General features: G+C 71.8%; 105 protein-coding genes and 1 tRNA gene (2 of these 106 cut by a window edge). 63 read left to right on the top strand and 43 right to left on the bottom strand.

The window, feature by feature from the left end; translation table 11 throughout:
* Positions 1–97, bottom strand: partial view of a GNAT family N-acetyltransferase gene (locus tag Q5694_RS17445; protein WP_333933995.1) — the start only. 563 nt of this gene lie to the left of the window's left edge; 97 of the gene's 660 nt are visible here — the first part of the coding sequence; its start codon is at positions 95–97; the stop codon falls past the left edge of the window.
* Positions 98–272: 175 nt separating this feature from the next.
* Here Q5694_RS17445 and lon point away from each other — a divergent pair, with 175 nt between their 5' ends.
* Both lon and Q5694_RS17435 read left to right on the top strand, forming a co-directional pair.
* Complete coding sequence (lon, locus tag Q5694_RS17440; protein WP_333933993.1) at positions 273–2,687, top strand: endopeptidase La; 2,415 nt, start codon at positions 273–275, stop codon at positions 2,685–2,687.
* A gap of 174 nt (positions 2,688–2,861) precedes the next feature.
* Positions 2,862–3,353: a MarR family winged helix-turn-helix transcriptional regulator gene (locus Q5694_RS17435; protein ID WP_333933991.1), complete on the top strand. Its 492-nt coding sequence runs from the start codon at positions 2,862–2,864 to the stop codon at positions 3,351–3,353.
* Between the two features lie 30 nt (positions 3,354–3,383).
* Here the strand turns inward: Q5694_RS17435 and Q5694_RS17430 are convergent, their stop codons facing one another.
* Positions 3,384–4,169: a protein phosphatase 2C domain-containing protein gene (locus Q5694_RS17430; protein ID WP_333933990.1), complete on the bottom strand. Its 786-nt coding sequence runs from the start codon at positions 4,167–4,169 to the stop codon at positions 3,384–3,386.
* 356 nt (positions 4,170–4,525) lie between these two features.
* Between Q5694_RS17430 and Q5694_RS17425 the strand changes: the two genes are divergently transcribed.
* From Q5694_RS17425 to Q5694_RS17405, 5 genes are read left to right on the top strand one after another with little or no spacing between them, the layout of a single operon-like run.
* Positions 4,526–7,366, top strand: coding sequence for a nitrate- and nitrite sensing domain-containing protein (locus Q5694_RS17425; RefSeq protein ID WP_443040895.1), 2,841 nt, complete (start codon positions 4,526–4,528; stop codon positions 7,364–7,366).
* Positions 7,363–7,887: a roadblock/LC7 domain-containing protein gene (locus tag Q5694_RS17420; RefSeq protein WP_333933986.1), complete on the top strand. Its 525-nt coding sequence runs from the start codon at positions 7,363–7,365 to the stop codon at positions 7,885–7,887. Before Q5694_RS17425 ends, Q5694_RS17420 begins: the two co-directional genes overlap by 4 nt.
* Complete coding sequence (locus Q5694_RS17415) at positions 7,884–8,306, top strand: DUF742 domain-containing protein (RefSeq protein ID WP_333933985.1); 423 nt, start codon at positions 7,884–7,886, stop codon at positions 8,304–8,306. Before Q5694_RS17420 ends, Q5694_RS17415 begins: the two co-directional genes overlap by 4 nt.
* Complete coding sequence (locus Q5694_RS17410) at positions 8,287–8,934, top strand: GTP-binding protein (protein WP_333933984.1); 648 nt, start codon at positions 8,287–8,289, stop codon at positions 8,932–8,934. Before Q5694_RS17415 ends, Q5694_RS17410 begins: the two co-directional genes overlap by 20 nt.
* Before the next feature lie 13 nt (positions 8,935–8,947).
* Positions 8,948–10,210 carry a styrene monooxygenase/indole monooxygenase family protein gene (locus Q5694_RS17405; protein ID WP_333933983.1) on the top strand — a complete coding sequence of 421 codons (1,263 nt, stop codon included), beginning with the start codon at positions 8,948–8,950 and terminating at the stop codon, positions 10,208–10,210.
* Here the strand turns inward: Q5694_RS17405 and Q5694_RS17400 are convergent.
* From Q5694_RS17400 to Q5694_RS17360, 9 genes are all read right to left on the bottom strand, one after another.
* On the bottom strand, positions 10,174–11,511 hold the full coding sequence (locus Q5694_RS17400; RefSeq protein WP_333933981.1) for a C40 family peptidase: 1,338 nt from the start codon (positions 11,509–11,511) through the stop codon (positions 10,174–10,176). The genes Q5694_RS17405 and Q5694_RS17400 overlap by 37 nt on opposite strands.
* A gap of 108 nt (positions 11,512–11,619) precedes the next feature.
* A complete protein-coding gene (locus Q5694_RS17395) occupies positions 11,620–11,928 on the bottom strand; it encodes a hypothetical protein (RefSeq protein ID WP_333933980.1) in 309 nt (102 codons plus the stop codon).
* A gap of 4 nt (positions 11,929–11,932) precedes the next feature.
* Positions 11,933–12,592 (bottom strand): TetR/AcrR family transcriptional regulator, encoded by a 660-nt coding sequence (locus Q5694_RS17390; RefSeq protein ID WP_333933979.1) that lies wholly within the window; start codon positions 12,590–12,592, stop codon positions 11,933–11,935.
* Between the two features lie 102 nt (positions 12,593–12,694).
* Complete coding sequence (locus Q5694_RS17385) at positions 12,695–13,633, bottom strand: AurF N-oxygenase family protein (protein ID WP_333933978.1); 939 nt, start codon at positions 13,631–13,633, stop codon at positions 12,695–12,697.
* 113 nt (positions 13,634–13,746) lie between these two features.
* Complete coding sequence (locus Q5694_RS17380; protein ID WP_333933977.1) at positions 13,747–15,210, bottom strand: penicillin-binding transpeptidase domain-containing protein; 1,464 nt, start codon at positions 15,208–15,210, stop codon at positions 13,747–13,749.
* Positions 15,207–16,571 carry an FtsW/RodA/SpoVE family cell cycle protein gene (locus tag Q5694_RS17375; protein ID WP_333933976.1) on the bottom strand — a complete coding sequence of 455 codons (1,365 nt, stop codon included), beginning with the start codon at positions 16,569–16,571 and terminating at the stop codon, positions 15,207–15,209. The genes Q5694_RS17380 and Q5694_RS17375 overlap by 4 nt, the downstream gene beginning before the upstream one ends.
* Positions 16,572–16,843: 272 nt before the next feature.
* Complete coding sequence (locus tag Q5694_RS17370) at positions 16,844–18,148, bottom strand: ATP-binding protein (RefSeq protein ID WP_333933975.1); 1,305 nt, start codon at positions 18,146–18,148, stop codon at positions 16,844–16,846.
* Positions 18,145–18,864 (bottom strand): hypothetical protein, encoded by a 720-nt coding sequence (locus tag Q5694_RS17365; protein WP_333934089.1) that lies wholly within the window; start codon positions 18,862–18,864, stop codon positions 18,145–18,147. The genes Q5694_RS17370 and Q5694_RS17365 overlap by 4 nt, the downstream gene beginning before the upstream one ends.
* Before the next feature lie 426 nt (positions 18,865–19,290).
* A complete protein-coding gene (locus tag Q5694_RS17360; RefSeq protein WP_333933974.1) occupies positions 19,291–19,809 on the bottom strand; it encodes a protein-tyrosine phosphatase family protein in 519 nt (172 codons plus the stop codon).
* A 161-nt stretch (positions 19,810–19,970) separates the two neighbouring features.
* Here Q5694_RS17360 and Q5694_RS17355 point away from each other — a divergent pair, with 161 nt between their 5' ends.
* Entirely contained in the window at positions 19,971–20,774 is an 804-nt protein-coding gene (locus Q5694_RS17355) for a nuclease-related domain-containing protein (protein ID WP_333933973.1), read from the top strand.
* Between the two features lie 58 nt (positions 20,775–20,832).
* Here the strand turns inward: Q5694_RS17355 and ligD are convergent, their stop codons facing one another.
* On the bottom strand, positions 20,833–21,717 hold the full coding sequence (gene ligD / locus Q5694_RS17350; RefSeq protein ID WP_333933972.1) for a non-homologous end-joining DNA ligase: 885 nt from the start codon (positions 21,715–21,717) through the stop codon (positions 20,833–20,835).
* A gap of 63 nt (positions 21,718–21,780) precedes the next feature.
* Between ligD and ku the strand changes: the two genes are divergently transcribed.
* Together ku and Q5694_RS17340 are read left to right on the top strand one after the other, a co-directional pair.
* Positions 21,781–22,803, top strand: a complete 1,023-nt coding sequence (gene ku / locus Q5694_RS17345; RefSeq protein WP_443040894.1) for a non-homologous end joining protein Ku — start codon at positions 21,781–21,783, stop codon at positions 22,801–22,803.
* A 99-nt stretch (positions 22,804–22,902) separates the two neighbouring features.
* Positions 22,903–23,793, top strand: a complete 891-nt coding sequence (locus tag Q5694_RS17340; protein WP_333933971.1) for an MBL fold metallo-hydrolase — start codon at positions 22,903–22,905, stop codon at positions 23,791–23,793.
* Positions 23,794–23,965: 172 nt separating this feature from the next.
* Here Q5694_RS17340 and Q5694_RS17335 read toward each other — a convergent pair whose 3' ends face one another.
* A complete protein-coding gene (locus Q5694_RS17335; RefSeq protein ID WP_333933970.1) occupies positions 23,966–24,442 on the bottom strand; it encodes an Asp23/Gls24 family envelope stress response protein in 477 nt (158 codons plus the stop codon).
* A gap of 192 nt (positions 24,443–24,634) precedes the next feature.
* Between Q5694_RS17335 and Q5694_RS17330 the strand changes: the two genes are divergently transcribed.
* On the top strand, positions 24,635–25,030 hold the full coding sequence (locus tag Q5694_RS17330) for a hypothetical protein (RefSeq protein WP_333933968.1): 396 nt from the start codon (positions 24,635–24,637) through the stop codon (positions 25,028–25,030).
* 236 nt (positions 25,031–25,266) lie between these two features.
* On the opposite strand, the gene Q5694_RS17325 is transcribed toward Q5694_RS17330, so the two are convergent.
* Positions 25,267–25,338: transfer RNA gene (locus Q5694_RS17325), tRNA-Arg, on the bottom strand.
* A 121-nt stretch (positions 25,339–25,459) separates the two neighbouring features.
* Here Q5694_RS17325 and Q5694_RS17320 point away from each other — a divergent pair.
* The 26 genes from Q5694_RS17320 (at position 25,460) to Q5694_RS17195 (ending at position 53,700) form a co-directional block, all read left to right on the top strand.
* The gene (locus Q5694_RS17320) at positions 25,460–26,038 is read left to right on the top strand and encodes a response regulator (protein WP_333933967.1); all 579 of its coding nucleotides are present in this window, start codon (positions 25,460–25,462) and stop codon (positions 26,036–26,038) included.
* Between the two features lie 247 nt (positions 26,039–26,285).
* Entirely contained in the window at positions 26,286–27,353 is a 1,068-nt protein-coding gene (gene nrtL, locus Q5694_RS17315; RefSeq protein ID WP_333933966.1) for an ArgS-related anticodon-binding protein NrtL, read from the top strand.
* A 25-nt stretch (positions 27,354–27,378) separates the two neighbouring features.
* Positions 27,379–28,770, top strand: coding sequence for a diaminopimelate decarboxylase (gene lysA / locus Q5694_RS17310; RefSeq protein ID WP_333933965.1), 1,392 nt, complete (start codon positions 27,379–27,381; stop codon positions 28,768–28,770).
* Positions 28,771–28,924: 154 nt separating this feature from the next.
* On the top strand, positions 28,925–30,217 hold the full coding sequence (locus Q5694_RS17305) for a homoserine dehydrogenase (protein WP_333933964.1): 1,293 nt from the start codon (positions 28,925–28,927) through the stop codon (positions 30,215–30,217).
* A gap of 6 nt (positions 30,218–30,223) precedes the next feature.
* Positions 30,224–31,282, top strand: a complete 1,059-nt coding sequence (gene thrC / locus Q5694_RS17300) for a threonine synthase (RefSeq protein ID WP_333933963.1) — start codon at positions 30,224–30,226, stop codon at positions 31,280–31,282.
* A 343-nt stretch (positions 31,283–31,625) separates the two neighbouring features.
* On the top strand, positions 31,626–32,555 hold the full coding sequence (gene thrB, locus Q5694_RS17295) for a homoserine kinase (protein WP_333933962.1): 930 nt from the start codon (positions 31,626–31,628) through the stop codon (positions 32,553–32,555).
* A 402-nt stretch (positions 32,556–32,957) separates the two neighbouring features.
* Positions 32,958–35,021 (top strand): transcription termination factor Rho, encoded by a 2,064-nt coding sequence (rho, locus tag Q5694_RS17290; protein ID WP_333933961.1) that lies wholly within the window; start codon positions 32,958–32,960, stop codon positions 35,019–35,021.
* Between the two features lie 128 nt (positions 35,022–35,149).
* Positions 35,150–36,931: a trypsin-like serine protease gene (locus tag Q5694_RS17285; RefSeq protein WP_333934087.1), complete on the top strand. Its 1,782-nt coding sequence runs from the start codon at positions 35,150–35,152 to the stop codon at positions 36,929–36,931.
* A 205-nt stretch (positions 36,932–37,136) separates the two neighbouring features.
* Positions 37,137–38,273: an LCP family protein gene (locus Q5694_RS17280; protein WP_333933960.1), complete on the top strand. Its 1,137-nt coding sequence runs from the start codon at positions 37,137–37,139 to the stop codon at positions 38,271–38,273.
* Between the two features lie 159 nt (positions 38,274–38,432).
* On the top strand, positions 38,433–38,654 hold the full coding sequence (gene rpmE / locus Q5694_RS17275; protein WP_333933958.1) for a 50S ribosomal protein L31: 222 nt from the start codon (positions 38,433–38,435) through the stop codon (positions 38,652–38,654).
* Positions 38,655–38,759: 105 nt separating this feature from the next.
* The gene (gene prfA / locus Q5694_RS17270; protein WP_333933957.1) at positions 38,760–39,836 is read left to right on the top strand and encodes a peptide chain release factor 1; all 1,077 of its coding nucleotides are present in this window, start codon (positions 38,760–38,762) and stop codon (positions 39,834–39,836) included.
* Positions 39,837–39,885: 49 nt separating this feature from the next.
* Complete coding sequence (gene prmC, locus Q5694_RS17265) at positions 39,886–40,731, top strand: peptide chain release factor N(5)-glutamine methyltransferase (RefSeq protein ID WP_031117480.1); 846 nt, start codon at positions 39,886–39,888, stop codon at positions 40,729–40,731.
* A 61-nt stretch (positions 40,732–40,792) separates the two neighbouring features.
* A complete protein-coding gene (locus Q5694_RS17260) occupies positions 40,793–41,440 on the top strand; it encodes an L-threonylcarbamoyladenylate synthase (RefSeq protein WP_333933956.1) in 648 nt (215 codons plus the stop codon).
* Positions 41,437–42,117, top strand: a complete 681-nt coding sequence (locus Q5694_RS17255; protein ID WP_333933955.1) for an arsenate reductase/protein-tyrosine-phosphatase family protein — start codon at positions 41,437–41,439, stop codon at positions 42,115–42,117. The genes Q5694_RS17260 and Q5694_RS17255 overlap by 4 nt, the downstream gene beginning before the upstream one ends.
* 194 nt (positions 42,118–42,311) lie before the next feature.
* Entirely contained in the window at positions 42,312–43,550 is a 1,239-nt protein-coding gene (glyA, locus tag Q5694_RS17250) for a serine hydroxymethyltransferase (RefSeq protein WP_333933953.1), read from the top strand.
* A gap of 129 nt (positions 43,551–43,679) precedes the next feature.
* Entirely contained in the window at positions 43,680–45,026 is a 1,347-nt protein-coding gene (locus Q5694_RS17245) for an MraY family glycosyltransferase (RefSeq protein WP_333933951.1), read from the top strand.
* A gap of 296 nt (positions 45,027–45,322) precedes the next feature.
* Positions 45,323–45,760, top strand: a complete 438-nt coding sequence (locus Q5694_RS17240; protein ID WP_333933949.1) for a hypothetical protein — start codon at positions 45,323–45,325, stop codon at positions 45,758–45,760.
* Between the two features lie 273 nt (positions 45,761–46,033).
* Entirely contained in the window at positions 46,034–46,804 is a 771-nt protein-coding gene (gene atpB, locus Q5694_RS17235; protein ID WP_333934086.1) for a F0F1 ATP synthase subunit A, read from the top strand.
* 75 nt (positions 46,805–46,879) lie between these two features.
* Complete coding sequence (atpE, locus tag Q5694_RS17230; protein WP_030049631.1) at positions 46,880–47,110, top strand: ATP synthase F0 subunit C; 231 nt, start codon at positions 46,880–46,882, stop codon at positions 47,108–47,110.
* A 42-nt stretch (positions 47,111–47,152) separates the two neighbouring features.
* Complete coding sequence (locus Q5694_RS17225) at positions 47,153–47,701, top strand: F0F1 ATP synthase subunit B (RefSeq protein WP_309097134.1); 549 nt, start codon at positions 47,153–47,155, stop codon at positions 47,699–47,701.
* On the top strand, positions 47,698–48,513 hold the full coding sequence (locus tag Q5694_RS17220) for a F0F1 ATP synthase subunit delta (protein WP_333933948.1): 816 nt from the start codon (positions 47,698–47,700) through the stop codon (positions 48,511–48,513). The genes Q5694_RS17225 and Q5694_RS17220 overlap by 4 nt, the downstream gene beginning before the upstream one ends.
* Before the next feature lie 124 nt (positions 48,514–48,637).
* Positions 48,638–50,227, top strand: a complete 1,590-nt coding sequence (gene atpA / locus Q5694_RS17215) for a F0F1 ATP synthase subunit alpha (protein WP_333933947.1) — start codon at positions 48,638–48,640, stop codon at positions 50,225–50,227.
* 20 nt (positions 50,228–50,247) lie between these two features.
* Positions 50,248–51,162, top strand: coding sequence for a F0F1 ATP synthase subunit gamma (locus tag Q5694_RS17210; protein WP_333933946.1), 915 nt, complete (start codon positions 50,248–50,250; stop codon positions 51,160–51,162).
* Positions 51,163–51,165: 3 nt separating this feature from the next.
* Complete coding sequence (gene atpD, locus Q5694_RS17205) at positions 51,166–52,614, top strand: F0F1 ATP synthase subunit beta (RefSeq protein WP_333933945.1); 1,449 nt, start codon at positions 51,166–51,168, stop codon at positions 52,612–52,614.
* Between the two features lie 132 nt (positions 52,615–52,746).
* Entirely contained in the window at positions 52,747–53,124 is a 378-nt protein-coding gene (locus Q5694_RS17200; RefSeq protein ID WP_102908178.1) for a F0F1 ATP synthase subunit epsilon, read from the top strand.
* 129 nt (positions 53,125–53,253) lie between these two features.
* Complete coding sequence (locus Q5694_RS17195) at positions 53,254–53,700, top strand: DUF2550 domain-containing protein (RefSeq protein WP_333933944.1); 447 nt, start codon at positions 53,254–53,256, stop codon at positions 53,698–53,700.
* Between the two features lie 103 nt (positions 53,701–53,803).
* Here Q5694_RS17195 and Q5694_RS17190 read toward each other — a convergent pair whose 3' ends face one another.
* The 3 genes from Q5694_RS17190 to Q5694_RS17180 all read right to left on the bottom strand — a co-directional run bounded on the left by Q5694_RS17190 (position 53,804) and on the right by Q5694_RS17180 (position 57,592).
* Positions 53,804–55,627 (bottom strand): glycoside hydrolase family 18 chitinase, encoded by a 1,824-nt coding sequence (locus Q5694_RS17190; RefSeq protein ID WP_333933943.1) that lies wholly within the window; start codon positions 55,625–55,627, stop codon positions 53,804–53,806.
* A 133-nt stretch (positions 55,628–55,760) separates the two neighbouring features.
* Entirely contained in the window at positions 55,761–56,402 is a 642-nt protein-coding gene (locus Q5694_RS17185) for a response regulator transcription factor (RefSeq protein WP_333933942.1), read from the bottom strand.
* Positions 56,399–57,592 carry a sensor histidine kinase gene (locus Q5694_RS17180; protein WP_333933940.1) on the bottom strand — a complete coding sequence of 398 codons (1,194 nt, stop codon included), beginning with the start codon at positions 57,590–57,592 and terminating at the stop codon, positions 56,399–56,401. Before Q5694_RS17180 ends, Q5694_RS17185 begins: the two co-directional genes overlap by 4 nt.
* A gap of 152 nt (positions 57,593–57,744) precedes the next feature.
* Between Q5694_RS17180 and Q5694_RS17175 the strand changes: the two genes are divergently transcribed.
* A complete protein-coding gene (locus tag Q5694_RS17175) occupies positions 57,745–58,323 on the top strand; it encodes a hypothetical protein (RefSeq protein WP_333933939.1) in 579 nt (192 codons plus the stop codon).
* A complete protein-coding gene (locus tag Q5694_RS17170) occupies positions 58,320–58,508 on the top strand; it encodes a DUF5708 family protein (RefSeq protein WP_333933938.1) in 189 nt (62 codons plus the stop codon). The genes Q5694_RS17175 and Q5694_RS17170 overlap by 4 nt, the downstream gene beginning before the upstream one ends.
* A gap of 50 nt (positions 58,509–58,558) precedes the next feature.
* On the opposite strand, the gene Q5694_RS17165 is transcribed toward Q5694_RS17170, so the two are convergent.
* Positions 58,559–59,131, bottom strand: a complete 573-nt coding sequence (locus Q5694_RS17165) for a cob(I)yrinic acid a,c-diamide adenosyltransferase (protein ID WP_333933937.1) — start codon at positions 59,129–59,131, stop codon at positions 58,559–58,561.
* Between the two features lie 679 nt (positions 59,132–59,810).
* Between Q5694_RS17165 and Q5694_RS17160 the strand changes: the two genes are divergently transcribed.
* From Q5694_RS17160 to Q5694_RS17150, 3 genes are all read left to right on the top strand, one after another.
* On the top strand, positions 59,811–60,659 hold the full coding sequence (locus tag Q5694_RS17160; RefSeq protein WP_333933936.1) for a 3-hydroxyacyl-CoA dehydrogenase family protein: 849 nt from the start codon (positions 59,811–59,813) through the stop codon (positions 60,657–60,659).
* A gap of 150 nt (positions 60,660–60,809) precedes the next feature.
* Positions 60,810–61,133 (top strand): STAS domain-containing protein, encoded by a 324-nt coding sequence (locus Q5694_RS17155; protein WP_030246483.1) that lies wholly within the window; start codon positions 60,810–60,812, stop codon positions 61,131–61,133.
* 265 nt (positions 61,134–61,398) lie between these two features.
* Positions 61,399–63,900 (top strand): ATP-binding protein, encoded by a 2,502-nt coding sequence (locus tag Q5694_RS17150; RefSeq protein WP_333933934.1) that lies wholly within the window; start codon positions 61,399–61,401, stop codon positions 63,898–63,900.
* A gap of 85 nt (positions 63,901–63,985) precedes the next feature.
* Here the strand turns inward: Q5694_RS17150 and nucS are convergent, their stop codons facing one another.
* Complete coding sequence (gene nucS / locus Q5694_RS17145; protein WP_333933933.1) at positions 63,986–64,657, bottom strand: endonuclease NucS; 672 nt, start codon at positions 64,655–64,657, stop codon at positions 63,986–63,988.
* A gap of 251 nt (positions 64,658–64,908) precedes the next feature.
* Here nucS and Q5694_RS17140 point away from each other — a divergent pair, with 251 nt between their 5' ends.
* Entirely contained in the window at positions 64,909–65,301 is a 393-nt protein-coding gene (locus tag Q5694_RS17140; RefSeq protein ID WP_333933932.1) for an SCO5389 family protein, read from the top strand.
* A gap of 81 nt (positions 65,302–65,382) precedes the next feature.
* Here the strand turns inward: Q5694_RS17140 and Q5694_RS17135 are convergent, their stop codons facing one another.
* Positions 65,383–66,411 carry an LLM class flavin-dependent oxidoreductase gene (locus Q5694_RS17135; RefSeq protein WP_333933931.1) on the bottom strand — a complete coding sequence of 343 codons (1,029 nt, stop codon included), beginning with the start codon at positions 66,409–66,411 and terminating at the stop codon, positions 65,383–65,385.
* A 301-nt stretch (positions 66,412–66,712) separates the two neighbouring features.
* Between Q5694_RS17135 and Q5694_RS17130 the strand changes: the two genes are divergently transcribed.
* Positions 66,713–67,042, top strand: coding sequence for an ATP/GTP-binding protein (locus Q5694_RS17130; protein ID WP_333933930.1), 330 nt, complete (start codon positions 66,713–66,715; stop codon positions 67,040–67,042).
* A gap of 7 nt (positions 67,043–67,049) precedes the next feature.
* On the opposite strand, the gene Q5694_RS17125 is transcribed toward Q5694_RS17130, so the two are convergent.
* From Q5694_RS17125 to mce, 7 genes are all read right to left on the bottom strand, one after another.
* Entirely contained in the window at positions 67,050–67,937 is an 888-nt protein-coding gene (locus Q5694_RS17125; protein WP_333933929.1) for an ABC transporter permease subunit, read from the bottom strand.
* The gene (locus Q5694_RS17120; RefSeq protein ID WP_333933927.1) at positions 67,934–69,340 is read right to left on the bottom strand and encodes an ABC transporter ATP-binding protein; all 1,407 of its coding nucleotides are present in this window, start codon (positions 69,338–69,340) and stop codon (positions 67,934–67,936) included. The genes Q5694_RS17125 and Q5694_RS17120 overlap by 4 nt, the downstream gene beginning before the upstream one ends.
* Before the next feature lie 121 nt (positions 69,341–69,461).
* Entirely contained in the window at positions 69,462–70,232 is a 771-nt protein-coding gene (locus Q5694_RS17115) for an ABC transporter permease (protein WP_333933926.1), read from the bottom strand.
* A 2-nt stretch (positions 70,233–70,234) separates the two neighbouring features.
* Entirely contained in the window at positions 70,235–71,200 is a 966-nt protein-coding gene (locus tag Q5694_RS17110) for an ATP-binding cassette domain-containing protein (RefSeq protein WP_333933925.1), read from the bottom strand.
* Positions 71,201–71,286: 86 nt separating this feature from the next.
* A complete protein-coding gene (locus Q5694_RS17105) occupies positions 71,287–72,222 on the bottom strand; it encodes a cellulose-binding protein (RefSeq protein WP_333933924.1) in 936 nt (311 codons plus the stop codon).
* 196 nt (positions 72,223–72,418) lie between these two features.
* A complete protein-coding gene (gene scy, locus Q5694_RS17100) occupies positions 72,419–76,366 on the bottom strand; it encodes a polarized growth protein Scy (RefSeq protein WP_333933923.1) in 3,948 nt (1,315 codons plus the stop codon).
* 232 nt (positions 76,367–76,598) lie between these two features.
* Positions 76,599–77,039 (bottom strand): methylmalonyl-CoA epimerase, encoded by a 441-nt coding sequence (mce, locus tag Q5694_RS17095; RefSeq protein WP_333933921.1) that lies wholly within the window; start codon positions 77,037–77,039, stop codon positions 76,599–76,601.
* Positions 77,040–77,187: 148 nt separating this feature from the next.
* Between mce and Q5694_RS17090 the strand changes: the two genes are divergently transcribed.
* Positions 77,188–78,387, top strand: coding sequence for an acetyl-CoA C-acetyltransferase (locus tag Q5694_RS17090; protein WP_333933920.1), 1,200 nt, complete (start codon positions 77,188–77,190; stop codon positions 78,385–78,387).
* 36 nt (positions 78,388–78,423) lie between these two features.
* Positions 78,424–79,380: a methylmalonyl Co-A mutase-associated GTPase MeaB gene (meaB, locus tag Q5694_RS17085; RefSeq protein WP_333933919.1), complete on the top strand. Its 957-nt coding sequence runs from the start codon at positions 78,424–78,426 to the stop codon at positions 79,378–79,380.
* A gap of 374 nt (positions 79,381–79,754) precedes the next feature.
* Here the strand turns inward: meaB and Q5694_RS17080 are convergent, their stop codons facing one another.
* Positions 79,755–80,426: a PepSY domain-containing protein gene (locus tag Q5694_RS17080; RefSeq protein ID WP_333933918.1), complete on the bottom strand. Its 672-nt coding sequence runs from the start codon at positions 80,424–80,426 to the stop codon at positions 79,755–79,757.
* A gap of 117 nt (positions 80,427–80,543) precedes the next feature.
* Here Q5694_RS17080 and Q5694_RS17075 point away from each other — a divergent pair, with 117 nt between their 5' ends.
* Together Q5694_RS17075 and Q5694_RS17070 are read left to right on the top strand one after the other, a co-directional pair.
* Positions 80,544–81,212 (top strand): response regulator transcription factor, encoded by a 669-nt coding sequence (locus Q5694_RS17075; RefSeq protein WP_333933917.1) that lies wholly within the window; start codon positions 80,544–80,546, stop codon positions 81,210–81,212.
* Positions 81,209–82,618 (top strand): sensor histidine kinase, encoded by a 1,410-nt coding sequence (locus tag Q5694_RS17070; protein ID WP_333933916.1) that lies wholly within the window; start codon positions 81,209–81,211, stop codon positions 82,616–82,618. Before Q5694_RS17075 ends, Q5694_RS17070 begins: the two co-directional genes overlap by 4 nt.
* Before the next feature lie 4 nt (positions 82,619–82,622).
* Here the strand turns inward: Q5694_RS17070 and Q5694_RS17065 are convergent, their stop codons facing one another.
* The 4 genes from Q5694_RS17065 to Q5694_RS17050 form a co-directional block, all read right to left on the bottom strand.
* Positions 82,623–83,099 carry a MarR family winged helix-turn-helix transcriptional regulator gene (locus tag Q5694_RS17065; protein ID WP_333933914.1) on the bottom strand — a complete coding sequence of 159 codons (477 nt, stop codon included), beginning with the start codon at positions 83,097–83,099 and terminating at the stop codon, positions 82,623–82,625.
* A 116-nt stretch (positions 83,100–83,215) separates the two neighbouring features.
* Complete coding sequence (locus Q5694_RS17060) at positions 83,216–84,016, bottom strand: AIM24 family protein (protein WP_333933913.1); 801 nt, start codon at positions 84,014–84,016, stop codon at positions 83,216–83,218.
* On the bottom strand, positions 84,013–84,663 hold the full coding sequence (locus tag Q5694_RS17055) for an AIM24 family protein (RefSeq protein ID WP_333933912.1): 651 nt from the start codon (positions 84,661–84,663) through the stop codon (positions 84,013–84,015). The genes Q5694_RS17060 and Q5694_RS17055 overlap by 4 nt, the downstream gene beginning before the upstream one ends.
* Before the next feature lies 1 nt (position 84,664).
* A complete protein-coding gene (locus Q5694_RS17050; RefSeq protein WP_333934085.1) occupies positions 84,665–85,297 on the bottom strand; it encodes an AIM24 family protein in 633 nt (210 codons plus the stop codon).
* A gap of 172 nt (positions 85,298–85,469) precedes the next feature.
* Between Q5694_RS17050 and Q5694_RS17045 the strand changes: the two genes are divergently transcribed.
* From Q5694_RS17045 to Q5694_RS17025, 5 genes are all read left to right on the top strand, one after another.
* Positions 85,470–85,814: a DUF3817 domain-containing protein gene (locus Q5694_RS17045; RefSeq protein ID WP_333933911.1), complete on the top strand. Its 345-nt coding sequence runs from the start codon at positions 85,470–85,472 to the stop codon at positions 85,812–85,814.
* Positions 85,811–86,104 carry an MTH1187 family thiamine-binding protein gene (locus Q5694_RS17040; RefSeq protein ID WP_333933910.1) on the top strand — a complete coding sequence of 98 codons (294 nt, stop codon included), beginning with the start codon at positions 85,811–85,813 and terminating at the stop codon, positions 86,102–86,104. The genes Q5694_RS17045 and Q5694_RS17040 overlap by 4 nt, the downstream gene beginning before the upstream one ends.
* Positions 86,105–86,202: 98 nt before the next feature.
* Positions 86,203–86,712, top strand: coding sequence for a MarR family winged helix-turn-helix transcriptional regulator (locus tag Q5694_RS17035; RefSeq protein WP_333933909.1), 510 nt, complete (start codon positions 86,203–86,205; stop codon positions 86,710–86,712).
* A 43-nt stretch (positions 86,713–86,755) separates the two neighbouring features.
* Positions 86,756–87,094 carry a DUF3817 domain-containing protein gene (locus Q5694_RS17030; RefSeq protein WP_333933908.1) on the top strand — a complete coding sequence of 113 codons (339 nt, stop codon included), beginning with the start codon at positions 86,756–86,758 and terminating at the stop codon, positions 87,092–87,094.
* 116 nt (positions 87,095–87,210) lie between these two features.
* Positions 87,211–88,911 (top strand): acyl-CoA mutase large subunit family protein, encoded by a 1,701-nt coding sequence (locus tag Q5694_RS17025; RefSeq protein WP_333933907.1) that lies wholly within the window; start codon positions 87,211–87,213, stop codon positions 88,909–88,911.
* Positions 88,912–88,915: 4 nt separating this feature from the next.
* On the opposite strand, the gene Q5694_RS17020 is transcribed toward Q5694_RS17025, so the two are convergent.
* Entirely contained in the window at positions 88,916–89,527 is a 612-nt protein-coding gene (locus tag Q5694_RS17020; protein WP_333933905.1) for a TetR/AcrR family transcriptional regulator, read from the bottom strand.
* Between the two features lie 237 nt (positions 89,528–89,764).
* Between Q5694_RS17020 and Q5694_RS17015 the strand changes: the two genes are divergently transcribed.
* From Q5694_RS17015 to Q5694_RS17000, 4 genes are all read left to right on the top strand, one after another.
* Complete coding sequence (locus Q5694_RS17015; protein ID WP_333933904.1) at positions 89,765–90,739, top strand: tetratricopeptide repeat protein; 975 nt, start codon at positions 89,765–89,767, stop codon at positions 90,737–90,739.
* 621 nt (positions 90,740–91,360) lie between these two features.
* Complete coding sequence (locus Q5694_RS17010) at positions 91,361–92,023, top strand: DUF6230 family protein (protein WP_333933903.1); 663 nt, start codon at positions 91,361–91,363, stop codon at positions 92,021–92,023.
* 126 nt (positions 92,024–92,149) lie between these two features.
* Complete coding sequence (locus Q5694_RS17005) at positions 92,150–92,707, top strand: DUF6114 domain-containing protein (protein ID WP_333933902.1); 558 nt, start codon at positions 92,150–92,152, stop codon at positions 92,705–92,707.
* Complete coding sequence (locus Q5694_RS17000; RefSeq protein WP_333933901.1) at positions 92,697–94,082, top strand: hypothetical protein; 1,386 nt, start codon at positions 92,697–92,699, stop codon at positions 94,080–94,082. The genes Q5694_RS17005 and Q5694_RS17000 overlap by 11 nt, the downstream gene beginning before the upstream one ends.
* A gap of 83 nt (positions 94,083–94,165) precedes the next feature.
* Here the strand turns inward: Q5694_RS17000 and pyk are convergent, their stop codons facing one another.
* From pyk to pta, 3 genes are all read right to left on the bottom strand, one after another.
* Positions 94,166–95,593 carry a pyruvate kinase gene (gene pyk / locus Q5694_RS16995; RefSeq protein WP_333933900.1) on the bottom strand — a complete coding sequence of 476 codons (1,428 nt, stop codon included), beginning with the start codon at positions 95,591–95,593 and terminating at the stop codon, positions 94,166–94,168.
* A gap of 73 nt (positions 95,594–95,666) precedes the next feature.
* Positions 95,667–96,881: an acetate kinase gene (locus Q5694_RS16990; protein WP_333933899.1), complete on the bottom strand. Its 1,215-nt coding sequence runs from the start codon at positions 96,879–96,881 to the stop codon at positions 95,667–95,669.
* The gene (gene pta, locus Q5694_RS16985; protein ID WP_333933898.1) at positions 96,878–98,974 is read right to left on the bottom strand and encodes a phosphate acetyltransferase; all 2,097 of its coding nucleotides are present in this window, start codon (positions 98,972–98,974) and stop codon (positions 96,878–96,880) included. Before pta ends, Q5694_RS16990 begins: the two co-directional genes overlap by 4 nt.
* Positions 98,975–99,210: 236 nt before the next feature.
* Between pta and Q5694_RS16980 the strand changes: the two genes are divergently transcribed.
* Positions 99,211–100,236 carry an ATP-dependent 6-phosphofructokinase gene (locus Q5694_RS16980; RefSeq protein WP_333933897.1) on the top strand — a complete coding sequence of 342 codons (1,026 nt, stop codon included), beginning with the start codon at positions 99,211–99,213 and terminating at the stop codon, positions 100,234–100,236.
* Positions 100,237–100,325: 89 nt separating this feature from the next.
* Here Q5694_RS16980 and Q5694_RS16975 read toward each other — a convergent pair whose 3' ends face one another.
* The 6 genes from Q5694_RS16975 to Q5694_RS16950 form a co-directional block, all read right to left on the bottom strand.
* The gene (locus Q5694_RS16975; RefSeq protein ID WP_333933896.1) at positions 100,326–101,060 is read right to left on the bottom strand and encodes a helix-turn-helix domain-containing protein; all 735 of its coding nucleotides are present in this window, start codon (positions 101,058–101,060) and stop codon (positions 100,326–100,328) included.
* Between the two features lie 437 nt (positions 101,061–101,497).
* On the bottom strand, positions 101,498–102,337 hold the full coding sequence (locus Q5694_RS16970; RefSeq protein ID WP_333933895.1) for a carbohydrate ABC transporter permease: 840 nt from the start codon (positions 102,335–102,337) through the stop codon (positions 101,498–101,500).
* Positions 102,338–102,342: 5 nt separating this feature from the next.
* Positions 102,343–103,263, bottom strand: coding sequence for a carbohydrate ABC transporter permease (locus Q5694_RS16965; RefSeq protein ID WP_333933893.1), 921 nt, complete (start codon positions 103,261–103,263; stop codon positions 102,343–102,345).
* A 13-nt stretch (positions 103,264–103,276) separates the two neighbouring features.
* On the bottom strand, positions 103,277–104,644 hold the full coding sequence (locus Q5694_RS16960) for an extracellular solute-binding protein (RefSeq protein WP_333933891.1): 1,368 nt from the start codon (positions 104,642–104,644) through the stop codon (positions 103,277–103,279).
* A 120-nt stretch (positions 104,645–104,764) separates the two neighbouring features.
* Positions 104,765–105,454 carry a response regulator gene (locus Q5694_RS16955; RefSeq protein ID WP_333933890.1) on the bottom strand — a complete coding sequence of 230 codons (690 nt, stop codon included), beginning with the start codon at positions 105,452–105,454 and terminating at the stop codon, positions 104,765–104,767.
* Positions 105,451–107,118, bottom strand: coding sequence for a sensor histidine kinase (locus Q5694_RS16950; protein WP_333933889.1), 1,668 nt, complete (start codon positions 107,116–107,118; stop codon positions 105,451–105,453). The genes Q5694_RS16955 and Q5694_RS16950 overlap by 4 nt, the downstream gene beginning before the upstream one ends.
* 185 nt (positions 107,119–107,303) lie before the next feature.
* Between Q5694_RS16950 and Q5694_RS16945 the strand changes: the two genes are divergently transcribed.
* Positions 107,304–108,725 (top strand): cation:dicarboxylate symporter family transporter, encoded by a 1,422-nt coding sequence (locus Q5694_RS16945; protein ID WP_333933888.1) that lies wholly within the window; start codon positions 107,304–107,306, stop codon positions 108,723–108,725.
* A 79-nt stretch (positions 108,726–108,804) separates the two neighbouring features.
* Here Q5694_RS16945 and Q5694_RS16940 read toward each other — a convergent pair whose 3' ends face one another.
* The gene (locus tag Q5694_RS16940) at positions 108,805–109,434 is read right to left on the bottom strand and encodes a TetR/AcrR family transcriptional regulator (RefSeq protein ID WP_333933887.1); all 630 of its coding nucleotides are present in this window, start codon (positions 109,432–109,434) and stop codon (positions 108,805–108,807) included.
* Positions 109,435–109,578: 144 nt separating this feature from the next.
* Here Q5694_RS16940 and Q5694_RS16935 point away from each other — a divergent pair, with 144 nt between their 5' ends.
* From Q5694_RS16935 to Q5694_RS16920, 4 genes are all read left to right on the top strand, one after another.
* On the top strand, positions 109,579–111,249 hold the full coding sequence (locus Q5694_RS16935) for a DHA2 family efflux MFS transporter permease subunit (protein WP_333933886.1): 1,671 nt from the start codon (positions 109,579–109,581) through the stop codon (positions 111,247–111,249).
* Between the two features lie 221 nt (positions 111,250–111,470).
* The gene (locus Q5694_RS16930; RefSeq protein WP_333933885.1) at positions 111,471–111,884 is read left to right on the top strand and encodes a MerR family transcriptional regulator; all 414 of its coding nucleotides are present in this window, start codon (positions 111,471–111,473) and stop codon (positions 111,882–111,884) included.
* 17 nt (positions 111,885–111,901) lie between these two features.
* Complete coding sequence (locus Q5694_RS16925) at positions 111,902–112,216, top strand: thioredoxin family protein (RefSeq protein WP_333934084.1); 315 nt, start codon at positions 111,902–111,904, stop codon at positions 112,214–112,216.
* Between the two features lie 182 nt (positions 112,217–112,398).
* Positions 112,399–113,620 carry the 5' portion of a HelD family protein gene (locus tag Q5694_RS16920; protein ID WP_333933884.1) on the top strand. 1,010 nt of this gene lie beyond the right edge of the window, so 1,222 of the gene's 2,232 nt are visible here — the first part of the coding sequence; the start codon lies at positions 112,399–112,401; the stop codon falls past the right edge of the window.

Genomic DNA, 113,620 nt, shown 5'->3' with positions numbered 1-113,620 from the left:
CGACGTCGATCGTCCAGCCCCACGGCTCGGCCACGGGCGGTGCCGCCCCGCGCGACACGACCCATCCGTCCACCCACGCCCGCACGGTCCTGTCCACGCCATCCCCCTGTAACGACCGTTTACGCCATCCGCCTATTACTGACCGCACCCTACGGGCTCGCCGATCCGACGCGTGAGAGGTGATCGCTGACAGCGAACACCCCCCGGGGAACATTCGGCCGTCGCCGAGCATTGAGTCGACATAGCTCAACTTGACTGCCGAAGGGGAGATCATGGCTTCGACGTCCACACCGCTCACCCTGCCCGTGCTGCCGCTCGACGGAGAGGTCGTGCTGCCCGGGATGGTGGTCCCGCTGGACCTGAGCGACTCCGAGGTGCGTGCGGCGGTGGAGGCCGCGCAGGCCGCTGCCCGCACAACACCCGGAAAGCCCCGGGTACTCCTGGTGCCACGCATCGACGGCACGTACGCGAACACCGGTGTCCTCGGCACCGTGGAGCAGGTGGGCCGGCTGGCCGACGGCGACCCGGGCGCGCTGATCCGCGGCCGGGGACGGGTGAGGATCGGTGCGGGGACCACGGGACCCGGCGCGGCCCTCTGGGTCGAGGGCACCAGCGTCGACGAGACCGTTCCGGAGCCGCTGCCCGGGCAGGTCGCCGAACTGGTCAAGGAGTACAAGGCCCTCGCCACCGCCTGGCTGCGCAAGCGCGGCGCCTGGCAGGTCGTCGACCGGGTCCAGGCCATCGACGACGTCTCGGCGCTGGCCGACAACTCCGGCTACTCGCCGTTCCTGACCACCGACCAGAAGGTCGAACTGCTGGAGACCACCGACCCGGTGGCCCGGCTCAAGCTCGCCACCCAGCAGCTGCGCGACCACCTCGCCGAGCAGGACGTGGCCGAGACCATCGCCAAGGACGTCCAGGAGGGCGTCGACAAGCAGCAGCGCGAGTTCCTGCTGCGGCGCCAGCTCGAGGCCGTCCGCAAGGAACTGCGCGAGCTGAACGGCGAGCAGGAGGGCGAGGAGTCCGACGACTACCGCGCCCGGGTCGAGGCCGCCGACCTGCCCGAGAAGGTCCGCGAGGCCGCCCTGAAGGAGGTCGACAAGCTCGAGCGCTCCTCCGACCAGTCGCCCGAGGGCTCGTGGATCCGCACCTGGCTCGACACGGTCCTGGAGATGCCGTGGAACGAGCGCACCGAGGACGCCTACGACATCCAGGGCGCCAAGGCCGTGCTGGACGCCGAGCACGCCGGGCTGGAGGACGTCAAGGAGCGCATCACCGAGTACCTGGCGGTGCGCAAGCGGCGCAACGACCGGGGGCTGGGCGTCATCGGCGGGCGGCGCGGCGGGGCCGTGCTCGCGCTCGTCGGCCCGCCCGGCGTCGGCAAGACCAGCCTCGGCGAGTCCGTCGCCCACGCGATGGGCCGCAAGTTCGTCCGCGTCGCCCTCGGCGGTGTGCGCGACGAGGCCGAGATCCGCGGGCACCGGCGCACCTACGTCGGTGCCCTGCCGGGCCGCGTCGTCCGGGCCATCAAGGAGGCCGGGTCGATGAACCCGGTCGTGCTCCTCGACGAGATCGACAAGGTCGGCTCGGACTTCCGGGGCGACCCGGCCGCCGCCCTGCTCGAAGTGCTCGACCCGGCGCAGAACCACACCTTCCGGGACCACTACCTGGAGGTCGAACTGGACCTGTCGGACGTGGTCTTCCTCGCCACCGCCAACGTCCTGGAGGCGATCCCCGAGGCCCTGGCCGACCGCATGGAGATCGTCCGCCTCGACGGCTACACCGAGGACGAGAAGGTCGTCATCGCCCGCGACCACCTGCTCCCGCGCCAGCTGGAGCGGGCCGGACTGGGCGCCGACGAGGTGACCATCGACGAGAGCGCCCTGCGCAAGCTCGCCGGCGAGTACACCCGCGAGGCCGGCGTGCGCACCCTGGAGCGGTCCGTGGCGCGGCTGCTGCGCAAGATCGCCGCCCAGCACGAACTGGGCGAGCGGGAGCTGCCGTTCACCGTCCGCGACGAGGACCTGCGCGACCTGATCGGCCGGCCGCACCACGTGCCCGAGTCCGCCCAGGACCCGGCCGAGCGGCGGACGTCCGTGCCGGGCGTGGCGACCGGGCTCGCGGTGACGGGCGCGGGCGGCGACGTCCTGTACGTCGAGGCGTCCCTGGCCGACCCGGAGACCGGCGCGGCCGGACTGACCCTGACCGGCCAGCTGGGCGACGTGATGAAGGAGTCCGCGCAGATCGCGCTGAGCTTCCTGCGCTCCCACGGCGCCGAGCTCGAACTGCCGGTGGCCGACCTGAAGGACCGGGGCGTGCACATCCACTTCCCGGCCGGCGCGGTCCCCAAGGACGGCCCCAGCGCGGGCATCACGATGACCACGGCCCTGGCGTCCCTGCTGTCCGGCCGGCTGGTCCGCACGGACGTGGCGATGACCGGCGAGGTCTCGCTGACCGGGCGGGTGCTGCCGATCGGCGGTGTGAAGCAGAAGCTGCTCGCCGCGCACCGGGCGGGTGTCACCACGGTGATCATCCCCAAGCGCAACGAGCCCGACCTGGACGACGTCCCGGCGGAGGTGCTGGACAAGCTCGACGTCCACGCCGTCACCGACGTCCGCCAGGTCCTGGAACTGGCGCTCACGCCCGCGACCAACGGCGCGGCGCCCGAGGTTCCGGTGGCCGCGTGACGGAGGTCATCGGATGAGGGAAGGCCCGGGTCCCGTGAGGGAGGCCCGGGCCTTCACCGCGTGCGGACCCTGTGGACACGGCCGCCCTGAGCTGCGGAATACTTGCCGAGCTGCGGCGATGCCCGCGGCCGGCGGAGAATTCAGGTACCGGGCGAGAACCGAGGCAGGGCTGACGTGCACGACGACGGCAACGACGACGACCGCCGGGACGCCGGCACGGGCGGACGCGGCGTGGACCAGCCCGCGTTCCTCGCGCTGGAGCGCGAGCTGACCGTGCTGCTGCGGCGCGCACGGGCCAACCAGGGCGAGATGGCCCGCGAGGTCCACCCCGACCTGGAGTCGTCCGCGTACGGGCTGCTCGTGCGCCTGGACGAGTGCGGCAAGCAGCGGGCCACCGAGCTCGCCGGCTACATCGGCGTCGGCAAGGCCACCATGTCCCGGCAACTGCGCGCCCTGGAGGAACTCGGCCTCGTCGCCCGCGAGCCCGACCCCGCCGACGGACGGGCCTGGCTGGTCGCCCTGACCGGGGAGGGGCACGACCGGGTCCGCCGCGTCCGCCAGGCCCGCCGTGCCCGCTACGCCGGCCGCCTCGCCGACTGGGACACCCACGAGGTCACCGAACTGGCCCGGCTGCTGCACCAGCTCAACCGCAGCATGGAGAAGTAGCGCGGCCGGACCGCCGCCCGGCACCGGGCCCTACAGCTCGGCGTACACGACCGTCGCGTCATCGTGCCTCTTGCTCCCGCCCGGGAACGCGCGGGCCGCGTCGGAGCGCTCCAGCGCCCGCACGCGGTCCACCAGCGCCTGCGCCCCCTCCTTGCGCACCAGCCGGAAGCAGTCCGCCCAGTCGCCCTCCTGGAACCGTTCCACCCAGCGGCCGGCGCCGTCCGTCAGGGCGGCCAGGGCGCGCACCTCACCGCGGGGCAGGGTCCCGGTCACCGCCCGCGCGGCGACGGACGGATCGGCCGCCGCGGTGAAGAAACCGCCCTCCTTGTTGCGCAGCGTCGCGTCCACCACGGCGTCCGTCGCCAGGGCCGAGCGGGGGAGCAGGGCCAGCCGGTCGTCCAGCACAGGCGTCACCGCCCCCTCCGGGGACTCCACCAGGAGGGCCGAGTCCGACAGCACCAGGTACTCCACCGTGGCCGGGTTCCAGCGGGCCAGGACCACCGTGGCCTGCGGCGTACGGGGGTGAGAAAGGTCACAGGTTGCCGCGTGCGCTGCCGCGGTACGCGCGATGGCGTGGGACAACGCGTCGGCCAGGGGAACATCCAGGAGTGAAACGGTCAGTTCGGTCAGTGCGCCGCCGAGGCGCGCGGTGAACCAGGGGACGGAATGCAGACAGCCCGTCCCGCCCTTCGGGGGTGTGACCCCGTCCAGCACGACGACCGAACCGCCCTGTCCCGAGGCCGGTAGTCCGACGGCGGCGAAGTCCTCGTTCGGGCGGTCCGCGTCCGAGGGTTCCGAGGCGAGTTCCGTACGCATCAAGCCAGTCTGCACGAGCCCTTCACAGGGTCCGCCGGTGGTCGGCGACGGACGCCGGACCGGCACACCCGACCAGGTCAGGCGCCCTGTTTGGGAGGTATTGCTGTGTATCGGGAACGCGTGGCGGCGAATACTGCCACCGCCCGTCGCCGCCGTCCAACCGGCGTGCCGCGTACGGCGGCTGCACAGGCCGCTGGAACTTGCCCCTCAACTCCCCTCCGATGTTCACTCCTTCGGGTGGCGGGTCAGGTGATGCGCGTGCGTTGCACACCGGCGCTGGGAGGGTCGGGAAGTGTACCGGGAGTACGCGCCAGTTGACGGAGCGTCACCCGGACCCAAGGGTTCACGAGTCAGGAATGCGAGCACCGGTGCAGAAGACGCGGCCTCGTCGCACAGGCAAGCAGGCGGCCCCCCAGCAGAGCGCTGAGCCGACGACCCCCACCGGCAAGGGCCGCTCCACCCATGTGCGCAACCGGCTGATCGTGGCCGTGGCCGTGGTCGCCGCGGCCGTCGCCGGTGCGGGCACCCCGGCCGTCCTGGCGGCCTCCGGGCAACTCCACGACTCGCAGCGGCTGGTGACGCTCGCCGGGCAGACGCGGGACGCCCTCGTCCTCGCCCACTCGCTCGCCGACGAGCGCGACGACGTCACCGCCTACATCGCGGCCGGCCGCCCCGAGTCCAAGGCCCCCTCCGAGCAGCGCAGCGCCCGCGTGGACCGGCAGGTCGAGGAGCTGCGCGCCGACACCGACACGCCCGCCGCCCTGCGGGACGGGCTCGACGGCATAGCGGCCGTGCGCCGGGCCGCGCTCACCGGCAAGAGCAGCGCCCTGCAGGCGCACCAGGCGTACTCCGCCGCCATCACCGACCTCCACCGGCTCGCCGAGGACCTGGCCGAGCGCACGCCGCCGCGCGCCGGCGCCGGCGGGCACGCCCTGGCCGAACTCGACTCCGCCGTGCAGCAGGCCGCAGCCGCCCGCGGGCTGCTGCTCGCCGCGCTGAGCGTGCCGCGCGGCACGGGGACGGTCATCGACCCGGTCACCGGGCTGCCGGCCCAGACCTCCCCGTCCTCGGACGCCGACACCCGCCAGCGCGACCTGCTGAGCGCCGCGGCCCAGCAGGCCCGGCTGCGCTCCGACGCGTCCCTGGCCGACTTCCGCGCCACCGCGCCCAAGGCCGCCCGCGCCTCCTTCGACAGCACGGTCACCGGCGCCGAGGTCAACTCCGCCGACAAGTACCTGGCGGCCCTGACCGACCAGCCGTCCCTGTCCGCCCGCGACCTGTCCACCAGCACCAAGAAGCTGGATGCGGCCCTGTCCGCCCGGGTCGACCTGATGCGCGGCGTGGAGTCGGCCCTCTACGACCGGCGTACCAAGGACCTCGAGGCCCTGCGCGACGACGACGTCACCGCGCTGGAGATCCGCGTCGCCGTCCTCGGCGCCCTCATGCTGCTCGCCGTCGGTGTCGCCACCGGCATGGCCCGCAGCCTCACCCGGCCGCTCGCCGTCCTGCGCCTGGGCTCCAAGCGCCTGGCCGAGGCCGAGGACCCGGCCGCGGAGGAGCCGGTCAAGTTCACCGGCCGCAACGACGAGTTCGCCCAGGTCGTCCGCTCCGTCAACGCCCTGCACGCGCACGCCGCCGCCCTCACCGAGCGCATCACCACGCTGGAGGCCGACCGCAAGCACCTCGTCGGCCAGCGCCAGAAGATGGCCGACGCCCGCGAGCAACTGCGTGGCGAACTCGCCGAGTCCGCCGCCCAGCTGGAGCGGCTGCGCACCGCCATCGGCGGCACGTTCGTCAACCTCGCGCTGCGCACCCTGGGCCTGGTCGAGCGGCAACTGGCCGTCATCGAGAACCTGGAGGAGCGCGAGCAGGACCCGGACCGCCTGTCCACGCTGTTCAAGCTCGACCACTTCGCGACGGTCATGCGCCGGCACAGCGAGAACCTCCTGGTCCTCGCCGGCACCGAGCACGTCCAGCACACGGCCGGGCCGGTGCCGCTCGTGGACGTCGTCCGCGCCGCGGTCAGCGAGATCGAGCGCTACGAGCGGGTCCGCATCGCCGCCCTGCCGCCGCACGCCCACGTCGCCGGGTTCGCCGCGGACGACCTCTCCCACCTGCTGGCCGAACTCCTGGAGAACGCCACCTCGTTCTCCCCGCCCGACCTGCCCGTGGAGATCTCCGGCTGGCTGCTGGAGAACGGCGAGGTCATGCTCTCCGTGCAGGACGAGGGCATCGGCATGACCGAGGACCGCATGGAGCGCCTCAACGCCCGGCTGTCCGACTTCGACCCGGAGGCGCCCTACGACCAGGAGGGAGAGGACGGCCTCGGCCTCGGCCTGTACGTCGTGGCCCGCCTCGCCCACCGCCACGGCGTGCGCGTGCAGTTGCGCGAGCAGAAGCAGGGCGGTGTCGCGGCGGTCGTCGTCCTGCCCCGCACCCTGCTGGCCGCGGCCGCACCGGGGGCCGTCCCGGCCTCCGGGCCGGTCACCGGCGCCGCCCACTCCTTCTCCCTGCCGGGCGCCGACGCCGAGGCCAACTCCAACGTCCTGCACGGCCGCACCGAGAGCGGTGACCCGCTGGTCGCCCTCGCGGAGAAGGCCGTGCGCCGCAAGGAGGCCGACGAGCGCGGCTCGGCGGCCGAACACCCCGGGCCGGCCGGGACCACCGGACCGGACGGCACGGCGGAACCCGCCGACGGGGAGCGGGCGCGGATCCCGGCGGAGACCCCGTCCGAGACCACGATGGAGCTGCTGGCCCCGATACCGCAGGGCGAGCCGGAGGACGTGCAGCACACGACCGCTGCCGCCGACGGCGGGGACGCCCCGCAGGGGCCGGCCGCGCACGACCACGAAGGCCGCACGGGGGGTGCGGCCGGGGACCAGACCGCCGGAGGCGAAGCCGCGGCGGAGGCCGGCGCCGAACACGAGCGCGTCACCGACAAGGGCCTCCCCAAGCGCACGCCGAAGATCACCGCACCGGCCACCGCGCCACGCCAGCGCAGCGGCTCCGTCGACGCCGAGGCCCTGCGCCGACGCCTCGGCGGCTTCCGCCAGGGCGCCCAGGCCGGCTACCGGGACGTCAGTGCGGAGATCGCCGAGCAGACGGCCTCGCACAAGCGGCCGCCGGCCACCGGCACATCTGGACCAGCTGAATCCGAAGAAGCCACGGGGGGCACAGTCGAGGAGGCAAGCAGTTGACCGCTCCCAGTACCTTCGGACTGATCGGACTGAGCAGCGAGGCCCGAAACCTGCACTGGCTGCTGACCAACCTCGTCGAGGAGGTCCCCGGCATCCTGTCGGTCGCGGTCGTCTCGTCCGACGGACTGCTCCTGCTGTCCTCCGACGCGGACCGCAACAAGGAGGCCCGGGAAGCCCGGCAGGCCCGCGGGACCCGGCAGACCGGCCCGCGCGGATCCGCCGCCGACCTGGCGACCATCGTCTCCGGCATCGGCAGCCTGACCGTCGGGGCCGCCAAGCTGATGGACTTCGGCGGGGTCAAGCACACCATGATCGCCATGGACGAGGGCAGCCTGTTCGTGATGTCGATCAGCGACGGTTCGCTGCTCGGCGTGCACGGCTCCGCGGACTGCGACATGAGCGTGGTGGCCTACCACATGGCGCTGTTCGTGGGCCGGGCCGGTCACGTCCTGACGCCCGAACTGCGCAGCGAGCTGCGCGCCTCCCTCGAGGAGCCGCGGACGGCGGAGGACGCCCGATGAGCAGTACGCCCAAACAGCAGCTCCCCGTGCGCGGCGGTGACCGCAAACCCGCCCGGGTGCGCCCCTACTCGCTCACCGGGGGCCGCACCCGCTTCGGCCACGTCCTGCTCGTGGAGACCTTCGTGGCGAGCACGGCCGCCCTCGAAGCGGCGGAGGAGCGCAAGGAACTGACGAACGGCCACCTCTCCAGCCGCGTGATGCCGGAGCTGCGGGCCATCGTCGAACTGTGCCGCCGGATGCGTACGGTGGCCGAGATCGCCGCGCTGCTGAAGATGCCGCTCGGCGTGGTCCGCGTGCTCCTCAGCGACCTCGCGGACCAGGGAAAGATCCGTGTGTACGGCACGGGGACCGGCCACGGCACGGGCCGCCCCGACCGCGCTCTGCTGGAAAGGGTGCTGAGTGGACTCCGTCGTCTCTGACGCCGCTCACGGCGTCTCCGGTTCCTCTCCGTTCGCGCAGCCCGACGAGGGCATGCACGCCTGGGAGACGGACCGCACCCGGGCCCCCATCGCCACGAAGATCGTGGTGGCGGGCGGCTTCGGCGTGGGCAAGACTACGCTGGTCACCTCCGCCTCGGAGATCACGCCCCTGCAGACCGAGGCGCTGATGACCGAGGCGAGCGAGGCCACCGACGACCTCACCGCCACGCCGGGCAAGACCTCCACCACCGTCGCCATGGACTTCGGGCGCATCACGCTCGACGACGACCTGGTGCTGTACCTGTTCGGCACGCCGGGCCAGCAGCGGTTCTGGTTCATGTGGGACGACATCGTGCGGGGGGCGATCGGCGCGGTCGTCCTGGCCGACACACGGCGGCTGAAGGACTGCTTCCCCGTTCTGGACTACTTCGAGAGTTCCGGACTGCCGTACGTGGTGGCGGTCAACCACTTCGACGGCAGCGAGCTGTTCGAGCCGGAGGACGTGCGGGAGGCCCTGACCATCCCGCGGCACATACCTGTCATGATCATGGATGCGCGTCGCCGGATCTCCGTGATCGAGACCCTCCTGGCCCTGGTGGGCCACGCGCTCGACGAAACCCCCGAGTAGGAGACAGCCCCGCATGCGGAAGATACTCGTCGTCGGAGCCGGTCAGTCCGGCCTCCAGATCGCCCTCGGCCTGCAGTCCCAGGGGTACGAGGTCACCCTGATGTCGAACCGGACCGCGGACGAGATCCGCACCGGCCGGGTCATGTCCACGCAGTGCATGTTCCACACCGCCCTGCAGCACGAGCGTGACCTCCAGCTGAACTTCTGGGAGTCCCAGGCCCCGAAGATCGAAGGACTCGGCGTCTCGGTCGCGGCCCCCGGCTCCTGGGCCGAGGGCCCCGCCGCCCGGGCCATCGACTGGCTGGGCCGGCTCGACGGGTTCGCGCAGTCCGTGGACCAGCGCGTGAAGATGGCCGGCTGGATGGAGACCTTCGCCCAGCGCGGCGGGCAGCTCGTCATCCACGGCGCGGCCGTCGGCGACCTCGACTACTTCTCCCGCACCTACGACCTGGTGCTGGTCGCGGCCGGCAAGGGCGAACTGGTGCAGATGTTCGCCCGCGACCCGGAGCGCTCCCCCTACAGCGAGCCGCAGCGCGCGCTCGCCGTGGCCTACGTCCACGGCCTCGGCCCGCGTCCCGAGCACCCCGGCACCGAAGCGGTCCGCTGCAACCTGGTGCCGGGCGTCGGCGAGCTGTTCGTGATGCCCACCCTGACCACCTCCGGCCGCGCCGACATCCTCTTCTGGGAGGGTGTGCCCGGCGGCCCGCTCGACGTCTTCGCCGGCGTCAAGGATCCCGCCGAGCACCTCTCCCTGACCCTGGAACTCATGGAGCGGTACGTCCCCTGGGAGTACGCGCGGGCCACCAAGGTCGAACTGACCGACGCCGGCGGCACCCTGGCCGGACGCTACGCCCCCACCGTCCGCAACCCGATCGGGCGCCTGCCGAGCGGCGGTCTGGTGCTGGGCGTCGCCGACGTGGTCGTGGCCAACGACCCGATCACCGGGCAGGGCTCCAACTCGGCCTCCAAGTGCGCCGCCGCCTATCTCGCCTCGATCGTCGAGCACGGCGACAAGCCGTTCGACGAGGCGTGGATGCGGGCCACCTTCGACCGCTACTGGAACACCGCGCAGCACGTCACCAAGTGGACCAACGCGATGCTCGCGCCGCCGCCGGAGCACATCCTGAACCTCATCGGCGCCGCCGGTGAGATCCAGCCGGTCGCCGACCGCTTCGCCAACGGCTTCAACGACCCGTCCGACTTCGAGAACTTCTTCTACGACCCGGACAAGACCCAGGCCTACCTGGTCGAGGTGTCCGGCGCGGGCGCCGCGTAGGCCCCGTAGCCCTTGTCCGACCCGCGCGCGGCGCCTTCGGGGAGCTTCGGCGGCCGGTAACGCCGCAGGGGCTTCCCGTCCGGGTCCGGGCGTACCGCGCCCCGGACCGGGTTGGCCGCGATCGGCGACACCTTCACCCGCGTGCCCGGGCGGGGAGCCTGCACGACCATGCCGCCGCCCAGGTACACCGCCACGTGCGTGGCCTCGGGGAAGTACACGACCAGGTCACCGGGGCGCAGCCGGTTCAGCGGGACCCGCTTCAGCCGCTTCCACTGCTCCTGGCTGGTCCGGGGCACGGCCTTCCCGGCGGCGGCCCACGCCCGCGAGGTCAGCCCCGAGCAGTCGTACGCCTTCGGTCCCTCCGCGCCCCACTCGTACGGCTTGCCCAGCTGCCGCACGGCGTAGCGGACGGCCCGGGCGCCCGCCGCGGAAGGCCGGCGCACGCCGTCCCGGGCACCGGTCCTCCCGCCGTCGCGGTTCTTGCCGTCGCCGCCGCCGTCGTCCTCGCCGCCCTCGTCCGACTCGTCACCCTCGTCCGACTCGTCGTTCTCATCCGGCTCATCCCCGTCGTCCTCGGTCTTCCCGGCAGTCGTCGCGTCGCCGGCGTGCTCGTCCTCGTCCCCGGTGGTCCCACCGAGGGCTCCGGAGGCCAGGAACTCCCGCTGCGCCTTCGTGATGCCGTCCGCCTCCAGCTCGGCCAGGGCCGTGAGCTGCTCCCGGCTGAGCGAGGTGAGCATCTCCTCCACCTCCTTCAGGCGTTCGCGGACCTCGTCGCGGGCCTTCCTGCGCCGCTCGGCGAGGGCGAGCTGCCGGTCGAGCGCCTTGCGGGAGGTGCGGGCCAGCTCGCGGGCCGTGCGCTCGGCGCCGGTCAGCCGGCCGACGGCGTGGGCGCGCTCCCGCGCGAGCCGGCCGATCACCTGCCCCTGCTCGATCGCGTGCTGCGGGTCGCGGGCCAGCAGCAGGCGCACATAGGGGGAGATGTCGGTGCTGCTCTGGTACTGCTGGCGGGCCAGCCGGCCGGCCGCGCCCCGGCTGTCGTACAGGGAGAGCCGGGCGCGGACCAGGGCGCGCTCCAGCCGGCCGGTCTCGGCGCGCTGCTCCTTCAGCCTCTCCTCGGTGGCGTTGTACGCCTCGGTGGCCTTCTCCGTCTTCCGGTACAGCTCCTGAAGGTCCGTCAGCAGCTCGGCCACGGAGGCGTCCTCGACCGGTTCCGGCTTCGGGGCCGCGGTGGCGGGAGCGGGCGCGAGGACCGTGGCGGCGGTCGCTGCGGCACAGACCAGACGCACGAACCGTGCTGACATGCCATCACCTCCGGTGCGGGGGCGGCCCTTCGGCCACCGGACACTCGTGAGGATCAGGCGTGCGCACGGGGAGCGCGCGGCGGGTGTGGGCGGTTCGGCCCAACGGGGTCACCCGTCGGCGTCGTCCCGCTTGCCGGGCGGCGTGGCGTCCGGCCCCTGCGGCTTGGACCACGGCCAGTTCGGCCGGCGCGACGGCACGCCCTCCGGGGCGTACTCGTACTTCCAGCGGTTGGTCAGGCCGGCCCTGCCCGGCCCGCGGGGGACGCGACGGTAGACCAGGACCGTGGGCGGGCCGCCGGCGGGATCCGGGACGGGGATGCGGTAGGTCTTGGGCGGGTGGCCGGTGATGCCGAGGAGGACGGGCAGGACCCTGCCGTCCATCGGGCCGCCCTCGAAGGGGGTCTCTTCGCTCTTCACGGGATCAGTCTCGGACATCCTCGGCGAGGGCCCGGACCAGCGCGTCGGTCTGCGGATCGCGCCGGGCGGTGACCGTCAGCACCGCCACGAACTGCTCGACCAGCCAGTCGCGCAGCTCCCCGGCCGGGGGCTGCTTGCCCTCGTCGAGCCACATGAGCGACGAGGCCTCCACCGCCGTGATCCACATGCGGACGGTCATGCGCAGGCTCGGGCCGGGACGTGTGACACCCAGGTGGCTGAGGATGTGCTCGGCGGCGGCGCGGCGGACGCCGTCGACGATGGACGTGGTGCGCGAGGTCTCCACGACGCTGCCGCCCTGGAGGAGGGCGCTGAAGCCGGTGTCGTGCTCGTCGACGAAGGTGAGGTAGCGGTCGAGGGCCCGGGACAGACGGGCGAGCAGGGGGCCCTCGCGGGGTTCGTCGAAGCAGTGCTGCAGCTCGTCGGCGGCGGAGCGCAGGGCGGCCTCGTACAGCTGCTGCTTGCCGCCGGGGAAGTAGCGGTACACCAGCGGTCGCGACACCCCGGCCGCCTCCGCCACGTCGTCCAGGGAGACCTCCTCCGGGGCGCGGTGCGCGAAGAGACCCAGCGCGGAGGAGAGCAGCTGGCTGCGCCGCTCCTCGACGCTGAGTCGCCGGTAGGCGGGACTGGAGGCGGCTGGTGTCATGTCCAGCAGCGTAATCGGGGCACCGGGCACCGCACAGCGGGCGGATCCCGACGGCGGTCCGGGCGGCCGCGCGGGAGCCTCGCTCCTCTCCCGGCCGGGGCGCTACGCCAGCAGGCCCGAGGACTTCCACAGGCGGCGGCCGACGCCGCGCAGCACGCCGATGTCGTCCAGGAAGTCCGTCAGGCGCCTGGAGCCGGTCTGCATGACCTCGCGGCGGTGTCCGCTCGCCCGGACCTGCGCGAGGGCCTCGCGCTTGTCGAGCCCCACGTTCGTGTAGACCTCGGGGTTCACGAACGCCACCGAGAACACCCGGGCGAACTCGCCGGAGGTGATGCGGGTGAACTCCTGCGACCACCTGGGGGCCGTCACCATCTGGCGGCGCAGCTCCTCGCGGGCGTAGCGGACGTGGCGGGCCTCCTCCACGACGTGGATGCGCGTGACGCCCCGGATCAGGGGCTGGACCCGCTCGTCGGGGAACGTCAGGCGCTGCATCCAGTCGAGGACCTCCTCACCCAGCAGGGTCGCGGTGAAGGAACCCGGCGTGGTGGAGACGGTCTTGAACAGCCGGCCGAGCTGCTGGTGGACGCGGCTGACCGGGTACCAGGGCGTGCCGCCGCGGGTGATCAGCCGGGCGAACATCTTGGAGTGGCGGCACTCGTCCTCGATCTCGGTGAGTGCGTAGCGGACGTGCGCGCTCGTCGCCGCCTTGTCGTAGATGTGCCGCACCAGCAGCTGCATGAGGATGATCTCGAACCAGATGCCGAGGGAGGCGAGCGCCGCCGCCTCGTGCCGGGAGAGCAGGATGCGCTGCTCCTCGCCCATCCGCTTCCACAGCGGCGTGTCGTAGAGCGACACCAGCTCCGGCGGCCAGAACCACTTGCCCTCCTCGAAGGGCGCGTCCCAGTCCAGCTCCCGGTCCGGGTCGAAGGAGTGCTTGGCGGAGGAGTCGAGCAGCCGCTGGGCCACCTGCTCCCGGTCCTTCAGCAAACCCAGGGCGTCGCGCAGGCCGTCGAGCGCGTCGGCTTCCGTCGGGGTCGTCATGGCTGCCCACCTCGTTGTGCACACGTCACCGTCCCCCTTATGAGAATGCCTGTCAGCAAGCTCGTCAATCCCCCGTGCGCGAGTTGTCGGCCCGTGCCGGCCGGGCGCTTCGCTCAACGGGGGGACGTGAGCACCGCCTCCATCACCGCCCGGGCGATCGGGGCCGCGTCGCCGCCTCCGCTGATCTCCCGGCGCTCCGCCTCCGCGTCCTCCACGACCACCGCCACCGCCACCCGCGGCTCCACATCCCTCTCGCCCTGCGCCCAGGAGACGAACCAGGCGTACGGCGTGCCGGAGTTGCGGCGGCCGTGCTGGGCCGTCCCCGTCTTGCCGCCCACCTCGGCGCCGCGGATCGCCGCCCGGCGGCCGGTGCCCTTCTCCACCACCTCCCGCATCAGCGCCCGCAACCGCACCGAGGTCGAGGGGTGCATCGCCTGCCGGGCCGCGCGCGGGCCCGCGGCCGAGAGCGTGCCGCCGCCCGGCCGGGTCGTGCGCTCCACCAGGTACGGCTCGCGCACCTGCCCCCCGTTGGCCACCGCCGCCGCCACCATCGCCATCTGCAACGGCGTCGCGCGGGTGTTGTACTGGCCGATCGACGACAACCCGAGCTGCGCCCGGTCCAGCGAGGTGTCGAACGTGGAGCGGGCCACCGCGAACGGGACGCGCAGCGCCGGGTCGTTGAAGCCGAAGTCGTGGGCGGTGGCCGTCATGTCCGCCACCCCGACCTCCACGCCGAGTCTGGCGAACACCGTGTTGCAGGACAGGGTGAACGCCTTGCGCAGGGAAGCGTCCCGGCAGCCCTTGGCGGCGTTCGTCAGCCGCGTCCGCGTCCCCGGCAGGGTGTACGGGTCGGGGGAGTCGGTCGGCGCGTCCAGGTCCGTCACCACGCCCGCGTCCAGCGCGGCGGCCGCGGTGACGACCTTGAAGGTGGAACCCGGCGGATACGTCTGCCGCACCGCCCGGTTGAGCATCGGCCGGTCCTCGTCCGCGTTCAGCCGCTTCCAGGCCCGGGTCGCACCGGCGCCGTTCCCGGACAGCGGCTGGGGGTCGTAGGACGGGGTCGACACCAGGGCCAGGATCCGGCCGGTGGTGGGCTCCACCGCCGCGACGGCCCCCTTCAGCCCGGTGAGTCCCTTGAACGCGGCCCGTTGCGCGCCCGGGTGGAGCGTCGTGACGACGTCCCCGCCGGTGCGGCGCGCCCGCGTGAACTCGTCCCACAGCGGGAACGGCGCGAGCATCGGGTCCGCGCCGGACAGGACGGCGTCCTGGGCGTCCTCCAGCAGGGTCGTCCCGTACAGCTGGGAGGCGAAGCCGGTGACCGGGGCGTACAACGGCCCGTCGGTGTAGGTCCGTTCGAAGCGGAGGTGCTCGCGGGTGTCCCGGGAGCCGGTGACGGGCCGGCCGCCGACCAGGATGTCGCCGCGGGGCTGTTCGTAACGGGCGATGTCGGCGCGGCGGTTGGCCGGGCTGCGCTCGTACTCGGGGGCCCGGACGAGCTGGACGCGGGCGGCGTTCAGCAGCAGGGCCGCCAGCAGCAGCGCGCAGAACAGGCGGGCGTGCCGGATGTGCCGGGTCACCGGGTGTCCCGCCCGTCCTGCTGGCGCCGGGCGGAGTCGCTGACCCGGACCAGCAGCGCCACGATCGTCCAGTTGGTCACCACCGAGGAGCCGCCCTGCGCCAGGAAGGGCATCGCCATGCCGGTCAGCGGGATCAGCCCGGTCACCCCGCCCGCGATCACGAACACCTGCAGCGCCACCAGCGAGGCGAGACCGACCGCGAGCAGCCGCCCGAAGGGCTCGCGCAGGGCGAGGCCCGCCCGGTAGCCGCGCTCCACCAGCAGGCCGTACAGGAGGAGGATCGCGGACAGACCAGCCAGGCCCAGTTCCTCACCCGCCGTGGCCAGGATGAAGTCCGACTTCACGGCGAACCCGATGAGGACGGAGTGGCCGAGGCCCAGGCCCGTGCCGAGCAGACCGCCCTCCGCGAAGGCGAACAGGGACTGGGCGAGCTGGTTCGCCCCCTCGCCCGCCTCGATGGAGGCGAAGGGGTGCAGCCAGGTCTCGATCCTGCTGTGCACGTGCGGCTCCAGCCGGCCCACGGCGACCGCGCCCAGCGCCGCCAGCACCAGCCCCAGCACGATCCAGCCGGTGCGGCCGGTGGCGACGTAGAGGAGGACCACGAACAGGCCGAAGAACAGCAGGGAGGTCCCCAGGTCGCGTTCCAGGATCAGCACGCCGACGCTCACCAGCCAGACGGCGACGATCGGCCCGAGGACCCGGCCGGTGGGGAACTGCAGTATCCCCAGGCGGCGGCCCGTGTAGGCGAGGGCGTTGCGGTTCGCCGCCAGGTAGGCCGCGAAGAACACCGCCAGCAGCACCTTCGCGAACTCGCCCGGCTGGATGGAGAACCCGGCGACCCGGATCCAGATGCGGGCCCCGTTCACCGCCGGGAACAGGATCGGCAGGGTGAGCAGCACCAGCGCGGCGGCGACGCAGACGTACGTGTAGCGCTGGAGCACCCGGTGGTCGCGCAGGATCAGCACGACCAGGATGAACAGCGTCACGCCCAGCGTCGACCACACCAGCTGGGCGGGCGCCGCACGGTCGCCCGGGGTCTCCAGGTCGAGCCGGTAGATCAGCACCAGGCCGAGCCCGTTGAGCAGCACGCCGATCGGCAGCAGCAGGGGATCGGCGTACGGGGCCCGCAGGCGCACCGCCAGATGGGCGACCAGGGCCAGCACGCCGAGCCCGGCCCCGTAGCCGGCCGCGCCGGGCGGCAGGGCGCCGTGCCGGGCCAGGCCCACGGCGCAGTAGCCCTGGACCGACAGCAGGACGGCCAGGACGATGAGGGAGAGTTCGACGCCCCGGCGCCGGGGAGGGCGGCGGACGGCGGGTGCGGGGGGTTCCGCCGTCGCCACGGTGATTCCGGCCTTGCTCATGTCCGGAACCTACCCAAACAGTGCGACTTGTGAGCCTTTGGGTGACGGAGTGTCAGCACCGGCGTGGCGCGGGACCGGTGCCGTCGGGGGGGCGGGCCGCACCCCGGGCTCACGCGCCGCCGATGAGCGGATACCGGGCGGACAGCCGCCCCTGGACCGGCCGCCGGTCGTGCGGGGACATGGGGATGCCTCCACAGGGGGGCGAGGTGGCGAGGCCGACCCGCCGGCCCCCGGCCGGCCGCCGGCCCCGGGAGAGGCGTCGCCCGCGGCCGTTACTCCGTCGGCAGCCGCAGCGTCGCCACGGCACCGCCGTCCGGCAGGTTCGCGAACTCCAGCCGGGCGCCCAGCACCTCGGCCTGCCCGGCCGCGATGGTCAGCCCCAGCCCGTGCCCCCGCGTACCGCCCTCCGTGCGGAAGCGCTGCGGACCGTGCGCCACGAGGTACTCCGGGAATCCCTCCCCGTGGTCCCGCACGGTCACCACCGGGCCGTCCACGGTCAGGACCACCGGCCGCCGCCCGTGCCGGTGAGCGTTGGCCACGAGATTGCCCAGCACCCGCTCCAGCCGCCGCCGGTCCGTCTCCACGCACACGTCCCGCACGACCCTGACCTCCGTGTCGCTCCCCGCCGCCCGCACCACCCGTCCGGCCAGCGGCCCCAGCTGCTCGGTGTCCAGCTCCAGCCGCTCCCGGCCGGTGTCCAGCCGGGAGATCTCCAGCAGGTCCTCGGTGAGGGTGCGCAGTGCCGCCACCCGGTCCCGGACCAGCTCCGTCGGCCGGCCGGGCGGCAGCAGTTCGGCCGCCGCGTGCAGCCCGGTCAGCGGAGTGCGCAGCTCGTGCGCGACATCGGCGGTGAACCGCTGCTCGGCCAGGAGCTTGCCCTGCAGCGAGGACGCCATGGAGTCCAGCGCGGCGGCGACCGCGGCCACCTCGTCCTGCGGGCGCACCGGGCCGTCGGTCCGTCCTCGCGCACGCGCGCCCGTCCGGGGGTCGTTGACGCGGGCGTCCAGATCGCCCGCGCTGATGCGCCGGGCCACCCGGGCCGTGGTGTGCAGCCGGCGCGTCACCCGCGTCACCGCGAACGCGCCGACCAGCAGCGTCGCGCCGATCGCCAGGGCCGAGGACCACAGGATCGCCCGGTCCAGACCCGCGATCGTGCGGGCCTGCTGCGAGTAGTCCACCGCCACGGCCAGCGCCCGGCCCCCGTCGGCGGGCCCGGCCGCCCACATCGTCGGCCGTCCCTCCCGGTCGGCGACCATCGTGCCCCGGTCCCCGGAGAGCGCCAGGTCCCGCAGCTCGCGCGGCAGTCCGCGCGGATCCAGCCCCGCGTCCCGCCGCAGCGCGTCCCCGGCCTCGTACCGCTGCGTCGCCTGCGTCAGCCGCTGCAACGCCTGGTGGCGGGCCTGCCCGACGGTCTGGTTCGTGACCTGCACGTGCACCAGGACGCCGAGCAGGGCGGCCAGCGCGCAGCACATCACCGTGATGAAGGCGGCGGCCTTCACGGCGAGCGTCCCGGTCCACCGGGGCAGGCCGGGCCTCCCGCGGAGAGCGCGTGCCGTGGAGAGGGCGGGTCTCCTCATCCGGTGCTCGCGGCGGGCGGATCGGAGGGGGCCCCGGCGGCCGGGGCGGAAGGGGTGGGCGAGGGCGACGGCCTGTGCGGGGGCTCGCGCGAGCCCGTGCGCAGCATCTCGTCGTGCGTGAGGAGCATGGCCCCCTGGTCCCGGTCCCAGGTCCACTGGAGCCGGTACTCGTAACCGGCCACCTCCGAGGGCGAGCGGATCACCAGGGACCGTCCGGCCAGCTCGACGCCGCTCAGCGCGTCCTCCCAGGCCATCACCTGCTCGATCCGGTGCCGGACGACCGTGTAGACGCGCACGGCGGTGGTCTTGCCGGGCAGCAGCCGGAAGCCCAGCACCAGGTCGTCGCGCCCGTCGCCGGTCAGGTCCCGGTAGTACGGGCCGAGGACCGGGCAGTCGCCGTGCCCGGGCCCCTCCGCGCAGTCGGCCATCCGGGCCGTCGTGCCGCGGTGGGGGGCCTTGGCGCCCTCGTACTCGCCCGGATGCGCGGCGATCTCGGCCCGGACGATGTCGACCGGGTCCGCCTTGCCGATGTCGTCGCCGGGTGCCGTCACCCCCTTGACGACCTCGGTGTCGACCTCGCCGATCTCGAACGCCGGGCTGGACGCCGGTGTCAGCTGCGGCCACAGCCGGACCGGTCCGGCCGCCGTCGGGGTCGCTCCGGCGCCCTCGACACCGCCGGCGTCCCCGCAGCCCACGGCCCCGGCCAGCAGCAGCACGCCGACGGCCGCGGCACGGGCGGCCCGGCCGCGGCGGCCGTGCGTCCGGGCGGGGCCGGCGGTGAGGTGTGCGCAGGGGCGTGCGAGTCGGCGCGCGAGCGGGCCGGGGCGGCTGCGGCTGCCGGGGCGGCGGCTGAGGGGCACTGCACTCCTGCGGTTGGTGGGTGATCACGCGGCTCGGACGCGACCGCCGGCCGCATACACCTTATTCGCGGGGAAGTCCCATTTGCGCGCGAGGGCGGCCGTATGCCGCGCACACGAGTACCGACGCCCTGCCGCCCAGCGGCCCACCCCGGGCCGGGCGCCGCCCTGCCCCTGCTCGGCCACGCTCGGCCGTGCCGCCCCGCCCCGGCTGGGCACCGGGGCCCGGAACCGAGCCCTGCCCCGGCCGCCGCCGTCCTCCGCGCCCTCCCGCCGGTCAGTTCCTCATCCCGTGCCCTGCTGCTCGGTCAGTTCCTCCAGCAGCCGGGCCGTGGCCAGTCCGGCCCGCAGGTAGGCGACGAACAGGTCGTTGTGCAACGCCCAGGGCGAGCGGCGGTCCCGGATCAGCCGGATCGCCGCCTCGGCCGAACTTCCCCGGCGCATCAGCACGTGCGCGACCACCAGGCCCGAACGGTTGTACCCGTGGAAGCAGCGGACCAGGACCCTGCGGCCGTCGTCGAGCGCCTCGCACGCGGCCTCCGCCAGCCGCATCACCCCCGCCAGCTGTGTACCGTCCAGCGGCCCGTCCGGAATCGGCCACACCTGGTGCGGTACGCCCGGATCGGGTCCGTGCCCCGGCAGCCGCAGCAGCGTCTGCACCAGGTCGAACTCGTCGCGCACGACGGCGAACTCCCGGTGGCCCGAGCCGCCTGTGTACTCGTGACCGCCCATCCACAGACCGGGGACCACCTCGCTCCACGCGCTCTGCGGAGCCGGAACATCGGGTTTTCCGCGGGTACGCACCGACGCCTCCCACCTCACCGCCCGGAGGACCCGCACCACGCTGACCAGGCACGGCGTCCTTCCCGCGCCCCGTCGCCGGACGGGCCCAACTCCTTCCCAAGGTAACCGGGTTCTTGCCCCCGCAGCACCCCGCCTGTTCCCATGGTCGGGGGTGATGGTGCATGCGAGGACTGCGCGTCATACCGACCTGGAGGCACGGCCGGGAGCTGCTCTACGTCTGCCTCCCGGACGGCGGGAACGTCGCCTGGTACGACCGTGAGGCCGCCCGGGTCAGCCTGCTCGGCGAGGACCGCGAGGACGAGGTCCTGCGGGCCCTCCGGCCCTTCCTCACCGGCCCGGTGACGGTCGGGCCGCCCCCGGTGCCGACACCGGCCGAACTCGCCCGCCTCGGCCTCCACCCCGACGACGACCTCGCCCCCAACCGTCCCGGTGAGGCCCTCGTCGTCGCGCTGGACCGGGACCCGGGACCGGCCCACCGGCTGCGGCCCGACCCGCGCCGCCGCGCCCTGGCCGCCGAGCAGGCCGTGGGCGACGCCCTCGACGCCCTGGACGGCGCGGGCTGGCACACCCTGCACTCCGTACCGCTGCCGGGCGGCGACCGCGTCCACCACCTGCTGATCGGCCCCGGCGGCCTGTACGCCGTCCACACGCTGTACGCCCGCAAGCAGCGCGTCCGGGTCTCCGACCCGCTCGTCGCCCTGGGCCGCCGCGACCCCGAACCCCTGCTGCGCCGCGTCCGCTCCGACGCCGCCCGCGCCTCCTACGCCCTGACCGCGGAGGTCCGTCCGGTCCTCGCCCTGGTGGACCCGGCGGCCGTGTCGGTCCCGGTCCCGCCGCGCGGGGTGCGCGTGCTGGCGGACGGGGACCTGCCGGGCCTGTCCCGCCAGGGCGGCGTCCTCAAACCGGCGGACGTGGAGGCCCTGCACGCCATGGCCCGGGACCGCCACACGTGGGCACGGGTGTGAGGCGGGGCGGCGACCGGCTCGCGAGCCGAGGCGTCCCGACCGGCAGGAGGCTCATCGCCTACGACGGCAGCGACCCCGCCTCCTCCGGGTCCAGCAGCGGCGCCAGCAGGTCCCCGAAGTCCTGCACCCGGGGCGGTACGTCTCCGGCCCGGAAGTCCAGCCGCCCGGGCGCACGGCACTCCTCGATCTCCTCCCAGGTCACCGGCGCCGACACGGTCGGTTCGGGGCGGGCCCGGAGGGTGTAGGGCGTCGCGGTCGTCTTGCGGGCGGCGTTCTGGCTCCAGTCGACGAACACCTTCCCGGGCCGCAGACTGCGCGTCATCCGGTGCAGGGCGAGGCGCGGCATGGCCTTCTCCGCCTCGACGGCGAGGGCCTTGGCGTACTCCGAGACCTGCTCGGAGGACGCCCCGCGCACCGCCGTGAGCAGGTGCAGCCCCTTCGAGCCGGAGGTCTTCGCGTACGTCTCGAAGCCGTCCCCGGCGAGCCGCTCGCGCAGCCACAGCGCGACCTCGCAGCACTGCACGATCGTCGCCGGCGCTCCCGGGTCGAGGTCGAAGACGATCCGGTCGGCCTCGTCCGGCGTGCCGACGAGCCACTGGTGGGTGTGGAACTCGGTCACCAGGTTGGCCGCCCACATCAGGCTCGGCAGGTCCTGCACCAGGACCATCCGCGACGGCCCCTCGACCCGGGGCACCTCCGCGGTGGTGACCCACTCGGGCGTACCCGGCGGCACGTTCTTCGCGAAGAACCGCTGCCCGTCCGGCCCGTCCGGATACCGCAGGAAGGACACCGCCCGGTCGTGCAGGTGGGGCAGCAGAACCTCGGCGACGGTCGCGTAGTAGTGCAGCACCTCGCCCTTGGTGAAGCCGGTGGCGGGATACAGCACCTTCTCCAGGTTGCTCAGCGCGAGCCGTCGCCCCTCCACCACTGTCATCGGCGCCATACGATAAGAATCCCACGCAAACCATGACAATCACTCCCTAGCGTGACCGGAAGGGTGCTGCACGTGAGATCCATCTGGAACGGCGCCATCTCCTTCGGCCTGGTCAGCATTCCGATCAAGCTGGTGAACGCCACCGAGAGCCACTCGATCTCCTTCCGCCAGATCCACAGTGAGGACGGCGGGCGCATCCGCTACCGCAAGTTCTGCGAGCTGGAGGACCGCGAGGTCACCCAGGGGGAGATCGGCAAGGGCTACGAGGACGCGGACGGCACGATCATCCCGATCACCGATGAGGACCTCTCCAGCCTGCCGCTGCCGACCGCCAAGACGATCGAGATCGTCGCCTTCGTCCCGGCCGACCGGATCGACCCCCTCCAGATGGACGCCGCGTACTACCTCCAGGCCAGCGGCGCCCCGGCGGCCAAGCCGTACACCCTGCTGCGGGAGGCGCTCAAGCGCAGCAACCGGGTGGCGATCGCCAAGTTCGCGCTGCGCGGCCGGGAACGCCTCGGCATGCTCCGGGTCGTCGGCGACGCCATCGCCATGCACGGCCTGCTGTGGCCGGACGAGGTGCGCGCCCCCGAGGGCGTCGCCCCCGACACCGACGTCACCGTCCGCGACAAGGAACTGGACCTCGCCGACGCGCTGATGGACACCCTGGGCGAGGTCGACCTGGAGGACCTGCACGACGAGTACCGCGAGGCCGTGGAGGAGGTCATCGCCGCGAAGGTCGCCGGAGAGGCCCCGCCGCAGGCCCCCGAGCCGGCCGCCGGGGGCAAGGTCCTGGACCTGATGGCGGCCCTGGAGAACAGCGTCCGCGCCGCCCGCGAGTCCCGCGGGGAGGAGGCCGGCGACCACGCCGAGGTCAAGTCGCTCCCGGCCCGCAAGACGTCCCGTGCGGCCCCCAAGCAGACCGGTGGCAAGAAGTCGACGTCCACCGCGAAGAAGACGGCGGCGAAGAAGACGGCGTCGTCCTCGAAGAAGTCCACGGCCAAGTCGGCGCAGAGCGCGAAGAAGACGACGGCGAAGAGCGCGGCGAAGAAGACGCCGGCGAAGAAGTCGACTCCGCGCAAACGCTCGGCCTGAACGGCCGGTGCAGGGGTACCCCGCTCGGAAAGGGCCGGGATCGCGGAGGCCGGCGCGACAGTGTCCGGGCCGACGCGTCCGGGAAGACGGGAGAACGCCATGCCGCGGTCAACCGACAACCACGCCGGTGCCGGTGCCGACGGGTCGGCCGGGGCCGACACACTCGACGTCCACTTCATCGGCAACGCGACGGTGCTGCTGTCGTACGGCCCCCTCACCCTGCTCACCGACCCGAACTTCCTGCACCGGGGCCAGTACGCCTACCTGGGCTACGGCCTGCTCAGCCGCCGCGTGACCGAACCGGCCCTGGACGTGCACGAACTCCCGCGCCTGGACGGGATCGTCCTCTCCCACCTGCACGGGGACCACTGGGACCGCCGGGCGCGCCGCCACCTGGACCACACGGTGCCGATCCTGACGACCCCGCACGCGGCCCGCCGCCTCAAGGTCCTGCACCGCTTCGAACGCACGGCCGGGCTGCGCACGTGGAAGTCGCTCACCCTGCAACGCGACGGTGCGCAGGTCACGGTCACCGCGCTGCCGGGCCGCCACGCCGGTCACGCCGCACTGCGCCGCCTGCTGCCGCCGGTGATGGGCAGCATGCTGGAGTTCGGCCCGACCGGCGGCCCGCCCCGGCTGCGGCTGTACATCTCCGGCGACACCCTCGTCTACGACGGCCTCGACGAGATCACCCGCCACTTCCCGTCCGCCGACCTGGCCGTGCTCCACCTCGGCGGCACGCGCCTGCCGGGCGGCTTCGTCGTCACGATGGACGGCCCCCAGGGCGCCGAACTGGCCCGCCGCCTGCGCCCCCGCCTCATCCTGCCGGTCCACTACGGCGACTACACGGTGATGCGCTCACCGCTGACGGAGTTCCTGACGGAGGCGGAGAAGATCGGCCTCGGGGACAGGATCCTCCACTGCGCCCACGGCGAAAAGGCCCGGATCTCGACGGAGGCGGGGGTGGCCCCGACCGTGCACGGCGGCTGAGAGCCCGCACCGCGGCCGACACCCACCAGCCCGAGGGAGCCGGCCCATGCCCGAGGGAACCGGCCCATGCCCGGGGGAACCGGCCCATGCCCGGCGGAACCGGCCCACCGCGGGCGGGCCCCGGCCCCCGGTGCGCCCCGGAGGGCGGAGCGGAGGCGATCGAGCGCGAGGATCAGGCGACCCGCTTCCCTCCCCCTTCTTCTTCCTCCTCGTCCTCCTCGTCGGGCAGATGGACGTCGTCGACGGCGATGTTGACCTCCACGACCTCCAGCCCGGTCATCCGCTCCACCGCGTTGATGACATTGCTGCGGACCTCGGCGGAGGTGTCGGCGATGGCGGCGCCGTACTCCACGACGACATTCAGATCGACGGCGGCCTGGCGCTCGCCGACCTCCACCTTCACGCCCTGCGTGACACCGCTGCCCGAGCCGGGCACGCGCTGGCGCACGGCACCGAAGGCCCTGGTCATCCCGCCGCCGAGATGGTGGATCTCGGGAACCTCCCGGGCCGCCATGCCCGCGATCTTCGCCACGACCGTGTCCGCGATCGCGGTGCTCCCGCGGGTCTCGGGGGCGCCTTCACCGCCCCGCGACGTGGAGCCTGGTCCGGACCCGGTTGCGGCATTGGTGCGCTGAGTGGTCTCCGTCATGACCGTCACCTCGATGGTGGGTGAGGGGGTACGAGCAGCGTCCTCCTTCCACCGTAGAGCAGCGGAACAGATGGGGCGAAAGTGCAGAAATCACCGGCACGCGCGATAGCCCGAGGCCACGGCGGGCACCTCTCCACTGCAGGAGGCCGACCCTCCCTCCCACCGACCCGTCCCCTTCTCCGCGGAGGTGCCATGACGGACCCGCGAACGGTCCTGTGGCAGGCGCGCAAAGGACCCGTACCGCAGGACTGGCGCGTGTTCACCAAGAAGCGCGGCAAGCTCTCCGGCTTCTTCCACGGGACGTCCGACGACCCGGACCCGCTCCTGGTGATCACGACGGGCGGCTCGGTCGAGTACCTCAGCGAGGCGAAGCCCTTGGTGATCGTCGTCTTCGAAGACCTGGCGAACGTGAAACTGCGCGTCTCCACCACGGATTCGTCATCCTCGGTCTCCACATGGCTGGACCTGCGCTACCGCAACGGCGACAAGACGAGATGGACCTCAGCCGGCTTCACCAACAACCTGGAGGTGATCCAGGCCTTCATAGAGGCCTACGGCGCCCACAAGGCACTTCGGGGATACGCCTGAGTGAGGCGAGACGAGGGAGCAGGTCATCTGCCGGGTCTCCCGCACGTGCCAGCAGGCGCTCAGGGACGCCGATACTCGGGGCATCAATCCACTCAAGCGGACAGTCGAGCGCCGGAGTTGATCGAAGACAGTGCCCCTCATACGCCGGCCTCGAGCGGCACACGCCCGCACACACGCGAAGACCCCGCACTCAGCGTGTCCGCTGATGACGGGGTCTCTGGGCACCTCACACAAGGTGCCCCCGGCAGGATTCGAACCTGCGCACACGGCTCCGGAGGCCGTTGCTCTATCCCCTGAGCTACGGGGGCGTGTCGGGCGGGAGCCGTTCGCTCGCGGCGACGGGTAGAACACTACCAGCTCCCTCGGGGTGGTCATGAACCACTTTCCGCTGTCGAGGGCTGGGGTGCCGGTCGCTCGTGCGGGGCGGAAGTGGGGAAAACCCGGACGCGATGGCCGGGGTCGACCTACTCTCGAGTTGTGCCAGGCGCGTCGGGTCGGGTGCTTGTTGTGGACGACAACAAGGTCATCCGGCAGTTGATCAGGGTCAACCTCGAGCTGGAGGGGCTGGAGGTCGTGACCGCTGCCGATGGTGCCGAGTGTCTGGATGTCGTCCATCAGGTGCGGCCCGATGTCGTGACCCTCGATGTCGTCATGCCCCGGCTCGACGGGCTCCGGACCGCCGCCCGTCTGCGGGCCGACCCGCGTACCCGTGACGTACCCCTCGCCATCGTCAGCGCCTGCAGTCATCACGAGATCGAGTCCGGGCTCGAAGTGGGGGTCGACGCCTTTCTGCCCAAGCCCTTCGAGCCTGCCGAGCTGGTGGTCCTGGTGCGGCAGTTGGTCGAGCGCGCCCGGGGCGGGGGGCGGCAGCAGCGGGGTGGTGGTTCCGGCGTCGGCAAGGAGGGTGACGCCTCCGTCCATGCGTCGGAAGTCGAGTCGTCGGCCACGGTCGATCGGCCGGCCGTGGGTCATCCGCCCGTGGTCGTTGACCAGTCGGCTCTGTCGTAGTCGGGCTTCCCGCCCCCTCAGGTGCCCGCCCCCCTCAGGTGCCCGCCCCCCTCAGGTGCCCGCCTCCCTCAGGCGCCCGTCCGTCAGGTGCTCGGGCGGGCAGGACCTCGTCCGCCGACAGCCGTCGCCGCCCCCGCGCGGTGATCTCCGCCCCCGTCCCGCCGCCGGTGTGACTCCGCGTCCACATCCCGGGACCCCGGGCAAACCGGCTCGCATACCCACCCCCCTCCTCCCCTACGCTTGACCCGTGACCCCCGTCGAGCTCTCGCGCACCGTGCTGCACGCCGTGCGCCGTGCTGTCGACGAGGGTGAACTCAGCGTGACCGTTCCCGAGCGGGTCGTGGTCACCCCGCCCGGGCCCGGAGGGTGCGGCGACTACGCCACCCCCGTCGCCCTGCAGCTGGCCGGTGCGGCGGGCGAGTCCCCGCAGCGCGTCGCCGGCATCCTGCGCACGCGGCTGCTCGAGGAGCGCCGGATCACCGACGTCGTCGTCACGGGGCCGGGGTTCCTCAATCTCCGCCTGCGCGGCGACGCCTCCGCCGACCTCGTCGCCGAGATCCTGCGGAGCGGGGAGCGGTACGGGCACGTCACCGCACCGAGCCGATCCGGCCTCCTGCTCCGTTGTCCCGCCGAGGTCCGTGCCGTCGTCGTCGCCGACGCCCTCGCCCGCGTGGCGCGCAGCCAGGGGTACGCCGTCCGCGTCGCCTGCGACGGCCCCGTCGACCCGCGGTGGGCAACCGTCCTCGGCCTCGACACCCACAGCGCAGCAAACGTCCACAGCGCGGTGCACGCCGGCTACGACACCGTCACCGCCCTCCGCCCCGTGCCCGCCCCCGCCGACCCCCTCGCGCTCGGCCGTGACGCCGCCCGCTGGGCCCTGCTGCACCCGGCCGGACACGACCGGCCCCGGATCACGCGCGACCACCTCGTGCAGCGGGAGAGCAACCCCCTGTTCCGGGTGCGGTACGCCCACGCCCGTACCCGGGCCCTCCTGCGCAACGCCGCTGACCTGGGCTTCCACCCCGAGACCGGCCCCCTCGACGCCCCTACCGGCCCCGCTCCGATCCTCACCACCCTCCGCGACCACCCCCGCGTCCTCGCCGCCACCGCCGCGCACCGCGCGCCCGACCGGCTGGCCCGGCATCTCGTCGCCGTCGCCGACGCGACGCTGCCCGTGCTGCACTGCGTGCTGCCCCTGGGTGAGGAGAAACCCTCGGCCGCCCACCGTGCCCGGCTCGCTCTCGCCGAAGCCGCCGGGACGGTGCTGGCCGGCGGCCTGTCCCTGCTCGGCATCGACGCACCCGAACACCTCTGAGAGCCAAGAAGAGGCACACGAAACCATGAGCCGTTCCGCACACCCCGCCGGGCCCCGTCACGCCGATGTCCTTCCCGAGGGCCACTACTCCGCCCCGCCCGCCGACCTCAACGCGCTCGACCCCAAGGTGTGGGCCGAGACCGTGACGCGCGACGAGGACGGTGTCGTCACCGTCGGGGGCATTCCCGTCACGCGGTTGGCCGAGGAGATCGGGACCCCGGCGTACGTCCTCGACGAGGCCGACTTCCGCGCCCGCGCGCGGGCCTGGCGCACCGCCTTCGGGACCGGCGCCGACGTGTTCTACGCCGGCAAGGCGTTCCTGTCCCGGGCCGTCGTGCGCTGGCTGCACGAGGAGGGGCTGAACGTGGACGTCTGCTCCGGCGGCGAGCTGGCCACCGCGCTGTCCGCCGGCATGCCCGCCGAGCGCATCGCCTTCCACGGCAACAACAAGTCCGCCGCGGAGATCACCCGGGCCGTCGAGGCCGGCGTGGGCCACATCGTGCTCGACTCCTTCCAGGAGATCGTGCGCGTCGCCCACATCGCGCAGGGCATGGGCAAGCGGCAGAAGGTGCTCATCCGGATCACCGTCGGCGTCGAGGCGCACACCCACGAGTTCATCGCCACGGCCCACGAGGACCAGAAGTTCGGCATCCCGCTGGCCGGCGGGCAGGCCGCCGAGGCCGTACGAAGGGCGCTGCAGCTCGACGGCCTGGAGCTGGTCGGCATCCACAGCCACATCGGGTCGCAGATCTTCGACATGTCCGGGTTCGAGGTGGCCGCCCACCGGGTGGTCGGACTGCTGAAGGACATCCGCGACGAGCACGGCGTCGAGCTGCCCGAGATCGACCTCGGCGGCGGGCTCGGCATCGCGTACACGAGTGACGACGACCCGCGCGAGCCGCACGAGATCGCCAAGGCGCTCACCGAGATCGTCACGCGGGAGTGCGAGGCGGCCAAGCTGCGCACCCCGCGCATCTCCGTCGAGCCGGGGCGGGCCATCGTCGGGCCGACCGCGTTCACGCTCTACGAGGTCGGCACGGTCAAGCCGCTCGACGGGCTGCGCACGTACGTGTCCGTGGACGGCGGCATGTCGGACAACATCCGCACCGCGCTGTACGACGCCGAGTACAGCGTCGCCCTGGTCTCCCGCGCCTCCGACGCCGAGCCGATGCTGGCCCGCGTGGTCGGCAAGCACTGCGAGAGCGGGGACATCGTGGTCAAGGACGCGTTCCTGCCGGCCGACCTGGCACCGGGCGACCTGGTGGCCGTGCCCGCGACGGGCGCGTACTGCCGGTCCATGGCCAGCAACTACAACCACGTGCTGCGCCCGCCGGTCGTCGCCGTGCGCGACGGTGAGGCCCGGGTGATCGTCCGCCGCGAGACGGAGGAGGACCTGCTGCGTCTCGACGTCGGCTGAGCCCGGCGCGCAGGGCCCGGGGCGGCGGAGGATCTCCTGCCCGCCGCCCCGCGGAAATGAAATAGATGTCTCAGGATCCGGACTCTGGACAGAAACTCCAGTCCGGTGAGTGAGACTGGTTCCACCGATGACGGTAAAGAGGAAACGAGGTCGGATGATGCGTACGCGTCCGCTGAAGGTGGCGCTGCTGGGCTGTGGAGTGGTCGGCTCAGAGGTGGCGCGCATCATGACGACGCACGCCGGCGACCTCGCGGCCCGCATCGGCGCCCCGGTGGAGCTCGCGGGCGTGGCCGTCCGCCGGCCCGACCGCGTCCGCGAGGGCATCGACCCCGCGCTCATCACCACCGACGCCACCGCCCTGGTCAAACGCGGCGACATCGACGTGGTCGTCGAGGTCATCGGCGGCATCGAGCCGGCCCGGGCGCTGATCACCACCGCCTTCGAGCACGGCGCCTCCGTCGTCTCGGCCAACAAGGCGCTGCTCGCCCAGGACGGGGCGGCCCTGCACGCGGCCGCCGAGCAGCACGGCAAGGACCTCTACTACGAGGCCGCCGTCGCCGGCGCCATCCCGCTGATCCGGCCGCTGCGCGAGTCCCTCGCCGGCGACAAGATCAACCGGGTGATGGGCATCGTCAACGGCACCACCAACTTCATCCTCGACAAGATGGACTCGACGGGCGCGGGCTACCAGGAGGCCCTCGACGAGGCCACCGCCCTGGGCTACGCCGAGGCCGACCCGACCGCCGACGTCGAGGGCTTCGACGCCGCCGCCAAGGCCGCCATCCTGGCGGGCATCGCCTTCCACACGCGCGTGCGCCTCGACGACGTCTACCGCGAGGGCATGACCGAGGTGACGGCGGCCGACTTCGCCTCCGCCAAGGAGATGGGCTGCACCATCAAGCTGCTCGCCATCTGCGAGCGGGCCGGGGACGGCGCGTCCGTCACCGCGCGCGTGCACCCGGCGATGATCCCGCTGAGCCATCCGCTGGCCTCCGTGCGCGGCGCCTACAACGCCGTGTTCGTCGAGTCCGACGCCGCCGGGCAGCTCATGTTCTACGGGCCCGGGGCGGGCGGTTCCCCCACGGCCTCGGCCGTGCTCGGCGACCTCGTCGCCGTCTGCCGCAACCGGATCGGCGGCGCGACCGGACCGGGCGAGTCCGCCTACGCCGCGCTGCCGGTGTCGCCCATGGGCGACGTGGTCACGCGCTACCACATCAGCCTCGATGTGGCCGACAAACCGGGCGTTCTCGCCCAGGTCGCGACCGTCTTCGCCGAGCACGGGGTCTCGATCGACACGGTTCGCCAGTCGGGGAAGGACGGCGAGGCCTCCCTCGTCGTCGTCACGCACCGCGCGTCCGACGCCGCCCTCACCGGGACCGTCGAGGCGTTGCGCAAGCTCGACACCGTGCGCGGTGTCGCCAGCATCATGCGGGTTGAAGGAGAGTAACCAGCAATGACCCACCAGTGGCGCGGAATCATCGAGGAGTACCGGGACCGGCTGCCGGTCTCCGACACCACGCCGGTCGTGACGCTCCGCGAGGGCGGCACGCCGCTCGTGCCCGCGCAGGTGCTCTCCGAGCGCACGGGCTGCGAGGTCCACCTCAAGGTGGAGGGCGCGAACCCGACCGGTTCCTTCAAGGACCGCGGGATGACCATGGCCATCACGCGGGCCAAGGAGGAGGGCGCCCAGGCCGTCATCTGCGCCTCCACGGGCAACACCTCCGCCTCCGCCGCCGCGTACGCCGTGCGGGCCGGGATGGTGTGCGCCGTGCTCGTGCCGACGGGCAAGATCGCGCTCGGCAAGATGGGCCAGGCGCTGGTCCACGGTGCGAAGATCCTCCAGGTCGACGGCAACTTCGACGACTGCCTCACCCTCGCCCGCGGCCTGAGCGACAACTACCCGGTGGCGTTGGTCAATTCGGTCAATCCGGTACGGATCGAGGGTCAGAAGACCGCCGCGTTCGAGATCGTGGACATGCTCGGCGACGCGCCCGACATCCACGTCCTGCCGGTGGGCAACGCGGGCAACATCACGGCCTACTGGAAGGGCTACACGGAGTACGCCGCGGACGGGATCGCCTCCCGCAAGCCCTGCATGTGGGGTTTCCAGGCCTCCGGCAGCGCGCCGATCGTGCGCGGCGAGGTGGTCAAGGACCCGTCGACCATCGCCACCGCCATCCGCATCGGCAACCCGGCGTCGTGGACCTACGCGCTCGCCGCGCGCGACGAGTCGGGCGGCCTCATCGACGAGGTGACGGACCGTGAGATCCTGCGCGCCTACCGGTTGCTGGCCTCGCAGGAGGGCGTCTTCGTCGAGCCGGCGTCCGCCGCGTCCGTCGCCGGTCTGCTGAAGGCGGCCGAGCAGGGCAAGGTCGACCCGGGCCAGCGGATCGTCTGCACCGTCACCGGCAACGGTCTCAAGGATCCCGACTGGGCCGTCGCCGGCGCCCCCCAGCCGGTCACCGTCCCGGTCGACGCGGCCGCCGCGGCGGAGCGCCTGGGTCTCGCCTGAGGGCGCCCGGGCCCGCCGTGACGTGCGCCGACGCCTCGAGCGCCGGTGCCCGCCCGGCACGGTCCGGCGTAAGACGGCGCCCGCCGGGGAAAGGTTTTCGCGGGGGGTGCACAGGGGGCTCGCGACACGCATCGTGCGCCTCCTGTGCGCCCTATGTCGCCGCAGAACCTTCCTTCGATAGGCTGTACCTAACCCGCCCGCCGCATATGCCTCCGCACGGAGCGCGGTGCCGCGCCGTCTCCGCGGCCGGCCCTCGGCCGGCGGCGGCCCCCAGGGTTCCCGTACGGCATCGAATGTCCCTCGAACGTCATTCGACGATCAGCTCAAGGAGAGTCATCGAGCGATGGCCGGTCCAGCCTTCCGCGCCGCCGCCGTCCGGGTGCGCGTCCCCGCCACCAGCGCCAACCTCGGCCCGGGTTTCGACGCCCTCGGCCTGGCGCTGGGCCTGTACGACGACGTGGTCGTCCGCGTGGCCGACTCCGGGCTGCACATCGACATCGCGGGTGAGGGCAGCGAGACGCTCCCGCGCGACGAGCGGCACCTTCTCGTACGGTCCCTGCGCACCGCCTTCGACCTGCTGGGCGGGCAGCCGCGCGGACTGGAGATCGTCTGCGCCAACCGGATCCCGCACGGCCGCGGCCTCGGCTCCTCCTCGGCCGCCATCTGCGCCGGGATCGTCGCCGCCCGGGCCGTGACCATAGGCGCGGAGGCCAAGCTCGACGACACGGCGCTGCTGGAACTCGCCACCGAGATCGAGGGCCACCCCGACAACGTCGCGGCCTGCCTGCTGGGCGGCTTCACGCTGTCCTGGATGGAGGGCGGCGCCGCCCGCGCGATCAGGATGGACCCGGCCGATTCCATCGTTCCGGTGGTTTTCGTCCCCGGGAAGCCGGTACTCACCGAGACGGCGCGAGGACTGCTCCCGCGCACCGTTCCGCACGTCGACGCGGCCGCCAACGCCGGCCGGGCCGCCCTGCTCGTCGAGGCCCTCACCCGCCGCCCCGAGCTGCTGCTGCCCGCCACCGAGGACCGGCTGCACCAGGAGTACCGCGCCCCGGCCATGCCCGAGAGCGCGGCGCTGGTGGAGCGGCTGCGCGGCGACGGCGTCCCCGCAGTGATCTCCGGTGCGGGGCCCACGGTGATGGCGCTGGCCGACGCCGACACGGCCGACAAGGTCGAGGCCCTGGCCGGTGCCGACTGGGCCGCCAACCGGCTCGGTCTCGACGCGCAGGGCGCGAGCGTGCTGCCGCTGACGGCCTCCGGCGACATGTGACGCCACACGGTTGCCGGATTTCGAGAGGGGGAATGTTTGTTGGATCCGGTAGTGTTAATCTCAAGTCTGCACCCGACCCCACCATGGCGAGGTGCCTCGTGTCCCCGTCCGGGACAGACATTCTTCCGGGAGCCCCCCAAGCCGCACTGTGTTCCGTACGTCGGACCGTACGCCGTACGCGGACACTGAGCGGGGCGCAGGGCACGCTCCGGAACCGGTGCTACCACGCCGCGTGACACTGACACTGGGTGCCACGACTCAAGGAAGCGCCATCACCAGATTCCTCCGCCGCTTAGGCGGACCACCGCCCCGGCACGGTTCACACCACACGGACCGAAGCCGGACAGCACAACCGGTCGCCGAGCCAGACAGGCCGACGTCCGCTCCAGGGAAGGACCCTTCGTGAGCGACACCACCGATCTGATGGGCGCACGTGTCGAGGAGACCGCTGCCGCGCCCGCCACGGACGCCTCCGCGCCTGCCACCGGTGCCGGCTCCCGGCGGCGCCGCGGTACCGGCCTCGAGGGCATGGTGCTGGCCGAGCTGCAGCAGGTCGCATCCGGCCTCGGCATCAGGGGCACCGCGCGTATGCGCAAGAGCCAGCTGATCGAGGTCATCAAGGAGGCGCAGGCGTCCGGCGGCGCCGCACCGGCCGCGAAGGCCGACGCGGGCGCCGAGGCCAAGCCCAAGCGCCGCGCGACGTCCCGGGCCCGGACGGGCGACAACGGCGAAGCCGCCGGCAAGGCCGAGAAGAAGGACGCGAAGGAGGCCCCGCAGGCCCCCGCGGACCAGGCCGACAAGGCCGCGGCCCAGCAGCAGATCGAGATTCCGGGACAGCCCGCCGGCGGCGAGGACGCCCAGGCCGAGCGCCGTCGCCGCCGCGCCACCGCCGACGCCGGAGCCCCCGCTTCCGCTCCCGAGACGGTCACGGCCGAGGCGAAGAACGACGGCAAGGCCGAGACCCCGGCCCAGCAGCCGTCGCAGAACAACAACGACGCCAAGTCCGACGCCGGCGACGGCGAGGGCCGCCGTCGCGACCGCCGGGACCGCGACCGGGACCGTGACCGCGACCGGGACCGTGACCGCGGCCGGGACCGCGACCGTGGCCGCGGGGGCAAGGGCGACGACCCGCAGGGCGGCCGTCAGGACCGCGGCCAGCAGCAGAACCAGCAGGGCGGCGGCCGTCAGGACCGCGGCCAGCAGCGGGCCGACGAGGACGGGGACGACTTCGAGGGCGGCCGCCGGGGCCGTCGCGGCCGTTACCGCGACCGCCGGGGCCGTCGCGGCCGCGACGACATGGCCACCGAGCCGCAGATCAACGAGGACGACGTCCTGATCCCCGTCGCGGGCATCCTCGACATCCTCGACAACTACGCGTTCATCCGGACCTCCGGCTACCTGCCCGGCCCGAACGACGTGTACGTCTCCCTCGCCCAGGTCCGCAAGAACGGCCTGCGCAAGGGCGACCACATCACCGGCGCGGTCCGCCAGCCCAAGGAAGGCGAGCGGCGCGAGAAGTTCAACGCGCTGGTGCGCCTGGACTCCGTCAACGGCATGGCGCCCGAACACGGCCGCGGCCGACCGGAGTTCAACAAGCTCACCCCGCTGTACCCGCAGGACCGCCTCCGCCTGGAGACGGACCCGGGCGTGCTCACCACCCGCATCATCGACCTCGTGTCGCCGATCGGTAAGGGCCAGCGCGGTCTTATCGTGGCCCCGCCGAAGACCGGCAAGACCATGATCATGCAGGCGATCGCCAACGCGATCACGCACAACAACCCCGAGTGCCACCTGATGGTCGTCCTCGTCGACGAGCGTCCGGAAGAGGTCACCGACATGCAGCGGTCGGTCAAGGGCGAGGTCATCTCCTCGACCTTCGACCGCCCGGCCGAGGACCACACCACCGTCGCCGAGCTGGCCATCGAGCGCGCCAAGCGCCTGGTGGAGCTGGGTCACGACGTGGTCGTGCTGCTCGACTCGATCACGCGTCTGGGCCGTGCGTACAACCTCGCCGCCCCGGCCTCCGGCCGCATCCTGTCCGGTGGTGTCGACTCGACGGCGCTGTACCCGCCGAAGCGGTTCTTCGGTGCCGCGCGCAACATCGAGGACGGCGGCTCGCTGACCATCCTCGCCACCGCGCTCGTCGACACCGGCTCCCGCATGGACGAGGTGATCTTCGAGGAGTTCAAGGGCACCGGCAACATGGAGCTCAAGCTCGACCGGAAGCTCGCCGACAAGCGCATCTTCCCGGCGGTGGACGTCGACGCGTCCGGCACCCGCAAGGAGGAGATCCTGCTCGGCAACGAGGAGCTCGCGGTCGTCTGGAAGCTGCGCCGGGTGCTGCACGCGCTCGACCAGCAGCAGGCCATCGAGCTGCTGCTCGACAAGATGAAGCAGACGAAGTCGAACGTCGAGTTCCTGATGCAGATCCAGAAGACGACGCCGGCGCCGGGCAACGGCGACTGACGACGACGGCACCACGCACGAGGGCCGCTTCCCGCAAGGGGGCGGCCCTTCGTGATGGTCGTGTACACGCTACGATCACGCTCTCTTCGAACTTGTGATCCCGAGGGGGGACATACGTGGGTACACCCATGTCCGGGGGCGGTCGGCACAGACGCCGGATACGTTTCGCGCTGCCCGTCGCCGCCGCCGGCATCGCGGCCGCCGTGGCCGGCACGCTGCTGACGACGTCCGCGGACGCCGCCACCCCGCTGCCGCAGCCGACGATCGCACCGGCCGTCAGCTCGCCGTCGCTCGCCGAGCTGCACAAGCGGGTCGCTGGCGCCATGGCCGGTGACGACGTCGCCGGCAAGACAGGGAAAGCCTCGCTCAGCGCGGGGACCGTCGCCGGCCGCATCGACCCGAAGATCATCGGTGGCAACGAGACCACCATCAGCACGGCCCCGTGGATGGCACAGCTCCACTACTACGACGACCGGGGCACCTCCGGCACCGGCGACGACATCGGCTTCTTCTGCGGCGGCGCCGTGGTCGCGCCGACGAAGATCCTCACCGCCGCGCACTGCGTCAAGGGCTACGACTGGAAGGGCAACGGCGCGGTCGTCACCGGTACCGCGCAGCTGCCCGACGGCGACGACCTGCACGGCGGCACGGTCACCGGTGTCTGGCGCCAGTGGAACCACCCCTCCTACAGCGCCACGACCATCGACAACGACATCGCGGTGCTGACCCTGCCCGTCCCGGTCAAGGCCACCCCGATCCGCATGACCACCTCCGGCGACACCACGTCGTACAAGGCCGGCACCAGCGCCAAGGTCTACGGCTGGGGACGCACCAGCTCCACCAGCGACGACATCTCCGACACCCTCAAGACCGCCACGCTGCCCCTCCAGTCCGACACGACCTGCTCCGGCGCGTACGGTGCGGACTTCGTCAAGGGGCACATGGTCTGCGCGGGCAAGCCCGCCACCGGCAGCGACACCGGGACCACCACCGCCTGCAACGGCGACTCCGGCGGCCCCCTGGTCGTCAACAACCGGATCGTGGGCGTGGTGTCCTGGGGCGTGACCGACTGCGTCGCCAAGGGCGCCTACAGCGTCTTCGCCAAGGTGAGCTCCTACGTCGGCGCCGCCTACCCGCGCCTCGACGACACCAACATCAGCGGTGACCACAAGGCCGACCTGTGGGTGCGCAACTCCTCCACCAAGACCGGCTACTCCAAGGACTCCAAGGGCACCTCGTTCGCCGCCCGCGAGTCCTGGGGCGACTGGAACGGCGTCAACGTCGTCCTGCAGACCGACCTCGACCGCGACGGTTACCAGGATTTGGTCCACCGGCGCAGCAGCGACGGCGACGTCTTCTGGACGCACTTCGTCGTCTCCAGCGGCACCTGGACCACCAAGCAGATCGCCGACAACTGGAAGAGCCGCACCCGGATCGTCACCCCCGGTGACGTCACCGGCGACTACCTGCCCGACCTGCTCTCGGTCGACTCCGCCGGCGTGATGTGGATCTACCCGGGCAAGGGCAACGGCACCTTCGCCGCCCGCGTGAAGGTCGGCTCCGGCTGGAACCAGTACAACTCGGTGCGCGGCAAGGGCGACTTCAACGGCGACGGCAAGACCGACCTCATCGCCCGCGCCGCGTCCGGCAGCGCCCTCTACCTGTACAAGGGCACCGGCAAGTCCGGCTCGGGCGCCTTCTCCGCCCGGGTCAAGGTGCGCACGTGGGCCGACTACAACGCCTTCGACGCACCCGGCGACGTGACCGGCGACGGCAAGGCCGACTTCCTGGCCCGCACCCCCGGCGGCACGCTCTACCTGTACGCCGGCACCGGCAAGGCGACCAGCGAGATCTTCGCCACAAGGAAGTCCGTCGGCACCGATTTCAAGCAGTACGACATCTTCGGCTGAAAGCCCAGGTGAGCGGGTACACCCCGCGACGCCCGAGCACGCACTGTGCCCACCGCCCCACGCGGTGGGCACAGTCCGTTGTGCAACCCTTTCCCGAGTTTCTCCGTCTGACCGGGCGGAGCGACGATGGTGCGAGGAGGAGGTTCGTCTCCACGCCTGGCGCTGACCGCAGGGGGTAATCGACCGTAGACGAGCTGAGGAGCACATGTCTGCCGAGAGCACACCGGGCCCGGACATACCGGGCGGTACCGGCACCGACGGAACGCGCGGCCGCGCCAAGGGCCGGCGCCGCAAGCCCCGCAAGCGCCACAAGGGGCTGGTGATCGCGGCCTGGACAGCGGCGGGCGTCGTCGTCCTGGGCGGTACCGGGGCGGGCTACCTGTACTTCAAGCTCAACGGCAACCTCAAGAGCGTGGACATCGACCAGGCCCTCGGCACCGACCGGCCCGAGAAGGCCGACAACGGCTCCGAGAACATCCTCGTCCTCGGCTCCGACACCCGCGCCGGCGGCAACAAGAAGCTCGGCGGCGGCACCGACGACGGCAGCGCCCGCTCGGACACGGCGATGATCGTGCACCTCTACAAGGGCCACAAGAAGGCCAGTGTCGTCTCCGTGCCGCGTGACACCCTCATCGACCGCCCGGCCTGCACGGACACCAAAGGCGACGAGTACCCGGCCGCGCACGGCGTGATGTTCAACTCCGCCTACTCCACCGGCGGGGCCGCCTGCGCGGTGAAGACCGTCGAGTCGATCACGAACCTGCGCATGGACCACTACCTGGAGGTCGACTTCGCCGGCTTCCAGCAGCTCGTCGACGACCTCGGCGGCGTCGAGGTCACCACGACCGAGAGCATCGACGACCCCGACAGCCACCTGAAGCTCGAGGCCGGCACGCACAGACTCGACGGCGAGCAGGCCCTCGGCCTGGTCCGCACCCGCCACGGCGTCGGCGACGGCTCCGACCTCGGCCGCATCCAGCTCCAGCAGGCGTTCATCAAGGCCCTGGTCCGCCAGATCAAGGACGTCGGCGTCCTGTCCAACCCCAAGAAGCTGCTCGACCTCGCCGAGACCGCGACCAAGACGGTCACCACCGACTCCGACCTCGGCTCGGTCAACCGGCTCGCGTCCTTCGCGAACGGCCTCAAGGGCATCAGCCCCTCCCACCTGCACATGGTGACGATGCCGGTCGCCTACGACCCGGCCGACCCCAACCGCGTACTGCTCCAGGAGAAGAAGGCCGACCAGATCTGGAAGGCCCTGGCGCAGGACGAGCCGATCCCGAAGAGCGCGACCGAGGGCAACGCGACCGGCGAGGCCAAGGGCGTCGTGAGCCCCTCCTGAGGGGTGCACCCCCCGGGGCCCCACCCCCGGGAACAAACGGCGACAACCCCCGGTTTTGGGAGTAGGCCCCAGTCCTGGCAGACTGGTACGTCGGCCCCGGTTCACGCCCCCGCAGCCCGCGGCGGCGACCCGGCGCCCTCCCGGAACCTAGGAGACACCTTGAAGCGCGACATCCACCCCGCGTACGTCGAGACGCAGGTCAGCTGCACCTGCGGCGCGTCGTTCACCACCCGCAGCACCATCGAGTCCGGCACCATCCGCGCCGATGTCTGCTCCGAGTGCCACCCGTTCTACACGGGCAAGCAGAAGATCCTCGACACCGGTGGCCGCGTGGCCCGCTTCGAGGCCCGCTTCGGCAAGGCCGCCGGCTCCAAGAAGTAGCGAGCCCCGAACCGCCGGTCCACGGACGCGCCCCCTCACCGGGCGCTCCGGGACCGGCGTTTTTGGTCGCCCGCCCTTCACCCCCGTCCCGCACAGGAGCCCAAGATGTTCGAGGCCGTCGAGGAACTCGTCACCGAGCACGCCGACCTGGAGAAGAAGCTCGCCGACCCGTCGGTCCACTCCGACCAGGCCAACGCGCGCAAGCTGAACAAGCGTTACGCCGAGCTGACCCCCATCGTCGCCACCTACCGCTCCTGGACGCAGACGGGCGACGACATCGAGACCGCCCGTGAACTGGGCGCCGACGACCCCGAGTTCGCGGCCGAGGTCAAGGAGCTGGAGCAGCGGCGCGAGGAGCTGACGGAGAAGCTGCGGCTGCTGCTCGTCCCGCGCGACCCCAGCGACGACAAGGACGTCATCCTCGAGATCAAGGCGGGCGCGGGTGGCGACGAGTCGGCCCTGTTCGCCGGCGACCTGCTGCGCATGTACCTGCGCTACGCCGAGCGGGTCGGCTGGAAGACGGAGATCATCGACGCCACCGAGTCCGAGCTCGGCGGCTACAAGGACGTCCAGGTCGCGGTGAAGACCAAGGGCGGCCAGGGCGCCACCGAACCCGGCCAGGGCGTGTGGGCGCGGCTGAAGTACGAGGGCGGTGTCCACCGCGTGCAGCGCGTGCCCGCCACCGAGTCCCAGGGCAGGATCCACACCTCCGCGGCCGGTGTCCTCGTGACGCCCGAGGCCGAGGAGATCGACGTCGAGATCAACCCCAACGACCTGCGCATCGACGTCTACCGCTCCTCCGGCCCGGGCGGGCAGTCCGTCAACACCACCGACTCCGCCGTGCGCATCACGCACCTGCCCACCGGGGTCGTCGCCTCCTGCCAGAACGAGAAGAGCCAGCTGCAGAACAAGGAGCAGGCGCTGCGTATCCTGCGCTCCAGGCTCCTCGCGGCCGCGCAGGAGGAGGCGGAGAGGAACGCCGCCGACGCCCGGCGCAGTCAGGTCCGCACCGTCGACCGCTCCGAGAAGATCCGCACGTACAACTTCCCGGAGAACCGCATTTCGGACCACCGCGTCGGCTTCAAGGCGTACAACCTGGACCAGGTCCTGGACGGCGACCTCGACGCGGTGATCCAGGCCTGCGTCGACGCCGACTCGGCGGCGAAGCTGGCGGCCGCGTAAGACCCGTGCGAGCGCGCACGAGCACGTACGAGCACTACGGAGGACTTGCGTGAACCTGCTGCTCGCGGAGGTGGCCCAGGCCACCCAGCGGCTCGCCGACGCCGGCGTGCCCTCGCCGCGCACCGACGCGGAGGAGCTCGCCGCGTTCGTGCACGGCGTCAAGCGCGGCGAGCTGCACTCCGTCAAGGACTCCGACTTCGACGCCCGCTACTGGGAGGTCATCGCCCGCCGCGAGGCCCGCGAACCCCTCCAGCACATCACCGGGCGCGCCTACTTCCGCTACCTGGAACTCCAGGTCGGACCCGGGGTGTTCGTGCCGCGGCCCGAGACGGAGTCGGTGGTCGGCTGGGCCATAGACGCCGTGCGCGCCATGGACGTCGTCGAGCCGTGCATCGTCGACCTGTGCACCGGCTCGGGCGCGATCGCGCTCGCCCTCGCCCAGGAGGTCCCGCGTTCGCGCGTGCACGCCGTCGAGCTGTCCGAGGACGCCCTGCAGTGGACCCGCAAGAACGTCGAGGGGTCCAGGGTCGACCTGCGCCAGGGCAACGCCCTGACGGCCTTCCCGGACCTCGACGGCCAGGTCGACCTGGTCATCTCCAACCCGCCGTACATCCCGCTCACCGAGTGGGAGTACGTCGCCCCCGAGGCGCGCGACTACGACCCCGACATGGCCCTGTTCTCCGGCGAGGACGGCCTCGACCTCATCCGGGGCCTGGAGCGCACCGCGCACCGGCTGCTGCGCCCCGGCGGCGTCGTCGTCGTGGAGCACGCCGACACCCAGGGCGGCCAGGTGCCGTGGATCTTCGCCGAGGACCGCGGCTGGACCGACGCCGCCGACCACCCGGACCTGAACAACCGCCCGCGCTTCGCCACGGCCCGCAAGGCACTGCCGTGAGCCCGGCGCGGTCCCCGCTTACTTCGACCCAGCAGTACGTGTACGAGGAGGCCAGCTGAAGATGGCACGGCGATACGACACCAACGACGCGACCGACCGTGTGACCGGTCTGCGCGAGGCAGCGTCCGCCGTCCGCCGAGGCGAGCTCGTGGTGCTGCCGACGGACACCGTGTACGGCATCGGCGCGGACGCGTTCTCCTCGGAGGCGGTGGCCGACCTGCTGGCCGCCAAGGGCCGGGGCCGCAACATGCCCACGCCCGTCCTCATCGGCTCCCCGAACACCCTGCACGGCCTCGTCACGGACTTCTCCGAGCTGGCCTGGGAGCTGGTCGACGCCTTCTGGCCCGGCGCCCTGACGCTCGTCGCCCGGCACCAGCCGTCGCTGCAGTGGGACCTCGGGGACACCCGGGGCACGGTCGCCGTGCGCATGCCGCTGCACCCGGTCGCCATCGAGCTGCTCACCGAGGTCGGCCCCATGGCCGTGTCGTCGGCGAACCTCACCGGCCACCCGGCGCCGGAGGACTGCGACGCCGCGCAGCAGATGCTCGGCGACTCCGTCTCCGTCTACCTCGACGGCGGCCCGACCCCCGGCAACGTCCCGTCGTCCATCGTCGACGTCACCCGCGAGGTCCCGCTGCTGCTGCGCGCCGGCGCCCTCTCGGCGGACGAGCTGCGCAAGGTGGTACCCGACCTCGAGGTGGCGAATTGACGTCCCCCGGAACGGGGCGCGGCATAGGCAACGGGGAAAGCGCGGCGGAGATCACGACGACCTTCGTGGGACTCCCGCGCGACAGCTTCCGCATCCTTCACGTCAGCACCGGCAACGTGTGCCGCTCACCCATCACCGAGCGGCTGACCCGCCATTTCGTCGAGGAGCGGCTGGGCGTGCTCGGCGGCGGGCTCATCGTGGAGAGCGCGGGCACCTGGGGTCACGAGGGCGCGCCCATGGAGGCCCACGCGGAGACCGTCCTCGCCGACTTCGGTGCGGACGCCTCCGGCTTCACCGGGCGCGAGCTCCTCGACGAGCACGTGATCCGCGCCGACCTGGTGCTGACCGCCACCCGGGACCACCGGGCCCAGGTCATCTCCATGGGACACTCGGCGGGCCTGCGCACCTTCACGCTCAAGGAGTTCACCCGCCTGGTGAAGGCCATCGACCCCGCGACCCTGCCCCCGCTGGAGGAGGGCGTGGTCACCCGCGCGCGTGCCCTGGTGCGTGCCGCGGCCGCGCTGCGCGGCTGGCTCCTGGCCCCGGACGCCGAGGCGGACGAGGTCTACGACCCGTACGGGGCGCCCCTGACGTTCTTCCGGTCCATCGGCGACGAGATACACCAGGCGCTCGACCCGGTCGTCACCGCCCTCACCGGCGTTCCCGCACGGACGTAGCGGCCGAGCGGCCCGGGGGCCCCGGGCCTACATTGGACGTACGTCACCCCGGCGCGTGAGCCGAAGGGGCGCGTCGGTCCTGAGAGGCCGAACGCGCGGAGGCCCGGAGGGCTGAGCACGATCGGCCTCTCAGGACCGACTCAGGCGCCCCGGAGGCGAACCGCCCAGAAAAGCGACGCCGCCCGGAGCCCACCATGACGGTCACCCCTGCCATCGAGGCCGACGTCCTGCGCCGTCAGGACCCCGAGCTCGCCGACCTCCTGCTCGCCGAGCGCCGGCGGCAGGCGACCACGCTCCAGCTGATCGCCGCGGAGAACTTCAGCTCACCGGCCGTCCTGGCCGCCCTCGGCTCACCGCTGGCCAACAAGTACGCCGAGGGCTACCCGGGTGCGCGTCACCACGGCGGCTGCGAGATCGCCGACGCCGCCGAGCGCCTCGCCGTCGACCGGGCCAGGGCCCTGTTCGGCGCCGACCACGCCAACGTCCAGCCCCACTCGGGCTCTTCGGCCGTCCTGGCCGCCTACGCGGCCCTGCTGCGCCCCGGGGACACCGTCCTGGCCCTCGGCCTGCCGCACGGCGGTCACCTCACGCACGGGTCGCCCGCCAACTTCTCGGGCCGCTGGTTCGACTTCGTCGGCTACGGCCTGGAGGCCGACTCGGGGCTGGTCGACCACGAGCAGGTGCGCGCCCTGGCCCGCACGCGCCGGCCCAAGGCGATCGTCTGCGGCTCCATCGCCTACCCCCGCCACTTCGACCACGCCTTCTTCCGCGAGGTCGCCGACGAGGTGGGCGCCTACCTCATCGCGGACGCCGCGCACCCGCTCGGGCTGGTGGCCGGGGGAGCGGCGCCGAACCCGGTGCCGTACGCGGACGTCGTGTGCGGGACCACGCACAAGGTGCTGCGCGGTCCGCGCGGCGGGCTGATCCTGTGCCGGGCGGACCTGGCCGAGCGGGTCGACCGGGCCGTGTTCCCCTTCACCCAGGGGGGCGCCCAGATGCACACCGTCGCGGCCAAGGCCGTCGCGTTCGGCGAGGCGGCAACACCGGCGTTCTCCGCGTACGCCCATCAGGTGGTGGCCAACGCGCGAGTGCTGGCCTCCCGGCTGGCCGCCGAGGGCCTGGCCGTCACCACCGGCGGCACGGACACCCACCTCATCACCGCCGACCCGGCCCCGCTCGGCGTCGACGGCCGCACCGCCCGGAGCCGCCTGGCCGCGGCCGGACTGGTCCTGGACTGCTGCGCGCTGCCGCACGGCGACGCCCGGGGGCTGCGCCTGGGCACGGCCGCCGTCACCACGCAGGGCATGGGGGAGGGGGAGATGACGCGGATCGCGCACCTGCTAGCGGCGGTGCTGAGGAACGTGACGGATCCCTCGACGGCCCGTGAAGAAGTGCGGGAGCTGGCCGGTGCATTCCCGCCGTATCCGCACTGAGCGGGGGTGGGCGTACCAGGCCGTGCGGCCGATCGTGCAACCATCGTCGCTACCCGGAAGTCCCCACTCATATGCGCGCATCGCTAGGGTGTGGGGCTGAGATGGCCAGCGAGACCTGTGGGGAAGCCCGTGCGTGAATACCTGCTGACGCTCTGCATCACGGCCGCGGTGACGTACCTGCTCACAGGGCCGGTGCGGAAGTTCGCGATCGTGGCGGGCGCGATGCCGGAGATCCGGGCACGTGACGTGCACCGGGAACCCACTCCGCGGCTCGGCGGGATCGCGATGTTCTTCGGCCTGTGCGCGGGCCTGCTGGTCGCCGACCACCTCACCAACCTCAACCAGGTCTTCGAGACGTCGAACGAACCCAGAGCGCTGCTGTCCGGCGCGGCCCTGATCTGGCTGATCGGTGTGCTGGACGACAAGTTCGAGATCGACGCCCTGATCAAGCTGGGCGGCCAGATGATCGCCGCGGGCGTGATGGTCGTGCAGGGTCTGACGATCCTGTGGCTGCCGATCCCGGGCGTCGGGTCCGTCGCGCTGACCCAGTGGCAGGGCACGCTGCTCACGGTCGCGCTGGTCGTCATCACGATCAACGCGGTCAACTTCGTGGACGGCCTGGACGGCCTCGCGGCCGGCATGGTCTGCATCGCGGCCACGGCGTTCTTCCTGTACGCCTACCGCATCTGGTACTCCTACGGCATCGAGGCCGCCGCCCCGGCCACGCTGTTCTCGGCGATCCTGATGGGCATGTGCCTGGGCTTCCTGCCGCACAACATGCACCCGGCGCGGATCTTCATGGGCGATTCGGGCTCCATGCTGATCGGCCTGGTCCTGGCGGCCGGTGCGATCTCCGTCACGGGGCAGGTCGACCCGGACGCGCTCAACCTGTATGTGGGGTCGGAGAAGGAGGCCGTGCACCAGACGGTCCCCGTCTACATCCCGCTGCTGCTGCCGCTGACGATCATCGCGGTGCCGGCCGCCGACCTGATCCTGGCGATCGTGCGCCGGACCTGGCGCGGGCAGTCGCCGTTCGCCGCCGACCGCGGGCACCTGCACCACCGGCTGCTGGAGATCGGCCACTCGCACAGCCGGGCGGTGCTGATCATGTACTTCTGGTCCGCGCTGATCGCCTTCGGCGCCCTGGCCTACTCGGTCAACTCGGCGTCCATGTGGATCGTGCTGGGTGTGGTCTTCCTCAGCGCAATCGGGCTGATCCTGCTCCTGCTGCCGCGCTTCACGCCGCGCACGCCGCGCTGGATGGAGCGGTTCGTGCCGCCGCGCTACCGGCGCCGCGGGGCGGTGGCGGTCTTCTCGCACGGCGCCTCGTCACCGGCGCCGACGACCGACGGCCCCGCCTCCGCGGACCCGCAGGACCGCACCCCGGTGGCCTCCGGAGTGTCCGGCGCCAACGGCGCGACGGCCCTGAGCGCCCGTACGCGTCCGGCCGACCGGGGCAAGGCCGGGACAAGGTAAGAATCTGACTAGAGCATTGCCAAGTCGTGGGATGGTGATGGGTGATCAAAGGGCCCAATACCAGACAAGCCGACGCTGTTCGCGCTCAGACGCGCGTGTTCACTCTCATGTGTGACTGTACGCACACCTTCAGGTAAAGACTGCATCAAATAGTTTGTGATACGGTTCACGAGAACCCCCGGATAGAGCCGAAGGACCGCAGTGCGACGGTCTCTCGGCGTGAGGTCTCCACTCAGCCCGGGACTACGCTCGTCCATGACGACACCCCTGCCCCCTGCGAAAGCGGAGTTGCCGCCATGCCGTCCAATGACGTCCGGATCCTGGCCCAGGCTGCCGTGCCCACGGCTGCTGTCGGTGCCGTTGCCGCCGTCATCAGTGGCGTGGTGGCCGGCGGCAAGGGTGCGGTCGGAGCGGCGATCGCCACGCTCGTCGTGATCCTCTTCATGGGGATCGGCCTTTATGTCCTGCAGCGCACCGCCAAATCGCTTCCGCACCTGTTCCAGGCGATGGGCCTGATGCTCTACGCGGCGCAGATCCTTCTGTTGTTCGTCTTCGTCGCCGCGTTCAAGAACACGACGCTGTTCAACCCCAAGGCCTTCGCCATCACGCTGGTCGTCGGCACCCTCGCCTGGATCGCCGCTCAGACACGTGCCCACATGAAGGCCAAGATCCTTTACGTCGAGCCCGATTCGACGACGGGCGACAAGCCCGAAAAGTCGGAGCACTCCTCGTGAGGGATAGGGCCGGGATAAAGAGGCGTGAGATCTCCTGCTATCGTCCGGTGCCAACTGCGGCATCGCGGGCGCGGGCATCCGAGCTGACGCCTGCGCCATCGCGAGGCGAGATGCCCCCCAGCCGCCCCCACATCCGTAACACCAGTCCCGTGCCGAACCGCGGCCCTGCGCCGCGCCGACACAACGAGGTTGCCGTACCCATGCGTCATGCCGAAGGAGCCCGTGGTGAGTGCTGACCAGACCCAGCTCGCCTTTGACTGGAGCTGTCGGATCATGTCCGACAACGGGTGTGGTTTTCCGGCTCCGGGCCTGCACTCGTTCCTCTTCAAGCCGATTGGCACGATCGGGGGGTACGAGTTCAACAAGGTGATGCTGCTCGCCATCATCACCACCATCCTTGTCATCGGCTTCTTCTGGGCGGCCTTCGGCAAGGCCAAGGTGGTGCCGGGCAAGCTGCAGATGGTCGGTGAGGCCGGCTACGACTTCGTCCGCCGCGGCATCGTCTACGAGACCCTCGGCAAGAAGGAGGGCGAGAAGTACGTCCCCCTGATGGTCTCGCTGTTCTTCTTCATCTGGATCATGAACATCTGGTCCGTGATCCCCCTGGCGCAGTTCCCGGTGTCGTCGATCATCGCCTACCCGGCCGTCCTGGCCGCCGTGGTGTACGTGACGTGGGTGGGCCTGACCTTCAAGCGGCACGGCTTCGTCGGCTTCTTCAAGAACGTCACCGGCTACGACAAGTCGCTCGGCCCGGTGCTGCCGCTGGTCATGGTCATCGAGTTCTTCTCGAACCTGCTCGTCCGCCCGTTCACGCACGCGGTGCGACTCTTCGCCAACATGTTCGCCGGCCACCTGATGCTGGTCATGTTCACCGTGGCGTCCTGGTACCTGCTGAACAGCTGGATGATCCCTGCGGCCGGTGTCTCCTTCGTCATGGCCACGGTCATGATCGTCTTCGAACTTTTCGTGCAGGCCGTCCAGGCGTACGTCTTCGTGCTCCTCGCCTGCACCTACGTCCAGGGCGCTCTCGCCGAGCATCACTGAGCCCCGACCACTCTCAGCCCCCAGAACGTCCGGTGGCCAACCCCCATCGGTCCTGAAAGAGAAGGAAGATTCAGCATGGCTGCCCTTGAGACCCTCGCCGCTGTCGAAGGCAACCTCGGCTCCATCGGCTACGGCCTTGCCGCCATCGGCCCCGGCGTCGGCGTCGGCATCATCTTCGGTAACGGCACCCAGGCCCTGGCCCGCCAGCCCGAGGCGGCCGGTCTGATCCGTGCCAACCAGATCCTCGGTTTCGCGTTCTGTGAGGCGCTCGCCCTCATCGGCATCGTCATGCCGTTCGTCTACTAAAGACGACCGGACGAACGAAACCTTTCAACGGAAGGCACTGATGTGATCGCCAACCTGGTGCAGCTGGCGGCCGAGGAGAAGCAGAACCCGCTTATTCCTCCGGGCCCCGAGCTGCTCGTCGGCACCATCGCCTTCGCCATCGTGTTCTTCTTCTTCTGGAAGAAGCTGCTTCCGAACATCAACAAGGTTCTGGAGGAGCGCCGCGCGGCGATCGAAGGCGGTATCGAAGAGGCCGAGACCATGAAGGTCGAGGCCCAGAGCGTCCTTGAGCAGTACAAGGCACAGCTCGCCGAGGCCCGGCACGAGGCCGCGCGTCTGCGCCAGGAGGCGCAGGAGCAGGGTGCCGCCCTCATCGCCGAGATGCGGGCCGAGGGCCAGCGGCAGCGCGAGGAGATCGTCGCCGCCGGTCACGCCCAGATCGAGGCCGACCGCAAGGCCGCCGCGTCCGCGCTGCGCCAGGACGTCGGCAAGCTCGCCACCGACCTGGCCGGCAAGCTCGTCGGCGAGTCCCTCGAGGACCACGCCCGGCAGAGCCGCGTCATCGACCGGTTCCTCGACGAGCTCGAGGAGAAGGCCGAGGCCGGGCGATGAACGGAGCGAGCCGCGAGGCCCTGGCAGCCGCACGAGAGCGTCTGGACGCGCTGACGGACTCCACGTCCGTGAACGCGGGCTCGCTCGCCGACGAGCTGGCCGCCGTCACCGCGCTGCTCGACCGCGAGGTGTCGCTGCGTCGGGTCCTGACCGACCCGGCGCAGGAGGGTCAGGCCAAGGCCGAGCTGGCGCAGCGCCTGCTCGGCACCCAGGTCAGCGGCCCGGCCGCCGACCTGGTGGCCGGCATGGTGCGCTCCCGCTGGTCGCGTTCGCGCGACCTGGTGGACGCGCTGGAGGAGCTGGCCAACACGGCCGACCTCACCGCCGCCCAGCAGGCCGGCAAGCTCGACGACGTCGAGGACGAGCTGTTCCGGTTCGGCCGGATCGTCTCCGGCAGCACCGAGCTGCGTGCCGCGCTGACCGACCGCAAGGCCACCACCTCGGCCAAGAGCGAGCTGCTGCGCGGCCTCCTCGGCGGCCGGGCGCAGTCGGCCACCGAGCGTCTGGTCACGCGCCTCGTGACCGCGCCGCGTGGACGTAGCCTGGAGACGGGACTGGAGTCCCTGTCCAAGCTCGCCGCCGGACGCCGGGAGCGCATGGTCGCCATCGTGACCTCGGCGGTTCCGCTGAGCGACCCGCAGAAGCAGCGCCTGGGTGCCGCCCTCGCGAAGCTCTACGGCCGCCAGATGCACCTCAACCTGGACGTGGACCCCGAGGTCCTCGGCGGGATCCGGGTGCAGGTCGGCGACGAGGTGATCAACGGCTCCCTCGCGGACCGCATCGAGGACGCCAGCCGCCGGCTCGCCGGCTGAGCAGCAACTCAATAGGCACAACGTACTTACGACGGCCCTGGTTGGGCCGTGCAGAAGAATCCTGGGGGTCGCCCCCAGACCCCCTAAGAAACTTCGGGCCCAACAAGGAGAGCAGGGAACCCAGATGGCGGAGCTCACGATCCGGCCGGAGGAGATCCGGGACGCGCTGGAGAACTTCGTCCAGGCGTACAAGCCGGACGCGGCCTCGCGCGAGGAGGTCGGTACGGTCACCTTTGCCGGCGACGGCATCGCGAAGGTCGAGGGCCTGCCCTCGACCATGGCCAACGAGCTGCTGAAGTTCGAGGACGGCACCCTCGGCCTCGCCCTCAACCTCGAGGAGCGCGAGATCGGTGCCATCGTCCTCGGCGAGTTCAGCGGCGTCGAGGAGGGTCAGCCGGTCTCCCGCACCGGTGAGGTTCTCTCCGTCGCGGTGGGCGAGGGCTACCTCGGCCGCGTGGTGGACCCCCTCGGCAACCCGATCGACGGCCTCGGCGAGATCGCGACCGAAGACCGTCGCGCCCTGGAGCTGCAGGCCCCGGGCGTCATGGTCCGCAAGTCGGTGCACGAGCCGATGGAGACGGGCTACAAGGCCGTCGACGCGATGACCCCGATCGGCCGCGGCCAGCGCCAGCTGATCATCGGTGACCGCCAGACCGGCAAGACCGCTCTGGCCGTCGACACCATCATCAACCAGCGTGACAACTGGCGTACCGGCGACCCGAACAAGCAGGTCCGCTGCATCTACGTCGCCATCGGCCAGAAGGGCTCCACCATCGCCGGCGTGCGCGGCGCTCTGGAGGAGGCCGGCGCGCTGGAGTACACGACCATCGTCGCCGCCCCGGCGTCCGACCCGGCCGGCTTCAAGTACCTGGCGCCGTACACCGGTTCGGCCATCGGCCAGCACTGGATGTACCAGGGCAAGCACGTCCTGATCATCTTCGACGACCTGTCGAAGCAGGCCGACGCCTACCGCGCCGTGTCGCTGCTGCTGCGCCGCCCGCCGGGCCGTGAGGCCTACCCGGGTGACGTCTTCTACCTGCACTCCCGCCTGCTGGAGCGCTGCGCCAAGCTCTCCGACGAGATGGGCGCGGGTTCGATGACCGGTCTGCCGATCGTCGAGACCAAGGCCAACGACGTCTCGGCGTTCATCCCGACCAACGTCATCTCCATCACCGACGGCCAGTGCTTCCTGGAGTCGGACCTGTTCAACGCCGGTCAGCGCCCCGCGCTGAACGTCGGTATCTCCGTCTCCCGAGTCGGTGGTTCCGCGCAGCACAAGGCGATGAAGCAGGTCTCCGGCCGACTGCGCGTGGACCTCGCCCAGTTCCGTGAGCTGGAGGCGTTCGCCGCCTTCGGTTCCGACCTGGACGCCGCGTCCAAGGCCTCGCTCGAGCGCGGTCAGCGCATGGTCGAGCTGCTGAAGCAGCCGCAGTACCAGCCGATGGCCACCGAGGACCAGGTCGTCTCCGTCTGGGCCGGCACCACCGGCAAGATGGACGACGTCCCCGTCGCCGACATCCGCCGCTTCGAGTCGGAGCTCCTGGACTACCTGCACCGCAAGGAGCAGGGTCTGATGACCTCCATCCGCGAGGGCGGCAAGATGTCCGACGACACCCTGCAGGCCGTGGCGGACGCCATCGCGGAGTTCAAGAAGCAGTTCGAGACCTCCGACGGCAAGCTGCTCGGCGAGGACGCCCCGGCTGCCGGCAAGTGACGACGGAAGGGACCTGACTCATGGGAGCCCAGCTCCGGGTCTACAAGCGTCGCATCCGATCCGTCTCCGCGACCAAGAAGATCACCAAGGCGATGGAGATGATCGCCGCCTCGCGCGTCGTCAAGGCGCAGCGCAAGGTGGCGGCCTCCACCCCGTACGCGACCGAGCTCACCCGCGCGGTCACGGCGGTCGCCACCGGCTCTAACACCAAGCACCCGCTGACGACGGAGGCGGAGAACCCGACCCGTGCCGCGGTCCTGCTCCTCACGAGCGACCGCGGTCTGGCCGGCGCCTTCAACGCCAACGCCATCAAGGCGGCGGAGAGGCTGACGGCGAAGCTGGAGTCGGAGGGCAAGGAGGTCGTCAACTACATCGTCGGCCGCCGCGGTGTCGCCCACTACAACTTCCGCGAGCGCAAGATCGCGGAGACGTTCACGGGCTTCACCGACGAGCCGTCGTACGCGGACGCCAAGAAGGTCGCGGCCCCGCTGATCGAGGCCATCGAGACGGAGACGGCCGAGGGCGGCGTGGACGAGCTCCACATCGTCTACACCGAGTTCGTGTCGATGATGACGCAGACGGCGATCGAGGACCGGCTGCTGCCGCTCAGCCTCGACGAAGTGGCGGCGGAGGCCAAGCCCAAGGGCGAGATCCTCCCGCTGTTCGACTTCGAGCCCTCGGCGGAGGACGTCCTGGACGCCCTGCTGCCGCGCTACGTGGAGAGCCGCATCTACAACGCGCTGCTCCAGTCGGCCGCCTCCAAGCACGCCGCCACGCGGCGCGCGATGAAGTCGGCCACCGACAACGCCGGCGAGCTCATCGAGACGCTCACCCGGCTTGCCAACCAGGCCCGCCAGGCCGAAATCACCCAGGAAATCAGCGAGATCGTCGGTGGCGCCAGTGCCCTGGCCGACGCGACCGCGGGGAGTGACTGACAAATGACCACCACTGTTGAGCCGACCGCTCCTGCTGGCGTGGCCACTGGCCGCGTCGCGCGGGTCATCGGCCCGGTCGTCGACGTGGAGTTCCCCGTCGACGCGATGCCGGAGATCTACAACGCCCTGCACGTCGAGGTCGCCGACCCGGCGCTCGCGGGCGAGAAGAAGACGCTGACCCTGGAGGTCGCGCAGCACCTGGGCGACGGCCTGGTCCGCGCGATCTCGATGCAGCCCACCGACGGTCTGGTCCGCCAGGCCCCGGTGACCGATACCGGTGCGGGCATCACCGTCCCCGTCGGCGACTTCACCAAGGGCAAGGTGTTCAACACCCTCGGTGAGGTGCTGAACAGCGACGAGGTCCACACGGGCGAGCGCTGGTCCATCCACCGCAAGGCCCCCGCGTTCGACCAGCTCGAGTCGAAGACCGAGATGTTCGAGACGGGCCTGAAGGTCGTCGACCTGCTGACCCCGTACGTCAAGGGCGGCAAGATCGGTCTGTTCGGTGGCGCCGGTGTCGGCAAGACCGTGCTGATCCAGGAAATGATCATGCGTGTCGCCAACCTCCACGAGGGCGTCTCCGTCTTCGCGGGCGTCGGCGAGCGCACCCGTGAGGGCAACGACCTCATCGCGGAGATGGAAGAGTCCGGCGTTCTGGACAAGACCGCTCTGGTCTTCGGCCAGATGGACGAGCCCCCGGGCACCCGTCTGCGCGTGGCCCTGGCCGGTCTGACGATGGCGGAGTACTTCCGCGACGTCCAGAAGCAGGACGTGCTGTTCTTCATCGACAACATCTTCCGCTTCACCCAGGCCGGTTCCGAGGTGTCGACCCTGCTCGGCCGTATGCCCTCCGCGGTGGGCTACCAGCCGAACCTGGCCGACGAGATGGGTCTCCTGCAGGAGCGCATCACCTCGACCCGTGGTCACTCGATCACCTCGATGCAGGCGATCTACGTCCCCGCGGACGACCTGACCGACCCGGCCCCGGCCACCACCTTCGCCCACCTCGACGCGACGACGGTGCTGTCCCGTCCGATCTCCGAGAAGGGCATCTACCCGGCCGTGGACCCGCTGGACTCGACGTCCCGCATCCTCGACCCGCGGTACATCTCGGCGGATCACTACAACGCCGCGATGCGCGTGAAGAACATCCTGCAGAAGTACAAGGACCTGCAGGACATCATCGCGATCCTCGGTATCGACGAGCTCGGCGAGGAGGACAAGCTCGTCGTCCACCGTGCCCGTCGCGTGGAGCGCTTCCTGTCCCAGAACACCCACGCCGCCAAGCAGTTCACCGGCGTGGACGGTTCGGACGTGCCGCTGGACGAGTCGATCGCCGCGTTCAACGCGATCTGCGACGGCGAGTACGACCACTTCCCGGAGCAGGCGTTCTTCATGTGCGGTGGTCTCGAGGACCTGAAGAAGAACGCGAAGGAGCTCGGCGTCTCCTGAGCCTCGCGCTCGATGTGAGCCTCGTGCTCACAGCCGGAGGGGGCGGGGAACGTCCCGCCCCCTTCGTCACGCCCATTAGACTTGTAACCAACACCCGGCACTCCCGCCGGGTGGTGACCCGAGGAGCCACCCTTGGCTGCTGAGCTGCACGTCGCGCTGGTCGCGGCCGACCGTGAGGTCTGGTCCGGCCAGGCCACCCTGGTCGTCGCGCGCACCACGTCCGGCGACATCGGCGTCATGCCCGGTCACCAGCCGCTGCTCGGTGTGCTGGAGTCGGGCCCGGTGACCATCCGCACGAGCGAGGGCGGGACGGTCGTCGCCGCGGTCCACGGCGGGTTCATCTCGTTCGCGGACGACAAGCTCTCGTTGCTGGCCGAAGTCGCCGAGCTGTCGGACGAGATCGATGTCCAGCGGGCCGAGCAGGAGCTGGAGCGCGCGAAGGCGGAGGACGACGCGGAGGCCCGGCGCCGCGCGGACGTCCGTCTGCGGGCTGCCACGGCGGCGCGCTGACCGCGCTCGCCGTGTGATGACGTCACTCAGCCGCGGCTGGGTACCGGAGAGATCCGGACCCGGCCGCGGCTGAGGCGGATGTGGGTGTTTTTACGTTCCGTTACCTAGGAGACGAGGAGGTCGGTGTCGATGGTCCTCGCTCTGACTGTGTGCGGAATCGTGGTGGCCCTCGTGGTGGTGGGCCTGTTCGTCTTCGGTCTGCGCCGCCGGCTGATCCAGCGCTCGGGCGGCACCTTCGACGCCAGTCTGCGCTGGGACGCCCCCGCCGGGGGTGACAGCAACGGCAAGGGCTGGGCGTACGGAGTGGCCCGGTACAACGGCGACCGCGTCGAGTGGTACCGGGTCTTCTCGTACTCGCCGCGTCCGCGCCGCATCCTGGAGCGGTCCGCGATCGAGGTCGCCGGCCGCCGGCTCCCGGAGGGCGAGGAGGAGCTGGCGCTGCTCTCCGACCACGTGATCCTGGCCTGTCTGCACCGGGGCACGCGCCTGGAACTCGCGATGAGCGAAGACGCGCTGACCGGTTTCCTCGCGTGGCTCGAGGCAGCCCCGCCCGGACAGCGGGTGAACGTGGCGTAGCCACGTCCACCCGCTGGGTGGGGCTCTCCCCCGGACGAAGTCCGGGGGAGAGCGTCAATGTCGCCCAGGGTCTACGACCCCTCGAACGTTTCTCCGGTCCGGCCTACTTCAGGCCGCTGTCGATGGCGGTCGCCAGTTCTCCGTTGGCGGTGTCGCCGCTGAACTCCCAGAAGAACGCGCCGCCCAGGCCCTGGTTCTTGGCCCAGCTCATCTTGCCGGCGATGGTCGACGGGGTGTCGTACGACCACCAGTTGCTGCCGCAGTGGGCGTACGCCGTGCCGGCGATGGTGCCGGTCACCGGGCAGGAGTTCTTGAGGATCTTGTAGTCCTCGATGCCGGCCTCGTACGTGCCCGGGGCCGCGCCGGTCGCCGAGCCGCCCGGGGCGGACTGGGTGACGCCGGTCCAGCCGCGGCCGTAGAAGCCGATGCCGAGCAGCAGCTTCTTGGCGGGGACGCCCTTCGCCTTGAGCTTGGCGATGGCGTCGGCCGAGTTGAAGCCGTCCTGCGGGATCCCCGGGTACGAGGTGAGCGGGGAGTGCGGGGCGGTCGGGCCGTCCTTGTCGAAGGCGCCGAAGTAGTCGTAGGTCATCACGTTGTACCAGTCGAGGTACTGGGCGGCGCCGCCGTAGTCGGCCGCGTCGATCTTGCCGCCGGAGGAGCCGTCGGCGGTGATGGCCGCGGTGACCAGGTAGTTCGGGCCGAACTCGTTGCGCAGGGCCTGGGAGAGGTTCTTGAAGGCCGCCGGACCGGACGTGTCGCAGGTCAGGCCGCAGGCGTTCGGGTACTCCCAGTCGATGTCGATGCCGTCGAAGACGTCGGCCCAGCGCGGGTCCTCCACGACGGCCTTGCAGGACTTGGCGAACGCGGCGGCGTTCTGCGCGGCCTGGCCGAAGCCGCCGGAGTAGGTCCAGCCGCCGAAGGAGTACAGCACCTTGATGTGCGGGTACTTGGCCTTCAGCTGACGCAGCTGGTTGAAGTTGCCGCGCAGCGGCTGGTCCCAGGTGTCGGCGGTGCCGCTGACGGACTGGTCGGCGGTGTACGCCTTGTCGTACGCGGCGTAGGTGTCGTCGACGGTGCACTGACCGTTCTTGACGTTGCCGAACGCGTAGTTGATGTGAGTGATCTTCGACGCGGTGCCCGACGTCACGAGGTTCTTGACGTGGTAGTTGCGGCCGTAGACGCCCCACTCGGTGAAGTAGCCGAGCTTGACCTTGTCGCCGGGCGGCGGCTCGGTGGTGCCGCCGGTGGTGCGGACCCGTACGGCGCCGCTGACCGGGCCGGTCTGGTCGGCGGTGTCACGTGCCTGGATGGAGTAGGAGTAGTCCGTGCCCTTGGTGAGGCCGGTGTCCGTGTACGAGGTCGTCGTGACCGTGGCGACCTTCGCGCCGTCGCGCAGGACGTCGTAGTTCTTGACGCCCTTGTCGTCGGTGGCGGCGGACCAGGTCAGCTTCACCGAGGTGTCGGTGATGCCGGAGGCGGTGGGCGTGCCGGGGGCGCTCGGCGCGCTGTCCCCGGGCTCGCCGGTGCTGCCGTCGCAACTGCCGCCGTTGAGCTTGCAGTTGGCGGGGGAGCCGGAGCCGGAGCCGTTGAAGCCGAAGGAGACGGTGGCGCCGGGAGCGAGGCTGCCGTTCCAGGACTTGTTCTTCGCGGTCCAGTGGGTGCCGGAGGAGGTGACGTCGGCGTCCCAGGAGGAGGTGACGGACGTGCCGGAGGGGAAGTCCCACTCGACGGTCCAGGAGCTGATGGTGGTGGTGCCGGTGTTCTTCACCGTCCACTTGCCCTCGAAGCCGGAGCCCCAGTCCTGGGTCTTGGCGTAGGTGGCGGTGGCGGACGTGGCCGCCTGGGCCGGGCTCGCCAGGCCGACGAGGCCGGCGAAGGGGAGCAACAGGGTCGCGAACCCTGCCGCGGCTCTGTGTCTGAAGCGCATGCTGCGCCTCCTCGATGGAGTTGTGGGGGGCGTGACTGAGCCTCACGCCACTCATGGTGCGGTGAGAATAGAAAGGTCTGGACCACCGGTCAATAGGTCTGGACCACCACGACCTGTGCCGATCCGTGCCGGATCAGATCCCCAACTCCTGCGCGAGCACCGCCGCTTGCACCCGACTGCGCAGCTCCAGCTTGGCCAGCAGGCGGCTGACGTGCGTCTTCACGGTCGCCTCGGCCATGTCGAGGCGCGCGGCGATGCCCGCGTTCGACAGGCCCTCACCGAGGCAGGACAGTACTTCGCGCTCGCGCCGGGTCAGCCGCTCCAGCACCGCCGGATCGGCCGTGGGCTCCCGGGCGGGCTTCGCGGCGAACTCCGCGATGAGCCGCCGGGTGACCGCGGGCGCGATCAGTCCCTCCCCGCGCGCGACGGTCCGCACCGCCTCCAGCAGGTCCCTGGCCTCGGTGTTCTTCAGCAGGAAACCGGAGGCGCCGGCGCGCAGCGCCCCGAAGACGTACTCGTCCAGGTCGAAGGTGGTCAGTACGAGCACGTCCGCGAGCCGGTCCGCGACGATCCGCCGGGTCGCCGACACCCCGTCCAGAAGCGGCATCTGAACGTCCATCAGCACCACGTCCGGCCGCAGCTCCCGGGCCAGTTCCACCGCCTGTTCGCCGTCCGCCGCCTCGCCGGCCACCTCGATGTCGGGGGCGCTGCGCAGGATGAGCACCAGGCCGGCGCGGACGGCGGACTGGTCCTCGGCGACCAGGACGCGGATCATGCGGTGTCTCCTTCGGCGGTGTCGCTGACGGGCAGAGTGGCGCGGACGGCCCAGATTCTGCCGTCCGGCGAGTCCTCGGGGCCGACCCGGAAGGTGCCGTCCAGCAGGGCGGCGCGTTCGCGCATGCCCACCAGGCCCGCGCCCGACCCGGGGGCGCCCGGCCCCGCCCGGTCGCCGTGGGGGCTGGTGACGGTGACGGCCAGCGACCCGTCGCACCTGGCCAGGCGGACGGTGACCCGGCCGGGGCCGGCGTGCTTGAGGGCGTTGGTCAGGGACTCCTGGACGATGCGGTAGGCGGCGAGTCCGACCGGTGCGGGGACGGTTCCGGGGGCCGCGTCCAGGTGGACGTCGAGACCGTTGGTGCGGGCGGTCTCGACCAGGGCGCCGAGTCCGTCCAGGGTGGGGGCGGCGACCGGTTCGGTGTCGCCGCTGGAGTCGCGGAGGATCCCGATGAGCCGCCGCATCTCCGCCAGCCCTTCGACACTGTTCTCGCGGATGACCACCAGAGCCTCCTGGGAGGTCCTGGGGTCCTGCAGGGACAGGGCGGCCGTGGAGTGGATGGCGATCGCGGAGAGGTGGTTGGCGACCATGTCGTGCAGTTCGCGGGCCATGCGGGCCCGCTCGGCGGTGACCGCCTGGGCGCGGTCCATCTCGGCGAGCAGGGCGGTCTGCTCGGCCCGCAGCCGGGCCGCGTCGGCGGCCTCGCGGTGGTTGCGCACGATCAGCCCGGTGGAGGCGGGCCCGAAGGCGACCAGGCCGGTGACCACGCCGATCAGCAGCGCCTCGGGCTCGCGCCAGAGCGCGAACGGCACGACCGCCCCGGCCACGGTGAGCAGCCCGGTGATCCGCGGGATCCGGTGCGCCGAGGCGGGGGGTCCGTACAGCACGGCCGCGTACATCAGGTCGGTGTACATCAGGATCGTCACCAGGTTGCCCTGGGTGACGGTGTCCAGGACGATCGCGGGCGTGCCGATCAGCAGGGCCGTGCGCGGGGCGGTCCGGCGCAGCAGCTCGCAGCCCGCCATGACGACCAGCGGCAGCAGGACCGGCCAGCGTCCCGGAAGCAGCACGTACGGCTCGGTGTGCGGCCGGATGCCCAGCCCGAGCCCCCACAGCAGCAGTCCGCCGAGCAGGCTGCCCAGCGCCAGGGAGACGTCGAAGCGGCTGGGGAGGGTCGGTCGTACGGCCATGTCCCCATCCAACACGGCCGCGTGGCGCGGCGCCTGATCCCCGCGGAGGGTCCCCGACTGCATCTTTCGATGTACCGCGGCTTCGTCAGTGGCGACGACGATTCCGGCCCTGGTGGCCGGGAGTCTGGAAGGGTGACCGAGAGGAGCGAACCGTGATCGTCGCCTTGATCGCCGCCTGTGAGATCGGCTTCTGGGTGCTGCTGGCGGCCGGACTGGCCTTCCGCTACCTGCTGCGCATGCCGCGTACGGGACTGGCCCTGCTGCTGTGCGAGCCACTGCTGGAGGTCGTCCTGCTGGTCGCCACCGCGGTGGACCTGAGGAACGGCGCGGACCCGAACTGGACGCACGGGCTGGCCGCGCTGTACATCGGCTACACCGTCGGCCACGGCCACCGCACGGTGAAGTGGCTGGACGGCCACGCGGCCCACCGGTTCGGCGGCGCCCCGCCGCCCCGCAGGCCGCCGCGGTACGGCATGGCCCGGGCCCGTCACGAGGGCAGGGTCTGGACGGGCACGCTGGTCGGCGCCGCCGTGGCGACCGGACTGCTGCAACTGGCCATCTGGTACGTCGGCGACCCGGCCCGCGTCACGTCCCTGGAGAGCTGGCGCTACGCCGCCTGGCGCGCCGCGGGCATCCACGGCCTGATCGCGCTGAGCTATGCGGTCTGGCCGCGGAGGGCTCCCGCGGGGGAGACCGGGGTGACGGCGGAGAAGGAGGGGGTGCGCCGATGAGCCGGGCGCGCGGGAACCTGCTGGAGGGTGCCGCCACCTTCGTGGCGGGCCTGGCACTGTGGCAGTTCGCCGGTGACGTGGAGGTGCCGCTGGTGACCCTCACGAAGGTGGGGGTGGTGATGATGGGCGTGGGCGCCGCGCAGGCCGTCGCGGGGGTGTGGCAGGGGGCGCGCCGGAGAGCCTGAGCGCCTCCTGCCGGCCGGCCCCGGGGTCCCCCGACCCCTCCCCGGCGCTTCTAGCGCTCCCCGCCCGGCACCCACAGGACGTCGCCGCGCTCCTTGTTCGCCGTCCTCGCGAGGATGAACAGGAGGTCGGAGAGGCGGTTGAGGTAGGTGGCGGTGAGGGGATTCATCGCGTCGCCGTGTGTTTCCAGGGCGGCCCAGGTGGAGCGCTCCGCCCGGCGGACCACCGTGCAGGCCTGGTGGAGCAGGGCCGCGCCGGGGGTGCCGCCGGGGAGGATGAAGGAGCGGAGCTTCTCCAGGCCCTCAAGGAACCGGTCGCAGTCCGCCTCCAGCTTGTCGATGTAGGACTGCTCGACCCGCAGCGGCGGGAACCCGGGGTTCTCCACCACCGGCGTCGACAGGTCCGCACCCACGTCGAACAGGTCGTTCTGCACGCGGGTGAGGACCTTGACGACCTCCTCGTCCAGACCGCCCAGCGCGATCGCCGTGCCGATCACGGCGTTCGCCTCGTTGGCGTCGGCGTACGCCGAGATCCGCAGGTCCGTTTTGGCGACCCGGCTCATGTCGCCGAGGGCGGTCGTGCCCTGGTCACCGGTCCTGGTGTAGATGCGCGTCAGATTGACCATGCGGCCAGCGTAGTTACGCTCCGGCGGATCGGAACCCGCCTGTGCCCACCGTCACGGACAGCGCGGTGCGACCGAGGGCCCCCAGGACGCCGTACAGCGTGTCGGCCGTGGCCCGGCCGCCGGCGTGGGTGTCCCGCACCGGGTCCACCGGGCCCCGGTCGGCCGACCGGCTCTCCCGTCGGGTGCGAGAGTCGAGGCCGCCCCCCGCGGATGGGCCGCATCGAGGGTCACGACCGCTTCCTGCGCTGCATCGACGGACGCCGCCGTTGCGCTCGCGGCTGTGGCGCATCCGGCAGGAGGTCCAGGAGGTCCAGGAGGACCTGGAGGCGACCCTGCGCGAGGAGACCCGGGCCGGTGCCGGCGACCCGCTGCCGGGGCTGATCGCCGGTCAGGTCGCCGGATCCACGGCGCCTTCTTCGCCTCGATCGGCCGCGAGACGTACCAGGGGCGCAACCCGGACGAAGTGTTCCGGGGCAGGCCCGGGTTCCTCGACGGCATCGAGGGCCTGTTGAGCGAGAAGGTGCTCAACTACGCCGTCCGGGGCGCCGTCTGACCCCTCCCGGTGTGATGTCCGTCATGTGAGACGTGACGCGCATTACTTACTGGTCACACGGGACCTCACGACCGCTAATGTCCGCCGGAGAGGCAGACATGAACAGCGCGTCAGGGGAGTCGCACAGTGGCACGGAAGCTCGCCGTCATCGGAGCCGGCCTCATGGGATCCGGCATCGCTCAGGTCTCCGCGCAGGCGGGCTGGGAGGTGGTCCTGCGTGACGTCACCGACGAGGCGCTCAAGCGCGGCACCGACGGCATCAAGGCGTCGTACGACAAGTTCGTCGCCAAGGGGAAGATGGAGGCGCACGACGCCGACGCCGCCCTGGCCCGCATCACTGCCACCACCGACCTGGACGCCGCCGCCGACGCGGACGTCGTCGTCGAGGCCGTGTTCGAGAAGCTCGAGGTCAAGCACGAGATCTTCCGCGCGCTCGACAAGATCGTGAAGGACGGGGCGATCCTCGCCTCCAACACCTCCGCCATCCCGATCACCAAGATCGCGGCCGCGACGGAGCGTCCCGAGCGGGTGGTCGGCACGCACTTCTTCTCGCCGGTGCCGATGATGCAGCTGTGCGAACTGGTCCGCGGCTACAAGACCAGCGACGAAACCCTCGCCACCGCGCGGGAGTTCGCCGAGTCGGTCGGCAAGACCTGCATCGTCGTCAACCGCGACGTCGCCGGGTTCGTCACGACCCGCCTCATCTGCGCCCTGGTCGTCGAGGCCGCCAAGCTGCAGGAGTCCGGCGTGGCCAGCGCCGAGGACATCGACCTCGCCTGCAAGCTGGGCTTCGGCCACGCCATGGGCCCGCTGGCCACGGCGGACCTGACGGGCGTCGACATCCTGCTGCACGCCACGAACAACATCTACACCGAGTCGCAGGACGAGAAGTTCGCCGCCCCGGAGTCGATGCGCCGGATGGTTGACGCCGGTGACATCGGCCGCAAGAGCGGGCAGGGCTTCTACAAGCACTGAAACCGCACACGCCCCGAGGGGATCACTCCTCGGGGTGAATTCGGTATCGGTTCGCTTACAAGAAGCAACCTCTGACTCCTCCACGCAGTCAGAGGTTGCATCACCCAGAACCAGAACGCGGAGCACGATTCGCACGCACCGGGAGCGCATATGTACATCAGGGGCGACCACGCCGAGCTGGTCGTCGGGGGCCGCCTCGACGTCCGCAGCGCGGCGGACGCCCGTACGGTTCTGCACTCGGCCGTCGACGACGGAGTCGGTGACCTCGTGCTCGACCTGTCCGAACTCGACTCCTGGGACGCCACCGGACTCGGCGTCATCATGGGGGCCCACCGGCGAGCCGGCCGCTGCGGCCGGCGCCTGGTGCTGCGAGGCGTGCCACCGCAGATGCAGCGCCTGCTCGTCGCCACCCGCCTGCACCGGATCCTCGCGATCGAGGGCGGCATCGGGGTGGAGACACTGCCCCGCGTGTGACGCCCCTCCGGGTGTGAACCGGGCGACCGGGGAGACCCGGTCCCACAGCGTCCCACCGCGCGCCGCGCACAATCCTCACGACACCGTGACGTTACGGACGGAGCGGCACCCCGGACTGTCGTAGATACTGTGCGAAGGTTTAAGGTCTGGCTGCCCGCTGCACTGCACCCTTCGAGCGGGCCCGGACCAGAAGCGACAGCGCGGTGTGCAGCAAGGCCGGGAGGGGCTTTTCCGAGCACACACACGCCTCTGGGGGGCATGACCTATGGACCCTGACAACCGGGGACCCGAGGAGTACGGCCACGACGGCGACGGCGAGACGCCGCGCCAGCGCCCTCCCAGGGAACCCCTCACCTCCGACTTCGGGCAGCACGCACCGGCGCTGGCGCGCACCGTGCAGCTCGTCTCGGGCGACTTCCTGCTGACCGTCAACCCCGTCGACGGCAGCGAGATAGAAGTCTGCCCGCCCGCCGAGCGGCCCGCCGCTCCCGTGAAGCTCACCGCCGCCGAGCGCGCCGAGGCCGAACGCGCGTCCCGGCCGCCCGTGCCGCCCGGCCCCGCGCAGCCCGACCTGCCGCTGCTGGCCCGCCAGGACGAGCGCGAGCAACTGGTCCGCCTCCTGGCCCGCGGCCGCTCCGTCCGGCTCACCGGCCCCGGCGGCTGTGGCCGCACCCGTCTGCTCGACCTCGTCGCCGAGGACTGCTCCGACCTCGCCCCCGACGGCGTCGTCCGCCTCAGCGGCTTCGGCCGCGCCCCTGGCGATCTGCTGAACGACCTCTTCCGCGCCGTGTACAGCGCCCCCCTGCACCGCCCGGACCGGGAGACACTGCTCGCCCACGTGCGTGAGATCGGCGCCGTCGTCGTCCTGGACGACCTCGAGTTCGGCGGGGCCGCCCTCGACGAGCTGCTGGAGGCGACCCCCGAGTGCGCCTTCCTGTTCGGCGCCACCCCGGACGTTCCGGCCCCCTCGGCGGACTCCGGCGTGGAGGAGGTACTCCTCGGCGGCCTGGACCGCGCCGACGGTCTCGAGCTGCTGGAGCGCGCCGTCGGCCGGCCCCTCACCGAGGAGGAGTCCAACTGGGCGGGCGACCTCTGGTTCGAGTCGGAGGGACTGCCCCTGCGCTTCGCCCAGGCCGGCGCCCTGCTCCGCCAGCGCGACCGGCTGCGCGCCGGCACCGGCGCCGTCGACGAGTTCGGCGTCTTCGAGGACGCGCCCCCGTCCGCCTCCCTCGACCCGGCCGACGGGGACGACGTACCGCTGCCGTCGCTCGGCGAGGCCGCCGCGCCCGCGCCGCTGCTCGCCGCCCGGCTGAGCGCCTCCGCCCGCGCCACCCTGCGCTTCGCCGTCGCCCTCGGCGGTGAGATACCGCACCAGGCGCACCTGCCCGCCCTGGTCGGCGACACCCACGCCGACGCCGCCCTCGGCGAACTGGCCGCCTGCGGCCTCGTCTCCCCGGTCGGCTCCCGCTACCGCCTCGCCGCGGGCGTGCAGGCGCAACTGGAGGCCGCCGGGTACGGCGACGAGGCCGAGGCCGCCGCCCGCAGCGCCGCCCAGCACTACTCCTGGTGGGCCGGGCACCCCTCGGTCACCCCCGAGCGGGTGTGTGCCGAGGCCGACGCGGTCCTCGCCGCCCTGGCCGTCCTCGGACCGGCCGCCCGGCCGCCCGCCGAGGACGAGGAGAGCGCGGCCGTGCACCTGGCCCGCACCGCCGCCCCCGCCTTCGCCGCCGGACTGCACTGGAACGCCTGGGAGCGCAGCCTGCGCTCCGGCGCCGAGGCGGCCCGGCTCGCCGGGGACGTCGCCGAGGAGGCCTACTTCCACCACGAGCTCGGCATCCTCGCCCTGTGCGAGGGCGGGCTCGACCGGGCCCGTGCCGAACTGGAGGCCTCCATCGGCCTGCGCGGGGCCCTCGCCGACAAGCGCGGCACCGTCGCCGGACGCCGTGCCCTCGCCCTGGTCGCCGACCGCTCCGGCACCCCGATCAGCCTTGGGCCGACCGCGGCGGACGAGGTGCCCGAGGCCCGTCAGGAAGCGCCGGCGTCCCCGGCGGGCGCTGCCCCCGCGGCCTTCCCGACGCTCCAGCCCCCCACCTCGCCGGCGCTCGCCGCCCACCGCAGCACACCCGCACCCTCGCGCAAGGCCCGGGGCGGGCTGGGCGGGCTGGCCCGGCGCAACCTCGTGGCCGCCGGTGCCGGTGCGCTGCTCGTCGCCGTCCTCGGCACGGTCGTGACGCTCGGCGCCACCTCCGACAACGACCCCGGCAGGCCGTCGGACCGGGTGGGCGTCGACCCGTCCGCCAGCCAGGACGTGAGCGACGGCAGCCTGGGCGCCGACCGCCCGGCCGACGAGGGCAACGGCGACACCCAGCCGGCCGTGAGCCGTCCGACCGACCCGGGCCCCGACGGCACGCTCGGCACCGCGGACGACCCCACGCCGACGAACGGCCCGAGCGGATCGCCGGATCCCAGCGGTTCCGCTTCCGCGTCGAAGCCGCCGGCCAGTTCCAAGCCGCCCACGTCATCGAAGCCGCCGGCCAGTTCCAGGCCGCCCACGTCGTCGAAGCCGCCGACGTCGTCGAAGCCGCCGACGTCGCAGCCTCCGACCTCCGAGCCGCCCACGTCCGAGCCGCCGACGTCCGACCCGCCGCCGTCCTCGCCCTCCACCTCGAACTCGGCGAGCGGTCCGGCCTCCAGTGCGCCCGCGAGCACGATGAGCGCACCGGCGAGCGGCAGCGGTGCGCCGGGCGGCTCCCCGTCGGTGATCTGACACCCCCGGGCACACGGCAGGGCCGGGTCCGTCCCTCGGACCCGGCCCTGATCGTCGTCGTGCGACGTGCGCAGGGGATGTGCGGTCAGAACAGCCGCAGCTTGTCGTCCTCGATGCCGCGCAGCGCGTCGTAGTCGAGGACCTGGCAGCCGATGCCCCGGTCGGTGGCGAGGACGCGGGCCTGGGGCTTGATCTCCTGGGCGGCGAACACACCGCGCACGGGGGCGAGGTGGGGGTCGCGGTTCAGCAGCTCCAGGTACCGCGTGAGCTGCTCCACGCCGTCGATCTCACCGCGCCGCTTGATCTCGACCGCGACCGTCCCGCCGTCGGCGTCCCGGCACAGGATGTCCACCGGGCCGATGGCCGTCGGGTACTCGCGGCGGATCAGCGTGTAGCCCTCGCCGAGTGTCTCGATACGGTCGGCCAGCAGCTCCTGGAGGTGCGCTTCCACGCCGTCCTTGATCAGGCCCGGATCGACGCCCAGTTCGTGCGAGGAGTCGTGGAGGACCTCCTCCATCGTGATGATGAGCTTCTCGCCCGCCTTGTTGACGACGGTCCAGACGCCCTCCTCCTCGCCGGTGCCCTCCTTCAGGGTGCAGGGCGGCGACATCCAGTTCAGGGGCTTGTAGGCCCGGTCGTCGGCGTGGATCGAGACGCTGCCGTCCGCCTTCACCAGGATCAGGCGCGGGGCCGAGGGAAGGTGGGCGGTGAGCCGCCCGGCGTAGTCCACGGAGCAGCGGGCAATGACGAGACGCATGGTCGGCAACGCTACTCGACGGGCCCCTGTCGACGCGATTCGCCCTGGAAAACGCATGTTCGGTAATGGCCGATTGTGTGCAGGATGTGCTCACTGAGAGTGTCTCATCTGCGCATTTTCCTGGTGCCGTTCCTCTCCGGTGCTTACCGTATGAGCGGGAGGTCGCGATGTGTGTACGCAGCGTGTCTGGATCGCGAGCTCCCTCATCTGTCAGGCAACCCCCGCTGGTTGGGGGTGCGAGAGGAGAACTCATGTCGCTCGACGTCTCACCGGCCCTACTCGAACAGGCCGAGCGAGGCGAGGTCGACGAAGCGGAATTCGTCGACTGCGTCCGGACCTCCCTGCCCTTCGCGTGGGAGATGATCAGCTCACTGGTGGCCCAGCTGAAGGTGGACGGCGGTGCGTTCGCCGACAACCAGACGCCTCCGCCGGACGAGCAGGCGCGCGGCCAGCTGCTGCGCGCGCTGGCGAGTGACGCGATACGCGGCGCGCTGCAGCGCCACTTCGGTGTGCGGCTGGCCTTCCAGAACTGCCACCGGGTGGCCGTGTTCCCGCTTGACTCCTCGGTCGACGAGAAGCTGACGCGCTTCACCTCGGTCCGCAGTCAGGTGCTCAACCAGTCTCCCGAGTTCCGGGACTGCTGACGCGCCGTTCGCTTGCCGCTCCGTACGCGGGAGGTGCATTTTTTGTACCGGAGCGGCAAGCCCCAGGGATCCACCGTGCTTTCAGACGAGTTGGGGGAGCACCTCGGCCCCCAGCCGCCGTACGTTCTCCTCCGTCGCGGCCAGGTCGCCGGAGCCCTCGACCAGGAGAGCGAAGCGGGAGATGCCCGTCCGCTCACTGGTGGCCGCGAGCCGGTCCGCGCACAGCCGCGGGGTACCCACCGGGTGCAGGCCGCAGAGCAGTTCCGTGTACGCCAGGGGGTCGCGCATCCGGCGGGTGCGCCCGTCGACCGTGACGTGCGCCTCCAGGCCCTGCTTCAGCCAGCCCGGCATCGCCTTCAGCAGTGTCTCCGCCGCGTCCTCCCGGCGGTCCGCGATCTGGCAGACACCGGCCGACACATGCGGCGCGGCGAGGATCTCCTCGGCCGGCCTGCCGCTCTCCCGCGCGTGCCGCCGCCACAGCGCGACCATCTCGGCCTTCTCCTCGTCGCCCACGTGCATGCCGAGCAGCATGGGCAGAGCGCGCTCGGCCGCCAGCCGCACCGTCTTCGGCGAGGTGCACGCGACGACCAGCTCCGGCCCCGCCACCTCGGTCAGGGCCTCCGACGGCCGGGGCACGACCGGGACTTCGCGGAAGCGGAAACGCTCGCCGTCGGCCGACACGGACGGCTCGCGCAGCCAGCGCACGAGGACGTCCAGCGACTCCGGAAAACCCGATTCGTAGGCGTCCAGGCCCGCGCCGAAGACCTCCAGGTCGATCCACGGACCGCCGCGGCCGACACCGAGGGTGAAGCGGCCGCCGCTCGTGTGGTGCAGCAGCGCCGCCTGCTCGCCCAGGGCCACGGGGTGGGCGGTGGGCAGGACGCTGACCGCCGTGCCGACCCGGATGCGGCGGGTGCGGCCCAGCAGCAGGGCGGCCAGGGTGACGGCCGACGGGCAGGTGCCGTACGGCACGAAGTGGTGCTCGGCCAGCCAGACCGTGTCGAGCCCGGCCTCCTCGGCCACCTCGGCCGAGCGGACCGCGCGGTGCAGCGCCTCTCCCTCGCCCTGGCCGGGGAACCGGGCCCCCAGCACGAAACTTCCAACGCGCATTGCTTTTCCTGCTTCCTCGGCTCCGACGCGGAGCTCCCCCACAGCGCATAACCGTCCGACACGTGCCGAGGACACGGCCGGGCGGAGTGTTTTGCGGATTGTCTGCCGAACGGGCGGCTCCGCCGGATGCCCCGGAGCGGTTCCGCGGGGTCGCCGGCAGCGGTTCCGCGGCGGATCCCGGAGTGCGGCCCGGCGCGTCCGCCGGGGGACTTGCGGCGACGGCTGCCGTACGCCCACCCGCCCTCGCGCCGCGTAGGCTGGACGCGGCCCGTGCTTCCTGTATAGCCCCGAGAGGTGTCCCGTGTCCCCGCGTCGCAACCGACCCAAGGGCGCCGGAGCGTCCGGCCGGACCTCCGAGGACGACGGCGGCCGCTACGGCGGCTGGCAGTCCTGCGAGGACTGGCGGGGCGAGAGCTGGAGCGTGCGCCACGTGGCCGGCGCGAGCGCGCGGGGCAAGTCCTACCGCTGCCCGGGCTGCGACCAGCTGATCCCGGACGGGGTGCCGCACGTGGTGGCCTGGTCCGAGCACGCGGGCGTCGACGACCGCCGGCACTGGCACAAGGCCTGCTGGAACGCGCGGGACCGCCGCACCCCGGGGGTGCAGCGGTCCCGTAACGCGCCGAAGTTCTGATCCGGGCTCACACGTCCCGCTTCTCCAGCAGCGCGAAGGCGGCCGCGAACGCGACGGCCGTGGCGCCCAGCATGATCCACAGCGGGTCCCAGCCGGACGGGCCGGACGAGCTGAGGGAGTTGGCGTAGAAGACGCTGAGCTGGTTCGGGATCGAGTACTCGAACAGGGCGTCACGCACTCCCTGCAGCGACTCCGAGAACATGAACAGGGCGATCACCAGCGGGGCGAGCACGGCGCCGATCATGATGGTGATGGCACCGGCCGAGTGGCGGACGATCGACCCGACGGCCAGCGAGAGCAGACCCAGCAGGGCGACGTAGGCCGCGATGCCGACGGTGGCCTTGAGCCACTCGCCGCCGGTGGGGGTCCGGGCGCCGTCGCCCTCCAACATCGCCACGTGCAGGAAGGCCACCAGGGACGCCGAGACCAGCGTCACCACGAAGGCGACCGCGAAGAACACCACCCCCTTGGCCGCCAGCACCCGGCCGCGGCTCGGGCAGGCGACCATCGTGGTGCGGATCATGCCGGTGCCGTACTCCGAGGCGGTGGTCAGCACGCCCAGCGTGATGACGCACATGCTGCCGAGGAGCACCCCGAAGAAGCCCAGGCCGAGCGGGCTCTCGCCGCTCAGGGCCGGATCGGACCCGGCCACGACCACACCGGTCAGCGTGCCGATGCCGACGACGAGCAGCACGAACACGCCGAGCGTCCACAGGGTGGAACGCACCGACCTGATCTTCGTCCACTCGGAGGCGACGGCGTGCCCGAGGTGGGTGCGGACGACCGGGATCGGCGAGGTGTAGCCGGGTTCCGCCGGGCCGGCGGGGAACGGCGTGCCGGGCGCCGCGTGCCAGGCGGGCGCGGCCTGCGGCATCTGGGGCTGGGGGCTGCTCATCGGGCGTCCTCGGGCTTGGTCAGGTCGGTGGTCGGAGCGGCGGCCGGCGCGGCCGCGGCGGGCGGGCCGGCCGGTTCCCCGGCGGCGGGCGCGGGGGCCGGGGCCGCCGACGAGCCGTCCGAGGAAGCCCGGGCCACGGCGTCCTGCGGACCGGGCCGGGCGGGCGCCTCGGGGGCCGGGGGCGCGGACGGGGCGCCTGCGGAGGGAGCCCGGCTCGCGGAGGCCGGCGGGGTCAGGGGCGCGGCCGGCGCGCCCGCGGCCGGGGCCTGGCCCGCGGGGGCGAAGCCCTGCGGCGCGGGCTGGGCGTACGGGTTGGGCGTGCCCGGGGCGGAGACGCCCTGCGGCGTGCCGTACGGGCCGGAGGGGACCGGGACGCCCTGCTGGGGCGGCGGCGGGGCGTACCAGCCGGGCTGGCCCTGGCCGGGGACGGGCATGGGCGGCTGCGTGCCGGGCGGCAGCGGCTGCTGGAGGCCTTCCTTCTGGTCGGTGGTCGAGCGGTAGTCCACGGCGCCCTGCGTCATCCGCATGTACGCCTCCTCCAGGGACGCCTGGTGCGGCGACAGCTCCCACAGGCGTACGTCGTGCTCGTGCGCGATGTCGCTGATGCGGGGGAGCGGCAACCCGGTCACGCGCAGCGCGCCGTCCTGCTCCGGCAGCACGTGGCCGCCCGACTCGGTGAGCGCGGCCGAGAGCTTCTCGCGCTGCTGCGGCTCGCTGTCGGGCGTGCGCACCCGGGCGAAGTCGGCCGAGTTCGCCGAGATGAAGGCCGTGACGCTCATGTCGGCGAGCAGTTGGCCGCGGCCGATGACGATGAGGTGGTCGGCGGTCAGCGCCATCTCGCTCATCAGGTGGGAGGAGACGAAGACCGTGCGGCCCTCGGCGGCCAGGGCCTTCATCAGGTTGCGCACCCAGAGGATGCCCTCCGGGTCGAGACCGTTGACCGGCTCGTCGAAGAGCAGCACCTGCGGGTCGCCGAGCAGCGCCGCGGCGATGCCGAGCCGCTGTCCCATGCCGAGGGAGAAGCCCTTGGACCGCCGCTTGGCCACGTCCTGCAGGCCGACCACCCCGAGCACCTCGTCGACCCGCCGGGCCGGGATGCCGGAGAGCTGGGCCAGGGACAGCAGGTGGTTGCGGGCGGAGCGGCCGCCGTGCACCGCCTTGGCGTCCAGCAGCGCGCCGACGTGCCGGGCCGCGTTGGGCAGCCTGCGGTAGGGGAAGCCGCCGATCGTCACGTGTCCGGCCGTCGGGTTGTCCAGACCGAGGATCATGCGCATGGTCGTCGACTTGCCGGAGCCGTTCGGCCCGAGGAAGCCGGTCACGGCTCCGGGCCGCACCTGGAAGGAAAGGTTGTACACAGCGGTCTTGTCGCCGTAGCGCTTCGTCAGGCCGACTGCTTCGATCATGCTCCGCACCCATCGCAAGGTTCAGGACAGCGGGGCACACGCCCCCGTAAGGGTTAGGAGGATATCGAGGCGCTGACGGTTCCACCCAAGAGCGGGTAAAAAGCCGGCGGCATCCGTACCGCTAGGCGTCCCGCTTCTTCAGCAGCACGTACCCCCCGGCCAGGGCCGCCAGTACCCACAGCGCCATGATCCCGAGCCCGCCCCACGGGCCGTACGGCGTGTCGTCGCCCACGGGCGGGACCACCTGCATGATCTTGCTGCCGGCCTGGTCGGGCAGGAACCGGCCGACCTTCTTCGTCGCCTCGACGTTGCCCAGGATGCTGGAGATCAGGAAGAAGAACGGCATCAGGATGCCCAGCGACAGCATCGGCGAGCGCAGCATCGCGGCGACGCCCATGGAGAACATCGCGATCAGCGCCATGTAGAGACCGCCGCCGAGCACCGCCCGCAGCACCCCGGGGTCGCCGATCTGCGCCCGGTGCTCGCCCAGCATCGCCTGCCCGAGGAAGAACGCCGCGAAGCTGGTGACGAGCCCGACCAGCAGGGCCAGGGCCGTGGCCACCCCGATCTTGCTGAACAGGAAGGAGCCGCGCCGGGGCACCGCCGCCAGCGAGGTGCGGATCATGCCGGTGCTGTACTCGTTCGACACCACCAGCACGCCGAAGACGATCATCGCGAGCTGCCCGAGGCTCATCCCCGCGAAGCTGATGAACGTCGGGTCGAACTCCGCCCGGTCCCGCGCGTTCATCGAGTCGAACTCGCTCTTCGACAGGGCCGAGATGAGCATGCCGAGGGCGACCGTCACGACCACCACCAGGGACAGCGTCCACACGGTGGACGCCACCGACCGGATCTTGGTCCACTCCGACCGTACGACCTGTGTCACCGCCATGATCAGCCCTTCTTCCAGCCGTCGCCCCACTGCTGCTGCGGTGGGGGCGCCTCGGGGCCCGCTCCGCTCCGCGCGTGGTATTCCACCGACTCCGCCGTCAGCCGCATGAACGCCTCCTCGAGGGAGGCCTGTCGTGGGCTCAGCTCGTGCAGGGTGATCCGGTGCTGCGCCGCCAGTTCGCCGATCTGCTCGGCCTTGCCGCCGTCCACCTCCAGCACGCCGTCACCGCTCTCCACGGCCACCACCCCCGCCTGGTGCAGCACGTCCAGCAGCCGCTCCCGCTGCGGACTGCGCACCCGGACGAACGAGCGGGAGTTGCGGTCGATGAAGTCGGCCATAGTGGTGTCCGCGAGCAGCCGCCCCTGCCCGATGACGACGAGGTGGTCGGCCGTCAGGGCCATCTCGCTCATCAGGTGGGAGGAGACGAACACCGTCCGGCCCTGCGCGGCGAGCGACTTCATCAGGGTGCGGATCCAGTGGATGCCCTCCGGGTCGAGGCCGTTGACCGGCTCGTCGAACATCAGGATCCGCGGGTCGCCGAGCAGCGCGGCGGCGATGCCGAGCCGCTGGCCCATGCCCATGGAGAAGCCCTTGGTCTTCTTCTTGGCGACGCCGGTCAGCCCGACCGTCTGGAGCACCTCACCCACCCGGGCGCGCGGGATGCCGTTGCTCTGCGCGAGGCACAGCAGGTGGTTGTAGGCGGTGCGTCCGCCGTGCCAGGCCTTGGCCTCCAGCAGGGCGCCGATGCACGTCAGCGGATCCTTCAGCTGGTGGTAGCGCTTGCCGTCGATCCGGACACCGCCGGCCGTCGGATGGTCCAGGCCCAGGATCATCCGCATGGTGGTGGACTTGCCCGCGCCGTTCGGCCCGAGGAAGCCGGTGACGATGCCCGGTCTCACGGTGAACGACAGGTTGTTGACCGCCACCTTCTCGCCGTAACGCTTGGTCAGCCCCTCCAGCTCAATCATGACGGCCACGCTAGAGGGCGGCAAAGCCCTCTGCCACCCGAGCGGCAGAGGGCTTTGCGGAGGTTCAGCCTCCGTATGCCGGGCTGTTACCGGGACTGCTGGGCCGGAACCCCGCGGGAGATGGGCTCGTCCTCGGTCGGCGTGCCGGCGGCGGCCACCGCGGCGCCGGTGAGCGTCGCGAGCATCTCGCGGACGTTCGTCAGCTGCGCGTTGATGGAGTCGCGACGGTTCGTCAGCGCCGCCAGCTCGCGCTCGGATTCCGAGCGGATGCGGTCGGCCTTGGCGTTGGCGTCGGCCACGATGTCCTCGGCCTGGCGCTGGGCCGTCTCGACCGTCTGACGCGCGCGGCGCTCGGCGTCCGTGCGGAGCTTCTCGGCCTCCAGGCGCAGCTGCTCGGCGCGGTGCTCGATCTCGGCGAGGCGCTTCTCGGCCTTGGCCTGACGCGACGCCAGGTCCCGCTCGGACTGCTCGCGGCGCTTGGCGAGGTTCGTCTCGAAGTCGGCGGCGGCCTGCGCGGCCTTGGCGCGGGTCTCCTCGAAGAGGGCGTCCGCCTCCTCGCGCTTGGACTGCGCGTCCTTCTGCGCCTCGGCGCGCAGCTGGGCGGCGTCGCTCTTGGCCTTCTCGACGATCCGCAGACCCTCGTCCTCGGCCTTGGCCTTGCGGTCCGCGGAGTACGTCTCGGCGTCGTTGCGCACCTGCTGGGCCGCCGACTCGGCGAGCTCGCGGTGCTGTTCGGCCGCGCGCCGGGCCTCCTCGCGCAGGTCCTTCGCCTCTTCCTCGGCGAGGCGGAGGATCTTCTCCACACGCGCGCCGAGACCCGCGTACGACGGCTCGGCGTCGGTGATCTGGGCCTGGGCGTTCTGCGTCTCGAGGTGGAGCTCTTCGATGCGCTTTTCCAGAGCGGTGATGCGGGCGAGAGCGCTGTCACGGTCGGAGACGAGCTTGGAGATACGTTCGTCCACCTGAGCGCGGTCGTACCCACGCCGCACAAGCTCGAAGCCGTAGGGGGAAGTGTCGCTCATGGGGTTCCTGTCGAATGAGACCGGTGAGGTGATAGGTGGAATCCTAGGGGCCGGAACGGTGTGTCATCGAGCGGATGCGCGTTTGATCTGGAAAATGAGACCCCTTTTGAGTGGCTAAGCGGCGGATGGCTTGCCAAAACTTGGTCAAAGCCCCTCGATCTCCCCGGAATCGGTCCTTCCGGCCCGCTCCGGACGGCTAGCCGTCCGAGGACTTGCCACCCGATCGGGGCGCGCCGACCGTCGCTCCCGCTTTGACCCCGTTGTCCTTGGGGGCGGCCGGCGCCTCGAAGGACTCCAACGCCTCCAGCACGTCCTGGACACGGGAGATCTCGGCGTTGATGTCCTCGCGGCGGCGGACCAGCACCTCCAGCTCGCGCTTGCCCTCCTCGACCGTGCGCTTGGCCTCGCGGATCGCCTCGGCCTTCAGGTCCTCGGCCTCCCGGATCAGCGTCGACTTCTTCTGCTCGGCCTCCTTGAGCAGCCCCTCGGCCTTCTTCACCGCGGCGATGCGCACCTTGCCCGCCTCGGAGTTGGCCTCCGACACGATCTCCTTGGCCTTCGCCTGCGCCTTCGCCAGCTGCTCCTCGGCAGCCTTGACCAGGGCGTCGCAGCGGTCGCCCGCCGTCTTCATCGCCTCGGCCGACTCCCGGCGGGCCCGCTCGTGCAGCTCCTCGATCTCCGAGGTGATGCGGTCGCGCAGCTCCTCGGCGCGCTCCCTGATCTGCGTGGCGTCCCGGCGCGCGCCGACCAGCAGCTCGTCGGCGTCCGTACGGGCCTTCTCCACCAGCGAGTTGCCCTCGACCGTCGCCTCGGACACCAGGCGGTCGGCCTCCGTGCGGGCCGCGCCCACCATCGTGTCGGCCCGCTCCTCGGCCTCCGCAGTCGTCTTGTGCGCCTGCTGCTGCGCCTCGGTGAGCAGCTTGTCCGCCTCGGCCGTGGTCTCCGTGATGAGCTTGTCGACCTGCTCGGCCGCCTCGGAGCGCCGCTTGTTGGCGTCCTTGCGGGCCTCGTCCAGCGTGCGGTCGGCCTCCTCGCGAGCGTCGGCGACGACCCGCTCCGCCTCCGCCCGCGCGTCCGACTTGACGCGCTCGGCCTCGGTGCGGATGCGCTCGGCGTGCTGCTGCGCCGAGCCGACCGTCTCGGCGGCCTCGGCCCGCAGCCGCTCCGCCTCGCCGGTGGCCTCCGCGAGGATCCGGTCGGCCTCGGCGACCGACTCCGAGCGCACCCGCTCGGCCTCGCCGGCCGCCTCGGAACGCACCCGCTCGGCCTCGGCGAGGGCCTCGGTGCGCACCCGCTCCGCCTCGGTGACCGTCTCCATGCGCAGCCGGTCGGTCTCCTGCACCGTCTCCGTGGTGAGCCGCTCGGCCTCGTTGCGCGCCTCGGTGATGAGGGTGTCCGCCTGGGTCGCCGCGTCCGAGCGGATGCGGTTGGCGTCCTCGCGGGCGTCGGCCCGGGTGCGCGCGGCGCTCTGCTCCGCCTCGGCGATCGTGTCGGACGCCTCCGTGCGCACCCGCTGGGCGTGCTCGGCGACATCCGCCCGGATCCGCTCCGCCTCGCTGATCGCCTCGGACATCGTCCGCTCGGCGAGCGCCTTGGCGGCCTCGGACTCCTCGTGCGCCTCGCGCCGCAGCCGGCTCGCGTCCTCGCCGGCCCGCTCGCGCTCGGCGTAGGCGTCCGCACGGACGCGGTCCGCCTCCTCCTGGGCCTCGCGGCGCGTGCGCTCCGCGGCGTGCTCGGCGGCGGAACGCAGCCCGGTGATCTCCTCCTGGGCCTGCTCGTGCAGCCCGGCGACGGAGTCGCGCACCTGCTGGGCGTGCTGCTCGGCCGCGGACACCATCTCCGTGGCCCGCCGGTCGGCCTCCTCGACCAGCCGGACGGCCTCGGCCTGGGCCTCCTCGACGCGCTTGCGCGCCGAGGCCAGCAGCTCCTCGCTCTGCTCGCGGGCCCGCTCGCGCTCCTGGTCGGCCTCCTGCCGGGCGCTGCCGAGGACTTCCTCGGCCTCGCGGCGACGGCGGTTGGCCTCCTCCTGGGCGGCGGCCAGCGTCTCGGACGCCTCCGTGGCCAGCCGCTCGGCGGCGGCCTGCGCCTCCGCGCGCATCCGGTCGGCGCTCTCCTGCGCCTCCGACTTCAGCCGCTCCGCCTCGCTCGCGGCCTCCGTGCGCAGCCGTACGGCGACGGCCTCGCCCTCGGCGCGCGCCGCGGACGCGTCCGACGCGGCCTCGTCACGCAGCCGTTCGGCCTCGGTCTCGGCCTGCTGCTGCAGGGTGCGGATGCGCTCGGCGGCCTCGGTGCGCAGCCGCTCGTTCTCCTCGGCGGCCTCGCGGCGGATCCGCGCGGCCTCCTCGCGGGCGTCCGACAGCGCCTGCTCGGCCGCCGTCAGGCGCTCCTCGGCCTCCCGCTGCAGCCGCGCCAGCTCCTCGGCGGCCTCCGCCCGGCGCGCCTGAACGACCCGCTCGGTCTCCTCCTGCAGCTCCAGCGCCGCGCGCTCGGCCTCCGCCTTGAGGGCCTCGGCCTGCTCGACGACCTCCTCGCGGTGCCGCTCGGCCTCCTGCCGGGTGCGCTGGAGGGTCTCCTCCGCCTGCCGGCGCAGCGTCGTCGCCCGCTCGATGGCCTCGGTGCGGACCTTCTCGCTGTCGGCCTGGGCCGTGGTGCGCAGCTCGTCCGCGTCGGCCTTCGCCTTGGCGAGCAGCTCCTCGGCGGACTTCGCCGCCTCCTCGATCTGCGCCACGGCCTCCTTGCGGGCCTCGGCGCGGATCTTCTCGCCCTCCTCGACGGCGTCCGCCCGCAGCTGCTCGGCCTCGCCGCGCAGCCGGCGGGCCTCCTCCTGCAGCTCGACCGTCTTGGCGCGGTACTCCTTGGTGTCGTCCTTCGCCGCGCCCTTGAGCTCCTCGGCGATGTCGTGCGCCTCGGCCCGCAGCCGGTCCGCCTCGGCCTCGGCCTCCTTGCGGATCCGCTCCGCCTCCTCGGCCGCGGCCTTCGTGGTCTTCTTGGCGTCCTCCGACGCCTTGGTGAGGACCTCCTCGGCCGTACGGGCCGCCTTGGACAGCTGGGTGGCGGTCTCCTCGGCGGTGAGCGTGCGGGCCTTCTCGGCTGCCTCCGCGACGATCTTCTCGGCCTCGGCCCGGGCGTCCGCGACGAGCTGCTCCGCCTCGGACTTGGTGCTCTCGGCCTCCTTGGTGGCCTCCTCGACCAGCCGGGCGACCTGCTCCTTGGCGGTGCGCGTGCGCGTCTCGTTGGCCGACTCGGCGCTCGCCAGGGTCTTGGCGGCGGCCTCCTTGGCCTGCGCCACCAGTTTCTCCGACTCGGCCTGCGCCTTGCGCAGCGCCTCCTCGGCCTCGGCCATCCGCTGCTCGGCGGCCTTGGTCAGCTCCTGGGCCTCGCGGCGCGCCGACTCCGACTCCGAGACGGTGGACGTGCGCAGCTGCTCGGCGTGGTCGGTGGCCTCCTGGGCCTGCGTGGAGGCGGCGTTGAGGAGCCGCTCGGCGTCCGTGCGGGCGCGCCGCAGGATCTGCTCGGCCTCCGCCCGGGCCTCCTCGGCCGCGCTGGTCAGCCGCTGCCGGGCCTCGGTCGCCAGCCGCTCGGCCTCCGCGCGGGCGGCGGCCAGGGACTGCTCGGCCTCCGCGCGGGACTCCTCCAGCAGCCGGCGGGCCTGCTGCTCGGTGCGGGCGCGCAGCTGCTCGGCCCACGCCACGTTCTCGTTGACGTGCGACTCGACCGTCCGGCGGCGCTCGGCCAGCTCCTGGTCCAGTTGCTGGCGGCGGGTGACCGCCTCCTGGTGCAGCTCCGCCTGGAGGCGGGCCGCCTGCTCGGCGTGCTCCTGCAGGATCCGCTGGGTCTGCGCCCGGGCCTCGCTCAGCTCCCGCTCGGCGTCCGTGCGGATCTGGTCGGCCTGCATCTGCGCGTTGCGCAGCAACTGCTCGGCCTGCCAGCCGATGTCGCCCCCGTCGAAGGAGGGCCGGGTCATGATGGTGCGCCGCGCCTCGTGCAGCTTGGCGCGCAGTACCTCGACCTGGTAGCCGAGGTCCTCGGCGTGCTGGATCGCCTTTTCCCGCTCGGTCTTCAGCCGCTTCATCTCGGCTTCGAACCGAGAGAGGTGGTCGACGTCAGCCGCCGGCTCTCGCTCCTGGCTCTCGTAGCCCCGCACTGCGCGGTCCCATCCGTCCCCTGGTCGAAACTCTTTCCGTACGAGCTCCGTCCATCCGCCGAACGGGGCCCCCGGGGAATGGTGTCAGATCATCGGCGGAGCAGAGGCTGCTGCCCCGACGCTCGTCCCCCGAAACCCGGACCCCGGTGGTCCTGCCGTCGCACGGCGGGACCGCGGTCACCCTGGCTGAGCGGCGACCGCACCCAACCCTACCGGCCCCTATGTACGAGGGTCAGTGCTCAGGTGACTCAACAGGCGCCGAAGTGACCAGTTCTGTCAGCACTCCATGACAGTCCTTGGGGTGCAGGAAGGTGATCCGTGACCCCATGGAACCGCGCCGGGGCTCTTCGTACAGCACGCGGACGCCCTTGTCCTTGATGTCCGCGGCGTCCGCGTCGACGTCGGCGGTGCCGAAGGCGATGTGGTGGACGCCCTCGCCGTTCTTGGCGAGCCACTTCGCGACGGTGGAGTCCTCCCGGGTCGGCTCCAGGAGCTGCAGGTAGGTGGCGCCCCCGTCGGACGTCTCGTTGATCTTGAGCATGGCCTCGCGCACGCCCTGCTCCTCGTTGACCTCGGAGTGGAACACCTCGAAGCCGTAGGTGGCACGGTAGAACTCGACGGTCTTGTCCAGGTCGAAACAGGCGATCCCGATGTGGTCGATTCGCGTCAGCATGAGTTCAGTGCAGCGCCCCGGAGGTGGTTACGCAACGTGCGCGCGATCACACCGACGGCCCGATGACGGCACGGAGTGCCACTCAGTACATTCGAAGTAAACCCTCGTTCACTCCTCGGCTGTGCAGCCGGTAAGGGGATCGCAGCTCATGTCTTCTGCAACGACCAGCTCGGTGATCGTCTCGGGTGCGCGTACGCCCATGGGACGGCTGCTGGGCTCCCTGAAGTCCTTCTCCGGAGCCGACCTCGGCGGCTTCGCGATCAAGGCCGCCCTCGACCGTGCGGGGATCGGCGGCGACCAGGTGCAGTACGTGATCATGGGGCAGGTCCTCCAGGCCGGAGCCGGGCAGATCCCCGCACGCCAGGCCGCGGTCAAGGCCGGCATCCCGATGAACGTGCCGGCGCTGACCATCAACAAGGTCTGCCTGTCCGGCCTCGACGCGATCGCGCTCGCCGACCAGCTCATCCGCGCGGGTGAGTTCGACGTGATCGTCGCCGGCGGTCAGGAGTCCATGACCAACGCCCCGCACCTGCTGCCCAAGTCCCGCGAGGGCTTCAAGTACGGCGCGGTGCAGATGCTCGACGCCATGGCCCACGACGGGCTCACCGACTCCTTCGACGGCGTCGCCATGGGCGAGTCGACCGAGAAGCACAACACGCGCCTGGGCATCGGCCGGTCCGAGCAGGACGAGATCGCCGCGCTGTCGCACCAGCGGGCCGCCGCCGCGCAGAAGAACGGCCTGTTCGAGGCCGAGATCACGCCGGTCGAGATCCCGCAGCGCAAGGGCGACCCGGTGCTGTTCAGCAAGGACGAGGGCATCCGCGGCGACACGACCGTGGAGTCGCTCGGCAAGCTGCGTCCCGCGTTCTCCAAGGACGGCACCATCACGGCCGGTTCCGCCTCGCAGATCTCCGACGGCGCCGCCGCCGTGGTCGTGATGAGCAAGGCCAAGGCGCAGGAGCTCGGCCTGGACTGGATCGCTGAGATCGGCGCGCACGGCAACGTGGCCGGTCCGGACAACTCGCTGCAGTCGCAGCCGTCCAACGCGATCCTGCACGCGCTGAAGAAGGAGGGGCTGGAGGTCTCCGACCTCGACCTCGTCGAGATCAACGAGGCGTTCGCGGCCGTCGCGGTGCAGTCGATGAAGGACCTCGGCGTGTCCACCGAAAAGGTGAATGTCAACGGTGGCGCCATCGCGCTGGGTCACCCGATCGGGATGTCCGGTGCCCGGCTGGTGCTGCACCTCGCGCTGGAACTGAAGCGGCGCGGCGGCGGTGTCGGCGCGGCCGCCCTGTGCGGCGGCGGCGGCCAGGGCGACGCGCTCATCGTGCGCGTGCCCAAGGCCTGAGTCCCGTACGTCCCTGATCTTCTGAACGGAGCTGTGATGCAGGACGTCCCCACGCTGGTGGCCCAGGCCAGGGAAGGGCGGCCCCGGGCCGTGGCCCGGCTGATCTCCCTGGTGGAGGGGGCGTCCCCGCAACTGCGGGAGGTCATGGAGGCGCTCGCTCCCCTGACGGGCGGCGCGTACGTGGTGGGGCTGACCGGGTCGCCGGGCGTCGGCAAGTCGACGTCGACCTCGGCGCTGGTCAGCGCCTACCGCAAGCAGGGCAAGCGGGTCGGCGTGCTCGCCGTCGACCCCTCCTCCCCGTTCTCGGGGGGAGCGCTGCTCGGCGACCGGGTGCGGATGTCGGACCACGCCTCCGACCCGGGCGTGTACATCCGGTCGATGGCCACGCGCGGGCACCTGGGCGGGCTGGCGTGGGCCGCGCCCCAGGCGATCCGGGTCCTGGACGCGGCCGGATGCGACGTGATCCTCGTCGAGACGGTGGGGGTCGGGCAGTCGGAGGTGGAGATCGCCTCGCAGGCGGACACGTCCGTGGTGCTGCTGGCGCCCGGCATGGGCGACGGCATCCAGGCGGCCAAGGCCGGGATCCTGGAGATCGGCGACGTGTACGTGGTGAACAAGGCGGACTGGGACGGCGCCGACGCGACGGCCCGCGAGCTCAACCACATGCTGGGGCTGGGTGAGGCGCGCGGGCCGGGGGACTGGCGCCCGCCGATCGTGAAGACCGTCGCGGCGCGGGGAGAGGGCGTCGACGAGGTCGTCGAGGCGCTGGAGAAGCACCGGGCCTGGATGGAGGAGCGGGGAGTCCTCGCGCAACGGCGGATGTCCCGGGCCGCGCGCGAGGTCGAGACGATCGCGGTGACGGCCCTGCGCGAGCGAATCGGGGACCTGCACGGGGACCGGCGCCTGGGGGCGCTGGCGGAGCGGATCGTGGCGGGGGAGCTGGACCCCTACCGGGCGGCCGACGAACTGGTGGCGGGCCTGACGGAGGGCTGAGCCGGGCGCCTGCGGCGGCCGCTGCGGGGGTGCGGGTGCGTGTGGTGCGGTGGCGCTCGGCGCCGGGGCGCGGGTCGGGGGCGTGGCGGGGGTGTCCGTCCTCGGAGCGGCGCGATGGGGTCGGACATCGACTCGCTGTCCGTCGACGCGCCAACCGCTGCGGACGGACACCCCCCCCGACGCGTCCCCTTGCGGACAACGGCGGGTGCGGGCGCGTCCGGCCGCCGCGACAGGCCCGCCGCCCGTCGGCCCGGCCGCGGGCCTGCCGTGCCTCACCCGGTGCCCCGGGCGCCGGCGGTTCCCTCCGGCACCGAGTCGCGCGGCGCCCCGGCGCGACTGCGGGCGCCGGGGCGGTTGCAGCGGGGAGCGGGCGGTCAGTCCTGGTCGTCGTCGGCGTCGTCGTCCTGGGTGTCCGAGCGGTCCGCCGTGACCTCGGCCTTGTCGAGGCCGATCGTCCAGTCCTGCCCGGTGCCGCCCTGCTTGCGGGTCTCGGCCTCCCATGCCTTGCCCTTGCCGTCGTCGTCGAGGTCGACGGACGTCACCACGCCCTTGCCGGCCGCGGCCCTGGCCGCCTCCTCGGCCGTCACCGAGGAGCCCTTCAGCGCGGCCCGCACCTGCGCCGTGTCGTCCTCGTCGTCCTTCTGCGTCCCGAGAACCTCGCCGCTCGACGGGTCGACGCTCACACTGCGCCAGGTGCCGTCGCCGGACAGGACGTCGACCTGCCACACCGCCTTGCCGCCGTCGTCCTCGTCGTCGAGCTCGGCGGAGACGGCCGTGCCCGAGGTGTGCTTCAGCGCGGAGGCGATGGCCTCGGCCGCCGTGACGTCCGCGTCGACGGCCTGCCCGGCCTCGTCGTCCCGGTCCTTGCGGTCGTCGGCGTCGTCACGGTCGTCGCGGTCGTCGCGGCCGTCGTCGTCGGACACCCGGGTGTTCGCCGTCTGGCGCGCCGGAGCGTCGTCGTCTCCCGTGGTCGCGAGGGCCGTGGCGGTACCGCCTCCGATCAGCGCGGCGGCGGTCACGGCGGCGATCACGATGTTGCGCTTCATGCGGGTTCCTCCCGAGTCGTTTCGCTTGTCGATGTGTTCGACTCTGGCCGACGGAGGCTGAGAGGAACCTGAAGCCCCCTGAAGGGATCTTCAGCTTCGCTTTGCGACTCTGGACTCATGCGCCTGTTGATCGTGGAGGACGAGAAGCGGCTGGCCCTGTCGCTCGCCAGGGGCCTGACGGCCGAGGGGTACGCCGTGGACGTCGTCCACGACGGCCTGGAAGGGCTGCACCGGGCCTCGGAGGGCGTCCACGACCTGGTGATCCTGGACATCATGCTGCCGGGGCTCAACGGCTACCGGGTCTGCGCCGCCCTGCGCGCCGCCGGCCACGACGTGCCGATCCTGATGCTGACCGCCAAGGACGGCGAGTACGACGAGGCCGAGGGCCTCGACACGGGCGCGGACGACTATCTGACCAAGCCGTTCTCCTACGTCGTGCTGGTCGCCCGGGTGAAGGCGCTGCTGCGCCGGCGCGGGCAGGGCGGCGGGGCGTCGCCCGTGCACGTGCACGGGGACCTGAAGCTCGACACGGCCGCCCGCAGGGTCTTCCTCGGCGAGGCCGAGATCGCCCTCACGGCCAAGGAGTTCTCCGTGCTGGAGCAGCTCGTGCTGCGCCCCGGCGAGGTCGTGTCCAAGTCGGAGATCCTGGAGCACGTCTGGGACTTCGCCTACGACGGCGACCCGAACATCGTCGAGGTGTACGTCAGCACCCTGCGGCGCAAGCTGCGCCCGGGGCTGATCCGGACCGTGCGCGGGGCCGGGTACCGGCTGGAGACGGCGCCGTGAGCCGGCTGTTCGGGTCCGTGCGGGCACGGGCCACGCTGGGGGCCACGCTCGTCGTCGCGGTGGCGCTGGTCGCAGCCGGGGCGGCGGTGCTGCTGTCCCTGCGGTCCAACCTCATCGGCGAGGCCGGCACGCAGGCCGAGCGCTCCGCCCGGGCGGTCGCCTCCGAACTGGCCACCGGCACGCCGTACGGCAAGCTGTCCGGGCTGGACGGGGACGACGGGCCGGTGCAGGTGCTGGACGAGGACGGGCGGCTGGTCGCCGCCAGCGAGGACCTGGAGCGGATCAGCGGCACGGACAGCACCCAGGTGAAGCCGCGCCCGGCCGCGTCGCCGGACGGGGACGACGAGGACGGCTCCGACGGCACGGGCGCGAACCTGGAACCGGGCGAGATCTCCGGGGAAAGCGTCTTCAGCAACGGCTCCGCGACGATCGACGGGGACGCGGAGGACTACCGGTTCGCCGCCGTCGAGGTGGAGACCCAGGACCGCGGTCAGCTCACGGTCTACGCGGGCTGGCCGCTGGCCGCCGAGCACGGGGCGGTGCGCACCGCGCTGACGGTGATGCTGATCGGCTTCCCGCTGCTGCTCGCCGTCGTCGCCGGCGTGACCTGGCTGGTGACCCGGCGGGCCCTGCGTCCCGTGGAGGGCATCCGGCGCGAGATGGCCGCGATCACCCGGTCCGAGGACCTCGCGCGGCGGGTGCCCGAGCCGGACACGCACGACGAGATCGCCCGGCTCGCCAGTACCACCAACGAGACGCTCGCGGCCCTGGAGACCTCCGTGGAGCGGCAGCGGCGCTTCGTCGCCGACGCCTCGCACGAGCTGCGCAGCCCGATCGCCTCCCTGCGCACGCAGCTGGAGGTGGCCGCCGCCCATCCGGAACTGCTGGACCTCGACGGAGCCGTGGAGGACACCGTGCGGCTCCAGCGGCTGGCCGCCGACCTGCTGCTGCTCGCCCGGCTGGACGCGGGGGAGCGGCCCGGGGACGCGAGGGTCGACCTCGCCGCACTGGCCCGGGAGGAGGCCGAGGGGCGGACGGGGGTGCGCGTGGAGGCCGAGCCGGTGGAGGTGGCCGGGTCCCGGGGGCAGCTGGGGCGGGTGCTGGCCAACCTGCTGGACAACGCGCAGCGGCACGCCCGGTCGGCGGTGACGGTCGGTGTGCGGCGGGAGGGCGACCTGGCCGTGGTCGGGGTGGCGGACGACGGCGACGGGGTGCCCGAGGCGGATCGGGAGCGGATCTTCGAACGGTTCGTCCGGCTGGACGCCGCCCGCAGCCGTGACGACGGAGGCGCCGGACTGGGCCTGGCCATCGCCCGGGACGTCGCCGTCCGGCACGGCGGTACGCTCACCGCCGGGCGGGGACCCGCAGGCGGAGCCCTGTTCGAACTCCGCCTGCCGCTCGTCTAGCGGGTCAGGGGCGCCCGCGCTGGCCGCGCAGGTGCTCCGCGATGGGCTTGAGGGCCTTGTCGAGCTCCGTGAGGGTCTCGGGGGGCAGCAGATCGATGAAGTGCCTGCGCACGGACGCCACGTGGTGCGGCGCGACCTTCCGCATCGTCGCCATGCCGTGGTCGGTGAGGACCGCGTAGAGCCCCCGGCGGTCCGACTCGCAGTTCTCGCGCCTGACCAGGTGGGCGTTCTCCATGCGCGTGATCTGGTGCGACAGGCGGCTCTTGGACTGCATCGTGGCGGAGGCGAGATCGCTCATCCGCATCCGCAGGTCCTCGGACTCTGAGAGGTTCACGAGGATCTCGTAGTCGTTCATCGTCAGGCCGAACGGCTGCAGGTCCTTCTCGAGCTGGTACGTCAACAGCCTGTTGACCTCCAGGTGGGTGCGCCAAGCGCACTGCTCCGCATCGGTCAGCCAGCGGGTGGCCGTCTCGGTCTCCATGAATGAAGTCTACCTAAAATGTTGAAAGGCGAACTAGTGAGGGGTGGCGTGTGACGTCCCCCACCTGGCGAACAATCGTGCGCAGGCGTTCGATGTCACACTCCGCAGACTACCGCTCACAGCCCGAAGCGACGCTGGAGGTCTCCCAGCTGTCCGGGAAGGCGCGGTACCCCGGACTGCCCGGCCTGCGGACCGTGTGCCCCCGCGCCGGGTACCCCCGCCTGCTGCGGGACCGTCCCCGTCGCCTGCTCCGCCATCAACGTCTCGGACGACTGCAGCAGCACCGTCCCGGCGCCCACGAACTCGAACTGGTGCTCCTCGCCGGAGGCGCCCCCGAGGCCCGTCAGTGCACGTAGACCGCCCATCACGCCGGTCATGTAGCCGTGGTCGTAGTGGTGGCAGGGCGAGGGGCAGTCGGCCCAGCCGACCAGCGCCTGCGGGTCGACCCGGACGGGGGGCTCCATGAAGACCACCGGGCCGTTGGACGCGGCCACGAACTTGCCCGTCCCGATGAGCGTCAGGAAACCCGGCACGATCGATTGTTTCAGCGACAGACTTGGCTGAAAAGCAAGCAAGTTGCCCGAGCGAATGGTCAGGTTGCCGTCCTCGAGGTCGTACGAATTGACGTCGAAAGCCCGGTCGGCCAGGAGCATTTTGCCCGACCCCTCGGCCACCACCCAGTCGCTGGCGTGCAGTGGCGAATGGAACGAGGTGCGCACGAGACGGTCCAGCCGGCCGTGCCCGACACCGTTGAAGTCGATCGAGCCGTAGTAGGCGATCATCTTCCCCTTCTGCAGGAACCACTGGCTCCCCTTGAGCTCCACGCAGAAGGTGTAGGGGTTGACGTTGTCGTCGGGCGGCAGGGTCGCCGGGTCGAAGACCGCGGGGCCGGCGCCCGGGGTTCCGTAGGTGCTCACAGCTTCTCCTCCGACGCCTGGACGTACACCGCACCGCTGCCGCTCAGCTCCAGCTGGAACGCCTCGCCCGAGCCGCGGCCCACCATGTCCCGCCAGCCCAGGGCGGTCGACAGCTTGTTGCGGACCTCGCCGTGGTGGGCGACGTAGGCCTGCGGGTCGACGTGCACCGGGCGCTGCGGGGTGATCGGGATCTCGATGACGCCGCCGTGCGCCATGACCGCGACGGACCCGTGCCCCTTCAGGGTGGTCGTGAACAGCCCCTGGCCGCTGACCTGGCCGCGCACCATGCCCATCACGCCGCCCTGCGAGCCCAGGAACATCGTCCCCTGCCGGAGCGTGCCCTCGAAGGCCAGCAGGCGGTCCGCCTCGACGTACAGGGTGTCGCCGGCCAGCCGGATCACCTGGATGTGGTGGCCACCGTGCCCGAACAGGACCGTGCCGCTGCCCTCGACCGTCATCAGCGGGGTGTCCTCGTCGGCGACCCGGCGGCCGATCATCGACATGATCCCGCCCTGGCCACCCGCCGTGTTGGGCGTGAAGGACACCTCGCCCTTGTACGCGAGCATCGCGCCGCGCTGGCTGAACAGCCGCTGGCCGGGCGCGACCGTCGCCTCGACCATCTTCCCGTTGATCTCCCGGAAGCCCATCTCACACGTCTCCCGCGATCGTGTTCCGCTCGCTCGGCTGCACGTACACCAGGCCGTCCCCCTCGAACCGCATCTGGAACGCCTCGCCGCCGCCCTCCCCGAGCAGCGTGCGGAAGGTCACACCGGACTGGAAGGACTGCCGCAGGTTCCCCTGGTGCGCCACGTACGCGCCCGGGTCCACGGTCAGCGGGTACTGCGGGCTGACCCGCAGCACCACCGCCGGCCCGTCCGACATGATCGCCGCCTGGCCGTGGCCCTCGAGGGTCGTGGTGAACAGGCCGTTGCCCTGGGAGGCGCCGCGCAGGCCGGTGAACTCGGTCCCCGTGCGCAGCGCGCCGTCGGTGGCGAGCAGATTGCTCGACTCCACGTACAGCTTGTCGCCCTGCACGCCGACCAGGTTGATCTCGGAGGCGCGGTCCGCGAACCAGCAGGTCCCATGGCCCTTCACCTCCATCAACGTCATCTGCTCGCCGGTCAGCCGCCGGGTCACCATGCCCCGGATGCCCTCGCCGCCGCCGCTGAGTTTCCTGAAGGCCATCTCGCCGTCGTACGCGACCATCGAGCCGTTCTTCGCCTTCACGGCGTCCCCGGTCATGTCGACGGCGAGCACCTTGCTGCTCTGAAGTCGGAACATCGCCACGTAGGCGACGGTATCCGCAGGCCGGGCCCCGCGGACAGAGCCCCTGGGCGGAGAACGTCCCCGACCGCACCCCTAGGGGCCGGGGGGCCCGGACGGTTTGCCACAATGGGCCGGGACGCTTGTGCGTGCGTTCACAAACCATTCTCTCTGCCACCGAAGGTGACCCGTGGACCTCAAGACCGCCACCGCCCTCCGCCGCCTCCGCCTGGTCTCGGCCCCCGAGGCGATCTCGTTCCTGCTCCTGCTGGTCTGCTCGGTGCTGAAGCGGACCACGGACTTCAACGCCGTGCCGGTGATGGGGGCGGTGCACGGAGCGCTGTTCGTCCTCTACGTGATCTTCTGGGCCGACGCCTGGAACCGCGCCAAGTGGCCGCTGGGCACCGCCGCGCTGTACTTCGTGCTCTCGGTGCTCCCGGCCGGCGGCTTCTTCGCCGAGCGCCGGCTGCGGCGTGAGGCCGAGGACGCGGTCATCGCCTCCCGCGTGCGCAAGGAAGGCGTGGTGAACGCGTGATCGTCGCCTTCTCCGTGACGCCGCTGGGTGTCGGCGAGGACGTGGGGGAGTACGTCGCCGACGCCGTGCGGGTGGTGCGGGAGTCGGGGCTGCCGAACCGCACGGACGCGATGTTCACCTCCGTCGAGGGGGAGTGGGACGAGGTCATGGACGTCGTCCGGCGCGCGGTCGCCGCGGTCGAGCGCCGGGCCCCCCGGGTCTCCCTCGTCCTGAAGGCGGACATCCGCCCCGGTGTGACCGACGGACTGACCTCCAAGGTGGAGACGGTGGAGCGGCACCTCGCGCGGTAGCGCCCGCCGCGGGTGCCCCCGGGGTGCGTGCCGAGGGCGGCGGACCGAAGGGCGAGACGGAGCTGACCACCATGTGACCGGCCGGTAAGGTCTGGTCCGTGCCGAAGCCGCTCAGTCTCTCCTTCGATCCGATCGCGCGCGCCGACGAACGCTGGAAGCAGCGCTGGGGGAACGTGCCGTCCATGGCCGCGATCACCTCGATCATGCGCGCCCAGCAGATCCTGCTCGCCGAGGTCGACGCGGTGGTCAAGCCGTACGGGCTGACGTTCGCCCGCTACGAGGCCCTGGTGCTGCTCACCTTCTCCAAATCGGGCGAGTTGCCGATGTCCAAGATCGGCGAGCGGCTCATGGTGCACCCCACCTCCGTGACGAACACCGTGGACCGGCTGGTCAGGTCCGGCCTGGTCGCCAAGCGGCCCAATCCCAACGACGGCCGCGGCACCCTGGCCAGCATCACCGCCAAGGGCCGCGAAGTGGTCGAGTCGGCCACCCGCGACCTGATGGCGATGGACTTCGGGCTCGGGGTGTACGACGCGGAGGAGTGCGCCGAGATCTTCGCGATGCTGCGCCCGCTGCGGGTCGCGGCCGGCGACTTCGAGGAGCAGTGACCCGGGGCAAGATCTCCCGGAACGGGTCGTTACGCTCGACGGCATGAAGAAGAGCGTGCTGACCCGCTACCGGGTCCTGGCCTACGTCACCGGTGTGCTGCTCGTCGCGCTGACCCTCGGAATGATCGGCAAGTACGTCCTGGATCTGGGCGGCGCGGCTGACTTCACCCAAGTGGTCAGCATCGCGCACGGCTGGCTGTACGTCGTGTACCTGATCTTCGCCTTCGACCTGGGCTCCAAGGCGAAGTGGCCGGTCAAGAAGCAGCTGTGGGTGCTGCTGGCCGGCACGATCCCCACAGCCGCGTTCTTCGTCGAGCGCCGGATCAGCCACGAGCTGGAGGGCAGGCTCGCCGAGGACGCGCCCGCGCCGGCCAAGGCGTAGCGGGATCCAGGGGTCCGCCGTCGCACGCGTGCGTGCGGCGGTCGCCCTCACCCGTTCGCCAGGTCACTCCCGTCAGCCATCGACATTTACTAGGACGTCCAAGTAAATTCGGGGGTATGGACGCTGACGCCATCGAGGAGGGCCGCCGCCGCTGGCAGGCCCGGTACGACGCCGCACGCAAGCGCGAGGCCGACTTCACCACGCTCTCCGGGGACGCCGTGGAGCCGGTGTACGGGCCCCGGCCCGGGGACCGGTACGACGGGTTCGAGCGGATCGGCTGGCCCGGGGAGTACCCCTTCACCCGCGGCCTGTACGCGACGGGCTACCGGGGCCGCACCTGGACCATCCGGCAGTTCGCCGGGTTCGGCAACGCCGAGCAGACCAACGAGCGCTACAAGATGATCCTCCGCAACGGCGGAGGCGGGCTCTCGGTCGCCTTCGACATGCCGACCCTCATGGGCCGCGACTCCGACGACCCGCGCTCGCTGGGCGAGGTCGGGCACTGCGGTGTGGCGATCGACTCCGCGGCCGACATGGAGGTCCTGTTCAAGGACATCCCGCTGGGCGACGTCACGACGTCCATGACGATCAGCGGCCCGGCCGTGCCCGTGTTCTGCATGTACCTCGTCGCCGCCGAGCGGCAGGGCGTCGACCCGTCCGTCCTCAACGGCACGCTCCAGACGGACATCTTCAAGGAGTACATCGCCCAGAAGGAGTGGCTCTTCCAGCCCGAGCCCCACCTGCGGCTCATCGGCGACCTCATGGAGTACTGCGCGGGCGGGATCCCGGCGTACAAGCCGCTGTCCGTCTCCGGCTACCACATCCGCGAGGCCGGGGCGACGGCCGCCCAGGAGCTGGCCTACACCTTGGCGGACGGCTTCGGCTACGTGGAGCTGGGCCTCTCGCGCGGCCTGGACGTCGACGTCTTCGCTCCCGGCCTGTCCTTCTTCTTCGACGCGCACGTCGACTTCTTCGAGGAGATCGCCAAGTTCCGCGCGGCCCGCCGCATCTGGGCGCGCTGGATGCGCGACGTCTACGGCGCCACGTCCGACAAGGCCCAGTGGCTGCGTTTCCACACCCAGACCGCCGGTGTCTCCCTCACCGCCCAGCAGCCGTACAACAACGTCGTCCGCACGGCCGTCGAGGCCCTGGCCGCCGTCCTCGGCGGGACCAACTCGCTGCACACCAACGCGCTCGACGAGACCCTGGCCCTGCCGAGCGAGCAGGCCGCCGAGATCGCGCTGCGCACGCAGCAGGTGCTGATGGAGGAGACCGGCGTCGCCAACGTGGCCGACCCGCTGGGCGGTTCCTGGTACATCGAGCAGCTGACCGACCGCATCGAGGCCGACGCCGAGAAGATCTTCGACCAGATCAAGGAGCGCGGCCTGCGCGCCCACCCCGACGGGCAGCACCCGATCGGCCCGATCACCTCCGGCATCCTGCGCGGCATCGAGGACGGCTGGTTCACCGGCGAGATCGCCGAGTCGGCGTTCCGGTACCAGCAGGCGCTGGAGAAGGGCGACAAGAAGGTCGTCGGCGTCAACGTCCACACCGGCTCGGTGACCGGCGACCTGGAGATCCTGCGCGTCAGCCACGAGGTGGAGCGCGAGCAGGTACGGGTGCTGGCCGACCGGAAGGCCGCGCGGGACGACGCGGCGGTGCGCGCCGCCCTGGACGCCATGCTGGCGGCCGCCCGCAGCGGCGCCAACATGATCGAGCCGATGCTGGACGCCGTCCGCGCGGAGGCGACGCTCGGGGAGATCTGCGGGGTGCTCCGCGACGAGTGGGGTGTCTACACGGAGCCGGCCGGCTTTTGAGGGTCTACGACCCGAGCCCCTGCAACAGCACCCTGGTGAAGCCGCGGACCCACTCCTCGTCGGCGGGCTCCGCGCTCACCAGGGTGCGGTGCACCACCGCACCCGCCACCATGTCGAAGATCAGATCCACGGTGCGGGCTGCCGACTCCGGGTCGTCCTCCGCCGGGAGTTCGCCCCGCGCCTGGGCCCGGGCGCGGCCCTCCAGGACCAGCCGCTTCTGCCGGTCGACCACGGAGGCGCGGATGCGTTCGCGCAGCGCCTCGTCACGGGTGGCCTCCGCCACCACCGCCATCAGCCCGCTCCTCGCCTCCGGAAGGGCCAGGATCGCGGCGAACTGCAGCACCACGCCCTCGATGTCCCCGGCCAGCGAGCCGCAGTCGGGCAGCTCCAGTGCGTCGAACAACTCGGCCACCGCGTCGACGACCAGTTCGTTCTTGCCCGCCCAGCGGCGGTAGAGCGTCGTCTTCGCCACCCCGGCACGCGTCGCCACGTCCCCCAGGGTGAGTTTGGACCAGCCCAGCTCCACCAGCGCCTCACGGGTCGCCGCCAGGATCGCGGCGTCCGCCGCGGCGCTGCGCGGGCGCCCGGAACGGCCGGACGGGCTGCGACTGTGCATGTCCCGACCATAAACCGGCGGTTCCCGCACGGCCCCGTGAGGGAGATCACCGGGGGGTGGTGTCCCCCAGCCCTTGTCTGGCATTACGCTACGACTCGTAGCGAAAGCCCGTGCCGGACGTACACGGGCCTCGACACACACGGCGTGGGGTGGGGACCCGGCGCCGAGGGGCACCGACCGGCCCGGCTTCCACACCGCGTTTTCACACGCGCGCGCACTACGGGGGAGGATAGGCGCATGCAGCCACGGAACATGTCCATGAGCGGAGTCGTCGACCTCGCCGCGGTGAAGGCGGCCCAGGAGGCCAAGGCGAAGGCGGAGCAGGCGCGGGCCCAGGCGGCCCGCGAGGGCGGCACGGGGGCCATCTCCCCGGCCGACCTGGTCATCGACGTCGACGAGGCGGGCTTCGAGAGCGACGTCCTGCAGCGGTCCGCCGAGGTGCCCGTCGTCATCGACTTCTGGGCCGAGTGGTGTCAGCCCTGCAAGCAGCTGAGCCCCGTCCTGGAGCGGCTGGCCGTCGAGTACAACGGCCGCTTCCTGCTCGCCAAGATCGACGTCGACGCCAACCAGATGCTGATGCAGCAGTTCGGCGTCCAGGGGATCCCCGCGGTGTTCGCGGTGGTCGCCGGGCAGGCGCTGCCGCTCTTCCAGGGCGCCGCGGGCGAGGCGCAGATCCGGCAGACCCTGGACCAGCTGGTGCAGGTCGCCGAGCAGCGCTTCGGCCTGACCGGCCTCACCGTCGACCCGGAGGCCGAGCCGGGCGGCGCCCGCACGGCCCCCGAGCGTCCGGCCGGTCCGCACGACGCGCTCCTCGAAGCCGCCGTACGGGCGCTGGACTCGGGTGATCTCGGCGGCGCGGTCCAGGCGTACCGCAACGTGCTGAGCGAGGACCCGGCCAACGAGGAGGCCAAACTGGGCCTCGCCCAGGCCGAGTTGCTGCAGCGGGTGCAGGGCGCCGACCCGCAGCGCGTGCGCCGGGAGGCGGCCGAGAAGCCGTCCGACGTGCAGGCGCAGATCGCCGCCGCCGACCTGGACCTGGTGGGCGGTCACGTCGAGGACGCGTTCGGCCGGCTCATCGAGACGGTGGGACGCACGGCGGGCGACGACCGGGACGCCGCACGCGTGCGGCTGCTGGAGCTGTTCGAGGTGGTCGGGCCCGAGGACCCGCGGGTGATCGCGGCGCGCCGGGCCCTGGCGCGTGCCCTGTTCTGACCAGTCGTTAAACGCCCGGGCCTGTGGTGCCCGCGTGAAAAGTCTGCCGTGAAGGCGTCACTGCGGCCGCGCTTTGCCAAATCTTGGCAATCGCGGCCGCTGTTACTGCCAGTAAGTCCCGGGCGTTGATCTGTCGGAATCTGTCCAGCGATCAACAGCTTTGTACTGCCGCCCGGCGCCACCCTGAGTCGCCGTCCGAGACCGTTGGGTCGTTGTTCGGTTATCCCGCCGTTACTAGCGAGTAACGAACCCCCTTGTGCGGGCGGCGAGAATGCACCACGATCGGCCACGCTCGGTCCATTCCCGTACCCCGGCAGCCGGTTGGGTCGCGGGACGATCTGGGTCCCCACCGAGCAGAGCCGGCGGCAGTGGCGCCGGCTCCAGGACAGGGGGGTCTTCACCCACCGGGTGAAGCCTGTCCAGCAGGGTTGTGCGTGATGCGTGTCAGGCGCGACCAGTGGTTGTCGCTCGGGGGTGATCGCCGGTGATTCGGGCGCAGTTGCGCCGCCGAGTGCAGGCGCTCTCCTTCCCGAGGACGTAGCACTTCTCCCATCCCTGTCCGGCCGAGCCGCGATGCGTAGCGAGCCGGGACAGGAGATGTACGTCCGAGAAGGAGGAAATATGGAGTCCCAGGTGCGTGGCGGGACCAGATGGAAGCGGTTCGCTGTGGTCATGGTGCCCAGCGTCGCCGCGACGGCTGCTGTGGGTGTGGCGCTCGCGCAGGGTGCCCTCGCGGCATCATTCAGTGTGTCGGGGCAGTCGTTCAAGGTTACGGCCGAGGAACTGCACGGCCAGGGCTTCGCGCAGTACGGAGCGATCGACTCCGGCTACACGATGTCCGGTGACAAGACGCTTCACCCGGTGGCAGTCTCGTCGTTCCAGAGCGCGACCATCAAGAAGCTGTGCCAGTCGGTCGTCACCCCGAACATCCCGATCCTCGGGTCCGTCAGCCTGACGCTGAGGGCGGGTGACAGCAGCGATGAGAAGAAACAGGTCGCGGCTGAGAACCTGTACATCGACGTCGAGAACCTCGACGCGACGAAGGCCGTGTTCCACGGCATCGACATCGGTGTGGCCGCCGGCGAGACGGGCCCCGACAAGGGCGGAAAGGGCCCCGGCCTGAAGGAAGGCAAGGGCCAGACCAACCCGAACGGCTTCGCGCAGCAGGCCACCGAGGCGGACTTGTACGGGGTGAAGCAGACGGCGTGGGCGACCACCGCCGGAACCTTCACGCTTCCCGGTCTGTCGATGAAGCTGCAGCAGGGCACGCACGAGTGCTACTAGGCATTCGGTGACGGGCGGGGGAGCCCATGGCCCCCCGCCCGTCCATACCGGGCCCGTGCCCGCGCCCACATCCGCATGTCAGCAACACCCTCACCAGAGCATTGCCGCACCAGGGAGCTGTTTTCCATGAGCGCCGAGACCCCTGCCGCAACCGGTCAGTTCAGCCGCCGGAGGCTGCAGTTCCGCGCCTGGCGGGGCAGCCGCCCCTTCTGGGCCGGCCTGTACATCATGCTCGGCGGCATTCCGATCATGTACTTCCCTTACGCGAACCTGCAGATCGGCCATCTGACATTGGCGATGGCCACCACCGCAGGCGCGGGTTCCCTGATCATCGGTGTGCTGCTTGTCGTCCTGGGCGTGAGCCTCTGGTTCCAGAAGCACATCCGGGTCTTCGCGGGTGTCGCGGCGATCCTGCTCGGTCTGGTGTCTCTCCCCGTGTCCAACTTCGGCGGCTTCGTCATCGGCTTCCTGCTGGCTTTGGTCGGCGGCGCGCTGGCCTGTGCGTGGGCGCCGGGCGTGCCTTCCACGCCGCAGTCGGCCGAGAAGGCGCCCGCGGATGAGGGCGTGCCCTTCGGCACCACGGACACCACTGTCCTGGGGCCCGTCGGCCCGACGAGTGACCCGAACGATCTGTCAGGAACGAACCCGGCCAACGGGGCGAACGGGAGGCACAGTGCCGGCTGACGAGGTGACACAAGGGACTGAAGCGGAGGTGTCCCGCGCGAGAACGGGTCCCCGTCACGCGGCTCCCAAGAAGCCGCTGTTCACCAGGTTCCAGATGCCGGCCGGCAAGGCGATAGCCATGGCGGCGATGCCCACCGCCGTTCTCATGGGCATGGGATTCACCCCGACGCTGGCCCTCGCCGACGACCAACCCTCGGCGTCGAACAGCCTCAAGGCCGACGAGTACAAGGACTGCGTCGAGGCGCTCGACAAGGACAAGGACAAGGACGACGCCTCGCCCTCTCCCTCGCCCTCGGCGAGCAGCAGCGAGGACGACGGGGAGAAGGACGCGGGCACGGCCGAGCCGACCCCCTCGGCGTCCGCGGGCGGTTCGGACGCGGACGCGGACAAGGGCCCGGTGGGTTCGTCCGGTTCGTCAGGTTCGTCGGATTCAGGTTCCGACGACCCGGGCGACAAGGCCGAACCGAAGCCCACCCCTTCCGCCTCCGGGGACGCCTCGGACGAGAAGGAGGAGGCGGCGCCCAGCCCGTCGGAGTCCAAGAGCGGCGGCAACATCCTCGAGGACATCGGCGACACGATCGGCGGCATCCTCACGGGCGGCAAGTCCACCGAGAGCCCGAGCCCGACGCCCTCCGCGTCCACGTCGCCGTCCGCGCGGGCCGGCACGCCGGAGGAGGCCGGGAAGCCCTCGGGCACGGACACGTCCGACGCGTCCGGCAGCGTCGAGGACACGGCCGGCAAGGCCACCGGCGCCGCGAAGGACACCGTCGAGGACGCCGCGAAGGACAGCGCCGACGCGGCGTCGAAGGCGGCGGACGACGCCGAGGACAAGGCCGACGAGGCGGCGGACGAGGCCACCGCTTCCCCCAGCCCCTCCGCGAGCCCCTCGGTCGACCCCGAGGACTGCCCGGCCGCCACCGACGCCGAGGGCGGCGTCGACAACCAGATCCTCGTGCCCGACGACCCGTGGTACCTGGAGGCCAGCTCCCTGACCCTCAAGGGCGCCGACTACCAGGGCATCGTCGAGGTGAGAACGGCGAGCGGGGCCACCAAGAGGGTGCTGAAGTACGTCATCAGCGACGGCACCGACATCGGGGACCTGCACCAGCTGGTGAAGGACCGGCAGTCCGGCAAGACGCATCACGTCCAGGCCGCCAAGGGGTCGACCTCCACGATCGACGGCGGCAAGACGGTGATGTACACGGAGAGCATCTCCGGCAACCTGCTCGGGCTGATCCCGGTCACCTTCGACCCGGAGCACCCGCCGCCCCTGAACATCCCGCTGATCTACTTCACCAAGGTCAAGGTCACCCAGGCCGCCCAGTTCGGCGGCACGCTGACGGTGCCGGGGCTGCGCCAGTACGTGACGGACTGAGCGACGCACCGACCGGCACCGACGCCGAGGGCGCCCCCTGTTCACAGGGGGCGCCCTCGGTCGTACGGCGGGGTGGGCCGGGGTCAGGCCGTCGCTTCGCCCAGGTGGTGGACGCGGACCATGTTGGTGGTGCCGGGCACGCCGGGGGGCGAACCGGCGGTGATCACCACGATGTCGCCGGCGTTGAAGCGGTTGAGCTTGACCAGCTCCTGCTCGACCAGTTCGACCATCTCGTCGGTGCTGTTGACGAACGGCACGACGTACGGCTCGACACCCCAGCTCAGCGCCATCTGGTTGCGGGTGCCCTCGTCGGTGGTGAAGGCGATGATCGGCTGCTGGGCGCGGTAGCGGGACAGCCGGCGGGCGGTGTCGCCGGACTGCGTGAAGGCCACCAGACCGCGGCCGCCCAGGAAGTCGGCGATCTCGCAGGCGGCACGGGCCACCGAACCGCCCTGCGTGCGGGGCTTCTTGCCCGGCACGAGCGGCTGCAGGCCCTTGGACATCAGCTCCTGCTCGGCCGCGGTGACGATCTTCGACATCGTCTTGACGGTCTCGATCGGGTAGGCGCCCACACTCGACTCGGCGGACAGCATGACCGCGTCGGCCCCGTCGAGGATCGCGTTGGCCACGTCGGAGGCCTCGGCGCGGGTCGGACGGGAGTTGGTGATCATCGACTCCATCATCTGGGTCGCCACGATCACCGGCTTGGCGTTGCGCCGGCACAGCTCGATCAGGCGCTTCTGCACCATGGGGACCTTCTCGAGCGGGTACTCGACGGCCAGGTCACCGCGGGCGACCATCACGCCGTCGAACGCCATCACGACGTCCTCCATGTTCTGCACCGCCTGCGGCTTCTCCACCTTGGCGATGACCGGGACGCGGCGGCCCTCCTCGTCCATGATGCGGTGCACGTCCTGGACGTCCTTGGCGTCCCGGACGAACGACAGCGCGACCAGGTCGCAGCCCATGCGGAGCGCGAAGCGCAGGTCCTCGACGTCCTTCTCGGACAGGGCGGGCACGTTGACGGCCGCGCCGGGCAGGTTGATGCCCTTGTGGTCGGAGATGACGCCGCCCTCGATGACGATCGTCTTCACCCGGGGGCCCTCGACCTCGGTCACCTTCAGCTCGACGTTTCCGTCGTTGATGAGGACCTGGTCGCCCTTGTTCACGTCGCCGGGCAGGCCCTTGTAGGTGGTCCCGCAGATCGTCTTGTCGCCGGGGACGTCCTCGGTGGTGATGGTGAACTCGTCACCGCGGACCAGCTCCACGGGACCCTCGGCGAAGGTCTCCAGCCGGATCTTCGGGCCCTGGAGGTCGGCGAGGACACCGATGGCCCGGCCGGTTTCCTTGGCGGCGGCCCGGACCCGGTCGTACCGGCCCTGGTGCTCGGCGTGCGAGCCGTGGCTGAAGTTGAAGCGGGCCACGTTCATGCCGGCTTCGATCAGCGCGACAAGCTGCTCGTGGGAGTCGACCGCGGGGCCGAGAGTACAGACGATTTTCGAACGGCGCATGGGGCGATCCTATCGGTTTGTTTCCCAGCGGAATATTCCGTCTGGCGGAAAATACAAAAGGGCGGGTTGCCGCTCAGGTGTGATTCCCCGAACCAATTACCAGCGCGTAGGTCTGAGTCGCGATCTCCATTTCCTCGTCGGTGGGGACCACGGCCACCGCCACCCGGGCATCCTTCGGGGAGATCAGCCGCGCCTCGTCGGAGCGCACCGCGTTGCGCCCGGGGTCCACGGCGAGGCCCAGCCCGTCCAGGCCCGCCACGGCGGCCTCGCGTACGGGCGCCGCGTTCTCGCCGACACCGGCGGTGAAGGCGACCGCGTCCACCCGCCCGAGAACGGCGTAATAGGCGCCGATGTACTTCTTCAGCCGGTGAATGTAGATGTCGAACGCCAGCTGCGCCTGCTCGTCGCCCGCGTCGACGCGGCGGCGGATCTCCCTCATGTCGTTGTCGCCGCACAGACCGATCAGACCGCTCCTCTTGTTGAGAAGAGTGTCGATCTCGTCGGCGGACATTCCACCGACACGCATCAAATGGAAGATGACGGCCGGGTCCATGTCTCCGGAGCGCGTACCCATCACGAGCCCTTCCAAAGGCGTCAGGCCCATGGAGGTGTCCACGCACCGGCCGCCCCGCACGGCCGAGGCCGACGCCCCGTTGCCCAGGTGCAGCACGATCACGTTCACCTCGGACGGGTCCTTGCCGAGCAGCTCCGCCGTGGCGCGGGAGACGTAGGCGTGCGAGGTGCCGTGGAAGCCGTAGCGGCGGATGCGGTGCTCGTCGGCGGTGCGCACGTCGATCGCGTAGCGGGCGGCCGACTCCGGCATCGTCGTGTGGAAGGCGGTGTCGAAGACGGCGACCTGCGGCAGGTCCGGCCGCAGCGCCTGCGCCGTGCGGATGCCGGTGAGGTTGGCCGGGTTGTGCAGCGGCGCCACCGGGATGAGCCGCTCGATCTCGGCGAGCACGGTGTCGTCGATCACGGTCGGCTCGGTGAAGGACTTCCCCCCGTGCACCACCCGGTGCCCGATCGCGGCCAGTTCGGGCGAGTCCAGCCCCAGCCCGTCGTTGGCGAGTTCCTCCGCGACGGCCTTCAGGGCGGCGTCGTGGTCGGCGATCGCGCCGCCGCGCTCCCGGCTCCCGCCGCCGGCCGGGGTGTGCTTCAGCCGGGAGGTCTGCTCGCCGATCCGCTCGACCAGGCCCACCGCCAGCCGGCTGCCGTCCCGCATGTCGAGCAGCTGGTACTTCACCGACGAGGAACCGGAGTTGAGGACGAGGACACGGGTCGGGCTCACTGGGCGGCCGCCTTCTCGCTCGGGGACGGGGACTGGGCCTGGATCGCCGTGATGGCGACGGTGTTGACGATGTCCTGCACCAGGGCGCCCCGGGACAGGTCGTTGACCGGCTTGCGCAGGCCCTGCAGCACCGGTCCGACGGCGATGGCGCCGGCCGAGCGCTGCACCGCCTTGTAGGTGTTGTTGCCGGTGTTCAGGTCGGGGAAGATCAGCACGCTCGCCTGCCCGGCGACCTCCGAGCCGGGCAGCTTGGTCGCCGCGACCGACGGCTCCACCGCGGCGTCGTACTGGATCGGGCCCTCGATCCTCAGGTCGGGCCGGCGGCTGCGCACCAGCGCGGTGGCCTCGCGGACCTTGTCGACGTCGGCGCCCGAGCCGGAGGTGCCGGTGGAGTACGACAGCATGGCGATCCGCGGCTCCACCCCGAACTGCGCGGCGGTGGTGGCCGACTGGATGGCGATGTCGGCCAGCTGCTCGGCGTCCGGGTCCGGGTTGACCGCGCAGTCGCCGTAGACGAGCACCTTGTCGGCCAGGCACATGAAGAACACCGACGAGACGATGTCCGCGTCCGGCCTGGTCTTGATGATCTCGAAGGCCGGGCGGATCGTCGCGGCCGTGGAGTGCACCGAGCCCGACACCATGCCGTCGGCGAGGCCCTCCTGGACCATGAGCGTGCCGAAGTAGTTCACGTCCGAGACGACGTCGTACGCCAGCTCCACGGTCACGCCCCGGTGGGCGCGCAGGGCCGCGTACTTCTCGGCGAAGGAGTCGCGCAGCTCGGAGGTGGCCGGGTCGATCAGCCGGGACTCGCCGAGGTCCACACCGAGGTCGGCGGCCTTCTTGCGGATCTGGTCGACCGGCCCGAGCAGGGTCAGCTCGCACACGCCCCGGCGCAGCAGCACCTCCGCGGCGTGCAGCACCCGCTCCTCGGTGCCCTCGGGCAGCACGACCCGGCGCAGGTCGCTGCGGGCCTGCTCCAGCAGCTTGTGCTCGAACATCATCGGCGTGACGCGGTCGCTGCTCGGCGCGGAGACGCGACCGGCCAGCGCGGCGGTGTCGGTGTACCGCTCGAACAGGCCGAGGGCGCGCTCCGCCTTGCGCGGGGTGGCCGCGTTGAGCTTGCCCTCCAGGGAGAACAACTGCTCGGCGGTGGGGAAGCTGGTGCCGGCCACCGACAGCACCGGGGTGCCGGGGGCGAGGCGGTCGGCCAGGGTCAGGATGTCCCGGCCGGGCACCTCGTCCAGGGTGAGCAGCACGCCCGCGATCGGCGGGGTCCCGGCGCTGTGGGCGGCCAGCGCGCCGACGACCAGGTCCGCCCGGTCGCCCGGGGTGACGACGAGGCAGCCCGGCGTCAGGGCGTTCAGGAAGTTCGGCAGCATCGCACCGCCGAAGACGAAGCCGAGCACGTCCCGGGCGAGACCCGAGTCGTCACCGAGCACCACCCGGGCGCCGAGCGCGTGGCTGATCTGCGAGACCGTCGGGGCGGACAGCGCGGGCTCGTCGGGCAGGACGTAACAGGGCGCGGGCAGCCGGGAGTCCAGCTGGGCGGCGATCGTGTCCCGGTCCTCGCGGGCCACGCGGTTGGTGACCATCGCCAGGACGTCGCAGCCCAGGGTGTCGTAGGCCCGGTAGGCGTTGCGCGTCTCCGCGAGCACCGACTCCACGCTCTGTCCGCGCCCGCCGACGACGGGGATCACCGAGGCGCCGAACTCGTTGGCCAGCCGTGCGTTGAGCGACAGTTCGTCGGGCAGCTGGGTGTCGGCGTAGTCGGTGCCCAGGACCAGGACCACGTCGTAGTCGCGGGCGACCAGGTGGAAGCGGTCGACCAGGGTGGAGACCAGCTCGTCCGTGCCGGCCTCGGCCTGGAGGGCGGACGCCTCCTGGTAGTCCATGCCGTAGACCGTCGCCGGGTCCTGGGTGAGGCGGTAGCGGGCGCGCAGCAGCTCGAAGAGGCGGTCGGGCCCGTCGTGCACCAGGGGCCGGAAGACGCCGACCCGGTCGACCTGCCGGGTGAGGAGTTCCATGACCCCCAGTTCGACGACCTGGCGGCCGTCGCCGCGGTCGATGCCGGTCACGTACACGCTGCGGGTCACGCGCGCTCTCCGTTTCGTCTCGAGTGGGGGGTGTGCGGCCAAGGGTGGCGGCCCTGCTTCACGGCTATCCAGCCAGAGGCACAAAAATCGCCCACCGAGGTGAGCAGAACCCTCTTGACAATACCTCTGCGGCTATATAAGGCGCCCGTCAGATCGGGGTTCCCCGGCGGGGTGCGGGGCGTGAAACAATCGGCAGTGGCTCACCGGCGTCAACAGCGAGCAGGAGACACAGCACGATGCGTATCGGAGTTCTCACCGCAGGCGGCGACTGCCCCGGACTGAACGCCGTGATCCGGTCGGTCGTGCACCGGGCGGTCGACAACTACGGCGACGAGGTCATCGGGTTCGAAGACGGGTACGCGGGGCTGCTGGACGGGCGCTACCGCAACCTCGACCTGGAGTCCGTCAGCGGCATCCTCGCCCGCGGCGGCACGATCCTCGGCTCGTCGCGGCTGGAGCGCGACCGGCTCCGCGAGGCCTGCGAGAACGCCTCGGACATGATCCACCAGTTCGGCATCGACGCGCTGATCCCGATCGGCGGCGAGGGCACCCTCACGGCGGCCCGCATGCTCTCCGACGCGGGCCTGCCGGTCGTGGGCGTGCCCAAGACGATCGACAACGACATCTCCTCCACCGACCGCACCTTCGGCTTCGACACCGCGGTCGGCGTCGCCACCGAGGCGATGGACCGCCTGAAGACCACCGCCGAGTCCCACCAGCGGGTGATGGTGGTCGAGGTCATGGGCCGCCACGCCGGCTGGATCGCCCTGGAGTCCGGCATGGCCGCCGGTGCGCACGGCATCTGCCTGCCGGAGCGCCCGTTCGACCCGGCCGACCTGGTGAAGATGGTCGAGGAGCGCTTCTCCCGCGGCAAGAAGTTCGCCGTGGTCTGCGTGGCCGAGGGCGCTCACCCGGCCGACGGCTCCATGGACTACGGCAAGGGCGCCATAGACAAGTTCGGCCACGAGCGCTTCCAGGGCATCGGCACGGCCCTCGCCCACGAGCTGGAGCGGCGCCTGGGCAAGGAGGCCAAGCCGGTCATCCTCGGCCACGTCCAGCGCGGCGGTGTTCCCACCGCCTACGACCGGGTGCTCGCCACCCGGTTCGGCTGGCACGCGGTGGAGGCCGCGCACCAGGGCCGGTTCGGCCACATGACCGCGCTGCGCGGGACGGACATCGTGATGGTGCCGCTCGCGGAGGCCGTGACCGAGCTGAAGACGGTGCCGAAGGACCGCATGGACGAGGCCGAGTCGGTCTTCTAGACCCTGGCGGCCCCGTCGGGCCCGGCCGGGTCAGGCCCGCCGGGCCCGACGCCCTGCCGGGCGGTCCGTCTGCCTGCCAGGGGGCGGCGTCAGGTGACCTCCCTGCGGCCGTCGTCCTGGAGCTTCGTCCAGAAGTGCTCGACGATCCGCTCCAGGAAGTCCTGGCCGGCGCCGCCCGCGTCACCGCTGCCGCCGCCCCAGCTGAGGGTGGCGGCCATGTGCCCCTGGTAGTCCTCGTGCAGACCGTGCAGGGCCGCCTCCAGCGACCGCCGGGTCAGCGGCACCAGCCGGGCCACCGGGCGCACGTACGCCTGCCAGCGGGTGGTGGCCGCGCTGCGCAGCAGTTCGCCGAGTCTGCGCTCGCGTCCGGTGACGGTGACGAAGTCGGCCAGGCCGAGGTCGAGCACCTCGGCCAGGGCCGTCGACTGGCGCTCGGTCCCGCGCCAGTGGTCGGTCTCCTCCATCCGCAGATAGGCGTGCAGGTCGTGTCCCACGGCGCGGGCCACGTCCTCGGGCGCGAGGCAGCGCGCGATGCGGTGTTCGCGCAGCGTGCGCGGCCTGCCGATGAGTTCGGCGGGCGAGCACCACAGCACGCCCGCCAGGGCGGTGAGTTCGGAGGCCGCGGGGGCGGCCAGCCCGCGCTCCCAGGCGATGACGTGGTCGGGGGTGACGTGGGCGTGCCCGTAGGAGACCCGCATGCCGTGGGCGACATGCTCGGGAGCCATGCCGAGGGCGGCCCGCAGGCGGCGGGCCGCGGAGGCGTCGAAGGGCGGGGACGGGGTCGCGGCAGGGGGATCGCTCGGACGGGGTGATGGTCGGCGCACGGGCCACAAGCTAGGGGCGCGCGACCGCCTCGACTACGGTCAGTTCGGCCAGGATCACGGATTGTAGGAACGTACGGCTACTCACCGGTTCGGGTGGCGTGGGGGAGCGCCTGCCGAGCGCCTGTCGGAGGGACGGGTGTGCGGCCGGGCAGGGCGCGCGAGCCGGTGCGCGCGGGCGCGCGAGCGCCCCGGACGCGAGAACGGCAAGCTCAATGGGCATATGCGTCAACGGTGTGCAGGTCCGGCTTCCCGTCGGCGCACGGCGCCCGTCCGGGGAGCGGGTGGGGCGGGGTCGTCCGCGCGGGCGGGAATCGAAGACGGGTGCGCCGTCGTCAACCCCTTGCGCACGGACGGAGGACGGCGGTCCGCGGCGCGATCCGTACCCCGGGCGGCCGGGCGCGGACACCCTTCACCGCCTCGCCCCGGGGCGAGATCCGTCAGCCCTTCACCGCCCCGCCCAGGGCGAAGCCTCCTCCCAGCCGGCGGGCGATGAGGACGTACAGGAGGATCACCGGCGTCGAGTACACGATCGAGAACGCCGCCAGCTGCCCGTAGGCCACCATGCCGCGGTTGCCGAAGAAGTCGTTGATGCTGACCGACGCCGGCATCCGGTCGGGGGTGAGCAGGAGCATGAAGGGGACGAAGAAGTTGCCCCACATCATGACGAAGGAGAACACCGTCACCACGGCCACGCCCGGGCCCATCAAAGGCAGCACGATCCGCAGCAGCGACTGCGGGGCCGACGCGCCGTCGGTCCAGGCCGCCTCCTCCAGCTCCTTCGGGACGCCGTCCATGAAGTTCTTCATCAGCCAGATGGCGAACGGCAGTTGGGAGGCGGCGAAGAAGAAGACGGTGCCCTGCACGGTGTCGATCAGATCCACCCGGACGAAGAGCGCGTAGACCGGCACCATGATCGCCGTGATGGGCAGGCTCGTGGCGAACAGGGTCGTCAGCAGGAACGGCCGGTTGAAGCGGGAGCGGAACCGGGACAGCGGATAGGCGGCCAGGGCCGCGCAGGCCACGGTCAGCAGGGTCGCCCCGCCGCACAGGACGAGGCTGTTGAGCAAGGGCGTGAAGGTGATCTCGGAGGTCAGGATCGCGTCGAAGTGGTCCAGGGTCACCCCGTCGGGTGCCTTCACCCTGAGGCCGGCGTGCGGGTCGAGGGCGGACAGGACGACCCAGGCCAGGGGCAGGACGAACGCGGCGGCGACCGCCAGCAGTCCCGCGTCGGCGGCCAGCCGGCGGGCGGCGCGGCGGGAGGCGAGGGTGTGCGGCACGGGCGTCACACCTCCGTCCGCAGCAGGCGCAGGTAGACCAGGGAGAACAGGGAGCCGACCACGAGCAGGAGCAGGGCCACCGCGGTGCCGTAGCCGATCAGGCTGTTCTGGAAGGCCTGTTCGTACATGAACAGCGGCAGCGTCTGGCTCCTGCCGCCCGGGCCGCCCCTGGTCATCACCCAGATCAGCCCGAAGACCGACAGGGTCTGCAGGGTGTTGAGCATCAGGTTCGTGCCGATGGACCGGCGGATCATCGGCAGGGTGATGTACCACATGCGGCGCCAGCCGCCCGCCCCGTCGACCTCGGCCGCCTCGGTGATCTCCTGCGGGATCTCGTTCAGCGCGGCCGAGTAGACCAGCATCGAGAAGGCCGTGCCGCGCCAGACGTTGGCGAAGGACACCGCCAGGATCGGCAGGGTGAACAGCCAGTTCTGGGACGGCAGGTGCAGCCACTCCAGCACGGCGTTCAGCGTGCCCTCGCGGCGGAAGAAGGCGTACAGCAGGAAGCCGGCCACCACCTCCGGCAGCACCCACGCCGTGACCACGATGCCTCCGGTGAGGGTGCGCACCGGTTTCGACGCGCGCCGCATCAGCGCGGCGAGGGCCAGGCCCAGCGTGTTCTGCCCGGCCAGGGCCGACAGGACCGTGAACACCAGCGTCAGCCACACGGCGTTGAGGAACGCCTCGTCCTCGAAGGCCCGGGCGAAGTTGCCGAAGCCGACGAACGACTCCTGGGCCTGGCCGGTGAGCTTCAGGTCGGTGAAGGCGATCCAGACGCAGTAGCCGATCGGCCCGGCGAGGAAGAGCAGCAGCAGGACGACCGCGGGGAGAAGGGGCAGGGCCCGCACCGGCAGGCGGGGGCCGTGTGCCGGGCGGACGTCCGGGGACGTCTTGGTGAGGCGCGGGTGCGGTGCGGTGGCGGTCATGCGAGGCCCTCGCTCACCGTTCGGTCACCTGGCCGTCCGTGGCCTCCTTGAGGGCTTCGGTGTAGGCGGCGGTCGCCTCCTCCACCGAGGCGTCGCCCGTGGTGACGCTCTCCATCGCCTCCTGGACGGCCGTGGAGACCTGGGGGTACGCGGGGTAGGCGGGGCGGTAGTGGGTGTGCGCCACCAGGTCCGTGAAGAACTCGATGCCGGGCTGGGCGTCGACGTACGCGGGGTCCTCGGCGACGTCCTCACGGACGGCGATGCCCGAGTTGGCGACGTACCACTTCCGGGCGTTGGCCTTGGACTGCATCGTCTTGATGAACTCGAAGGCCAGGTCGGGGTTGCCGGCCTTGGCCGGGATCGACCAGGTCCAGCCGCCCGACATGCTCACCTTGCCGGGCGCCTGGCCGTGCTGGGTGGGCATGGCGGCCAGGCCCAGTTCCTTCGACCACTCGGGCCACTCGTGGCCGCTGCCGGGCAGCCAGTCCTGCGGCAGCCACGAGCCGTCCAGGGCGATGCCGAGCTTGCCCTGCGGCAGCCACTCGCCGCGCACCCGGGTCATGACATTGGGGTCGAGGGCGTCGGAGACGTCGGGGCCGAGTCCCTCCCGGTAGACCGTCTCGACGAAGGAGAGGGCGTCCTCGAAACCCCGGCCGCCGGCGATCCACTTCTTGCTCGACTTGTCGTAGAGCGGGTCCGTGCTGCCGTCGCCGGTGCCGTAGAGCAGCATCTCGAAGGTCTGCATGGTGGCGGCCTCGCCGACGGGCTTGCCTGTGTAGACGTTCAGCGGGATGACGCCGGGAACCTTCTTCTTGACGGCGCGGGCGGCCGTCAGGATGTCCTTCCAGGTCCTCGGCTGCCAGTCGGCGGGAAGGCCGGCCTCGGCGAAGACGTCCTTGTCGAACCAGAGTCCGCGGGTGTCGGTGCCGTCGGGCACGCCGTAGGTCTTGCCGTCCTCGCCCCTGGCGGCGGCCTTGGCCGTGTCGATGAACCGGTTCCAGTCCGGCCACTTGGCGAGGTACGCGTCGAGCGGCTTCAAGTAGCCGCTGGTGATGTCCGAGTTGATGAGGAACGTGTCCTCGTAGACCAGGTCCGGGGCGGTCTTGGGGGAACGGAGCATCTGCTGGAGCTTGGTGTAGTACTCCGAGTCCGGGGCCTTGATCGGGACCAGTTCGACCTTCTTGCCGGGGTGGGCCTTCTCGAACTGCTTCCTGATGTCCGCGAGATAGGTGTCCATCACCTTCACGGAGTTGTCCGTGGACTGCTTGAAGGAGACCTTCACGGTGTCCGGGTCGCTGCCGGAACCCCCGCCGCAGGCGGTGAGGGCGGAGGCGGCGACGACCAGGGCGACGAGGGGGGTGAGGGCGGCGGTGGGGCGCACGGGCACGACCTCCTGCGGGCGCACTTCGTTGTGGCCGGGACGGCTGCGTCGTGAACCTAGGTCGAGTGGTCTGGTCAGGTCAATGCGTCTGCGGGGGCCCGATCGCCGGCTGATGGGCCGTCACGGGCCGGTGACCCAGCGGTACTGCAGCTCGGGCCGCCCCACCGTGCCGTACTGCGGACGGCGGGCCGCGCGGCCCGCGTCGACCAGGTGCTCCAGGTAACGGCGGGCGGTGATACGGGAGATGCCGACGCTCTCGGCGACCCCGGCGGCCGTCAGCCCCTCGGCGCTGTCGCGCAGGGCGAGGGTCACCCGCTCCAGGGTCGGTGCGCTCAGTCCCTTGGGCAGGGCGGCCGGTCCGGGTGCGCGCAGGGCCGCGAGCGCCCGGTCCACCTCGTCCTGCCCGCTCGCCTCGCCGACCGCCGCGTGGAACTCGGCGTACCGCGCGAGCCGGTCGCGCAGGGTGGCGAAGGTGAACGGCTTCAGCACGTACTGCACCACCCCGAGCGAGACGCCCTCGCGCACGACGGCCAGGTCGCGGGCCGACGTCACCGCTATCACGTCGGCCTGGTGCCCGGCCGCCCGCAGGGAGCGAGCCAGTTGCAGTCCGTGCACGTCCGGCAGGTGCAGATCGAGCAGGAGCAGGTCGACCGGGGTGCGCTCCAGCACCCGGCGGGCCTCCGCGCCCGTGTGGGCCTTGCCCACGGCGACGAACCCGGGCACCCGGCCGACGTAGAGGACGTGCGCGTCGGCGGCGACCGGGTCGTCCTCCACGACCAGGACGCGGATGGCCTTGTCGCTGCTCGTCATGCGTCGCCTCCGGCGCCTCGGCCCGCCGGGGCCGTGGAGGTCACGCCCCCGCCCGTCCCCGGCTCCCGCAGCGGCAGCCGTACCTCGAACTCGGCTCCGCCCCCGTCGGCCTCCGCCACGGTGAGCGAGCCGCCGTGCCGCTGGGCCGTCTGCCGGACCAGTGCCAGTCCCAGGCCCCGGCCGCCCGGGCCCGCCGGTTTGGTCGAGAAACCGCGCTCGAACACCGCCTCGGCGTGCGCGGGGTCGACGCCCGGGCCGGTGTCCGAGACCCGCAGCACCAGTTCCGGGCCGGTCGCGGGGCGCTGCGTGCGGGCCGTGACCGTCACCCGCGCTCGCACGGTGCCCTGGGCCGCGTCCACCGCGTTGTCGATCAGATTGCCCAGGATGGTCACCAGGTCCCGGGCGGGCAGGGTGTCGGGCAGCAGACCGTCGTCGAGGCTGCTGTCCTGCGACACCACCAGCTCCACGCCCCGCTCGTTCGCCTGGGCCGTCTTGCCCAGCAGCAGCGCCGCCAGCACCGGCTCGCTCACCGCCGCCACGACCTGGTCGGTCAGGGCCTGCGCCAGCTCCAGCTCGGCCGTGGCGAACTCCACCGCCTCCTGCGCCCGGCCCAGTTCGATCAGCGAGACGACCGTGTGCAGCCGGTTCGCCGCCTCGTGCGCCTGCGAGCGCAACGCCTGGGTGAACCCCCGCTCGGAGTCCAGCTCGCCCATCAGCGACTGCAGTTCGGTGACGTCGCGCAGGGTGACCACCGTGCCGCGCCGCTCCCCGCCCGACACCGGCGAGGTGTTGACCACCAGCACACGGGACGCCGTCAGATGCACCTCGTCCACCCGCGGCTCCGACGCCAGCAGCGCACCGGTGAGCGGTGCGGGCAGCCCCAGCTGCGCCACCGACCTGCCCACCACGTCCCCCGCCACGCCGAGCAACTCACGCCCCCCGTCGTTGATCAGCGCCACACGGTACTGCCCGTCCAGCATCAGCAGCCCTTCGCGCACCGCGTGCAGGACGGCCTGATGGTAGTCGTGCATCCGGCTCAGCTCGCTCGCGTTCATCCCGTGGGTGTGGCGGCGCAGCCGGGCGTTGACGACGTAGGTGCCGACCGCGCCCAGCAGCAGCGCGCCGGCCGCGACGCCCAGCAGGGCCGTGAGCTGTTCCTGCACCCGCTGCGTGATCTGCTCGACCCGGATGCCCGCGCTGACCAGCCCGACCACCCTGTCGCCGTCCCGGATCGGGGTGACCGCGCGGACCGACGGGCCGAGCGTGCCGGTGTAGGTCTCGGTGAAGGTCTGGCCCCGCAGGGCGCGCTCGGTGTGCCCCTGGAAGGTCTGCCCGATCTGCCGTGGATCGGGATGGGTCCAGCGGATGCCCCGCGGATCCATGATCGTGACGAAGTCGACCTCGGTGTCCCGCATGACCTTCAGCGCGTACGGCTGCAGCTCGGCGGTCGGATCGGGGGTGCGGGCCGCCGAGAGCACGGAGGGGGAGTCCGCGACGGAACGGGCCACCGCCCTGGCCTGACGCGCCGCGGCCTCCTCCGCCTGGCTGCGGTCGCTGACGTAGGTGAACAGCGCGTATCCGGCCACGACGACCGCTATCAGCACGGCCTGCATGGCGAAGAGCTGCCCCGCCAGGCTGCGGGGGCGGGGGACGGTGAGGCGCATGCCGTCAGTCTGCACCGTGGCCGATTGTGAACTAAATGAACGGAAGGGTGACCGCGCTCACAGCCCACGACATAGTCACGGCATTCCCCACAACGCATCTCCGGGCGCCTCGTGCTGTTCCCCGGAGTTCCCCGGACGTGAGCCGCACGCCGGTGATGCCGACGACGTCGTCTAGGAGGGCCGCCGTGACCAGCGCAGCCGATACGGCACCTGCCGCACCCCCAGCCAAGCGGGACCGCACGCACTACCTCTACATCGCGGTGATCATCGCGGTCGCCGCCGGTATCGCGGTGGGCCTGGCCGCTCCGGACTTCGCGCAGGAGCTGAAGCCCATCGGCACCGGGTTCGTGGCCCTGATCAAGATGATGATCTCGCCGATCATCTTCTGCACGATCGTGCTGGGCATCGGCTCGGTCCGCAAGGCCGCCAAGGTGGGTGCCGTCGGCGGCATCGCCCTGGGCTACTTCATGGTCATGTCGCTGGTGGCACTGGCCATCGGCCTGGTCGTCGGCAACATCCTGGAGCCGGGCACCGGCCTCGCGGTGACCGACGCGGTCAAGGACGCCGGGCACGCGCAGATCGACTCCGAGGCCAAGGACACCACGGAGTTCCTGCTGGGGATCATCCCGACCACGATCGTGTCGGCCTTCACCAGCGAGTCGGTCCTGCAGACCCTGCTGATCGCCCTGCTCGCCGGCTTCGCGCTGCAGGGCATGGGCGCGGCCGGCCGGCCGATCCTGCGCGGCATCGAGCACATCCAGCGGCTCGTCTTCCGCATCCTGGCGATGGTGATGTGGGCCGCCCCCATCGGCGCCTTCGGCGCGATCGCCGCCGTCACCGGCTCCGCGGGCGTGGACGCGCTCAAGAGCCTCGCCGTGCTGATGCTCGGCTTCTACGTCACCTGCTTCCTCTTCGTCTTCCTGGTGCTCGGCGCCCTGCTGCGCGTCGTGTCCGGCCTGAACATCCTCACGCTGTTCAAGTACCTGGGCCGCGAGTTCCTGCTGATCCTGTCCACGTCCTCCTCCGAGTCCGCGCTGCCGCGGCTCATCGCCAAGATGGAGCACCTGGGCGTCAGCAAGCCGGTGGTCGGCATCACCGTCCCGACCGGCTACTCCTTCAACCTCGACGGCACCATGATCTACATGACCATGGCCTCGCTGTTCATCGCCGACGCCATGGGCACCCCGATGTCCGTCGGCGAGCAGATCCCGCTGCTGCTCTTCCTGCTGGTCGCCTCCAAGGGCGCCGCCGGTGTCACGGGCGCCGGCCTCGCGACCCTGGCCGGTGGTCTGCAGTCGCACAAGCCGGCCCTGGTGGACGGCATCGGCCTCATCGTCGGCATCGACCGGTTCATGAGCGAGGCCCGCGCCCTGACGAACTTCGCGGGCAACGCCGTGGCCACCGTGCTGATCGGCACCTGGACCAAGGAGCTCGACCGGGACCGCGTCGGGCAGGTCCTCGCCGGCCGGCTGCCCTTCGACGAGAAGACGCTGCTGGACGACGGGCACGGCGGGCACGACGGCCCGGCCGCGGACGACCCGGCGGCGGACGGCCCGGTCGAGGAGGCGCCCGGGCAGGGCGGTGAGAAGGAGCTGGCGAAGGCCTGAGGGCCGCTTCGCCCCGCAGACGCCGGGCGGCCGGGTGCCCCCCCCGTCGCTCAGCCGCCCGGTCGGTACCACCCGCGGTTCAGTCGTTCAGCTTCGCCACCAGCGCGGTGGCGTCACAGGCGGGCACGCCCGCCGCGGTCAGGATGGTGACCGCGGCGCAGCGGCCCGCCTCCCGCGCTTCCACCAGCCCGTCGTTCACCGCCTCCATGAGCGCCACCAGCATCTGCTCGTGCACGTACGCGAGCGCGGGCGCCGGCAGGGGAGAGCTGAAGACGCCCTGGTCGATCCCGCGCCGCAGCACCTCGGTGGCGGCCTCGCGGACGGGGGCGAGCCGCTCCCTGATGCCCTGCATGGTGACCGTGCGCTGGGCGAGCGCGATCAGCAGCCGGTAGCGGTCGGCCAGCTCCCAGACCGCCAGCACCGACCGCGCCACGGCCTCCGCCGGGTCCTGCACGCCCCGCCTGCCCGCCGCGTGCGCGACCGACAGCGCCTGCACCGCCTCGTCGACGAGTGTGCTGATCAGCGCCTCACGGTTGGGGAAGTGCCCGTACACCGTCCGTCGCACGACACCGGCGGCGCGGGCGATCTGGTCCATGGACGCGTCGGGGTCGCGCAGCAGCTCGGCCAGGGCGACGTCGAGGATGCGGCGCCGGTTGGCGTCGGCGCGGCTGGAGTGGCCGGGGGCGCGGCCGGGGTGACCGGTGGGCATGCCAGCCATTCTGCACGTCCTATCGGGGGGACGCCTCCCTCGTTTGCACAGCGATGTGCAACAGGCGTACATTGCACATGACTGAGCAATTGCACATTCATGTGCAATGACCGCCGCGCACATCGGAGGAAGGCGACCCCTGGCATGCGACTCGTCGTGACCGAACCGGCCGACCGGACGGACCAGCCCTACGCACGCCGCTGGTGGGCGCTGCTGGTGCTCTGCCTGAGCCTGCTGATCATCGTGATGGCCAACACGGCCCTGACCGTCGCCGCGCCCGACATGACCGAGGACCTCGGCCTGAGCAGCGCCGACCTGCAGTGGGTGATCGACGGCTACACCGTCCCCTACGCGGCGCTGATGCTGCTGCTCGGCGCGATCGGCGACAAGTACAGCCGCCGGGGCGCGCTCGTCCTGGGCCTGCTGGTGTTCGGCGGCGGCTCCGTCTTCGGCTTCCTCGCCGGCAGCGCCGCGACGGTCGTCGCCGCCCGGGCCGTGATGGGCGCCGGCGCCGCGATGATCATGCCCGCCACGCTCTCCCTGCTCGCCGCGACCTTCCCGCGGGCCGAGCGCGCCAAGGCCATCACCCTGTGGACCGCCACCGCCGGGCTCGCCATCGCGGCCGGGCCCCTGGTCGCCGGGGCCCTGCTGGAGCGGCACGGCTGGTCGTCGACGTTCCTCATCAACGTGCCCGTCGCGGCCCTCGCCGTCGTCGGCGCCTTCGTCCTCGTCCCGCCGTCCCGGGCCGGGCACCGCGGCCGGATCGACTACGGTGGCGGACTGCTGTCGGTGGTGTGGATCGCCGCGCTCGTGTACATGATCATCGAGGGTCCCCACTTCGGCTGGGGCGTCAAGGCCGTCACGGCCGCGGTCGTCGCCGGGGCCGGGCTCGTGGCCTTCGTGCTGTGGGAGCTGCGCCATCCGCGTCCGGTCCTCGACGTCCGCCGCTTCACCGACCGCGGCTTCGCCGGGTCCAACCTCGCCGTCGCGCTGTTCTTCCTCGCCGTCTTCGGCGCCTTCTACTACCTGACCCAGCACCTGCAGTTCGTGCTCGGCTACGACGCCCTGGACACCGGGCTGCGCATGCTGCCGCTGGCCGGCGCCGTCTTCGTGGGCTCGGCGCTGACCGGGTACCTCACACCCCGGGTCGGCATGAAGTGGACCGTCACGGCCGGCATGGCCGGCGGCACGGCGGCCCTGGCCCTGCTGACCAGGATCGGGCCCGGCTCCTCCTACGGCGACTTCGTCGCACCCCTGATCGTCCTCGGTCTCGCGATCGGGCTGGCGCTGTCGCCCTGCACCGACGCGATCATGGGGGCGTTCCCGGAGTCGGAGCTGGGCGTCGGCGGCGCGGTCAACGACACCTCGCTGGAACTGGGCGGCTCCCTGGGCATCGCCGTCCTGGGCTCGCTGCTGGCGACCTCCTACTCCGGTCACCTGTCCGACGCCACGTCCGGCAGCAAGCTGCCCGCCTCCGCCCTGGACAGCGCCCAGGACTCGGTCGGCGCCGGGTACGCCGTCGCCCGGGGCATCGGCGACAAGGCGCGGCAGCTTGCCGAGCAGGCGGCCCACACCGGCGACCCCCAGCAGGCGGAGCGCCTGCGCGCGCAGGCCGAGCAACTCGGGGGCGGGGCGCGGCAGATGGCCGACGCCGTGGGCTCCGCCTTCTCCGACGCGGTCGCGCACACCAGCCTGGTCGGCGCCGTGGTCCTGGGCGTCGGCACCCTGCTGGTCGCCCTGCTGCTCCCCGGCCGGCACGAGCCGGTGGCCGGGCCCGCCGAGGAGAGGAAACCGGAGACCGCCGGGGCCCGTTAGGGCCTGTCTGACGATTCCCTCCTGCCTCACGACGCCATGCACGCACTCTCGCCGCACCGGGCGAGAGCCGAGTACATCCAGTACGACGCTCTACGCCCGGCAGGCCCGCCCTGCCGGGCCGCGCGACGTGGACGGCCGGACCGGGACCCGCGCCCCGCCACCACACCCGCCCGCTGAAGGGCGTTGCCTTGACGCCGGGGTCAAGGACTACGTTCGGCGGCATGCGAATCGGCGAGCTGGCCGCGCGGGCCGGGACCACGACGCGGACGCTGCGGTACTACGAGTCGCGGGGGCTGCTGCCCGCGCGGCGCACGGGCAACGGATACCGGACCTACGACGAGGGCGACCTGCGGCTGCTGCGGCAGATCAGGACGCTCCAGGACGTCGGCTTCGACCTGGAGGAGACGCGGCCCTTCGTGGAGTGCCTGCGCGCCGGGCACCCCGAGGGCGACTCCTGCCCGGCGTCCCTCGCGGTCTACCGGCGCAAGCTGGACGAACTCGACGCGCTGATCGGCCGGCTGAGCACCGTGCGCGAGACGGTGGCACGGCAGCTGGCACGCGCCGAGCTGGCCGCCGAAGCGCAGGTTCCGGGTGGTCCGGAGCCCGTGTGCGAGCTGGGAGGGGACCTGAGGTGAGCAGTGTGACCGACGGCGTGACCGAGGTGACGGACGCCGATTTCGCATCCGAGGTGATCGGCGCTCGGCTGCCGGTGCTGGTGGAGTTCGCCGCCGACTGGTGCCCGCCCTGCCGGCAGATGGCGCCGGTGCTGAAAGCCGTCGCCGCACAGGAGGGCGAGCGGCTGAAGGTCGTGCGGCTGGACGTGGACGCCAACCCGGCCACGACCAGCGCCTACAAAGTGCTGTCGATGCCGACGTTCCTGGTGTTCCGCGACGGGGAGCCGGTGAAGGCCATGGTCGGGGCGCGGGCCAAGCGGCGGCTGCTGCAGGAGCTGGCCGACGTGCTGTAGCGGACGGGAGGACGCCCCGCCCGGACACGCGAAATCCCCCGAGCAATTGCGCTCGGGGGATTTCCTTGCGTATATTCGTTTGTTCGTGACTTCAAGTCCATTGCAGTCACAGTGAAGTTCAGTGAGCACAGTATATCCGGGCGGGAGCGGAATTGTCAAACACCGAGTTTCCGGACGATGAATTGCGACAGGAACAGGAATTCATCGACGGGTTGTACGCGCGCGTGGACGCGCTGCGCGGCGACGCCGAGACCTCCGTCACGGACGCGCTCGCGCAGGGAAACACGCCCATGCAGGCCAGACTCGAGCGGGACATCCTCGTCGCCGAGCGCTCCGGGCTGCTCGCCGCGCTGAACGCGGTGGACGGCTCCCTGTGCTTCGGCCGGATCGACCTCACCTCGGGCGTCACCCACCACATCGGCCGCATCGGCCTGCGCAACGACGACGCCGAGCGCACCCCCGTCCTGATCGACTGGCGCGCCGAGGTCGCCCGCCCCTTCTACCTGGCCACCGGGCACACGCCGCTGGGGCTCAGGCGCCGGCGGCACATCGCCACCGAGGGCCGCCGCGTCACCCATCTGCACGACGAGATCCTCGACCTCGGCGACGAGAGGCGCACCGGACACGAGGACCCCACCGGCGACGCCGTCCTGCTCGCCGCGCTCAACTCCGCCCGCACCGGCCGCATGGGCGACATCGTGCGGACCATCCAGGCCGACCAGGACCGCATCATCCGCGCCCCGCACCGCGGCGTGCTGGTGGTGGAGGGCGGCCCGGGCACGGGCAAGACGGCCGTCGCCCTGCACCGCGCCGCCTACCTGCTCTACGAGCACCGGGAGCTGCTCGCCAAGCGGGCCGTGCTGATCGTCGGGCCCAACCCGGCCTTCCTCGGCTACATCGGCGAGGTGCTGCCCTCCCTCGGCGAGACCGGCGTGCTGCTCGCGACCGTCGGCGAGCTGTACCCGGGCGTGAAGGCGACCGCCACCGACACCCCCGAGGCCGCCGCCGTGAAGGGGCGCGCGGACATGGCCGACGTGCTCGCCGAGGCCGTCCGCGCCCGGCAGGCGCTGCCCGACCCGGTCGTCACCGTCGAGCACGAACGCGAGGTCCTCATGCTCGACGACGGCCTGGTCAACGTCGCCCGGGAGCGCACCCGCGCGGCCAAGCTGCCGCACAACGCGGCGCGCGAGCACTTCGAGGGCCACATCCTCAACACCCTCACCGAGCTGTACGCCGAGCGGATCGGCACCGACCCCTTCGACGGTTCCAGCCTGCTCGACCCCAGCGACATCACCCAGATCCGCGACGACCTCGCCGAGAACCCCGAGGTGTGGGCGGCCATCGACCGGTTGTGGCCGGTGCTCACGCCGCAGCGGCTCGTCGCGGACCTCCTCGCGGCGCCCG

The sequence above is a fragment of the Streptomyces sp. AHA2 genome (genome assembly GCF_036857595.1).
Classification (GTDB): Bacteria; Actinomycetota; Actinomycetes; order Streptomycetales; family Streptomycetaceae; genus Streptomyces.
This window is presented reverse-complemented; position numbering and strand designations above follow the sequence as displayed.

Excerpts from the sequence above, each read along its gene's own strand:
- atpA (WP_333933947.1), top strand. The coding sequence starts at position 48,638 with ATGGCGGAGCTCACGATCCGGCCGGAGGAGATCCGGGACGCGCTGGAG.
- Q5694_RS16930 (WP_333933885.1), top strand. The coding sequence starts at position 111,471 with ATGCGAATCGGCGAGCTGGCCGCGCGGGCCGGGACCACGACGCGGACG.
- meaB (WP_333933919.1), top strand. The coding sequence starts at position 78,424 with ATGCAGGACGTCCCCACGCTGGTGGCCCAGGCCAGGGAAGGGCGGCCC.
- Q5694_RS17005 (WP_333933902.1), top strand. The coding sequence starts at position 92,150 with ATGAGCGCCGAGACCCCTGCCGCAACCGGTCAGTTCAGCCGCCGGAGG.
- Q5694_RS17110 (WP_333933925.1), bottom strand. The coding sequence starts at position 71,200 with ATGATTGAGCTGGAGGGGCTGACCAAGCGTTACGGCGAGAAGGTGGCG.
- Q5694_RS17405 (WP_333933983.1), top strand. The coding sequence starts at position 8,948 with ATGCGGAAGATACTCGTCGTCGGAGCCGGTCAGTCCGGCCTCCAGATC.
- Q5694_RS17115 (WP_333933926.1), bottom strand. The coding sequence starts at position 70,232 with ATGGCGGTGACACAGGTCGTACGGTCGGAGTGGACCAAGATCCGGTCG.
- Q5694_RS17120 (WP_333933927.1), bottom strand. The coding sequence starts at position 69,340 with ATGATCGAAGCAGTCGGCCTGACGAAGCGCTACGGCGACAAGACCGCT.
- lysA (WP_333933965.1), top strand. The coding sequence starts at position 27,379 with ATGAGCCGTTCCGCACACCCCGCCGGGCCCCGTCACGCCGATGTCCTT.
- lon (WP_333933993.1), top strand. The coding sequence starts at position 273 with ATGGCTTCGACGTCCACACCGCTCACCCTGCCCGTGCTGCCGCTCGAC.
- Q5694_RS17080 (WP_333933918.1), bottom strand. The coding sequence starts at position 80,426 with ATGAAGCGCAACATCGTGATCGCCGCCGTGACCGCCGCCGCGCTGATC.
- Q5694_RS17335 (WP_333933970.1), bottom strand. The coding sequence starts at position 24,442 with ATGACGGAGACCACTCAGCGCACCAATGCCGCAACCGGGTCCGGACCA.
- Q5694_RS17375 (WP_333933976.1), bottom strand. The coding sequence starts at position 16,571 with ATGAGCAAGGCCGGAATCACCGTGGCGACGGCGGAACCCCCCGCACCC.
- Q5694_RS17180 (WP_333933940.1), bottom strand. The coding sequence starts at position 57,592 with ATGGCCGTACGACCGACCCTCCCCAGCCGCTTCGACGTCTCCCTGGCG.
- Q5694_RS17165 (WP_333933937.1), bottom strand. The coding sequence starts at position 59,131 with ATGGTCAATCTGACGCGCATCTACACCAGGACCGGTGACCAGGGCACG.
- Q5694_RS17150 (WP_333933934.1), top strand. The coding sequence starts at position 61,399 with ATGGACCCTGACAACCGGGGACCCGAGGAGTACGGCCACGACGGCGAC.
- Q5694_RS17010 (WP_333933903.1), top strand. The coding sequence starts at position 91,361 with ATGGAGTCCCAGGTGCGTGGCGGGACCAGATGGAAGCGGTTCGCTGTG.
- Q5694_RS17015 (WP_333933904.1), top strand. The coding sequence starts at position 89,765 with ATGCAGCCACGGAACATGTCCATGAGCGGAGTCGTCGACCTCGCCGCG.
- Q5694_RS17220 (WP_333933948.1), top strand. The coding sequence starts at position 47,698 with ATGAACGGAGCGAGCCGCGAGGCCCTGGCAGCCGCACGAGAGCGTCTG.
- Q5694_RS17415 (WP_333933985.1), top strand. The coding sequence starts at position 7,884 with ATGAGCAGTACGCCCAAACAGCAGCTCCCCGTGCGCGGCGGTGACCGC.
- Q5694_RS16940 (WP_333933887.1), bottom strand. The coding sequence starts at position 109,434 with ATGCCCACCGGTCACCCCGGCCGCGCCCCCGGCCACTCCAGCCGCGCC.
- Q5694_RS16955 (WP_333933890.1), bottom strand. The coding sequence starts at position 105,454 with ATGACGAGCAGCGACAAGGCCATCCGCGTCCTGGTCGTGGAGGACGAC.
- Q5694_RS17030 (WP_333933908.1), top strand. The coding sequence starts at position 86,756 with ATGAAGAAGAGCGTGCTGACCCGCTACCGGGTCCTGGCCTACGTCACC.
- atpE (WP_030049631.1), top strand. The coding sequence starts at position 46,880 with ATGGCTGCCCTTGAGACCCTCGCCGCTGTCGAAGGCAACCTCGGCTCC.
- Q5694_RS17305 (WP_333933964.1), top strand. The coding sequence starts at position 28,925 with ATGATGCGTACGCGTCCGCTGAAGGTGGCGCTGCTGGGCTGTGGAGTG.
- Q5694_RS17240 (WP_333933949.1), top strand. The coding sequence starts at position 45,323 with ATGCCGTCCAATGACGTCCGGATCCTGGCCCAGGCTGCCGTGCCCACG.
- Q5694_RS17330 (WP_333933968.1), top strand. The coding sequence starts at position 24,635 with ATGACGGACCCGCGAACGGTCCTGTGGCAGGCGCGCAAAGGACCCGTA.
- mce (WP_333933921.1), bottom strand. The coding sequence starts at position 77,039 with ATGCTGACGCGAATCGACCACATCGGGATCGCCTGTTTCGACCTGGAC.
- Q5694_RS17185 (WP_333933942.1), bottom strand. The coding sequence starts at position 56,402 with ATGATCCGCGTCCTGGTCGCCGAGGACCAGTCCGCCGTCCGCGCCGGC.
- prfA (WP_333933957.1), top strand. The coding sequence starts at position 38,760 with ATGTTCGAGGCCGTCGAGGAACTCGTCACCGAGCACGCCGACCTGGAG.
- Q5694_RS17170 (WP_333933938.1), top strand. The coding sequence starts at position 58,320 with ATGAGCCGGGCGCGCGGGAACCTGCTGGAGGGTGCCGCCACCTTCGTG.
- Q5694_RS17370 (WP_333933975.1), bottom strand. The coding sequence starts at position 18,148 with ATGAGGAGACCCGCCCTCTCCACGGCACGCGCTCTCCGCGGGAGGCCC.
- Q5694_RS16950 (WP_333933889.1), bottom strand. The coding sequence starts at position 107,118 with ATGCGCCTCACCGTCCCCCGCCCCCGCAGCCTGGCGGGGCAGCTCTTC.
- thrB (WP_333933962.1), top strand. The coding sequence starts at position 31,626 with ATGGCCGGTCCAGCCTTCCGCGCCGCCGCCGTCCGGGTGCGCGTCCCC.
- nucS (WP_333933933.1), bottom strand. The coding sequence starts at position 64,657 with ATGCGTCTCGTCATTGCCCGCTGCTCCGTGGACTACGCCGGGCGGCTC.
- Q5694_RS17355 (WP_333933973.1), top strand. The coding sequence starts at position 19,971 with ATGCGAGGACTGCGCGTCATACCGACCTGGAGGCACGGCCGGGAGCTG.
- Q5694_RS17105 (WP_333933924.1), bottom strand. The coding sequence starts at position 72,222 with ATGAGCGACACTTCCCCCTACGGCTTCGAGCTTGTGCGGCGTGGGTAC.
- Q5694_RS17090 (WP_333933920.1), top strand. The coding sequence starts at position 77,188 with ATGTCTTCTGCAACGACCAGCTCGGTGATCGTCTCGGGTGCGCGTACG.
- Q5694_RS17280 (WP_333933960.1), top strand. The coding sequence starts at position 37,137 with ATGTCTGCCGAGAGCACACCGGGCCCGGACATACCGGGCGGTACCGGC.
- ligD (WP_333933972.1), bottom strand. The coding sequence starts at position 21,717 with ATGGCGCCGATGACAGTGGTGGAGGGGCGACGGCTCGCGCTGAGCAAC.
- Q5694_RS17190 (WP_333933943.1), bottom strand. The coding sequence starts at position 55,627 with ATGCGCTTCAGACACAGAGCCGCGGCAGGGTTCGCGACCCTGTTGCTC.
- atpD (WP_333933945.1), top strand. The coding sequence starts at position 51,166 with ATGACCACCACTGTTGAGCCGACCGCTCCTGCTGGCGTGGCCACTGGC.
- Q5694_RS16965 (WP_333933893.1), bottom strand. The coding sequence starts at position 103,263 with ATGACCGCCACCGCACCGCACCCGCGCCTCACCAAGACGTCCCCGGAC.
- Q5694_RS17140 (WP_333933932.1), top strand. The coding sequence starts at position 64,909 with ATGTCGCTCGACGTCTCACCGGCCCTACTCGAACAGGCCGAGCGAGGC.
- Q5694_RS17425 (WP_443040895.1), top strand. The coding sequence starts at position 4,526 with ATGCGAGCACCGGTGCAGAAGACGCGGCCTCGTCGCACAGGCAAGCAG.
- Q5694_RS17125 (WP_333933929.1), bottom strand. The coding sequence starts at position 67,937 with ATGAGCAGCCCCCAGCCCCAGATGCCGCAGGCCGCGCCCGCCTGGCAC.
- Q5694_RS17020 (WP_333933905.1), bottom strand. The coding sequence starts at position 89,527 with ATGCACAGTCGCAGCCCGTCCGGCCGTTCCGGGCGCCCGCGCAGCGCC.
- Q5694_RS17285 (WP_333934087.1), top strand. The coding sequence starts at position 35,150 with ATGTCCGGGGGCGGTCGGCACAGACGCCGGATACGTTTCGCGCTGCCC.
- Q5694_RS17430 (WP_333933990.1), bottom strand. The coding sequence starts at position 4,169 with ATGCGTACGGAACTCGCCTCGGAACCCTCGGACGCGGACCGCCCGAAC.
- Q5694_RS17340 (WP_333933971.1), top strand. The coding sequence starts at position 22,903 with ATGCCGCGGTCAACCGACAACCACGCCGGTGCCGGTGCCGACGGGTCG.
- Q5694_RS17050 (WP_333934085.1), bottom strand. The coding sequence starts at position 85,297 with ATGTTCCGACTTCAGAGCAGCAAGGTGCTCGCCGTCGACATGACCGGG.
- atpB (WP_333934086.1), top strand. The coding sequence starts at position 46,034 with ATGTCCGACAACGGGTGTGGTTTTCCGGCTCCGGGCCTGCACTCGTTC.
- Q5694_RS17155 (WP_030246483.1), top strand. The coding sequence starts at position 60,810 with ATGTACATCAGGGGCGACCACGCCGAGCTGGTCGTCGGGGGCCGCCTC.
- Q5694_RS17135 (WP_333933931.1), bottom strand. The coding sequence starts at position 66,411 with ATGCGCGTTGGAAGTTTCGTGCTGGGGGCCCGGTTCCCCGGCCAGGGC.
- pyk (WP_333933900.1), bottom strand. The coding sequence starts at position 95,593 with ATGCGCCGTTCGAAAATCGTCTGTACTCTCGGCCCCGCGGTCGACTCC.
- Q5694_RS16935 (WP_333933886.1), top strand. The coding sequence starts at position 109,579 with ATGCGACTCGTCGTGACCGAACCGGCCGACCGGACGGACCAGCCCTAC.
- Q5694_RS17390 (WP_333933979.1), bottom strand. The coding sequence starts at position 12,592 with ATGACACCAGCCGCCTCCAGTCCCGCCTACCGGCGACTCAGCGTCGAG.
- Q5694_RS17055 (WP_333933912.1), bottom strand. The coding sequence starts at position 84,663 with ATGGGCTTCCGGGAGATCAACGGGAAGATGGTCGAGGCGACGGTCGCG.
- Q5694_RS16980 (WP_333933897.1), top strand. The coding sequence starts at position 99,211 with ATGCGTATCGGAGTTCTCACCGCAGGCGGCGACTGCCCCGGACTGAAC.
- Q5694_RS17065 (WP_333933914.1), bottom strand. The coding sequence starts at position 83,099 with ATGGAGACCGAGACGGCCACCCGCTGGCTGACCGATGCGGAGCAGTGC.
- thrC (WP_333933963.1), top strand. The coding sequence starts at position 30,224 with ATGACCCACCAGTGGCGCGGAATCATCGAGGAGTACCGGGACCGGCTG.
- Q5694_RS17400 (WP_333933981.1), bottom strand. The coding sequence starts at position 11,511 with ATGTCAGCACGGTTCGTGCGTCTGGTCTGTGCCGCAGCGACCGCCGCC.
- Q5694_RS17210 (WP_333933946.1), top strand. The coding sequence starts at position 50,248 with ATGGGAGCCCAGCTCCGGGTCTACAAGCGTCGCATCCGATCCGTCTCC.
- Q5694_RS17385 (WP_333933978.1), bottom strand. The coding sequence starts at position 13,633 with ATGACGACCCCGACGGAAGCCGACGCGCTCGACGGCCTGCGCGACGCC.
- Q5694_RS17025 (WP_333933907.1), top strand. The coding sequence starts at position 87,211 with ATGGACGCTGACGCCATCGAGGAGGGCCGCCGCCGCTGGCAGGCCCGG.
- Q5694_RS17075 (WP_333933917.1), top strand. The coding sequence starts at position 80,544 with ATGCGCCTGTTGATCGTGGAGGACGAGAAGCGGCTGGCCCTGTCGCTC.
- Q5694_RS17195 (WP_333933944.1), top strand. The coding sequence starts at position 53,254 with ATGGTCCTCGCTCTGACTGTGTGCGGAATCGTGGTGGCCCTCGTGGTG.
- Q5694_RS17260 (WP_333933956.1), top strand. The coding sequence starts at position 40,793 with ATGGCACGGCGATACGACACCAACGACGCGACCGACCGTGTGACCGGT.
- glyA (WP_333933953.1), top strand. The coding sequence starts at position 42,312 with ATGACGGTCACCCCTGCCATCGAGGCCGACGTCCTGCGCCGTCAGGAC.